The sequence below is a fragment of the Sphingobium aquiterrae genome (assembly GCF_037154135.1).
Lineage (GTDB): Bacteria > Pseudomonadota > Alphaproteobacteria > Sphingomonadales > Sphingomonadaceae > Sphingobium > Sphingobium aquiterrae.
The window spans coordinates 115,343-229,120 of the sequence record NZ_JBANFL010000005.1 but is presented as its reverse complement, the minus strand read 5'-3'; the positions used below and the strand labels follow the sequence as shown (position 1 = coordinate 229,120).

Here is a 113,778-nt window from a genome sequence, read left to right as displayed (position 1 = left end):
CGGCCTGCAGGATGCTCTCGAGCTTCTGAACGAGATAGTCCGGGTCCAGAAACGACATACCGCCCAGGAACATATCGATGCCGCCGCAGCCCGCCTTAACCTTGGGCAGCGTAACGCTCATCAAGTAATCGTTGTGAACATCAACCCGGCCCGACATGCCACCCGCGGTCACGTAGCCCCTGGTTTGGTCTTCGAAGCTGCCGGGGCTGGTATAGGTCACATTGTCGAACCAACTCTCCGCCCAGCCTTGAGCTTGGGCTGGCGTAGAGAGAGCAGCGAGGGCAACAAACGGCAGGGTGCGTACGCTCAGACGGCGCAGGGTGGCCATGGCAGGCAGCTTTCGATGGATGGAGCGAGGAAACTGTCCCCCATGTCAGTTCCTCGCCCGGTTTGCGGATGGGCGCGTGGGAGCACCCACGATCCCGGTGAACTTCGACATGCCGCGTACGCCGACTGCGGGTTTCACACCTGTCAGCATCTTGGCGGCCAAATAGAGATTTCGCGCCAGATTGGGCGCATGATCGGTGCCGATCGCTATTGGGATGATGCGCCCCTGGTCGGCGATCGGCCGAACCCAGGCGACCGGATGACCGACCCAGGGCAGACCGAGCCGCCCGGAACGCACCATCGCTTCCTGTGCGCCGATCGTGCGGACCTGCCAGCGGTAGCTGACTCCGAGCGCGCCGAGCCTGGTCCAGAGATCCGCGCAGGGAATGCAGCCGGGCGCCGTGCTCATCTCGATGATGAGGGTGGGAGCCTGACCTTTGAGCGTCTCGGCAAAATCAGGCGGCCAATCGCGCGTGACCGGCACACGGGCAAGCCATTCGCGCATCTCGCTTTGGCTGGCAACCGGGTGAATTGCCGCGCGCATTGCTTGCTCACGGGTTGGGGCCTGCGCGTTGGCGGGCACGCTCACCACATTCAGGGAAGTAAGCGCCAGAACGGTGAGGGAGCGCATCACGGCCGCGGCTCCGCACGAACATCAACCAGGTCGCCGCCCAATGCACGGGGATCGGTAGCCGAGACCGGCCCATTGGCGAGGGCGTCGAAGAATCCGTCTTCCTCGCCAGCGCCGGTCATGAACTGCTCGGGGCGGATGTCTCCGGCGAGCAGCCGCACCGCCTGATAGGCCATCTGGATGAGGTTCGGGTACGCCTCGACTCCGCTGGCGATCACCATGCGCTGCTGGCTGTTCCGGCGAATGATCATCGTGGTTGGCGTCACCTCGACCCCGAACCGCTGCGCCAGCTCGGGCTTGCGATCGATATCCTGCAAGGATACCTGCCAGCCCATCTCCTCCTGGAAACGCTGGACAATCGGCCATTGGACGCGGCAATATCCGCAGGTCGAGCGCGAGAACATGACGAGCGCGAACTCGTTGGCGCGGGAGCGCAGATATTGGCGACGGACCTGGTCCTTTTGCGCCGATAGTTGGTCGCGCGCATCGCCGACCATGGGATTGGCTGACTTGGCGTTGAGTTCTGGATGCTGGAGCATGGCGATCTGGGTGACACCGGCAAAGGCGCGGGCCTTACGCCGGGCGAAGTCCTGCAACCGCCAGAAGTCGGCGACCGCATCGATGGTGAGCACGGTCGCGGCATAATCGCGCTGCTGCTCGATCAGCTTTCGAATCTTCGGCGGCGTCCATGTCGCCAGCTCCGCCATCGGGGGGATGGCCGGCTTGACCAGCGCGTCGGAATCGTCGGGTTCCTCGGCGGGCTTGGGCGGCGTCTGATACCACCAATAGCCGGTGCGGCGCTCGTCGCGCTGCTGCGCTTGCGCGGCGGGAGCCGAGACCATGGCGATCGCGGCGAGGCTGAGCGCGAACCGCTTCACAGCAGCTTCTCCATCCGGCGCAGGCGATCGATCTCGACCGGGCCATAATAGCGGCTGTCGAACCCGCTGACATGCGAGGAGCCGACGAAGATGGTGCCGGGCAGGATCTGCCCATTATCGGGCTGCCAGTGATCCAATTCCTGCCCATTGTGACCATAGGGCTTGCTCACGCCCAGCAGGTGCTCGTTGCAATAATACCAGCCATCCCATTTACCGGGCGTCATCGAGGGTTTCTCGATCATCGAGATGCGGTCGCCCGGCAGGCAGAGTGCATATTTGGTGACGATCACCGGCTTGGGACCGGCGAGCGGGTGCGACAGGGTGAACGAGACGAGATCGCCGCGCGCGATCGGCCCCGCCGCTTTGCGGATCAGATAAGCCTCAACCGAAGGACTCATGACGATCGTCACCTGGGGCAACGCCCAGAACGTCAAAAGCCCGATGGGCAGGACGATGCCAAAGGCCTTCCAAAGCTGTTCCGGGCGCGGTGGCTGGCCAAGTCCCGAACTGCCAAGCGCTACCGCTGCCTTGAGCGGTAGTATCTTGAGCTCGGCCCATCCGGCTTTAGCGGCCCTGTAGGCGAGCCTGAGCATCGCGCACCTCCTTTTTGCCGCCGAGGCGGGCATATTCTTCGAGCAATCCGGAAAGCGCCGCGTCGCCATAGACGATGTGCGCGGCGCGCGGGCTGTCATCCTCCCGCTCGCAATAGGGCAGCGCCGGATCGCCCGGCACCATCGCGAGCGCGGGGACGCGGGCGACGCCGTGCTGGCGGAAGATGAGCGGATCGACGATCAACTGCACATCGCGCATCGGGCAGGCCGGGCCCTCGCAGCCAGGATCGAGCCGCAGGATCTCGGCCGAGAGCTTGGCCATGGGCGCAACCTTGGTCAGACCGCCCGGCATGCCCCGGAAGGCGAGGATGCCGCGCGCCTTCTCGAGCTGCGCGGCATAGGTGCGCAGCGTCGTCACCGGCATCGAGGACGAAACGAACAGCACCGGCACCCAGCCTTTCGCGGACACGGGCTTCGTCACCCCGGCGACGGCGTCCATGTCGGGCGCTTCCAGTCCCAGAGCCTGGCCGAGCCGCCGCGCCATCGCTTCGCGCTCGGTCGCCATCGCGTCCTTGCCCTGGTCGAGCGCGGTGCGAGCGCGCGTATCCATCTCTGTATCTTGAACGCGGCCGCGCAGACCGTGGAACGCGCGGCGGCGCAATTCTTCCGATGGGGTTGGAAGCGCGGTCGGCCCGCTGGTCTCCGCCTCCTTCTTCCGCGCAGCCGATGCGCGTTCGAGCCTTTCGAACGCAGCATCGCCCTCGGCGGCAGCGCGATCGCGTGCGTTGTCCGGACGCGGACTGTCCTGCGCCAAAGCGGACGCGGAGGCCAGCATCGCGAGTACGGCGGCCAGACGGCGCGCGCTACTTCTCGATAACCCGCATATAGGCATCGATCTTGTCCTTCATGTCGATCTGGATGTGGTCTTGCGCGCGGGCCTCGATCTCGGAGTAATATTCGGAAAGGTCCATTTTGGAGAAATCCAGCGCCTGGAACTCTTCCGGCGTGAAGCCGCGGCAATAGGGCTGCTTGGGCGTGCCCCAGCCAAGTCCGTTGAAGCTCTTGAGCTGCGGGCGGCCCTGTTCCTGGATGATGCGGCCGAGCTTGGTATTGAAACAGCAATGGCCGCGCGCCTTCTGGACGCAGATGCCGAGGATCTTCGAGCTGCAATAGCTGCCGACCTCGTGGCACATCCCCGAGCCGCGCAGCATGCCGACTTCCATGTCCTGCTGGTCACAGCCCGAGAGCAGGAAATCCATCATGAAGTTGATGGCGAGGCTGATCGCGATCGAGGTCGGATCGATGCCGACGATGATCGCGTTGGCGCCCGCGCTCGCGGCCTGTCCGGCGGTGGCGCCGGCCTTGAACGCGGTGAACGCCGCCTTCATGCCGGTGAACACGCCCTTGGCGACGGCGATCTTGGTGCCGATCGACGAGATCGAGCCGCCCATGCCGTCCTTGACGATCTTCCCCTTGTCCTTGCAGCAATTGGAGAAGGTGGTGCGAAGCCCCGCCGGGCGGCAGCGCGCCGCGCGCCCGGAGAATATCTCGATATTGCCGAGGCACGCGCCATCGGCATCGACCGCGCCATCGGCCGGAACGCCCGGATCGTCGGGCACCGGCTCATCCTCGATCGGAGTGATGGTGAGATCTGCGCACTGGTTGGGCGAACAGGCGGGGCCGCCATCCTGCGGCAGGCAGGCGAACTGCTCGCCCAGCGGACAGCTATAGGCGCCGTCCTGTTGCTGGACGCACGAGACCTTCTGCAGGGGACATTGATGTTGCCCTAGCGAGGTGATCTCGCAGGCCGCCGTCTCGCCGGGATCGTCGGCATCGCCATTGCCGTTGAGGTCCGCCGCGCAAATCTGCGTGGTCTGCGCCAGCGCGGGCGCGGCGGGCATCACCATGGCCAGGGCCGCGAAGAGCGCGGCTATGAAGGGTATGAAGGTTCGGCGCATCAGCGGGACTCCGAGGTGCAGATCATGTCCGCGCCGCCGAGCCGCACCGTCTGCATCATGACGATCGCCTCGGGAAAATCGTCGAGGCAGCCGCAGTCCGAGACCTGCTCCTCGCCATCGCCCACCGGGCAGACGTCGGCGCTGGCGCTGGAACGGGTGCAGGCATGATAGAAAGTGTCCCAGCCTGTGGGCGCGTTCTGGCGCGCGCCGACTACGCCGTCGGGCGCGACCCCGGTGTTGGCCTTGGGCGCGCGGGTCTTGCAGATCGGCTCGCAAGCCGCGACCGAGCCGCGATCGGGCAGCGAAAACGCGCGGGACGAGGTGGCATAGCCGCCATCTTTGGTCAGGACCCGGTCGGCCAGCAGCGTCTCGGTCGAATGGTCGATGATATAGGCACCGCGGCTGAGATCGGGCTGCGGCAGCACGCCGGTGTCGATGGTGCAGCGATAGCGCCGGTCGCGCTCGAACCAGGCACGCACGAGGCTCAGCGAACAGGCGCCGCTCTCGAACAGCCGGGTCTGCGGCAGCGGCGTCAGGCCGGTGCCGACGCCATTGCGGAAAGTCTGGACGCCGTCGACAGTCTCATCGTGAAGCTGGCAATTGGCGTCGGCGGCATAGCCGGCGCACATATCGATAAGCCGTTCGGTCGGATTGCAACTCAGATCGAGCGTAGCATCGATCCGCGCCGACACCTCGCCTTCGCCGCCGACCGCGACCCGCACCCAGATCTCGTGCGCGCCTTTGGTGAGGTAGGGCTTCAGGTCGAGATTAGGATAGGCATACCAGGTCCGGCCACGCTCGCATTTGCCCGGCGGCAGGCCGGCTCCGGTCCAACTGCCCGGATCGGCATGGACGAGCACGCCATCAACGCGGACCTGCACCCAGTCGTCGAACAGGATCTGCGAGAGCCGCGCCGAGACGAGGCGATCGGGATCGCCCACATCAAGCGTCATCCGGAAATCATGGATGCGGCAGCTTCCGCCGCTCAGGCTGTCGTCGCGCGGCGATCCCAGCAGGAACGCGCGGGTCTCGGGCGTATCGGCATAGGTCGCATAGCCGCCCGATGTCCGCGCGATGATGCCGTCGGCTGTCACGGCCTCGAGCTTCACCTCGCGCCGGATCGTACAGGCGCGAATCTGCTCGGCCTTGCCCATGCCGGCGGGCGAGCCCTTCAATGCCTGGAACACGCTGTTGCCGGCCGCGACCGACGCGGCATCGCCCTGGATCTGGGCGGGATTGGCGCGATAGACTGTCTGGGCGAGCGAGGGATTGGGAGCGCAGGCGGTGGACTGTGCGCCGGTATAGCGGATGATCGGCCCGTCGATCGCCGCCTGGGCGACGCCGATGCGCGGGTCGGCGCTGGTGAGCGCGCCCACCACACCGCCGCCGATGTCCTTGAGGGTCGCGGCCATATTGCCCCAGACGAGGTTGCTGCCGCAGCTATTGTTGACGCAGTAGCAGCCCGCGAGCGCGGTCAGGTCGACTTGCGCGAGCTTGAGATCGCCTGCGGCGGAGACGTCCCATCTGTAGCTGCGGCACTGGTTCCAGGTGCCGGGCTGGCAGGCGATCACGCCATTGGCGCAGATGCCCGACACCGGCATCGGCAGGGTCAGCGTCTGGTCGAAGGCGCCATTGAGATCCTTGTCGCGCGAGATGCGCAAGGCCGTGATGTCGCCGGTCGATCCGGGCTGGGCGAGGATTTCGAGCAGGGTCGCGGTGGTCTGGCAGGCGAGGCTCGGATTGAAGCTCTTCGTCCCGTCGATGGTGGTGATCGCCTCGCCGGCAAGGCCCGGCGTCAGATAGTTTTGCTGGATCGCCTCGCTGTCGGCGCTCTTCTCGCGCGCGGCCTCGGCGGTGGTGCGGGCGCGTTCCTCCATGGTCTGCGCCTGCGCGGCGATCGGCAGCGCAAGCGAAGTTGCCAGCAGAAGGAGGCCTCGCCAGGTCATGATGGCCTCGCCTTCGTGCTGCGCGAACCATAGGCGAAGCGGAACACGTCTCCCGCCCGGAACGCGGTGGATCCGGGCGAGAGTAGCTGAAAGACTGCCTGGCCTTCAAAAATAGTCAGCGCGGCCGAAACCGGAAGCGCGGCGGTTGGGGGCGTCGCCGGCTTCGCTGGGGTACATTCGGCCGCGCTGACCAAGGGTGGAGTGGCGGCGGCAGGGGGAACCGCCACCACTCGCGCCGCGCGCCCAACCACGGTGGGGAGCAATCCGTGACGAGCGGACCGGCCGCCCGCGCGGGACGCGCGGTTTGGGGGAAGCGATCTGCTCATGGCGTGGAGACCCCCGCGCAGCAGATCGCTTTTTCGAAGAGCATGAACTGGGCATTGTCTTTGCCGGGGGCATGTTTGCCGCTGGTCCACAGCGCGCCCGGACGCCCGATATTGACGCATTTGCCGCCCTTGACGGGCTCCATGATCTGGAGCTTGTAGCGGCTCTTGGTCCAGATCGGCTGCGCCTTGAGCGAGCAGCCATCCTCGGAATGGATGGTGAGCAAGCCCAGGCGCCCCATCATGAAGGTGGTGCGCGCGGCAAGGCCGGCCCAGGCCTCGACCCGGTCACCCATATGGATGTCGCCGGCGATTGGATAGGTCGCGCCCCAGCTTCCCATGCACCAGAAAAGCGGGTCGATCGTCTTGCCGGCGGCGGCCGCCGCGCTGTCGGCCATGCACGCGAGACCGGCGGCGGGGTTGCCGAACAGGATGCCCTCGGGCTGGATGATCGCGCCCAATGTGCCCGACTGCCAGGTCGGCAGCACCTCGGTGATCATCGCCACGTCGAACCCTTCATCCTCGATGCAGGGCAGGTCGGTGAACATGTCGAGCATCTTCCAGACCGGCGAGATGTAGTAATGCGCCTGCGCGAACAATTTGGTCGTGTTGGTGCCGTCCGAGATCGACGACTGGCTACCCTGGAGCTTGCCGCCGGTCGGCAGCAAATCGACGCCCAGCGCCATCATGCAGCCCGGCTCGGTCACGACGTCGACCATGCGGTTGGGCGACCAGAAGCTGACCTTGACCCCGAACCAGAAGGTCGCGCCCTTGCGGCAGGCGCATAAGGGTTTGGAGGCCGATTGTGCGTCGAGCGCCTTGTCGAGCTTGTCGAAGCTGCCGACCCGCACGCCGCCGATGGTGATCGGGAAGATGCAGTTCCAGCGGACCTTGGTGATCGGATTGAAGATCGTGCCCGCCTCGCACTTCGAGGCATGGGCCGGGGCCGCTGGCATGAGCAGCGCCAGCGCGAGCGCCGCAGCTCCGGCGCGCAGCGCGGATGCGATACGGGTCATGGCCGTTTCTCCTGGGGAAGACCTTGGCCTCCCTTGCGCTCCAGATGGACTTCGGTGAGTTCGAGGCGTTGGCCGGCCTGGCGGACGATGACGGGGGCGACGGTGAGGCCGAGCCGGTCCTTGACCCGCTCCTCGAGGATGAACAGCGCGCGGCCGTGGCGTTCGCCGAGTGACAGCGCATCATCCTGACTGTCGCCGCTGCCGGTCAGAAGGATCCAGTCGGTGAACGCGGCCGTCTTCAGCGCCCAGCCAAGATCACGCGGATGGACGATGACGAGGCGCTGCGGCAGCGACACATAGGTCAGCGGGTTGAAGGTGAAGCCTTTAGGATAGAGGATCTTCCCGTCCGGCAGCCGGATTTCCTGATCGAGCGTGTAGAAGGGAACGACGCTGCGCACGCGGTCCGCCTTGGCGGTGCCGAGCATGGCGCCCTTGAGCGCGCTCCACCCCGAGCGCGGGCCGAAGCGCGGCGCAATGCTTGCTGGCTGGCGCGCCACAGCCGCCTCGATCTCGGCCATCGCGTCGGGCTCGGCGATCGGCCAGGTCCGGCCGACATTGGATGTCTCGGCTTGCGCTGATCCGGCGAGGATCAGGGCACCGACGATCATCGCGCCGATCAGCGCGGACTGGATCGCGACAACGTGCCAGCCTTGGGGAAAGCCATTATCGTCCACGGCGGCGTTCCCTCCAGTTTGGCGGCGGGTTGCGGCTCTCGCCCCAGACGGCGCAGCAAAGACCGGTCGTGCCGACGAGCAGTGCGAGCCAGATGAGCGGGCGCGTGCCATCGAGGTCGGCGCCGGACCAGATCAGCAGGAAGGCCTGGACCAGCAGGATCAGATGCGTGCCGACCAGCAGGCGGATCGACGACTGGCAGGGCGCGGCGGAGAAGATGCCGTTCATCGCCGCCTCCGCATGGGAAGCATGGCGCAGCGCGACCGGTGCGAGAGGAGCCAGTTCGTGACCTTCGGCCCGAACGTCGCCAAGGCGAGCACGAACGGACCGCCGGTGATCCCGGCGACAGCGACCACCCCGGCAATGAATTCGAACCTGGCGAACTCGGTTACGCCAGCGCGCACGAGGCCGACATAGGCGGCCGCACCGATCAGCGGTCCGGCCAGGGTCAGCATGATCCTGTCCTGCCGCCATGAGGCGCGGTCCATGTTCAGGATGTAGTCGGACACATCGCGCGCCCTTGCCAGCATCCGGACTCGGTTGACCAACGTGCGGTTGGCCCGAACCAGATACTCGTGCAGGCTTTCGTCGGGCTCACGCGGGACCTCGGTCAGATGCGCGTCCGAATTATAGGTGAAGGGCTCCTGGCTCATGATTTCCTCCTGAGCTTTGCGAGAAGGCGACTGGCTGCGCCGGTGAGGCCGATCAGCATCAGCCCGGTGAGGAAGCAGCCGATCCCGACGGTGGCGGCGCCGGTCAGCGTTTTCGACATCGGCAGGTCGAGCGCGATGCCGGCTGCGAGCACCAATGTTGCCATCATCACAGATTCGATAATGACGAGGCGGAAGCGCCATTGGATCGCCTGGACCTCGGCCCGCTCGGCGACGCGCGCCTCGATGATGCGTTCCAGTTCAGCGTCGGTGTTATCGACGAGACGCAGAGGCAACTGATCTGGAGATACGGAATGGCGCTTCATGACCTTACGCTCCGCTTCACGTCGACGGTGCGTTCCGGCTGCTCCGCACCTCCGAATATCTCGGCGGGGTCGACGCCGGCCAATTGGCACACGGCTTCGAGCGGCGTGAGCCCTGCGCGCACCAGGCTGTCGAAGGCCGCGACCTCTTCAGGCGCGCTGGTGTTGATCCAATACGAAAAAGGGTCGACGACGAGGCGAGCGATGCCGAGCCCGAGCGGACTGTCGATGAAGACTTCGCTATAATTGGGCTTGTTGTTGCGGACCGATTTCAGGAGATCGAGGACGAACCCCGAATAGTCGAGGATGCGGTTCTCGACCGCCTTGTCGTAGGTCGATCCCTGCAAAAGGAAGCGCGTTGCCGCATTTTCGAGGATCACCTGACCGGTGCCGCCGAACAGCAGCAGATCGTTCATGCTCTGGAGAATGATCCCGAAGCTGCCGCGATACTTGCGCGCCCGGCGATATCCCTGGCTGATCGCTTCGGCGAGCCGCGACAGATCCTGGCCCTCCTGGCGCGTCATGAACTGCGCCGCCTCGTCGCACAACACGAAGCGGGGGCGGTCGCGGGCTGACAGGTAGAGTTCCTGTGTAACCGCGTTGATCACGACCATGATCACCACGTTGAACAAGTCGGGCATCGACTTGAGCCGCTCCAGCTCCAGCACGACAAATTCGTCGCGCGAGATGTCGAAGGTGGAAGGGCCGTTGAAATAATGGCCATAGGCGCCGTCCGACCCGAAATCGCGCAAGTTGAACGCCAGCTCGCGCGCGGTCGGCACCAGGTGATCCACCCGGTCCAGGTCTGAGGCGGTGTTCGCGGGATAGGCGCCGAGCCATTCGCGCACCGCATCGATCCCGGCTTCGGCGCGGCCGCTGTCGATCGCCCATTGCACGGCCGACTTGAGCAGGTTCCATTCGCTGGTGGTGACCGGCTTGCGGGTGGCGGCGTTCGCCATCTCCGCGACGATGGCGACCGCCATCGAGATCGCGGATTCGCGGTCATCGCCGTCCATCGCGAGACCGAGGTCGAACGGGTTGAGCACGAGATGCTCTTCGCCGAGATCGATGTATCGGCCCGAGCAGAGCGTGCAGAGCTTGCGGTATGACCCGCCGATATCGATGATACGGATGAGCGCGTTCTGCGCGAAATATTGCTGGCAGAGGTTGTTGAGCAGGAAGCTCTTTCCTGCGCCTGATTCCGCTGAGACGATGAAATTGTAGTTGTTGATGCGCGGGTCGAAGAGGTCGAGCGTGATGAGTTGCCCCTTGCGTCCCGTATAGAGAAGGGCAGGGCGTCCACCTCCGCGGAAATCGGTCTGGATCGGTGACATCAGCACGGCGGCGCGCGCCGGCACGCGGAAATCGCGCTGGAGCATGCCAATGGTGCGCCGGTCAGGATAAAGTCCGAACGGCAGGCTTGCGGCGAGCAGGATCGGGTTGAGGTAGCTTTCCTCCTGGACCATCCAGGGCAGTGGCTCGCTTTCCCACAACCGCTTTGCGCGGGCCGCCATCTCGCGGGCCTGATGCCGATCGCTGCCGAACACCCACATGGTCGGGATCACCGAGACGAAGCGGCTGTTGCCGATCTCGTCGAGAACCCAGCCGATCTCCTCGATCTGCTTGCCGACCTCGACGGCAAAGCTGCCCGCCGCTTTCTGCGCCGAGAGGATCTGCGCGCGCTTGTGAACCTCAAAAGCAGAATGATCGAACAGGACATTCAGCGTGTAGAGAAACGGCCCACCGATCTGGTCGCTGTCTTCGCTGCTGCCGCGCATGCCGCCGGTCAGCCGATTGGCGCGCTCGGCCGTGATCCGACGCGGCGGCGATTTTGGCGTCAGGCAACGGGCGACCTGATTGCCGAGGAATACCTCCGGCCCATCGAAAGTCAGCGCTGGTCCCGCATCGATGATCTGGCGGCGGAGAGGCACATCAGCGGTCTGCGTGAACACGCCAGGTGCCGGCACATGGACGCCATTGAATATCCGTCGGTAAAGAGAGATGATCTCACCCGGCGCCATCGATCGAATGCCAAGCTTCGCCATCTGCTCTTCGATCTGGCGCTTGAGGTCGCTGTCCATGGGCTGGCGCATCTTGACCGACAGGAAGGTGCGAAAGTTGCGTACCGGGATGCCGTGGAGCGCCTTGAGACCAGCAGTGCCGGCGCGCAGATAGTCGAAGGTGCGTTTCGCAGACGCCTGGATCAACGGATCCGGGCGGCTTTTCAGGTCGAGATAGGCGTCGAGCGCATCGTCGATCAGCGGATCGGCGAAGCTCTGGATCTGGAGCACCGTCCCTTCGGGGAAATGCACGTTGAGCAGCCCGAGCAGCGCTTCATGGACATGCGCGAACATATAGGCCGAGGGGACCAGCTCCCAGGCATAGCCCCAACCATCGTCGATAGTGAGGAAAGCCTGTTCCTCCTCGACCCAGGCTGCGAGCGGCAAATAGTCGGAAAAGCTGTCGCGTTCGACGCTCCGCCGCAGCCTTGCGAGCGTCATGCCGCCGTGTTGCCGGCTCATGGCTGCGGCTCCGCATCGTTCTGGCGGTCCTGGACCTGTTCGAGGACGCTGGTGCGCGAGGCTGGCGCAACAGGTTCTACCAGATAGTCTCCGACCACCCATTGCGGGCGCTCGACCACCGAATACACATAGCGCGGCATGTAGAGCCGATCAGGTCGTTGCCGGTCGGCATAGGGAAGGATCAGCGTGCGGACCGAGCGTGGGGGCTTGAGCATGGGCGTGACAGGCTGGTCGATCAGCCCCTGCAACTCGCGATAGACGCTGTCACGATAGCCGGCGAAGGAACCCGATGATGCCTTGCCTGCACCTCGCGTGCCCTTGTCGCCCCGGAGCATCGCCTTGTCACGTGTGACGGCGGGGTCGGATTTCGAAGCCACGCCGGCCACCGCATCGGCATAGGCCTTGTCCGGGTGGATGCATTGGCCGTGATCGTCGTTCTTGCACGAGAATTTCTCGGAATACGGCGACATGACCGATCCCAATGTCGCGCACCCGCTCAGCGTAAGCGCTGCCATAACGGGAAGGACGAGGGACGCGGTGCGTGTCAGGTATCGCAGCGGTGATGACCGCATGGCTTGAACTCCCTGTTGGATAGAGGGCACGACCATCAGAATTTGCTCCCGGCGGTCGGCTTGATCTCAAGTGTGATGCCTTCCTGGATCACGACGACGACCTCCTTCGCGGCGCCCACTTCAACGATGGGGCCGGCCTGCCGGGCGAGATCGAGGAAGAAGTCGGTGAGCTTGTCCGAGGATCGCGACAGGCCGCCTGCAATCCCGGCTTTGGCGGCATCTCCGGCATCGAAGCTGCGCACTGAGCCGAGGGCCGATGTCGAGACATTGCCTACGGTGTTCTCGACGGTCTGGGCGACGCCGGTGATGGTTCCGGCTATGAAGGTGCGAGCCAGCGCCGCTCCGGCGCGCGTCACAACCTTGCCAGAGAGGCCCTTTTTCCCGTCCGCATCGACGAAGAACCCCTTGACGGCCTGATCGACCACGGAACGTTCATCGAAGTCGACACAGGACAGTGACACGAGCTGTACCTCGACCCGCTCCTTGGCGAGGCTCCCGGTCGCATTGCCAATGACAAAGCAGCCGGAGAGATTGGCTTTCACGTCATTGGGGAGCACGGCGGGAGCCTGCACGCGGGCGATCAGTGGTTCGGGATTGCTGGTCGCGTCCCGGCTCGCCAGCGCGTCGATCCCGGTCAGAAGACGCGCCTTCATGAAACCAGGCGGCAAATAGATCGTCCGATTCTTTTTTTTCGAACCTCCCGCTTGATCGCCGGTCGCGACCGGACTGGTCGCGCCGCCGATCGCACCCACCGTCTTTTCAACCGGTGGTGCCGGAGGGGCAGGTGGAGCGGAGGGGGGAGCCGGAGGTGCGGAGGACGCAGACCCCATGTCGCCGCTCGTGGGCGGTTCAGGAAACCCGGGCACGTCACCTGGAAGCGCAGGCGGAAGATCCGGGTTCGTGGATTCACCGGAGGCGGATCGAGATCCCGCGCCGGGTACGATCTTGCCTTCCTCAATGGCGGTGACCCGGTCTCCCAGCAACGATTGGCCATCGAGAATCTTCTGCAGATCACCGCGAAGTTTCACCTCAAGGCTGTCGCCCCGGAGACCCGCGCCCATATCGAGTTTTGAAGCTGGTGGCGTGGCCGTTTGATCGGGCTTGTCACCGCTTGCGGTATATAGGCCAAGGCCCAGCACACCGATCGCACCCACGACTCCGACTTGCTTCAACCGAAGCTGATGGCGGGCGCCTAGCGCCGCCCAGCGTGCTTTGAAGTCAAGCAGCGCCGGGCCGCGATCGAGACCGGGAGCCTGCGGGCGAGTTGCCTGATAGCTTTCGAGATCGAGTTCGTCGCCGTGCTCATCGGAGCCGCGATCGCGGGGAGGGCCGCCCGCGCTCATTGCCCGGCTCCCCTGCGCACGACAATGAGTCGTGCAGTCTCGCCTGCAGCGAGATTGTTGCGATCCAGCGTGACGGCGAAGATATTTGTGCCGAGCGCGCTGTCTAGGAAGCTTCGCTCATCGAGGACGGCTTCACCGCCGACAGAAACCAGATATTCGGATGCTGAAAGTCCCGAACCATCTATCTCGACACGTCGACGTTCCTCGATCGCTGCGCCGGGTAGGCCGGTGAGCCGGATCGCAGTGGAACGTGGTGCAACCGTCGTGAAGCTTCCCGGTATCCGATCCTGGAGCATTGCGAGCGTAATCGAAACCGCACGTTCTTCTTCCACCAACGGACCAAGCAGTTCTTCGTTGGACCTAGCACGCTGGGGAGCACCCGGTTGCAACAAGACCGTTTGCGCGGGAATATCCGACGGTTCCGCATAAAGCGGATACACAGCGCCGTTGCAGGTGACAAAGAACTCAGACGGCGTCGTGACGAAGCTGCGCGTCACCATGCCGGAATCATCGATCTCGCGAACGAGGAACTTGATCCATGCGTCAGCGCCGGCGCGTTCGACAGCGATGGCCTTCTCCGCGCTGAACTTCACGTCCTCGATCTCGCCGCCAATGCAGACGACATGATTGATATCGCGGTTGGACAAACGGATCGTGCTGGTCTGGTCGGGCAGAGCGGCGACGGTCTGCGCTATTGCCGGTAGCGGCATCAGCGCAAGGCCGAGGACCAGCAGCCGCTTAACGGGGCTGGGCATCGAATTTTTCCTCTGTCAGGGCGGTGAGCCAGAAGCGGCCATTGTCGATCGCGTAACGAATCCGCAGATTGCCCCGGAACTTGCGGATCACGCCGCCGATGACCCGAACCTTCTCGACCGGCACGAGGATTTCGCGGTCGGTCCATGTCACGGGCTGATCGGGGCGGATGTAAGTCGCGATCGAGAGGGTTGGATTGTCGGCCAGCTCGTCGAGCAACCGATTGAGGCCATCCCTCAGGCTATTGTAGCTTGAGGGATGAACAATGCTCAGCAGTTCCTGGAACTGCCGATCGGCGGAATAAGCCGAATAGGTGCCCGAGAGCGAGACGATGTTGCGAGTGATCATTCTTAGATAGGCTTCGGACGGCCTGTTGCCCGTCACATAGAGATCACCACCCGCACCGAACGGCACAACTACGGTGCGCGTGTTCTGGTTGGAGGTGTAAATCACCATCCCGAGCACTGCGGTGATGCCAAACAAGCCGACCACGGCGAGTTTCAGCAGGCGGTTCTCTTCGAAGAGATTGCTGGCGCCCTGGACGTAGCGATGGATGCCGAAGCTGGCCGGTTTGCCGAGCAACGGATCTCGCGCGGGGGTATCGGGGGTTTTGCGTCCGAACATCGCTTGTTCTCACTCGAAAAAGCGGGTCTGCGTCGGACCCGGATATTTGGACCAGCGAACCAGCCCCCAACGCCAGGCCAGGTGCGGGATGAACCCACGCGGCTTGGTCCGAAGCCAGGGAATGAAAAGGAGAAGGGCCGCGATGAGCGCCCAGCCGAGCATCCCGCCGAGGATTACGGCGACGAAGATGGTCGACATCACCAGCACGAACTCGTCCGACCCAAACCAGAGGATTTGAACCGGCTTGTGCAGATATTGGGGTAGCCGTTCGTCCACGAACCCTTCTCCTCCTGCTTCAAGACCGCCCTGCGAAGCTGCGGTTGAACAACACAGGCAGTCTCGCCAGCACGCCGAAGCGCTCTGGCTTGTTGAGGTCCGCCATCCGTGTAATCGGACGGCGAACCAAACCGTCAGATCACCATCCCGAAAGTCTGGAGGATAGTGTCGGATTTGATCAGGCAGACCGCGGCAACGATGGTCGGGATGCCGACCATGACGTTGCTGAACAGGCGCGAGACGCCGAACAAGAACGCGGCAACGCCGCCGACGAAACCGAGCGGTCCCTTCACGCCTTTGTTCACGACGATGTCATAGATGTCGTAACCAAGGTCGCCGACCGCGGGCGCGGTGAAAGCGTGAGCGCCACCGCTCACCATCGCGGCGAAGGCCAGGGGAATGCCGATATTGGCGAAGGAAGCGGTTTGTCTTCCGAGTGTCTTCAACATGCACGTGCTCCAGTCAAAATGGGCCGCTCCGCAATATGCTGGCCGGCATCGATGGGGATCGCTGTCGGCCGACGGCGAGGCTGGACGGCCCGTTTCGGGTCTCGCCGTCGGCATTCCGGTGCGCGCGGTGCCGTCCTGCCATGCTGCAGGAGGACGGCCGCGAGCGTCCGCGATGGGAGAGTGAAGAACCATTCAGCGCGCGGCATCGGCGAGCGCCTTCCCGGTCTTCAGAAATTCTTCCAATTCGGCCTGCTGGAAGCCGGATATGATCTTTCCGCCCACGATCAGCGTAGGTGTGCCGGTGATGCCCGCCTTGCTCACGACACGCGCGTCCGCGTCGACCCTGGCTCGGCCTTCCGCGCAGCTGCGGAGCTCAACTGGAGCCGCTCCCGCGTAAACCGTCTTGAACGCAGCCTCCTTGTCAGGCGAACAGAGGATATGCTCGGCCTTGGCGGCAGCTTCCGGATGGATGCCCGAGACAAAGATGATCAGGCGGCGGACGGGCTTGCCCTCTGCTTCCTTCGCGGCCCAGAACCGGTCGAGCGCGCGGCAATAAGGGCAATCGGGATCGGTGAACTCGATCACCTGTGGGGCGTCAGCGGGGCCGATCGCCAAGGCCTTGCTGGTGTCGATCGCCGCCAGCTTCCGCTGCGCAGACCTATCCTGGGCAAGAGCGGTAATGTTTATGCCATTGCGATCATAAACCGCCGCGAAGAGCAGGTGCTCGCTCTCAGGCGCGTAATATATGATCCGGCCGCCGGCACTCGCCTGATAGATCGGGCCCTTGACCGGTGCCGGACCGAAATCCTCGAACTGCAGGTTAGTGAATGTCTGCCTCAACTCGTTCTCGGCTTCGCGAGCCGCGACGACAAGAGGATCAACTTGCTGCGCTGAGGCGGCACTCTGGAAGACCAGGATAAAAGGCAGGACGAGGGCGAATGCCCCCGGCTTAGCGACGCGCATGCGAACTCTCCTCTGTTGAAAGGGCCGGACGCAGGAACAGCCGCGCATCAAGATGCATGTCGGCGCCGATCCGGATGATTTTGGATGGGGTCGGCGGAACGGAGGCGCTTCCGGCTCCACCGGCGCCGGAAGCCCGGATGACAAAGCCGCTCATCGTCGGAACGATGGTCCGCTGACCTTCCAGGTTTAGCGGTGCGCTGCCGTCAGTTCCCGCCTGTGTGGATGTCGTGACCACGAGGGCGCAACAGGCAAGGGTCATCGCATTGGCAATCGGCGTCATGCACGACTCCATTCGGCGCATTGCGCCAGGTTTGAGAATTACTTGTGGACCCGAAGTAGAAGACCCGAATCGATCTGTGTTTTTCGGCTCGATGTCTGAGTGATTTGAAACAGAAGTAATTGCAACAGCAGTAGGAGTGGAACCGCACCGCTCACCGAAATGAGTTCTAAATGTACGAATTTAGTTGGTTACAGGCGCGGTTTTGCTCAAATCACCCGGTGTAGGCCATTGCCGGCGTCGCATTGTCAAAATAGTCGAAATCCGACGAAATGCACCAAAAGGATGGCTTCAGTGACAATGCGAAAGCAAATGAGCATTTCTCTGCCTTATCGGCAGTGAAGTGCCTCTAAATTCAACGCCATCTATTATTGCTAAATATCGGATGAATACCTTACGCCCTGCCTCAATTTATCATGTCAGGAGATTTTCCGAGGAGAGCGGAGCAATGTCATCAAATGAGAAATTCGCCCCCGTCGACCTGTCCCCTTTCAAGGTCATCAAAAAGATGGCCGGGGAGCGGGTCAGGCAGGAACGTAAACGTCGACAAGTCACGCAATCGGAACTTGCCCACGAGATGGGGTTTGGACCGCGATGGCTACGGGATGTAGAGGCCGGTGCTCCGGGTACGCGATTGGAAGATCATATCAGCGCAACCTTGCGGCTAGGGGACTCGATCGGACATATTATGTTCCCGGTCCTCTTTATGGCGCACGGCATCCGTTTTCCGCAGCACTTATATTACGAGGATATCAGGGGCCTCGAACGTAAGTGCATCGAATTGATCGTGGATTGGGCGGTCAATTCTCTGAAGCAGGATTTGCCGTCAGAATGGTGGCCTTCCAGTCACCATGACGAACGTTGATCAACTGGCATCCAAAAGGCATCAGGGCGCCTGTTTGTGCCAATTGGTGCCAAAACTGCAATCTTGGTCCTTCATCGCATTCATTCATAATGCTACACTGCCTAAGCTTCTTGATCGCCTTGCGCTGCCTTTGAGGTGGCGTTCCATGAATATAGCTAATCTGAACAGATATGACTGTTCGTTCCGGATCGATGATCGACGTTGTCTCGTCCCCGGCTTCCTTTGTACTGACGATCAGGTGCTAACAGCACAGTTCGCCTTCACTGTTGGCGCAACCAGGGAGTTCAGCCGTATGGCTGGGCAGGCGAACCAATGACAGGGCGAGAGAACAGCGGTGTTGACATGCCGGGCGAGCCTTCTGTGCGCCACAGTAGGCGGTTCTCCGACCAGTTGGTGGAGAAAACCCGGAAGCTTTTCCAGGAACGTACAACCAGGCAACTCACCAACGAGGATGCGCGTCAGATTCTGGAGAATCTGACGGGTTTCTTCCGGGTGCTCGGCGAATGGGACAGGGCACAAGAGAAGGCGTCTGCTGAGGAGCAGTTACCCGAAAATTCCCCGTACATCCCAACGAACGAGGAATGACGACCTGGCATCATGTCCCATCAAGAGGCAAGCCGACGGCCGCAGCGCCGGAGCGATTCACGCATAATCTGGACGGCGAGATTATCAGCGCGCAGACGGACCATGTGGCCCGTCAGCCGATCCATTGAGGCGGAAAACAAGGATGCTCTGCGGCAAGCCTTGTCGACCGAGGCGGATCCATCCTTTGAGGAACCCGCCGCCGCGATCCGCACTGTGGCCGCAAACTGGCGGCAAATAGCCGCAGGAAGCCCTATTGTGTGAAGAACGATGCCCTGTTGCGGATCAATAGTAGGTAGGGTGCATCGCTTCCGGATTGTGCCAAGACGTCTACTCGCCCGTTCCGCCTGAGGGCACTCGATGCGATCGTCCGGGCCGCATCGCCCTCCGGCCCTCCCACGACGCTTATCGCACATACCTTATCCGGCTCAGCGGAATAGGTGATGGTGACATAGCCGTTCGTCGTCGGCCGATGATAGGTGCTGAGGTCGCGCCGGCGCTGGAACAGTCCGCCCTCAGCATGAAGGGCGCGGAACCCTGTGACCGGGGCATTGCGCGTCTGGCTGTCCGCGATGCCGCGTTCCGCGAGCGCGTCGGCATCGTCCCGCATTCCCGGTGGGACTGAGAGCCGCCATGCGCAGAAGCGCGCCGCCTCGCCAATCGCATCGGCAACTGGCACCGGCGTCAGCAGCACGCCCGGCTTGGCCTCCAGGGCAAAGATCGCCGCCAGCGGTTGTTCGTTCGTCCCTGGACGTTCGAGCCAGGAGATCGTGGCATGTTGGGGCGCTTCGCCTTGCTGATTGCGCCGCAATCTCCGGATTTCGCTGCCGCGCCGCCGTTCCTCGCGTTCCAGAAGCCAGCCTCGTTCCCTCAGCAAGGACAGCAGCACCGCCCGATCCGATGCGCCGGCATTCGTCGCGGCGAATCTGCAATCGAAGCGGCGCGCCTGCGTTGCGGCAATGAGCCGGCCCTGAGAAACCGACCGCTCGAACTTGCGCATATCGGCCCAGTTTCTCATGAGGTAGGCGGACGCCCCCTCGATGGGCGGTGTGTTCCAGTTGAAGCTGGCGACACGCTCCGGGTCGTCGCTGCCCATCAGGTAAGGCTCGCATACGGACTGGACCATGATGCCAAGCCCTTCGACAAGCGTGGTCGGGCCGGGCGGCGGCAACTGGGCAGGGGGACGATAGTGCGCTGGCCGCCCATAGGAATAATTGAGCGCGCCCTGATAGTCGGGCACCTTTCGCACCGATTCTGCCGGCGTCAGCGTCAGCCGCAGCGGGGTCTGCTGTTCCACCCACACCCGGTCGCCCCTTTGCGCCACGGAAATGCGCTGCCGGACGGTCGGATCGCCGGCCAAGGCCGCACCCAGCGCCTCCATCCGCTCGGCGCCGCCATATAGCTGAATTGTGCAGCGCCGGTCTCCCTGAAGGAAGGCGGTAGTCTTTGACCCGTCCCGCAGCCGAGGCGTCGAAAAGTGATAGATGGTCGGCACCGGAGCGTAGAATTCCAGTTCCGACAGGTGTGATTCACTTCCGAAACTCACATCGCCCGCACGGTCGCGGAGGACGTTGATGCCTGGATTACGATCTTGCGTGACCCACCAGTTACATAGCTTCCGCGCGCCGGCCAGTGCCGCCACGCCATCGGTCAGTTCCGGCACGCTCCGGGGTTTCGGCCAATCGAAGCGGCCGGCAAGGACATGCACCTCGACCGCCGGACCGACGATCTTCGGATCGCGCGGTGCTGCGACCACGATTGTCACGGGAAGGCCATCGCGGCGGCGGTTCCCCTCGAATATTCGATAGTTCAGCATATAGCCGCCCATACCGTCCTGGGGCATGAAGCTCGCCAGTGCCGGTCGCGCGCGGATCGCACCCGCCGCATCTTCCAGGGTTGTGGCCTTTCCGACCACCCAGCAATGCGCGGACAGGGGTTGGTGGAACGCCTCCACCTCTGGACCCGTTACCGCGCAGCTTTTGTAGGTGCATGGTCCCTGACTGCTCGCACCGCCATATTCGACCATACCGTCGCGCCATGGCAGACTGCCGTCCGGGTTGTAAGGTCGCCAGACAAATCCCCAATCCAGACGGTCGATCGAAATAGGCTTCGGTTCCTTTGGCGCAACAAGCCGTTCCAGGCAGATGTCGCTCACCAATCGCGCCAGCAATCGGGGTTCGGTTTCGATCTTCGGCACAGCGGCCGTTCGCATCAGTTGGCCGCCGGTGGAGAACGAGCCGTGCACCGGAACCGGATAGTCGAGCGGGGCCATGTAATGCTGTGCCGAGGCGGGCGAAAAGGCCGGTGCCCAAGCACAACAGATGAAGCCTGCCAGGAACATCGCGCGGAGCCTTCGCCGTGTCCTGACGCACCGGACGACCGAACCAGACCGGCGGCTGGTGGCCATCGAGCCTTCGCCTAGCGGCACTGGAGTTGCACCTGCGTTGCGCGCAATTCGTGACCGATTTCCCTGGTCCACTCGATGAGTCCTCTATGCTCGGGCGGGAGAAGATGAATTCTCACCTCGACCGGCGACGCGGCATCATCGGTGTAGGCGAGAAGTGAATGATAGACTTGGGCATCGGCTCGATGATGCAGCATTTCGTCACCGGTCGCCGGATCACGGTGGCCTGCCGCATAGCGAACGCGCGCGGCGACGGTGACCGCCCCGCCTTCACAGGAGACGGACTCCACGCCGATGGCCGTGAGGTCGTTGCGATCGTCTTCGCCGGTGAAGGCGATCGCTGCGGAACGGCCTGGCTTGAGCTTGAACGCGGTCATCCAGAACGCTCCGCCGATAGCGACCGCCGCTCGTGCTTGATCTGGATAGTCCTCCGGCATCAGGCATGGCCACCTTTTGGCCTCGGTGCATTGGGGCAGAATGGTATCGTCCAACGGAGTGCCTCGCGGCCAGGGTTCGTGAACGCCGGGAGGAAGGCCGATTCCTCCGAAAAGGCTGTCCCCACGCGCATAGCGCAGGAGAGGTTTCCAATCCCTGTCGGACTTGAGCTGGATCGCGCCTTCCTTACGTCGGTGTCCTGGCTCGCTTGGGATGGAGAGCGAGGTTGGCGCTTCGATGAGGTGAAGCGTGATTGGCGGTCGCATCGTGGATTGAGGACTTGGCTGCTTTTCGTCCACTTTCAGCGCAAGCGGCTGCCTGGCCGCTGGGGCACGGACATCATGTTTGTTGGAGACCACCGACTGAGCATGTCCGCCAGTCGCGAGCATTGCCAATATCATCGCTGGTGCAATTGCCAGCGTCAGTTGTGTCATCGCATGCAATCCAATTGGAACAATGAACGGAGGGGAGCGGTGTGAACCGCCCCCCACCGTGTGTCGCATTTGAAGCCTATGCGGCGAGATTGCGGTGCCGATCCAGCGCGCGCGCTTGCCATGTCGGCGCGGAGACGTTCGTCTCTGAGCCTTCGCTAGCCTGACGGCGCCAAACAGCGGGTGCGGCGCCGGCGTCACCCCGGAACGCCGCCATCGCCTGGTGGAACCGCTGACGCTCGGCTATTGTCGGCGCTTCCATGCGTCGATCCAATGCCTGTTCTTCATCAGTCGCGCCGATTGTGATCCCGGCTGCATGCGCGACACCTGGGCGACGATGGTCGCTGGCACGCCACCAGCCCGATGCGCCATCATGTCCCAGTGTTGGCAGCGCATCGCTCCAAAGGGTTTCGACCTCCTGATCGGCGAGAAGCTGTGCCGCCCGGTCGGCCTCCGTTGCAGGCACATCGGCGCCGGTCTCCACCTGGCCGGCAGCGATCGGATCGGTAGCCATCCTGCCGCCGGTGCTGATTGGTCTTGGCCGCTGCGGCTCAGTCAAGGCGGGGACATCGGTGACATTCTTCAACCCGGCGGAACCGAACTGGCCGGGGTGGATCGCAGGCGTTGAATTTTCGCTCGCAGTCTCGGGTTTGGTTCCGGACGCCTCTTCGGACCTATTGCGCACCGCAGCGGGTTCGAGATCAGCAAAGCGGGATGGTCGTGAACTGCTTGAACCTGTCCCTGTCACTTCGGATTGCATCGTTGCCGAACGTAGCGCCATCGTCATCGCGCCAGCGGGTGCCGCGATGGTTTGATCGGTGAACTGAAGATACTCGACTTGATAGACACGATCGGTCATTGCTGACCCGGTAAGAAAAACATCGGTGTATGCACCATTCGCATCCGTTCCGGTCGTGAGCGTGAACATCGACCGGGCTTGCAGATAAACTGCGGTATCTGTTCCGGTTCCCCCAAAGATCGTATCCGAACCGGCATTTCCGGTCAGCACATCATTGCCTGCGCCGCCGATGAGTGTGTCATTTCCAGCCCCGCCGTCGATAATGTCGTTGCCCTCATAGCCATCGATGGTGTTAGCAAGGCTGTTGCCGGTCAGCGTATCGGCATAGAGTGTGCCGGTCAGATCCTCGACATTGACGAAGACGTCGCCGGTCGCATCGCCAGTGCTTCCGACGCTGGACGCCAGGCTGGCCTTCACCCCGGCGCTGGAATACTCGTAGCTGACGGCGTCGATCCCGCCGGCGCCATCGACCGTATCCACGCCACCGAACAGGATGAAGATGTTCCTGGCAGAGCTGCCAGTCAGGTTATCGCCATAGTTCGAACCGAACACATGTTCGATATTGAGATAAGTATCGCCTGCGGCATATCCGCCACTGGCGGCTCCCGTTGCGAGATTGAGCGTGACCTTCGCATTGGACCAGCCAAGATCGACAATGTCACCAAAGCTGGTATCGACGCCGCCGTCAAAGCGCTCCGCACCCGCTCCGACCACCAGCAGGTCCGAACCGTTGCCGCCGGTCCAGGCCATAGCGGTCGTCGTGCCACGGAAATTGTCGTCATAGGCCGAACCGATGATGCTCTCGATGCCGTAAAGTTGGTCGCCTTCGGCATGACCACCGGTGTTGACCAAAGTTGTGAGGTCGATCGAGATCGAGGCATTCGATGCCGCGTAGGTTACCGTGTCGGTGCCATCGTCGCCAACCAGTATGTCCGCACCGAGACCTCCGGCAAGCGTGTCGTCGCCGTCGAACCCTTCGAGGATGTTGGCAAGCGTGTTCCCGGTGAGCACGTCGTTGAACCGGGTGCCGTTGACGTTCTCGATCCCGGTAAGCACGTCGCCCTGCGCTTCGCCGCCGGACTGAGCAGTTGCCAAGGCCAAGTTGACGTTCACGCCAGCCGTCCCAGTCGCGTAGTAGTGGGCGGTGTCGGTTCCAGCGCCACCGTTCAACTGATCGGCTCCGGCGCCACCGGCGAGGATGTCATTTCCGTTTCCGCCGCTCAGTATGTCATTGCCACGGCCGCCAAAGATCAGATTGTCGGCTGCCGAGCCGGTAATCGTGTCGTTGCCGTCACCGCCGAATGCATCGACAACACTGGTCGAGGTGGCGGCAAGCAGCAGCGCTTTGCCGGCGATGGTGCTGGTCGTACCGGGGTTGAGGTTGATTACCGAGTTGGTGGAAACGGCTGATGCGTTGATCGCATCATAGCCCCCGGAAGCCGTCAGTGTCGCCCGTGTGCCCGTGCCAAGCGTGGCGAACTCGTCTGTATAAACAAAGACCTCGTCTGCTTCGTTGGCCTTGCCAGTTAGGGTCACTGTCCAGCTCTTGAGCGTGCCGGTTTGGCCCGTGACCGCGTCCCTGACTTCAAGCGTCCAGTTTCCTGCCGCCGCTTCCCCGCGCGATAGCGTGGTCATGAGCGTATAGTCGAGGTTGGTCGCACCGTCGCCACGATCGGCCGCGTCGGTGCTGCCGGGCGTCTTGCCTGGACGGTCGATCAGTACCGAGCGCGTGCCGGTCGGGGAGATCAGTGTGACGACGAGATCGCCGATCTGCTGGTGATCGAGGGTCAGCCGGACCTCGGCATGTTCGACGGCAAAGGTGCCGGAGGCCGGAATGGTCAGGGTGCGGGTGAGCACGCCGTTGTCGACGAGCGCTGCATTGAGCGTACCGCTCGAAGCGGTGCGCGTCTGAAGGTCGAAGGTCGAGGGATTGCTGTCGGTCACAACATGCGTCGTCGCCCAGCTTTCGGCAAGCCGCACTGCCGCCCGCGCATCGACCTCGCCGAAGCCATAATCGTGACTGATGTGCATGGCGCCGCCGTTCCAGTTCTTGGCACCGTTGTAGGCCCAGCCGGTGTTGGCGACATCGACGCGCTTCGCCGACAAGGCCAGGATGTCCTGGACATCGCGGTAGCCGAGCGTGGGATTGGCTTCGAGCATCAGCGCCACCACACCCGAGACGATCGGCGTGGCGAACGAGGTGCCCTGTGCGGTTTCGAAATCGCTTCCGAATGCGGAGCCGTTCGGATTCTCCACGAGCCGCCCGGTCGAGCTGATGTTGGAGCCGGGTGCCGAGACCAGAATCGCGGCGCCTGGGCTGCTGAACGGTGCGGAACCGATCACCAGGGCGCCGAGGTCGCCCTGGTGATTGATAGCGCCGACAGCGATCGAGTAGCGCGAGTTGGTGACATTGCCGTCATTGGCGTTGCCGCCGTCCGCGCGGCTGTTGCCGGCAGCGAAGACGTTGACCGTGCCGAGACCTCCGCGACCCAGAGCGGCGGTATCACGGAAAGCCTGACCAAAGGCGGTGTCGACCAGGAAGTTGGAGCCGAAGCGATTGGAGAACCCCCAGCTGTTGTTGACCACATCATAGTTGCGCCACAGCAGGATGTTCCTGAAGTCGCCCGTTCCGGATTGGGGAAGCGAGACCGAGTGCAGGGTCGCGCCGTGGGCGACGCCGACACCGCCCACGCCATTCTTCTCGGCGCCGATCACGCCAGCGACGAGTGTTGCATGGGTTGAGGCTTCGCGAGCACCGCCAGACCCATCCTCGCGCCATGCCGCGCCGAAATTGCCGTCAAGGTCGATATGGGCGACATCGAAATTGCCCGGCTCGCTCACCGCGATATCGATGCCTGTGCCGCTATATTCTTTCCAGACCTTCAGGAGGTCTATCTCGCTGACATACCATTGGTCGCGCAGTAGTGGGTCCAGCGGCATCGTGGGCGTGCGCAGGAACACGGTGCCCTTGGCTTCCGCCGTGCCCGCCCCGGGATTGCCGATCACGCCGATCAGCGCGCCAGCATTGTTCTGCGCGTCCTTGATCTTGTATTGGAACGACATGATGCCGGATCCAGCAGTCGGCGTGAAGATGATGTTGGTGCCGCTGAGCGCGACGGTGCCACCAACCGGATTAAGCACCGAGGTGATGCTGAGTACGCCTCCCTGGAGGTCGACGTCGTTGGCGAGCAGTGCGGAGGCTGCGATCGTGTAAGGGCCGGCTGCTGCGACGTTGATGAGGTCGTTGGCGGGCAGCGGGTTGGGCATGGCCAAATCCACATCTTTGAGGTTGCGGAAGTTGAGCCGCTCGATGCTGTCGAGCCGATCGGTGCCATCGGGACTTCCCACCCGCCGATCGGTGATGATCCACTCCGTGCCCGATTTCACGAAGCTATAATCTTGCATGTCGCCGGAGAAGTCGGCGGTGTCGATGCCATCGCCGCCCGATAGCGCATCGTCGCCCGCGCCCCCGGAGAGAAGGTCGTTACCATCCGAGCCGATCAGCACGTCCTGATCATCGCCGCCATAAATCATATCATCGCCCTGACCGCCACGAAGCAAGTCCTGGCCCCGATGGCCACGGATGAGATCGTCGCCAGCCATGCCTTCGATAAGGTCGTCACCATCCTCACCGGAGAGAACGTCGTCAGCGCCGCCGCCGTAGATAAAGTCGGCGCCCTTGCCGCCGGCGATGAAAACGTTGCTGTTGCCGCCGCCGATCAGGATGTCGGAAGCCGAAGAGCCGATTGCTGTTTCAATGGCCGACTGGGTCAGGTTGAGCACGACGCCGTTGGTTCCCACTGCCTGGGCAATGTCGAAACCAGGACCGCCAAAGACGACCAGGTCATCAGCATCGAATAGAAGGAAGTCATTTCCGCCGGCACCGCGTAACCTATCGGCACCCTTTCCGCCAATGATCCAGTTGTCATTGGCATCGCCGGTGATCGTGTCCGCGCCGTCCCCGCCATAAACATGTCGGAAGCCCTCGGGGTTCGATGCCAGCAAACTGACGTTCAGTGCGGATGATCCGGCAATCAACGCCTTGACATCAGCCGAACCTTCGAAAGACTGGAAGCTCGCCTTGAAATCGCTGCCCAGCGCTTCGATGATCGTACCGAAGGGATCGGTGACGAACTCGACCGAGAGCGCCTCGCGGCGCGTCCCGTTTGACAGGATAACGTCATGGCGAGCTAGCACGTCCGCGCCGCCCTGGATCAGGCCGATCGTTGAAGTCTTGGTGAGATCAAAACCGCTGATGCCCAGGCTGGCGAAGGTTTTCAGTTCGCCAGCGTCCGTTTCCCCGTTCTCGTTCGCATCCTGCCAGATGCGAAACGACGCGAACTGCGTGTCGGCCGAGGTGAACTTGCCGTCCGCATTGCTGTCGAGCGTGCGCAGCACATCCACCGCCGCGGCACCGTTTGGCGTCCGGCCATTATAGTAGTCGGACATGATCTCGGTGATGCTGTCGATCCGCCCGTTGCCGTTAATGTCGCGTACCAGGAAACCGTCATCACCCTTCAGCCAGCCAGTGCGCTCCTTGTAAGCGTCGCTGTCCACATTGAAGAGCACGTTGATCGCATCAAACGGCCGCAGCTCAACGCCGTCGCCGTCGAGATCGACCACGAATGGGTCAATATTGAGGTAGTTATGGTTGAAGCCCGAAAGAAGATTGACGGCAGAGTTTGTCGATGAAGGCAGCAGTCCGCGGGTGAGGATATTCTCATTGCCGATGTAGAGATTCGTGTCCGGCGCGAGTTGCTGTCCACCCGGCCTCCAGGCGTCACCGGCAATCAGCGACGGACCGACGTTCACTAATCCATCGCCATTGAGAACGCCCGGGTTCATTGTGACCCGGTAGGTTCCAGACCCATAGAGAAGACCATTGAGCCAAGGTGTTGCGCCCTCGTTCACAATTGGCTCGCTGCCGGGTGCGCCACTTTGAGGGGTATTGATGATGTTGATACGGTCATCCACAACGGAGCCCGTGGCAGCGCCAAGGGGATTCGGAATAGTGGAAGTGGCAGTAGTATAAGCGGAATCTAGAAAAAGCCCACCTTGTCCCAGCGGAACCTGCGCAGGTGCTATCGGCTCAACGGTGTTGCTGATCAACTCGTTTGTAGCCTGAGAGTAGACCATAATTCTGACGCGACCGGCGGCTAAATCGGCAGGGCTGGTGGGTCCTTTCTCCACACGAACAAGCCCGAGGGTTCCAGCATTTACGTCCTCTACGATCCCTGCACTGTTGAATGCCGTTGTTTGTGCCGGATCGAATTTCAGGCCATATCCGTTGCCGAATATACTTTGCTGGAGGGGATTAATGTTTTCGTTTTCGAACCCAAGCACTGTCACGCTGATTGTGGAGCCTGGGTTTCGGATGATATTGTAGGCTTGGTTGAGGAACTGTGTCGCCGCGTTGATATTCGCTGCAGTGCCGTTGAGGCTGCCGAAATTCTGGCCGTAGGGGCTTGAGACATTGACAAGCTGCCGCGTTCCATCGACGTCCTGATGATACTCGCGTTCGATGATCTGGCCCGTGTTGGTCCGAGTCTGGATGCCGATATTGCCGTTGGAGTGTGCCTGAACCCCTGCCAGCGTGGTCGAGGCGGTGCCGACCTCGGTCGCATACCAAGGCGAGGTTGCCGGTGTCCAACGACCCTCGCGGGCAAGGGGATTGATCGGCGCCCACTGGGGCGCAACCCGCTCCATGATCTCGCCGGCCCAGGTGGTGAACAGTTCGCGAAAGATCGTGACGTCATCCTTTAGATCTTGCACCGTCGCGTATTTAACGGGATTGAGGACCTCATCATTGAGTAGGTCGAAAACGTTGGAGAACATCACGTCTTCAGCCAGATAGGCAAAAGTTGCCGTGAGCGAGACGACGGCCTTCAACTTATCCTTCGCCGACATATCGAGGAATCGCGGGCCAAACCGTTCCAGTTCGTCCAAGCCCATGAGCGGAAACAGGACGTCGCCAGACCATTGGGCATCATTAGGGTCAAGATTGAGGACTTGCGCAATCGCATGCGCATCGTGATCAGCAATCGGGTCGAGTTCCGTATAGAACTGATTGCGATCGAGGATGCTTGAGATCACTGCCGCGCCGACGCTGTCGGAGGCGAGGTCCATCTCCTGCTGCGTGATCCAATTCCCCTGCAGAGTGGGATCGAGATAGTTCAGAAGCCCCTGAACGCGCGTGTAGGTCCGGATGATGGCAGAGGTGATGCCATTACCCTCATTGGCCTGTTCGGCGCCGAGGAACCATAGGCGCACCGACGGATCGACCGAGCCTTCGGTAACACGCGATTCCAGCATCGCCGCAATTGCCTCATAGGCACCGGCATAGTCATTTGCCGGATGGGTCGGGTCATTATAATTTGGAACATAGCTTAGAATTGTTGCGCGTTCCGCGGGTGTCAAAGTGATGCTCATTGCCTATCTCCAAAATCAGTGGTTGATGATGGACGGCGAGCATCTTCAATGATTATTCTCATGTCTCTGAGAATGTCTCGCCATCTAAATAAGTATCGTGTTGGAAAAATAAAATGAATGTCCAAACCATTTTCGAGTAACCAACCTTCACATGTCGTGCCATCACTGTAGCTCAATCCCGTTTCCCAACATGAGAAAAGCAGATTGTCATCTGTATTGTAGGGAAGGTACATTCGAGTGCCGACAACCTTGTCGTTTCGTCTATGTCGGGACTCGTAGCGCACGAGTCCGTTATCCAGTGGGGTAACCCTGTAATTGCCGCTCTTCAGGGACGTCGACATGAAGAGCGCGCGCCGTCCCATGCCGGTGCCTTTATCGACCACTGCCCAGACGCAATCGTCCTGTTGGTTCTTTATGCAGTCCGATGGAACGGGTTCATTTGCCCCCAGATCGAATACCACATTGAAGGCATTATTCACGACCGGAGGATCACGGAGAAACTTGGATCGCGGCCAGAAAGTCTTATCCCCAATACGCAATTCGGCCCGTTCGTGGTTGAAGTGCTTTTGTCCTTCCCCGCAGGAGGAAAGAAGCACGAGGCTGGCTGACAGGATTGCCCAGCCGCATTTCGTGAGCCTGCTGATCATTGCTCACCTCGGCTTTGCCGACGGACCGCCACACGTGGAAGACGTTCGACGAGATCGTGAGCTTGTTCCACGATCGCGCGCCAATGCACCAATTCGTCTCGACGAAAGACATAGATCAGCCGGAAATCGGCATTTAAGCTTTCTCCTTGGCAGCCCGCCTTGCCTTGGCCGATTTCGCCCGCCCAACATCGGAACACGGATCCGTCGACATCTGGATGAGATTGGTAGGTTGCGACACCGTTCGTGCTTCCCAGGAACGCGAGATCGCTTGGCATCGGCGGGTCCGATCGATTGCTCGCGACCATCGCTGGACGGCCAGACTGGCGGAGTTGGTCAAACTCGCTTCGTTGTGCACGTGACACGACGCGAACCTGAATGCACTCCCAGTTAGGATCTTCGGAACATTCGGCGGGCTGCGGCTCCTTGTCCCCAAGTTTAAAGACAAGAACCAGTTCCGCAGCACTCTGGCCATCGATGGTATCGACCCACTTGCGTTCCGGACTGAATGTAAAGCCGCCAACCCGCTTCTCTAGGATGGCACCGCCGCCAGATTGGGATTGCGAGCCACATGCGGATCCAAGAGCGGCCACGAGAAGGGCGAGAAGGGCGAGAAGGGCGAGAAGGCTAGGCTTCACCTTTCCCTCCCCGCTTCGGCCACGGCCCTTGCGACCGGCGACCAAAGGAAATCAATCACACGCCGGCGATCGGTGACGATCTCTGCTGTAGCCGCCATGCCAGGCGAGAGCGGCGCGGGTCGCCCGTCGATCTGGAGTGCGGTTCGCGCGAGCTTCACACGTGCCGGGAACACCAATCCGCGCCGCTCGTCGACGATCGCATCGGCGGAGATATTCTCCAGCTGGCCTTTGATCGTGCCGTAACGGGTGAACGGATAGGCTTCGAGCTTGACCACCACCGGATCGCCCCGCTTGACGAATCCGGCGTCCTTGTTGAGCACCAAAGCTTCGACGATCAGTTCGTCGCCACCCGGCACGATCGTCACCAGCGGCTTGCCGGCTTCGGCGACCTCGCCAATGGTCGTCACAGAGATTTCGTTGATCACGCCTGAGACCGGCGCGACCATGCGCTGCAATGCCTGGCGCTGATCGGCCTTGCGCACCGTTTCGGAACGGGTGGCGAACACAGATTCCGCTTCGGCCTTTTCCTTTGCTGCTTGCGCCCGGAACTCTTCGGCGGCCTGCGCCAGATCGCGGTCGAGTGCTGCGATCTGGGCACGCGCCTCGCTCTGCCGCGCAAGCTCGACCCGGTAATCGCGCCGCATGCCGATCACTTTCTCTTCGACTTCCAGTACCCTAAGTTTGGGGGCGTACCCCTTTGCTTCGAGCGTGCGCAGTGCCGTCAGCCTGCTCTCGGCGAGCGGCAGCGTCTCGTGAAGCTTGGCCGCCTGCTGCGCTGCCATCTCGGCATTGGCAATGGCGCCGGCGCGCTTCTCGATGAGGGACGCGCGGCGCGCCTCATATTCGCGGATGCGGGCCTCGACCGCCTGGCGCTCGGCTGCTGCCGCAAGGGGATCGACACCTGATTTGGGATTGAACACTGGCGGCAAGCCGGCAGCATAGGCAAGCAGCGCGCCCGATCTCGCACGGGTAAGCGTGGCGGCGGCAAGTTCGCTGCGGGCGCTGCCCGCGTCCGCGTCGGCATAGGTCGGATCGAGATCGATTAGCAACTGTCCGGCCTTGACCCGCTGGCCTTCGCGAACATGGATGGCGCGGATCACGCCGGATTCGGCTGCTTCGACCGATTGCAAGCGAGCGCGGGGGACGATGCGGCCTTCAGCGACCGCCACCACGTCGAGCATCGACAGGCAAGCCCAAAGCAGCGCCAGCAAGGCGGCGGCAACGATCGTCCAAAGGATCGTTCGGCCAAACGGCGACGGCGGGGTCTCGGTCGCCTCAAGGGCAGCGGGCAAGAAGTCGGTTTCGATCGGCCGGCGGCAATGGGCTTGCCGACGCTCGGTCTCAGCCTGCCAAGCGCGCGCGATCATGCCAAGCTGTGCGGCCATCGCCATCACGCCGCTCCCTGCATCTGCGCGCGCCAGAGCGCGGCGTAGCGCCCGCCTGCGGCGATCAGGCTGTCATGTGTCCCTTGCTCGGTGACCGCGCCTGCCTCGATCGTGACAATCCGGCTCGCCATGCGGATCGCGGACAAGCGGTGTGCAATGATCATCACCGTCCGGCCCCGCGCGATTGAGCGCATATTGTGGTGGATGATCGCCTCGCTCTCGGCGTCGAGCGCCGAGGTTGCCTCGTCGAGGATCAGGATGCGCGGATTGGTGACGAGCGCGCGAGCGATGGCGATGCGTTGGCGCTGGCCACCCGAGAGATTGGCGCCACGCTCGTCGATCTGCGTATCATAGCCTTCGGGCAGCTCCAGGATGAACTCGTGCGCGCCCGCCAGCGTCGCCGCCGCCATCACCGCTTCCATCGGGAGGGCAGGATTGGCGAGCGCGATATTCTCGCGCACCGACCGGTTGAACAGCAGATTCTCCTGAAGCACGACACCGATCTGCCGCCTCAACCAGGAGGGATCGACCAGCGACAGATCGACCCCATCGACGAGCACGCGTCCGCTCTCGGGCACATAGAGCCGCTGCACCAGCTTGGTCAGGGTCGACTTGCCCGAGCCGGAGGGGCCGACGATGCCGATCACCTCGCCGGGCGTGATCGAGAGGCTCACCCGGCGCAGCACCTCGCGCCCACCAGGGCGATAGCGGAAGGTCACGTCGTCGAACGCGATTTCGCCCCTGATCTGGGGGAGTGCCGAACGGGAGGGCGAGAAGGCCGCCTCGGCGGGCGTGTTGAGGATGTCGCCCAGCCGGGCCACGCCGACGCGCGCTTCCTGGAACTGCTGCCACAGACCCGCCAGTCGAAGCACGGGCTCGGCAACACGGCCCGCGAGCATATTGAAGGCGACGAGGCTCCCGACTGTCAACTCGCCCGCAATCGCAAGACGGGCGCCTACGTAGAGGATCAGCGCCATTGACAGCTTGTTGACGAGCTGGATGGCGTGATTGCCGATGATGTTGATCCGCGCCGCCTTGAACCCGGCCCCGACATAGGCGGCAAGCAGCTTTTCCCAGCGGCTTTGCATCTGCGGTTCGACCGCCGCCGCCTTCAAGGTCTGGACGCCGGTGACGCTCTCGACCAGGAACGACTGGCTTTCCGCGCCACGCCGGAACCGCTCCTCGATCCGCTGCCGCAGCGTCGGGGTGATCGCCACGCAGACGGCGATGTAGAAAACGATCGTCACCAGCACGATCAGGAACAGCCAGGGCGAATAGAACCACATCACCGCAAGGAAAACGAAGGTAAATAGGAGATCGATGCCCAGCGTCATCGCCGACGAGGTCAGGAACTCCCGGATCGTATCCAGTTCGCGCACGCGTGCGACCGTGTCGCCAACCCGGCGCTGTTCGAAATAGGCAAGCGGCAGCCCGAGCGTATGGCGATAGAGCCGCGCGCCCAGCTCGACATCGACCCGGCTCGTCGTGTGCGTGAACAGCCAGGCGCGCAGACCGCCAAGGAACGTCTCGAAGAGGATCAGGCCACCAAGCGCGATGCCCAGCACATCAAGCGTGGTGAGGCCCTGATGGACCAGCACTTTGTCGATCACCACCTGGAAGATCAGCGGCGTCGCCAGCGCGAACAGTTGCAGCACGAAGGTGGCGGCGAGCACCTCGCCGAGCAGCCCGCGATAGCGCATCAGCGCCGGCACGAACCAGGACAGGTCGAACGTGCCTTCGCCGCCGGCATCGACGCGCGTGGTGATCAGCACGACCTCGCCGCTCCACAGCGGCGCAAGCTCATCTTGCGCGCAGGCGACCGGTGCCTGTCCCGGCCATTGGATCAGGAAGCGGTCGTCCCGCGTTGCGCCGATGACGGCATAGCGGCCATCGGTGGCGCGCATGATCGCAGGGAGCGGCGCATCGGCGAGCCGGGCCAACTCGATCCGGGCGATCCGCGCCTTGGCGCCGAGCTTGCGTGCGAGTCGCACGAGGTCTTGATTGTCGGCAGGGGCGCCTTTGCCTAACGCATGGTGCAGTTGCGCCGGATCCGCTGCGATCTGGTGGACGCCCAAAATGAGGGCCAGCGTCGCCAGACCGGAATCGCCGGCAGGTTCGCTATCGCTGGACGGATCGCCTCTGGCAACTTCCATCACACACCCCGCTTGGACAGCACAAAGCGATCCCACGCGGAAAACTCGCGTGAATAATCGTTGCCCAGTTTTAGATATAGAAGCAATTATCGCATCCACCTTCGGCGAAACGAATCGGATGCGCGCGATTTATTGATCTGTAGAGATTTCTATATTAACTTGATAATATCGACAACAGGATTCATTTTCACATAAACGCAATAGTATTTGATTTTAAAAATCACTTATATGACTTGTCACCATTTTGGATATTTTAGATTAACTATTCAAGATGCGTCTTATTGTTACTTGTTTGTGACAAAAATTTACCCCGACCGAGGCAATGGTTCACCTCCTATAGAGTGGACACTTCGGCGCGCTTTTTTGGCAAGCCCATTGAAGAATATCGACACCGTCAGTGGCCCTCGATCACGCCGGATTGAAGGCGGCACGAGCGATCGCTCGGCGGATTACGAGCCGCCCTCGATAGTGCAACGCGTCAGCTTCGTGCCTCTTATGGCATCATGCCGTCCACGCCATCACGTCATTTTCGAGATATCGGCGGAGGAGGGGGCATTGCGATGCGAGCCATCCACTGCGCCGTCTTGGAGCGTTGCCCATGCGGTCTCTAATGGAGCCAGCCGCAAACTTGCTATTGACCTTAATCATCCAGCGTATGACTGTGCGAAACTCGCGACGGCAATGCGCCATAGATGGCAGTTCGTGACTGCTGACTCGCGCTTCCTCGACAAGGTTCGCCAATCCTCGCCTGCGGCTGCGCAATCGATTCTTTCCTTGAAGGAAGTGGCAGGCGGGAGCGGAGAACGGCATTAGCCGGCACAACGGAGTATCGATATGGCGCGAGCAGTTCGAACGAAAACGAAGCAGAAAGCGCAGGAGGTTCAAACTCCCAAGGCCGTGGTCTATGCGCGCGTGTCTTCACGCGAACAGGAGCGCGAGGGTTTCTCGATACCTGCCCAGTTGAAATTGCTTCGCGAGCACGCCGAGGCCAGCGGATTTACCGTAGCGGCCGAATATGTGGACGTGGAGACGGCTAAGCAAAGCGGACGGACCAATTTCGACGAGATGATCCGCTACCTTCGCAAGCATAAAACCATCCAGACGATTATGGTCGAAAAGACCGATCGCCTCTACCGCAATCTCAAGGATTGGGTGACAATCGACGAGCTTGATGTCGAAATCCATCTTGTGAAAGAGGGTATCGCGCTCTCCCGGGAATCCCGGTCTTCTGAAAAGTTCATGCACGGCATCAAGGTGCTGATGGCTAAGAACTACATCGACAATCTGTCCGAGGAAGTCCGCAAGGGCATGTTGGAGAAGGCAGAGCAGGGTCTTTGGCCGAGTGCTGCGCCATTCGGATATCAGAATCTAATGGGTCAAGATGGCAAAAAGCGGATCGTCATCGACCCCGATCAGGGTCCGATCATCAGGCGATTGTTTGAGTGGTATGCAACTGGAAGCTACTCATTGAAGGAGATCGGCGCTCTCGCTCGGCAGGAAGGTCTTGCCTACCGCAAGAGCCAGCGCCCAGTGCCAATCAGCACCGTGCATAAGATTCTTCGGAGCCGCCTCTATGCCGGAGAGTTCGAATGGCTAGGCAAGGTCTACCAAGGAAGCCATGAACCGGTCATCTCGAAAGATCTGTGGTACTGTGTGCAGGACATTCTGGATGGACGGAACAAGAAAACCCGCAACGCTAAAACCGGCGGTGGTGTCCGTGAATTTGCTTTTACCGGCCTAATTAGCTGTGGCCACTGCGGCTGCGCTGTGACGGCCGAGATCAAGAAGGGCAAATATATATATTACCACTGCACCGGCTTCCGGGGAAAATGTCCCGAGAAATTCGTGCGTGAAGAGGTTCTTGAGGAGCAGTTTGCCGTACTGATGGCCAAGCTACGTTTCGACGAGAATGTTTACGATATTATCGTCGAAGCGCTGAAGGACAGCTTCGAGGTTGAGCGGCACGACCATGATGAGGCGATGACGCACCTTCATGCAGAGAGCGAGCGCCTTCGGAAGCGCCTGGAAGCTGTCTACGTCGATAAGCTGGATGGCACTGTCACTGACGATTTTTATCGCCGCATGGCTTTGCAATGGCGCGACGAGCTCGATCGCTGCCAGCGCGATCTCGTCCGGCATCAAGAGGCCAGCAATAACTACATGGATGAAGGGGTGGCCCTGCTGAAGCTAGCGCGCAAAGCGCTCGGATTGTTCGAGGGTTCTAATGGAATTGAGAAACGTCGGTTGCTCAATTTCGTACTATCGAACTGCACTTGGAAGCATGGCGAGCTGAGTGCCGAGTACCGTCAACCATTTGATATGCTTGCAAATACCGTAAATGAAACCGACCCATCCCAAGGGGGCAGCGGCACCGCTACCCCCTTAAATGAGATTTGGTCGGGGAGAGAGGATTCGAACCTCCGGCCCCTGCCTCCCGAAGACAGTGCTCTACCAGGCTGAGCTACTCCCCGACCGAGCCGGAATCGCAAGGTTGCGTTCCGGCAGGCAGGCGGCGGTCTATAGAGTCGGGTTCAGGATGTTGCAAGCGACCTTCCAGGCTTTTTTGCCGGGCTTTTTGCATCGCACCTTTTTTGCCCGTGCGGGGCCTTACATCAAACCGTTCGCGCGGAAGCTGTAATGCCGGTCCCCGGCCCAGATCACATGGTCGATCAGCTTCAGCCGCAGCGGCCGCAGCATGGCGCAGAGCGATCGGGTGACGACGATGTCGGACATGCTGGGGCTGGGATCGCCCGAGGGATGATTATGCTGGAGGATCAGGAAACGCGCGCCGAATACCAGCATATCGCCCATCACCAGGCTCCAGTCCGGTGACACGCCATCTTCCTTGCCGGCGAAGCGGCGGGAGCCGATGGGCATGAAGTCGCCATCGAAATAGAGTGTCGTGGCATCCTCATGGGTGCTTTTGCGCCAGGAGTGATCGAGGCATGCCATGCGCCAAATCTGGCCATGTTCGCCCGATTCAGGCCAGCCAAGGCCGCTCCATTTCGGCGATACCATGCGGAAAAATCAATCGAATATGGAATGAGTTTCGCGGTGCGCCGCCATATTTGGATCGGGCGGTCGCCTCCGCTACAGCATGGACACGCAGATTCGCATTCGGGGACAGGCCGGTTTCGCCATGGCGCATTATGAACAGCAATATCTGGACCTTATGCGCCGCATCTGGCGCGAAGGCGACGAACGGATCGACCGCACCGGCGTCGGCACCCGCTCCATATTGGGCGCAACGATGCGATTCGATCTGGCGGACGACCATGTGCCGCTGCTCACCACCAAGCGCGTCTACTGGAAGGTCGCCGCGCGCGAGATGCTGTGGTTCCTGAGCGGAGACACCAATATCCGCGCGCTGGTGGCGCAGGGCGTGCATATCTGGACCGATTGGCCGCTCGACGCCTATCGCCGCGCGACCGGCGAGGCGATCGACCGCGACGCCTTCGAGGCGCGGATCGTCGCGGACGAAGCCTTTGCCGCGCAATGGGGCAATCTGGGCCCCGTCTATGGTGCGCAATGGACCAACTGGCCGCATTACGAGCAGGTCGAGGGCGACTTGTATCGTCGGGCGCCGCGCGGGCACAACCAGATCGCGGAGCTGGTGGCGGGCATCCGTACCAATCCCGGTTCGCGGCGCCTGCTGTTCACCGGCTGGAATGTGGATGAGCTGGCGGGCATGGCGCTGCCGCCCTGCCACATGACCTATCAGTTCCACGTCGCCGATGGCCGGCTGTCGGGCATGTTGTTCCAGCGCAGCTGCGACCTGGGGCTGGGCTTTGCCTTCAACATCTTCGGGCTGGCGCTGCTGACCCGGATGCTGGCCCAGCAATGCGACCTGCGGCCGGGCGAGATCGTGTGGAGCGGCGGCGACGTCCACCTCTACCTCAATCATGCCGAACTGGTGGAAGCGCAGATCGAGCGTGCGCCCGGCGGCGCGCCCCGGCTGCTCATCAACCGTCGGCCGGCCAGCATGTTCGACTATCGGATCGAGGATTTCGACGTTGTCGACTATGCGCCGCAGGGCCATATCGCGGCGCCCGTCGCGGTCTGAAAAAGCTTCTCTTATATGGGTATTCGTCGCGTGGGACCGCATAAGAGATCCCGCGCGCTCGCTGTTGCGGGCATGTCGAACGGCACAATAGGACAGTAAGGCTTGCCTTTTTCCGACTCGGTAATATAATGCCCCGCAAGAGTAATATTATTGCGATGCAGCAACGGCTGCACGGGAGCAGGAATGATGGAAGCCAAGGACGGCCGGAACCTTCCGCCGCTCAGTCTGCATGTGCCGGAACCGCGCTTTCGGCCGGGCGACACAGCGGATTTCACCGATTTCGATATCCCCGCCGCCGACGCCGCGCCCCGGCCGGATGAAGCCGCCGCGCCTGCCGATATCCGTCCGCTCGCTTATGGCCTGATCCGCGTTCTGGATGATTCGGGCGAGGCGGTTGGCGCCTGGAACCCGAAACTGCCGCCTGAGACCGTGCTCAGGATGCTGCGCGCCATGGCGCTGACCCGCGCCTTCGACGAGCGCATGTTCCGCGCGCAGCGGCAGGGCAAGACCAGCTTCTACATGAAGTCCACCGGCGAGGAGGCCGTCGCTGTCGCCGCCGCGCTGGCGCTGGACCGTGACGACATGTGCTTCCCCAGCTATCGCCAGCAGGGCATCCTGATCGCGCGGGACTGGGACATTGTCGATATGATGAACCAGATCTATTCGAACGGCGCCGACCGGCTGAAGGGCCGGCAGCTGCCGATCATGTATTCGGTGAAGGAGGCGAGCTTCTTCTCCATCTCCGGCAACCTCACCACGCAATGGCCGCAGGCGGTGGGCTGGGCGATGGCCAGCGCCTCGCGCGGGGACACGCGCATCGCCGCGACATGGTGCGGCGAGGGATCGACGGCGGAGGGGGATTTCCATTCGGCCTGCACCTTCGCCAGCGTCTATCGCGCGCCCGTCATCATGAATATCGTGAATAACCAATGGGCTATCAGCAGCTTTTCAGGCTTTGCGGGAGGCGAGAACACCACCTTCGCAGCGCGCGCCGTGGGCTATGGCATCGCCGGGCTGCGGGTGGACGGCAATGATCCGCTCGCCGTCTATGCCGCGACCCGCTGGGCCGCCGACCGGGCGCGCAGCAATGCCGGCCCGACCCTGATCGAGCATTTCACCTATCGCGTCGAAGGGCACAGCACGTCCGACGACCCCAGCCAATATCGCTCCGCCGGGGAAGCCAGCGCCTGGCCGCTGGGCGACCCGATCAAGCGGCTGAAGGATCATTGCATCCGCATCGGCATCTGGGACGAGGAACGCCATGCCGCCATGGACCTGGAACTGGCGAGCCTGGTGAAGGAGGCCGCGCGCACGGCGGAGAAGAACGGCATCCTCGGCCACGGCCTGAACCAGCCGTTCGACACCATGTTCGAAGGGGTGTTCGAGGAGATGCCCTGGCACCTGAAGGAACAATGCGAACAGATGCTGCGCGAGCAGAAGGCGGCCGGGCTATGAGCGGCATCGAGGCAGACATGGCGGTCGCGCCGGCAGACCTCGCCACCGGCGAGGCGCGGCAGATGAACATGATCCAGGCGATCAACAGCGCGCTGGACGTCATGATGGATTGCGACCCGACCGTCATCGTCATGGGCGAGGATGTCGGCTATTTCGGCGGCGTCTTTCGCGCGACGGCGGGGCTGCAAACGAAATATGGCAAGAATCGCGTGTTCGACACGCCGATCACCGAATGCGGCATCATCGGCGTGGCGGTGGGCATGGGCGCCTACGGCCTGCGCCCGGTGCCCGAAATCCAGTTCGCCGACTATATCTATCCCGCGCTCGACCAGTTGGTGAGCGAGGCGGCGCGGCTGCGCTACCGCTCGGCCGGCGAATTCATCTCGCCGATGACGGTGCGCTCGCCCTTTGGCGGCGGCATCTTCGGCGGGCAGACGCACAGCCAGAGCCCGGAAGGCATCTTCACCCATGTCTCGGGCGTCAAGACGGTGATCCCGTCCACGCCCTATGACGCCAAGGGCCTGCTGATCGCCGCGATCGAGGATAATGATCCGACGATCTTCTTCGAGCCCAAGCGCATCTATAACGGCCCCTTCGACGGCCATTATGATCGCCCGTCGAAGAACTGGGCCGGCCATCCCGATGCGCAGGTACCCGACGGCTATTACCGCATCCCGCTGGGCAAGGCGCGCACCGTGCGGGCCGGGGAGGCGCTGACCATATTGTGCTACGGTACGATGGTGCATGTGGTCGCCGATACCGTTGCCGAAAGCGGCGTGGACGCGGAGATCATCGACCTGCGCACGCTCGTTCCGCTGGATATCGAGGCGATCGAGGCGTCCGTGCGCAAGACCGGCCGCTGCCTGATCGTGCATGAGGCGACGCGCACCAGCGGCTTCGGCGCGGAACTCTCCGCGCTGGTGCAGGAGCGCTGCTTCTACCATCTCGAAGCGCCCATCGAGCGCGTGACCGGCTTCGACACGCCCTATCCGCATAGCCTGGAATGGGCCTATTTCCCCGGACCCGTCCGCATCCGCGAAGCCATTGCCAAGATCATGAAGGACTGACCCCATGGCGCTGTTCACTTTTCGCCTGCCGGACATCGGCGAGGGCATTGCCGAAGCGGAAATCGTCGGTTGGCATGTAAAGGTCGGCGACCGGGTCGAGGAAGACCAGGAAATCGCCGACATGATGACCGACAAGGCCACCGTGGCGATGGAATCGCCAGTGGCCGGCACCGTGGTCGAACTGGCCGGCGAACCGGGCCATCAGGTCGCCATCGGTTCCATGCTGGTGGTGATCGAGACGGAAGGGGAGGCGGTTGCGGAAGCGCCTGCGCCGTCGGAAGAAGCCATCGCAGCGGAAACGCCCGGCGAGGTGACGGTCGACGCGCCTGCCTCTCCCGAGCCGCTCGGTGCTCCTGCGCAGGCAGGAACCCAGGGCCAGATTGCGCAACATAACCCTGGGCTCCTGCCTGCGCAGGAGCACGACACAGCGGGGGATGAAGCCCAAGCCCCCATCCTCGCATCCCCCGCCGTTCGCGCCCGTGCGAAGGACCTCGGCATCGACCTTGCGCAGGTGAAATCCGTCGGCGACCATATCCGCCATGCCGATCTCGATGCGTTCCTACTCTACGGGCAGGGGCAGGGCTATCGCCCGGCCGGGCGATCCGCCGCCCGCCCAGACGAAGCCGTGAAGGTCATCGGCATGCGCCGTCGCATCGCGGAGAATATGGCGGCGTCCAAGCGCCACATCCCGCACTTCACCTATGTCGAGGAAATCGACGTCACCGCGCTGGAGGCGATGCGCGCCGATCTCAACGCCAGTCGCGGGGACAAGCCCAAGCTCACCATGCTGCCCCTGCTGATCGTGGCGATGTGCAAGGCGATCCCGGACTTCCCGATGATCAACGCCCGCTATGATGACGAGGCGGGCATCGTCACCCGCCATGGCGCCGTGCATCTGGGCATGGCGACCCAGACAGACGCCGGCCTGATGGTCCCCGTCATCCGTGACGCGCAGGACCGCAATGTCTGGCAGCTCGCGGCCGAAATCACCCGCCTTGCCGAGGCCGCCCGCAGCGGCAAGGCGAGGAGCGAGGAACTCTCCGGCTCGACGCTTACCGTCACCTCGCTCGGTCCGCTGGGCGGCATCGCGACGACCCCGGTCATCAACCGGCCGGAAGTCGCGATCATTGGCCCCAACCGCGTGATCGAACGCCCCGTCTTCCGTGGCAGGGAGGTGGTTGCCGCCAAGTTGATGAACCTCTCGATCAGCTGCGACCATCGGGTGGTCGATGGCTGGGACGCGGCAAGCTTCGTCCAGGCCGTGCGCCGCCTGCTGGAAACGCCGGTGCTGCTGTTCGCTGATTAACGGGGAGGCGGGACGGCTCTATGCTTCGCCCGCCTGCCACAGCGCGGCGTCCAGCGCCCGTCGCCACGCCACCAGCCGCCTGTCACGCACGGCGGCGTCCATCGCCGGCGTGAAGCGCTGCACCGGCCCGGTCATCGCCGCCGCCGCGCCGGGCAGGTCGGCGAACAGGCCCGCGCCCACTGCGGCCAGCATCGCCGCGCCCTTGGCCGTCGTCTCGATGAAATCCGGCCGCATGATCGGGATGTCCAGCATGTCCGCCAGATCCTGCGCCATCCAGTCGTTCGCCGCCATGCCGCCGTCGATGGCGAGGCTCTGCCATGGCGCGCCGTCGGCGGCGAAGGCTGTCTGCAGGTCGTGGGTCTGGTGCGCCATCGCTTCCAGCGCCGCGCGCACGATATGGCCGCGCCCGGCGCCGAAGCTGAGGCCCGTGATCTGCCCGCGCACATCCGGCCGCCAATAGGGCGCGCCAAGGCCGGTCATCGCCGGCACCATCACCACGCCGCCATTGTCGGGCACGCCGGCGGCCAGCGCCGCGCTTTCCTGCGCCGTCGCGATCAGCCCCAGTGCGTCGCGCAGCCACTGGATCAGGCTGCCCGCCACGAAGATCGCGCCTTCCAGCGCATAATGGCGGATGCCACCCTGCTGGCACAGCACCGTCGAGAGCAGCCGGTGCCGGCTTTGCGCGCGCTGCGTGCCGGTGACGGACAGGATGAAGGCGCCCGTGCCATAGGTGCCCTTGCACTGCCCCGGCGACAGGCATCCTTGCCCGATGGTCGCCGCCTGCTGATCCCCCGCCAGCCCGCAGATCGGCAGGGCCAGGCCGAAAAGCGCCGGATCGGTCTTGCCGAACGCGCCGACCGTGTCGGTGATCTCCGGCAATATCCCGCCGTCGATGCCGAAGAGGGCGAGCAGGTCGTCATCCCAGCGGCCAAGGTCGATATCCATCAGGCTGGTGCGCGCGGCATTGCTGGCGTCGCTGATATGCAGCCCGCCGGTCAGCCGATGAACGAGATAGCTTTCCACCGTCCCCACGGCCAGCCGGCGCCCGGCCTGTGCCAGTTGCGGCCAGTGATCCAGCGCCCAGCGGATCTTGCCGGCGGAAAAATAGGGATCGAGCAGCAGTCCGGTGCGCGCCTGGATCAGCGGTTCATGGCCCGCATCGCGCAACGTCGCGCAAAGCTCCGCGGTGCGCCGGTCCTGCCACACGATGGCGCGGGAGAGCGGCGCGCCGCTGTTCCGATCCCAGAAGACCACCGTCTCGCGCTGGTTGGCGATGCCCAGCGCGACCAGGCGGCGAGGGTCGGGCAGGGCCGTTACCGCCTGCCGGATGCAGGCCAGGGTCTTGTCCCAGATTTCGGCTGCATCATGTTCGACATGGCTCGATTGCGGATAATATTGGGTGATGTCCGCCTGGGCGAGGGCAAGGCACCGGCCGTCCGGCGCGAAGATCAGCGCGCGGGTCGATGTGGTGCCCGCATCGATGACCAGGATCAGATCGTCGTTCGCGCCGGGGGCTGCATCCCCGTCCCTTGCCGTCATGCCATCGCTCTCCGCTTGTCGCGGTGGAGCTTAGGGCGCGCCTGGCCGATCGGGAAGGGGGCCTGACGCTCCCTTGAAAGCAAGGATCAGCGGACGACGCCGCGCCACGCGATCCGGCCGCTGTCGCCCGGCGCCACGGGCGCATGCACGCCCCAGCGGACATGGGTGATGTCTTCGCTGGTCGCCCGACGGGTGCCGCCAAGCGGGGTCGGGATCGTGAAATCGTCCAGCCGCCCCCAATGCGCCCCGCCATCCACGGATACCTGCATGTCCGCAGGCGCGGCGGAAAACTGCATCATGTCCAGCCGCACGCGGGCGGGCACGGGGTTGGTGACATAGAAACCGCGCACCGGGGCATCGCCGCGATTGCGATAATTGACCACGAAGACCACCCGGTCCCCCGGCGCCAGCCGGTTGGCGGCGGCCAGCACGCGGCGGGCGCGTCCGTTGAGGTCGGTGCTGACCCGTTCCACATAAGCGCGCGAATCGAGGGCGACGGTGGCAGGCAGGGGGGCACGGGCCATGGTCGCGCCGGCCGGCGATCCTGCCGCCGCCAGCATTGCCAATACCGCCACCATCTTTGCCGCTATCGTCTTTGCCACCACCGTCCTTGCCTTTGACCGCGCGATCATGTCGTCCTCGATGAAATGCCGTTCCGGTGTCCGGCTTAGGCGGCATCGGCCGAAAATTTGGTTAACGTCCTAGCCACCATATTTTCCGGCGCAATTGATTTCCCAAGGGGGCGGGCGCAAGGCAATGTTCAAATCGGCGCCATAAAAGCGGCGCCGTAACGGTGGGCAAGGTGGCAGAAGACAACAGGCAGGAAATCGACCGGCGGCGGGATCGTCTGCTGGCATCGCTCGCGCTGACGGGCGGGCTGGGGCTGTTGATTGCGCTGCCGTTCGCGCTGCGGGAGGGGGCCGAATTCTTCATGCCGCTGACGGCGGCGCTCGTCATCGCCATCGCGCTGGTGCCCTTTCTGGAATGGATGGAGCGGCGCGGCGTGCCTTCGGCGGTGGCCGCGGCGATTGCCGTCATCCTGTTCCTGCTGGTCGCCAATACCGCGCTGGTGCTGATCGTCGTCCCGGCGACGGACTGGTTCCGCATCCTGCCCGAGCGTATTCCCCATATTCAGGCGAATCTGGCGCCGCTCATCGATTTCTATTCCAACCTGCAGCGCTTCGTGGACGAGACGGTGCAGATGCTGGCGAGCGGCCCGGTGGCGGCGGCGCAGACGGCGGCGGTGGAAGCGCCCCGGTCGCTGCTGCAATTCGCCGCGACATCGGCGCCCTCGGTCATCATCCAGATGTTCTTCGCGCTGCTCGCCATCTATTTCTTCCTCGCCGGCTGGACGAAGCTGCGCAAGCGGACCATCAGCAGCCGAGGCAGCTTCGACGGCGCATTGGCGGTGGCGCGGGTGATCCAGAATGTGGTCGATGCGACATCGGCCTATGTGCTGACCATCGCCACCATCAACATCAGCCTTGGCCTGTCGGTGGCGCTGGCCTTCTATCTGATCGGCATGCCGTCGCCGCTGATGTGGGGCGGTATCGTGGCGCTGCTCAACTTCATTCCATATTTCGGGCCGATCCTGGCCGCCGTGCTGATGGCGCTGGGCGGATTGATGGTGTTTGATGACGTCTGGGTCGCGCTGTTGCCCGCCGCCGTGCAGGTGGGTTTCCATCTGGTGGAGGCGAATGCGATCACGCCGACCATCCTCGGCCGGCGGCTGACGATGAATCCGCTGCTGATTCTCGTCTCGCTTTCCTTCTGGGGATGGGTGTGGGGCACGATCGGCGCGCTGCTGGCGGTGCCGCTGCTCATCATCATCCAGACCGTGGTGGAAGCGGCGGGCAAGCCGGATATCGCCGGATTCCTGTTCGAAGCGGGCACGCTGACCATGCGTCCCCCGGCCCCTCGCGAAGATATTGATGAAAGGTCTGTTTAGGGGTGTTGACAGGGTGGGTGCCAGCTTCTAGTTGGGCGCTCCACACCGAACGCGGGTGTAGCTCAGTTGGTTAGAGTGCCGGCCTGTCACGCCGGAGGTCGCGGGTTCGAGCCCCGTCACTCGCGCCATTTCCTACCGGGAAATGGCATGATTTAAGCGTTCGGTGGATGGCTGGGGGATGCCGGAATGATATTCCGGAAAATCGGCCCTACAGCACAATTCGACAGTTTGAATATGGATCGGCGACCTCGCTTTCGGGGTTGGCCTTTACCAGGATTTGGCGGTTTTTCGCGATTGCACGAATCGCTCCTCGCTCCTCCTCAAGCGCTTCGGCCATGTTTCGGCAGACGCGGGGGGCAGGGCAATTTTGTGGTATCCGGATAGGCGGCCTCGGCGCCGCGCCATCGATCGCCTCAATAACGGCGCCAGTGGCCCGTCTCCATCCACGACAGCAGCGGCTTGAGCGGCAATATCCAGACGATGCCGGTCACGATATAGAAGGCCAGCTGGATCAGCCCATGCAGGCGGCCGACAAATGGCGCGCAACTGGCGACGATGACCGCCCAGACCGCGATCAGCGTCAGGATCATGAACATGCCGGCGGGTTTGCGCCAGCTTGGCTGGGGATCGTTCATGCGGCGGCCGGTCCATTGTCGTCGGAAGGAAGCGCGACATCGTCCGACGGCGCGATGAAGGCGATTTCCGTCAGCACCGCGTCCAGCGGCAGGTCCCACGGATCGGCGGGCAGATACTCATGTTCCTGCACCGACCAGGCAAGGCCGACACGCAACGCATCGGGATGGCGGGCGAAGGCGCGGTCATAATAGCCGCCGCCCTGGCCCAGCCGGTTCATCGCCCGGTCGAAACCGACCAGCGGCGTGATGATCGCATCGGGGATGACGGGGCCGCCGCCCGGCTCCGGGTGGCTGGTGCCGAAGGGGCCGGGGAACAGCTGGTCGTCGGGCTGCCAGCGCTGGAAATCCATGCTGCCCAGCCGGTCGATCACGCGCGGCAGGCACAATATCTTTCCCGCCGCCGTCAGGGCCGCGGCAAGGCGCAGCGCGGGCGCTTCCTCATCCTTGGGCACATACAGCGCAATCCGGTCGCGCCCGTCCAGCAGCCGGGCAAGCGGGGAGGGGATCACCTTGAACGCCAGCCGATGCGCCAGCGGGTCCAGGCTGGCGACGAAATTGCGCCGCCTCTGTTTCGCGATGGTGCGCAGCGTCTGTTTGTCGTCGCTCAAGGGCATGTCGCTCCGTCAGATGCACTGGCCTGCCCGTATCGGGGCAGGAAGAGAAGCGGGGTGGCGGGACCGCCTCGGCCGTTTGCTGGAAGATCCTCTGACGCCTCAACGTCAGGTGGGGACCATGTAAGTCGGGCCAGGGCCCGGTCAGGGACAGCCCCCTTGGATTTTGATATCGCCTCAGGGATGTTCGCAAAAGCTCGTACCAGGCAGTGCCCGCCGCCCTATGATTTAGGGTGTCGCAGGGGCGGGGGCAAGCCTTTGTGCCAAGGATTCGAGCCGCTCGGCCAGCGACTCGATCGCGCGGGCGGCCGGATCGTCGCTTTCGGGCAGGTCCAGCGCGCCCTGACGCCCCGCCGCTTCGCGCTTCAGGTCGTTCAGTTCATCGGCCAGGAACAGCGCGGCGAACAGCAATTGCCGCACTTCGGTAAGGCCCGGGGTCGCCTGACGGGCGAGCGCGGCCTTCGCATCGACGATGCTGGCGAGATGCTCCAGATGCGCCTCGCTGCCGTCGCGGCTATGCACGGCATATTGGCGCCCGGCGATGGTCAGGGTCACTTCAGCCACGGCGACTGCCCGCTTTCAGTTCCACGATCAGGGAATCCAGCTTTTCCAGCGCATCGCGCGCGGCCAGCGTGGAGGCGGGCAGCGGCGGCGCCGAATCGGCGACACGCTCCAGCCGCGCGATCGCGCGTTCCAATCGACCAATCGCCTGTATCATCCGTTCGCTTGGCATGACGGCAGCGCATAGCAGGAAGCGCGGATGTTGCAAAAGTGCTCTTGCAGGCCGGTGCGAAGCTCAAGGGGCAACCGGAGCGCTGCCGGATCGGGTCCGATATGGCGGGCACGCCGGTCGGGGGTGAACCATGGCAGGGGGGCGCGTGCGGTTGACGCCTTGGGCTTCACGCGCCAAGGGGGGTGCCGAACCCTTCCGAATCGTCGCCATGTCCGTGCGACAGGGCCAGTCAACAGGGAAGACGAACCGGCGCATGACCGCCTCTGAAACGCAGCTCGCCAACGCCATCAGGGCGCTTTCCATGGACGCGGTGCAGGCCGCAAACAGCGGGCATCCCGGCATGCCGATGGGCATGGCCGACGTCGCCACCGTGCTGTTCAGCGATTACCTGAAATATGATCCGGCCGATCCCAAATGGGCGGATCGCGACCGTTTCGTCCTGTCCGCCGGCCATGGCTCGATGCTGATCTACAGCCTGCTGAACCTGACCGGCTATGCCCGCCCGACGATGGACGACATCCGCAATTTCCGTCAGCTGCACAGCCCTTGCGCCGGCCACCCGGAGAATTTCGAGCTGGCAGGCGTCGAGGCGACCACGGGGCCGCTGGGTCAGGGCCTGGCGATGGCGGTCGGCATGGCGATTGCCGAGCGGCACCTGAACGCGACCTTCGGCGACGATCTGGTCGACCATAAGACCTGGGTGATCGCCGGCGACGGCTGCCTGATGGAAGGCATCAACCACGAGGCCATCGGCCTTGCCGGCCATATGAAGCTCGGTCGCCTCAACGTGCTGTGGGACGATAACCGCATCACCATCGACGGCGCGGTCAGCCTGTCCTCCAGCGAGGACATCAGGGCGCGCTATGTCGCGACCGGCTGGCATGTCGTGTCGTGCGACGGCCATGATCCCGCCGATGTGCGCCGCGCGATCGACGAAGCCCTTGCCGATCCGCGCCCGTCGCTGATCGCCTGCGCCACCAAGATCGGCTTCGGTTCGCCCAACAAGGCAGGCACCTCCGGGGTCCACGGTTCGCCGCTGGGTAAGGATGAAGTCGCCGCCGCCCGCGAATTCCTGGGCTGGACCGCCGAACCCTTCGTCATCCCTGACGACATCGCCGCGACCTGGAAGGCCATCGGCCTGAAGGCCGCTGCGCCCCATGCCGCCTGGAAGGCGCGCCTTGCCGCCCATGCCGACAAGGCCGAGTTCGAGCGCCGCATGGCCGGCGACCTGCCCGAGGGCTTCTCGCTGGACGCCTATATCGACACGCTGATCGCCGCGCCGCAGAAGGTCGCGACCCGCAGGGCGAGCGAGCTGGCGCTGGGCGCAATCAACGATCTGCTGCCCGAAACGCTGGGCGGTTCGGCCGACCTGACCGGATCGAACAACACCAAGACCAAGAGCACCGGCCCGCTGACGGCGGAGGATTATGCCGGCCGCTATGTCTATTACGGTATCCGCGAATTCGGCATGGCCGCCGCGATGAACGGCATGGCGCTGCATGGCGGCGTCATCCCCTATGGCGGCACCTTCCTGGTCTTTTCCGATTATTGCCGCTCGGCCATTCGCCTGTCCGCGCTGCAGAAGGCGCGTGTCGTCTATGTGATGACGCATGACAGCATCGGCTTGGGCGAGGATGGCCCGACCCATCAGCCGATCGAGCATGTCATGAGCCTGCGCATGGTGCCCGATGTGGACGTCTACCGCCCAGCCGACATTGTCGAGACGGCGGAATGCTGGGAACTGGCGCTCAAGGATGCGAACGGCCCCGCCGTGCTCGCGCTGACCCGCCAGAACCTGCCGCAGCTGCGCACGCAGAAGAGCGAGAACCTGTCCGCCAGGGGTGCCTATCGCCTGAAGGCCGCGGGCGTCGCGCGCAAGGTCGTGCTGCTCGCCACCGGATCGGAAGTGGAGATCGCGGTCGCTGTCGCTGACGCTCTGGAAGCGCAGGGCATCGGCGCCGATGTCGTCTCCATGCCCTGCTGGTCGCTGTTCGACGCGCAGGATGCCGCCTATAAAGCGGACCTGTTGCCGCAGGATGCGCTGATCGCCTCGATCGAGGCGGGCGTGACCTTCGGCTGGGAACGCTATACCGGTCTTGACGGCCTGCGTTTCGGCATCGATCGCTTCGGCGCCTCGGCCCCGATCGAGGCCCTGTACGACTATTTCGGCCTGACCGCCGACAAGATCACCCCGCGCATCGTCGCGGCCCTCTCGTAACCCAGTCCAAGGAGGCTAGTGCAGTGGCAGTAAAGGTAGCAATCAACGGTTTTGGACGTATCGGTCGCCTGGTTGCGCGCGCTATCCTGGAGCGCACCGACCATGATCTGGAGCTGGTGAGCATCAACGACCTTGGCGACGCCAAGTCGAATGCGCTGCTCTTCAAGCGCGACAGCGTCCATGGCAAGTTCCCCGGCGAAGTCAGCGTCGACGGCGACTTCCTGGTGGTGGATGGCAAGCGCATCGCCGTGACCGCCGAGCGTGATCCGGCCAAGCTGCCGCACGCCGCTCAGGGCGTCGACATCGCGCTGGAATGCACCGGCATCTTCGCAAGCAAGGAAAAGGCGAGCGCGCACCTGACCGCCGGCGCCAAGCGCGTCGTCATCTCCGCCCCCGGCACCAATGTCGACAAGACCATCGTGTTCGGCGTCAATCACGACACGCTGACCGCCGACGACATCGTCATCTCCAACGCCAGCTGCACCACCAACTGCCTGGCGCCGCTCGCGAAGGTTCTGCACGACGCCATCGGCATCGAGCGTGGCTTCATGACCACGATCCACAGCTACACCAACGACCAGAACACGCTGGACCAGATCCACAAGGACATGCGCCGCGCCCGCGCCGCTGCCCTGTCGATGATCCCCACGACTACCGGCGCCGCCCGCGCCGTGGGTGAGGTTCTGCCCGCGCTCAAGGGCAAGCTGGACGGTTCGTCGGTCCGCGTGCCGACCCCGAACGTCTCGGTTGTCGATCTCAAATTCATCCCCAGCCGCGAAACCACGGTCGAGGAAGTCAATGGCCTGCTGAAGGCGGCCGCCGAAGGCCCGATGAAGGGCGTGCTCGCCTATACCGACGAGCCGCTCGTCTCGATCGACTTCAACGGCGATCCGGCCAGCTCGACCATCGACAGCCTGGAAACCGCGGTCATCGAAGGCAAGCTGGTGCGCGTGCTCAGCTGGTACGACAATGAATGGGGCTTCTCGAACCGCATGATCGACACGACCGGCATCGTGGCGGGTCTGCTCTAAACATCATCGATATCGTTCGCCCCGAGCGTGTCACGGGTCTGCCCCTCCGGAAGGACGGGCAGGGCCGGGGCAGGTTCGGGGCGAACCACTTTTCCGGGTAAGGGAGATCATCATGGCCAAGCCGTTCAAGACGCTCGACGACATGGGTGACATCACCGGCAAGACCGTTCTGGTCCGCGAAGACCTGAACGTGCCGATGCAGGATGGGTCGATCTCCGACGACACGCGCCTGCGCGCGGCGATGCCGACGGTGCTGGAACTGGCCGATCGCGGTGCCAAGGTGCTGGTGCTCGCCCATTTCGGTCGGCCCAAGGGCCAGAAGAACCCCTCCATGTCGCTCAGCCAGGTGACGCGCGGCTTTTCCGCCGTGCTGGGCCGCGACGTGCAGTTCATCCCCGATTGCCAGGGACAGGCGGCGGTCGATGGCATTGCGGTGATGCGCAATGGCGATATCGCGATCCTGGAGAACACCCGTTTCCATGCTGGCGAGGAAAAGAACGATCCCGCGCTGGTCGCCGCCATGGCGGCGCTGGGCGACCTTTATGTGAACGATGCTTTTTCGGCCGCGCACCGCGCGCACGCCTCGACCGAAGGTCTCGCCCATGCGCTGCCCGCTTTTGCCGGCCGCTCGATGGAAGCGGAGCTGGACGCGCTGACCGCCGCGCTGGGCGCGCCGGTGAAGCCGGTCGCGGCCGTCGTCGGCGGCGCCAAGGTGTCGAGCAAGCTCGACGTGCTCACCAACCTCATCAGGAAGGTCGATCACCTGATCATCGGTGGCGGCATGGCCAACACCTTCCTTGCCGCGCGCGGCGTGGATGTCGGCAAGTCGCTGTGCGAGCATGACCTTGCCGAGACCGCCGACAGGATCATGGATGCGGCCGACGATGCCGGCTGCGTCATTCATCTGCCCTATGACGTGGTTGTGGCGAAAGAATTTGCCGCCAATCCGCCGTCCGTCCGCACCTGCAACATCAATGAGGTGGCCGAGGACGAGATGATCCTGGACGTCGGCCCCGCCGCCGTCGAGGCGCTGGGCGATGTGCTCAAGAATTGCAGGACGCTGGTGTGGAACGGCCCGCTGGGCGCGTTCGAGATCGCGCCGTTCGATACGGCGACGGTGGCGCTGGCCAAGACCGCCGCGGCGCTGACCCGCGAGGGTTCGCTGGTGTCGGTGGCCGGCGGCGGCGATACCGTCGCGGCGCTCAACCATGCCGGCGTGGCGGGCGATTTCAGCTTCGTCTCGACCGCGGGCGGCGCTTTCCTGGAATGGATGGAAGGCAAAGATCTGCCCGGCGTCACGGCGCTGATCGGCTGAGGCCATGCCCTGCCGGGGATTGCCCCGGCGGTATGGGCTGCAACGAGAACCGGCGATGCAGGCGGGGCGGCGACATGGGTCGTGCGCTCCGCTTTCGTGTCAGCCGGGTTTTCGCTTCACCCAGGTTTTCCGGCATATCCCGGCGTCACGACCGGCGCGCCGCCACGGCTCGAACCGGTCGCTTCGGCTTTCCGCATGTCGCGCAGCATCAGGCCGGCATCGAGCAACGGCGTGTTGCTTTGGGCGAACATCCTGGGGGACATGCCGATGAAACGGCGGAATTCCCGCGTCAGATGGGACTGGTCGAAATAGCGCAGCCCGGCCAGAACCTCGTCGCTGGGCTGGCCAAGGCCGCGCATCGCCGCCGCCATGTCCAGAAAGCGGCTGCGGCGCATGATCGCCTTTGGGGTGTGGCCGAAATTCGCCAATGTTCGCCGTTCCAGCTGGCGTTCGGAAAGGCCGACCTGCCGGGCCGCCTCCTGCACCATCATCGTGCTGTCGCAGCGCGCGATCCGTTCGAAGGCACGCATGGGATGATCGACCTTCATGCCGCCCATGGCATTGATCCGCGATTCGATCAGCGCCTCGCACGCGGCGATCACGTCCACATCGTCCTGCAACTGGACGACGTCGGCCAGCGCGACCCCCAGGGCATCGCCCCAGGCCGAGGCGACCGGGATCAGGCGTTCGACAAAGCAACTGGCCGGCGCGTCGAACAGGCTGCGCCAGCCACAGGGGCGCAGCGCGATGCCGATGACCCGGAAGGGCCCGCGGACCCGGACGCGAAACGGCCGGCAATTGGCGCCGAACAGCAGCGCGCCGCTCCTGCTTTCCCACTGGCCCGGCGCGGCTTCCGCCGCCCAATCGCCCGAGGCGATGATACGGATGAACGCCGTTTCGGAAAGCAGGCTGTCGATGAGCGTCGCGTTTTCGGGAAGGGCGGCGGAGAAGACATAATGTCGCGCCACAATATCCCGAAGGCTTGCCGAAGGCGAATAGTTGCGAGACGTGAGAATAGCCATTCTCCCCCCAGAGCGAGAAGATTAGCGCCGTTTTTCGCGATTTCGCAAGCGCCAACACCGCTCTGTCCTTTTTGCACCTAACTGATGGCTGTTGCGTTGCAGCACAGGCAGCGAATCGCTATCACGCCAGCGCAAACATCGCGGGAGCGGCGGCCGGGCGGGCCCATGCCGCAATTGCGATACAGAGCCATTCACGTGCAGAAGAAGGAAGCCTCAATGTCCATCACTCCGACCGTAAAAGCCATTCTCGACAATTATGAGAGCGACAATCCGGGCGTGAAGGGCAAGCTTGCCTCGATGCTGATGCACGGCCGCCTGGGCGGCACCGGCAAGATGATCATCCTGCCGGTCGACCAGGGGTTCGAGCACGGCCCGGCGCGCAGCTTTGCGCCCAACCCGTCGGCCTATGACCCGCATTATCATTTCCAGATGGCGATCGACGCGGGCCTTAGCGCCTATGCCGCGCCGCTGGGCATGCTGGAGGCGGGCGCCGCCACCTTCGCCGGCCAGATTCCCACGATCCTGAAGGTGAACAGCTCCAACAGCTGGGCGACCACCGCCAATCAGGCGCTGACCGGCAGTGTCGAGGATGCGCTGCGCCTGGGCTGCGCCGCCATCGGTTTCACCATCTATCCCGGTTCGGACGATTGTTTCGAGCTGATGGAGGAGATCAGGGAGATGTCGGCGGAGGCCAAGTCCGTCGGCGTGGCGACCGTCATCTGGTCCTATCCGCGCGGTGGCAAGCTGCCCAAGTCGGGCGAGCTGGCCGTCGATGTCGGCGCCTATGCGGCCCATATGGCCGCGCTGCTGGGTGCGCACATCATCAAGGTGAAGCTGCCCTCCGACCATGTCGAGCAGGACGATGCCAAGAAGAGCTATGAGAGCATCGACACCTCGACTCAGGCAAAGCGGGTCGAGCATGTCGTGAAGTCCTGCTTCAGCGGCCGTCGCATCGTGGTGTTCTCGGGCGGCGCGGCCAAGGGCACGGACGCGGTGTTCCAGGACGCGCGCGACATTCGCGATGGCGGTGGCAACGGCTCGATCATCGGCCGCAACACCTTCCAGCGCAGCCGCGAAGACGCGCTGGCGATGCTCGACAAGCTCGTCGCCATCTACAAGGGCGAGGAATAATCCGCCTCACAAAGGCAAACGGCGCGGCCGGCATCTATATGGTGCTGGCCGTTGTCGGCGCGCTTGTGCCGCTGGCCGCTTTCCTTCCATGGCTGTCGACATATGGCGTCGATGTGCCGCGCTTTCTGGCGGACCTGTTCGCCAATCCGGTGAGCAGATTCTTCGGCTGGGATGTCATTCTCTCGGCCATTGTGTTGACCGTTTTCATCCTGGTTCAGGGCCGGCGCGACAGTGTGCGGCCATTATGGCTGCCGGTCACGGCAACCTTTCTGATCGGTGTTTCCTGCGGCCTGCCGCTGTTCCTGGCGATGCGTGAAATCGCGCGGGGCAGAAGGTCGGTAGTTTAGCGTTTGCCGTTGCTGGACGCGGTAAGCATCGGCAGCACCTTGTCGAGCGGCAGCGCCTCTATCGTGCCCCTGTCGCCCGTCACGGTTTCCGCCTTGAACAGCGCGTTCAACACCGCTTCCTCTGTCGCTTCGATCGTCGCCTGGAAGATGGGGGAGATCTTGTCGTTGGGCAGGTCCATGATCGGCTGGGGCGCAGCGCGGCGCTCGGGCGTGCGCCGCACCGCTGCACTGGTGGAAAAGGCGATCGCATAGTCGCCCGATCCGTTTGAGAAGCTGGAGCCCGTCCGCGCGATCCCCGCAAAGGCGCGTTCGGCCACCCGCCGCAAATTGCGGTCCGACAGCGGCGCATCGGTGGCGATGACGATGACCACGGAGCCGTCGGCCTTCTTCTCCTCCACCTCCTTGCGATAATCATAGCGGCCCAGCCGGACGCCCACCGGTACGCCCGCGATGGTCAGCACGCCGCCGAAATTCGCCTGCACCAGCACGCCGACGGTCCAGCCGCCAAGCGCGGCGGGCAGGGCGCGGGAGGCGGTGCCGATGCCGGCCTTGAAACCGAAGGCGACCGTGCCCGTGCCGGCGCCGACCGCGCCCTCCGCCACTGGCCCGCCCGTCGCGCCCTCTATGGCGCGGCGGGCGTCGGCGATGGTCACATGGCGTCCGCGGATGTCGTTCAGATAACCGTCATTGGTCTCGCCGACGATAGCGTTGACGGACCGGACCTCCTCATTGCCGGGCTGGGACAAGGTCCATTCCACCGCGGCGGCGCCCGCTTCGGCGACGTTCAATGTGTTGGTGAGCAGGATGGGCGTTTCTATTTCGCCCAGCTCGACAAGCTGGGTCGATCCCATGAACTTGCCGAACGCATTATAGGCGACGAAGCCCGCCGGCACTTTCTCCTGGAACAGGTTGCCGCCATGGGGCAGCACGGCCGTGACGCCGGTGTTCACCGCCTTGCTGCGGGGCAATGTCACCTGGCCGACGCGCACGCCGGCAACATCGGTAATGGCATTGAGCGGGCCGGGCTTCAGGATGCCGACGACCACGCCGGCTTCGCGCGCACGCGGGCCGGGGCGGGCATCGGCAGGGGTGGCGAAGGCCAGCGCGGCCGCCAGCAGCAATACGCCCGCCCGCACCGCCGCCCGGACCATCGCCAATGGCGTGCCGGTCCCGATCGTCCCGATCCCGATCATTGCTGTGCGTCCCATCCCGTTACTCCCTGACCCTTGCAAGATATGCCGTCATCGCTTCAACGTGTCGCGATGCCATAGCCTCACCCTCTGGCGCATGTCCGCTGCCCGGTATAAGGCACCGGCATGACCGACTTTACCGACGACGAACTGTCACTCGACCCCCAATTCGCCGCGCGTTTCGAGCAGGGATTCCGCCCGGCCTGCAAGCTCTATGTGATTTCGCCGCCCCTGATCGACGGCGGCTTTGCCGATCGGCTGGCCGCCGCGCTGGATGCGAGCGACAAGATCGCCGCCTTCCAGCTTCGGCTCAAGGGCATGGACGATCACGCCATTGCGAGCGCCGCCGAACCGTTGCAGCGCCTGTGCGCCGACCGCGACGTGGCCTTCATCATCAATGACAGCATCGCGCTGGCGCAGCAGCTGGGCGCCGATGGCGTGCATCTGGGGCAGGAGGATGGCGATCCGCGCGAGGCGCGCAAAATCCTGGGCCCGTCCGCGCAGATCGGCGTGACCTGCCATGACAGCCGTCATCTGGCGATGGAGGCCGGGGAAGCGGGGGCCGATTATGTGGCCTTCGGTGCCTTCTATCCCACGACGACCAAGGACACGCATCACCGCCCGGACCCGTCGATCCTCAGCTGGTGGACGACGCTGTTCGAAATTCCCTGTGTCGCGATCGGTGGGATCACGGCGGACAATGCCGCGCCGCTCATCCGGGCGGGGGCGGATTTCATCGCGGTGAGCGGCGCGATCTGGAACCATGCCGACGGTCCCGCCGCGGGCGTGCGGCTGTTCGGGCCGGTACTCGCTCGCGACGGGTGACGCTTATGGGCAGGGTGTCGATATGGGAGGGCAGGGCTGCCTTGCCCGTCAGGCGCCAAAGCCCCCGTCGATGCTGTGCGTGGCGCCGGTGATGATGCCTGCTTCCGGTCCGGCGAGATAAGCCACCATCCCGGCGATTTCCTCGCCGGTCGCGTGGCGCTTGATTGCCATGAAGCTGTGCATGAATTCGCTCATCGGCCCGCTTGCCGGGTTCATGTCCGTGTCGGTCGGTCCGGGCTGGACGACGTTGACGGTGATGCCGCGTTCGCCGAAGTCGCGGGCCAGCCCGCGTGCCATGCCCTGCATCGCCGATTTGGTGAGCGCATAGGCTGCGCCGCCGGCAAAGGGCATGCGGTCGCCATTTGTTGATCCGATGATGATGATGCGGCCACCTTCGGGCATGCGCCGGGCCGCTTCGACCGCTGCATGATAGGGCGCGCGGACATTCACGTCGATCATCCGGTCCACTGCGTCGGGATCGAGTGTCAAGGGATCGCCCAGGACCAGCGTGCCGGCATTCACCACCAATATGTCGAGCGGACCCTGGTCGGCGACGATGTCGATCACGGCCTGACGGTCGGCTGCGTCGGATTGGACGGCATGGGCGCCGGATTCCGAAGCGAGTGCCGTCGCGGCATCATGTGAACCTGCGAAGGTGAAGGTGACTGCGCCGCCATCGCGCGCCAGCCGGCGGACAACTGCTGCGCCAATGCCCCGGCTACCGCCGAGGACGAGGGCCTTTTTTCCCGAAAAGTCTGACATGGTCTGTTCCTTGATAATTATGTAATGATCGCTATATAAATTGGGGCAGGGAAGGTTCAAGGGTTTTATAGTGAATACTAAGAAAATTGCGAAAGGGCGCGGACGGCCGCGCGGCTTCGATGTGGATGCGGCGCTGGACAAGGCGCAGGCGCTGTTTCACGCACATGGCTATGACGGTGTCGGTGTGGCGGCCATCGTAGAGGCATTGGGGATCAATCCGCCCAGCTTCTATGCGGCCTTTGGGAGCAAGGCCGATTTGTTCGACCGAGTTCTGGGCCGCTATGCGCCAGAGGCGCTTCCGGTCGAAAGGCTGCTGGTGCCCGGTGCCCGGCCGGCGGCGGCGCTGCGCGAACTGCTTCACGAAGCGGCCCGCATCTATACCGCGGACGATGGCGCAAGAGGCTGCCTGGTGCTGGAGCATGCGCGCGGCGGCGCTGCCGAAGCTGCGGTTCGGGCGCGCCGCTGGAAGGAGGCGAACGCCGCGCGGCTGCATGATTTCCTGATGCCGGCCTGTCCCGGGCAGGCTGCCGCGGTTGCCGATTATGTGATCACGGTCCTTTCCGGCATGTCCGTCAATGCGCGGGACGGCATGTCTGCCGATCAGCTCATGGTTGTTGCCGATATGGCGGGCCTGGCGATCGCGGTCGCGCTGGAGGGGGTGGCAGCATGATCGCCGCCCCCCTTGCCCTTCGCCGCCCGGCGCTGTAGAGGGCCACCGGCTCTTTTCATCATCGTCAAAACAGGCAGGCCTTCCCATGAAGATCAGCGGCGTGGACATTCGTCCCGGCAATAACATCGAATATGAAGGCGGCCTGTGGCGCGCCGTCAAGATTCAGCACACCCAGCCCGGCAAGGGCGGCGCCTATATGCAGGTGGAGCTGAAGAACCTGATCGACGGCCGCAAGAACAATGTGCGCTTCCGTTCGGCCGAGACCGTCGAGCGCATCCGCCTCGACACCAAGGATTTCCAGTATCTCTATCCCGAAGGCGACATGCTCGTCTTCATGGACAAGGAAACCTACGACCAGATCAACCTGCCGCAGGACCTGATCGGCGATGCCGCCGCCTTCCTTCAGGATGGCATGGATGTCGTGCTGGAAATGTATGAAGATCGCCCGATCAGCGTGCAGCTGCCCGAACAGGTCGAAGCGACCGTGGTCGAAGCCGACGCCGTGGTGAAGGGGCAGACCGCCTCCGCCTCCTACAAGCCCGCGATCCTCGACAATGGCGTGCGCGTGATGGTGCCGCCGCACATCACGACAGGCACGCGCATCATCGTCGATGTCTATGAACGCGAATATGTGAAGCGGGCGGACTAAGGTCCACCGCGCATATCCCTCCCGCCCGGCGGGAGGGGGCAGGGGGTGGGCCAGATGTCGCATGGCACGGCCTCACCCCAGGCATTGCAGGCGATTGTTGGCGCAATCGCGCCCACCCCCGACCCCTCCGCGAAGGAGGGGGGAGATAATGAATATGGTCAGCCACTCAGGTCTTCTCACCGTCATGGAACGCGCCGCGCGCAAGGCCGCGCCGCGCCTGCGTCGCGATTTCGGCGAAGTCGAGCATCTGCAGGTGTCCCGCAAGGGGCCGGCGGATTTCGTTTCGATGGCCGACAAGCGCGCCGAGCAGACGGTGATCGAGGAACTGCGCAAGGCGCGGCCGGACTGGGGCATATTGGCGGAGGAAAGCGGCGAGACGCCCGGCGATCCCAGCAAGCCGCGCTGGATCATCGATCCGCTGGACGGCACGACCAACTTCCTCCACGGCATCCCGCACTTCGCCATCGTGATCGCGGTGGAAGAGCCGATGCCGAACGGCAAGCGCGAGGTGACGTCCGGCCTCATCTATCAGCCGATCACCGATGAAAGCTATTGGGCGGAAAAGAATCGGGGCGCCTGGCGTCACGACCAGCGGTTGCGCGTGTCCGCGCGCCGCGACTTGGCGGATGCGCTGATCGCGACCGGCATTCCGTTTTTCGGTCATGGCAATGTGGCGCAATGGACGCGCATTTTCGGGGCTGTCGCGCCTTCCGTGGCGGGCATCCGCCGTTTCGGGTCGGCGGCGCTCGATCTCGCCCATGTCGCGTCGGGCCGTTATGACGGCTTCTGGGAAAGCGGCCTTGCGCCCTGGGACGTGTCCGCCGGCATATTGCTGGTGCGCGAAGCAGGCGGTTTCGTGACGGATTTCCGTGGGGGCGATCAGCCGATCGAGCGCAAGGAAGTCCTTGCCGGCAATGACGCGATCCACAGCAAGCTGCACAAGCTGGTTGCCAACGCCCTGCGCTAACGCATTTTCCCGTCAGCTGGGATCGGCTGACGGCTCGGAAAATGTGGCACATCAAAAGCCTGACGCGGCTTGCGATCCGATGACACCGGATCGCAAGCCGCGTCAGGCTTTTATGTTGCATTGCAGCGCGTGTGGGGCAATTTGTCCTATTGAGAAAAGCTGATCGATCGGGCGCGGGGCAGCGTTTCCCGACCGATCGGGCTAGCGGGATGATATCCTGACTTTTTCGTCGTTAATTGCGATTCATTCTCAGGTTTTCGCCCCTTGCTTCGCGGGTGCAGCAGTCCTAAAGCCGCCGACAGACGCCATTTCCTTCAGGGGATTCCATTGGTCGATCTCGCCCAATATCTACCGATCCTGCTCTTTCTTGCAGTCGCGCTCGCCTTGTCCAGCGCCTTCGTATTCCTGCCGATGTTGGTCGGCCGGTTGACCGGAGCGCACAAGCCCGATCCAGCCAAGCTCAGCGAATATGAATGCGGCTTCCCCGCATTCGAGGAGCCGCGCAGCCAGTTCGACGTGCGCTTCTATCTGGTCGCCATTCTCTTTATCATTTTCGATCTTGAGGCGGCATTCCTGTTCCCATGGGCCGTCAGCCTGAACCAGATCGGCTGGGCCGGCTGGCTGACGATGATGATTTTCATAGCGGAACTGGTGCTCGGCCTCGTCTATGCATGGAAGAAGGGAGCGCTCGATTGGGAGTAGAGCTTGAACGGCCCGGCACGCTTGGTGCGCCGCCGGCGGGTACTGTCCCCGATGCCGCATTCTTCAATGCGCTGACCGATGAGGTCAACGACAAGGGTTTTCTCGTCACCTCGACCGAGGACCTGTTCACTTGGGCGCGCACCGGCTCGCTGTGGTGGATGACCTTTGGCCTTGCCTGCTGTGCGGTCGAGATGATCCATGTGAACATGCCGCGCTACGACATGGAGCGCTTCGGCGCCGCGCCGCGCGCATCCCCGCGCCAGTCGGACGTGATGATCGTTGCCGGCACGCTGTGCAACAAGATGGCCCCGGCGCTCCGCAAGGTCTACGACCAGATGTCGGAGCCCAAATATGTCATCTCCATGGGCAGCTGCGCCAATGGTGGCGGCTATTACCATTATAGCTACAGCGTCGTGCGCGGTTGCGACCGGATCGTGCCGGTGGACATCTATGTCCCTGGTTGCCCGCCGACCGCCGAAGCGCTGCTCTATGGCGTGATGCAGTTGCAGCGGAAGATCCGCCGTATCGGGACGATTGAGCGCTAAGATGGGTCATTCTGCTCCAAAGATCGCGACCATCGACGGGATTGCCGAGGAAATCGGCGGCATTCTGGGTTCGATGCTGATCGCCACCGTCGACCATGCCGACGAACTGAGCTTCACCGTTGTTCGCGAGGCGCTGGCCGAGGCCCTGACCTTGTTGCGCGACAAGGCGCAGTATCAGCAGCTCATGGAAATCGCCGGCGTCGATTATCCCGAGCGGCCCGAGCGCTTCGAGGTCTGCTATCATCTGCTCAGCGTGACGCGGAACCACCGCATCCGCGTGAAGGTGTCGACCGACGAGGACATGCCTGTCCCCACCGTGACGCACATCTGGCCGGTCGCCGGCTGGCTGGAGCGTGAGGTGTTCGACATGTACGGCGTGATCTTCGCCGGCAATACGGACCTGCGCCGCATCCTGACCGACTATGGGTTCAAGGGGCATCCGCAGCGCAAGGACTTCCCGCTGACGGGCTATGTCGAGCTACGCTATTCGGAAGAGGACAAGCGCGTCGTCTATGAGCCGGTGAAGCTGGCGCAGGATTTCCGCAGCTTCGACTTCATGAGCCCGTGGGAAGGCGCGCAATATGTGCTGCCTGGCGACGAGAAGGCGGCGGCGCCTGCTGCTGCCCCCGCCGCCGCGCCGCCGGCTCCACCGCCGCCTGCCGCCGCGCCCGCTGCTGCGCCGATGCCCAAGGTGACGGAAAAGCCCGCCGATAGCGGCGCTGGCGAACCTGCCAATGTGCAGGCAGCCAAGCCTTCGCCGGCGAAGAAGCCCGCCGCCGCCAAAAAGGCTGCCGCGCCCAAGGCGGAGGGCGATGCGCCCAAGCCGAAGCGCAAGCCCGCTGCCCCCAAGACGCCGAAGGGTGAAGCCTGATGGCCGATTATCTCGAGAAACTGGATCACCTGACCGACGCGGAAGACCCGACGCTGGGCGATACCGAGATCCAGAACTACACGATCAACTTCGGTCCGCAGCATCCCGCTGCGCATGGCGTGCTTCGCTTGGTGATGGAGCTGGACGGTGAGATCGTCGAGCGGTGCGACCCGCATGTCGGCCTGCTCCATCGCGGCACCGAGAAGCTGATCGAGTACAAGACCTATCTGCAGGCGCTGCCCTATTTCGACCGCCTCGACTATTGCTCGCCGCTGGGCATGGAGCACAGCTATGTGCTGGCGATCGAGAAGCTGCTCGATCTGGAAGTGCCGCTGCGCGCGCAATATCTGCGCGTGTTCTTCGCGGAGCTGACCCGCATCTGCAATCATATGCTGAACCTTGGTTCGCATGTGATGGACGTGGGCGCGATGACGCCCAACCTGTGGCTGTTCGAAATCCGCGAGGATTGCCTCAATTTCTTCGAGCGCGCGTCGGGCGCGCGCATGCACAGCGCCTATTTCCGTCCCGGCGGCGTGCATCAGGATGTGCCGCTCAAGCTGCTGACCGACATCGCCGACTGGCTCGACACGCGGCTGCCGCGCCTGTTCGAGGATGCGATTTCGCTGGTCGCGGATAACCGCATCTTCAAGCAGCGCAACGTCGATATCGCCGTGGTCAGCAAGGAAGACGCGCTGAAATGGGGCTTCTCCGGTCCGATGATCCGCGGTTCCGGCATCCCCTGGGATATCCGCAAGAGCCAGCCCTATGACGTCTATGACCGCATGGACTTCGATGTGCCCGTCGGCACGCAGTTCGACTGCTACGACCGGTTCATGGTGCGCGTGGAAGAGGTTCGCCAGTCCGCGCGGATCATGAAGCAGTGCCTCAATGAAATGCCCGAAGGGCCGATCGCCAGCTTCGACCGCAAGGTCTCCCCGCCCAAGCGCGGCGAGATGAAGCGCTCGATGGAGGCGCTCATCCACCACTTCAAGCTCTATACCGAGGGCTTCCACGTGCCGGCCGGCGAAGTCTATGTCGCGACGGAAAGCCCCAAGGGCGAATTCGGCGTCTATCTGGTCAGCGACGGCAGTAACAAGCCCTATCGCTGCAAGATCCGCCCGACCGCCTTCTCCCACCTTCAGGCGATGGACTTCCTGATGAAGGGCCACATGCTGGCCGACGTGACCGCCGTTCTGGGCGCGATGGACATCGTTTTCGGAGAATGTGACCGCTAATGGCTGACGCACCCCACATCCCAGACGAGGCCGAGACCCGCGCGCGCTGGGGCGATTTCGAATGGACGCCTGCGAACGTCATTCAGGCTGAAAAGATCATCGCCCGCTATCCGCCGGGCCGCCAGCAGTCCGCGGTGATGCCGCTGCTCGACCTTGCCCAGCGGCAGGTCGGCGTGGAAACGCAGACGCAGGGCTGGCTGCCGGTGCCGGTGATGGAATATATCGGCAGGCAGCTCGGCATGGCCTATATGCGCGTGTACGAGGTCGCGACCTTCTACACCATGTACAATCTCGCGCCGGTCGGCCGCTATCATGTGCAGGTCTGCGGCACGACGCCGTGCATGCTGCGCGGGTCGGACGACGTGATGGCCGCATGCAAGAACAAGGGGCTGGTGAAGGGGCATACGACCCCGGACGGCCTGTTCACGCTGACCGAGGTCGAATGTCTGGGCGCCTGCGCCAACGCGCCGATGGTCCAGATCAACGACGACAATTATGAAGACCTGACCTACGACAGCATGAGCGCCGTGCTGGAGGATCTGGCCGCCGGCAAGCAGCCGAAGATCGGCCCGCAGATCGCGCGCCAGACGAGCTGCCCGGAAGGCGGCCCGACGTCGCTGGTGGAAATGGCCAGTGAAAATCACGACTATCGGAGCCAGTGGGGATGAGCGCGATCGTCGCCATCATCATCGGCCTGATCGTGCTGTTGCTGGCCATCAAGATCATCGGTGCCGTGCTTGGCGTCGTGATCGGGCTGGCGCTGGCCGTGGGCGCATATTTCCTCGCTGAAAAGATTATCGGGAAGGGCCGCTAGGATGCTGGCTGATAAGGACCGCATCTTCACCAACGTCTATGGCTTCCAGGACTGGGGCATAGACGCCGCGATGAAGCGTGGCGACTGGGACAATACCAAGGCGCTGCTGGAACGCGGGCAGGACGCGATCATCGACGAGATGAAGGCTTCGGGCCTGCGCGGGCGCGGTGGTGCCGGCTTCCCGACCGGCATGAAGTGGAGCTTCATGCCCAAGGAAAGCAAGGACGGCCGCCCGAGCTTCCTCGTCATCAACGCCGACGAATCCGAGCCGGGTTCGTGCAAGGACCGCGAGATCATCCGCCACGATCCGCACAAGCTGATCGAGGGCGCGCTGGTCGCCGGCTTCGCGATGCGCGCGCGTGCCGCCTACATCTATATCCGCGGCGAGTTCATCTATGAGGCGAAAGTGCTCTTCGCCGCTGTCGAGCAGGCCTATGAAAAGGGCTTCCTGGGCAAGAACGCCTGCGGTTCGGGCTATGATTTCGACGTGTTTGTGCATCGCGGCGCGGGTGCCTATATCTGCGGCGAGGAAACCGCGCAGATCGAGAGCCTTGAAGGCAAGAAGGGCCAGCCGCGCCTGAAGCCGCCATTCCCCGCCGGTGCTGGCCTCTATGGCTGCCCGACGACCGTGAACAATGTGGAGAGCATCGCGGTCGCGCCGACGATCCTCCGCCGTGGCGCACCCTGGTTCAAGAGCTTCGGGCGGGAGAACAACGCCGGCACGAAGCTGTTCCAGATCAGCGGTCATGTGAACAAGCCCTGCGTTGTCGAAGAGTCCATGTCGATCCCGTTCAAGGAACTGATCGACAAGCATTGCGGCGGCATTCGCGGCGGCTGGGACAATCTGCTGGCGGTGATCCCCGGCGGTTCTTCGGTGCCGCTGGTGCCGGCCGCCCAGATCATGGACGCGCCGATGGATTTCGACGGCCTGCGTGCGCTCGGTTCCGGCCTCGGTACGGCGGCGGTCATCGTGATGGACAAGTCGACCGACATTGTCCGCGCCATTTCGCGCCTCAGCTATTTCTACAAGCATGAGAGCTGCGGCCAGTGCACCCCGTGCCGCGAGGGCACCGGCTGGATGTGGCGCGTGATGGAGCGGTTGCGCTCCGGCGAGGCCGACATCCGCGAGATCGACATGCTGCAGGAAGTGACCAAGCAGGTCGAAGGCCACACCATCTGCGCCCTGGGCGACGCGGCCGCATGGCCGATCCAGGGCCTCATCCGCCATTTCCGCCCGGAAATCGAACGGCGGATCAACGAACATAAGGGCGACGCCCCGATGATGGAGGCGGCGGAGTGAACAGGTCGCTTCTGCTCGCTTTTGTTATACCGTTGATAATGCCTGTGTCAGCGATGGCACAGACCGGCACGATATTGAAAGATTTGGCGGCCAAGATACCCGCTGACAGGACATTGAGCGATGCGGATCAACGTAAGCTGATGTATCAATTCGCGGAATGCACCGTTAAAAAGCGGCACGCTGGCGTCCAGCGTTATCTTGCTACTGCTCCGGGCTCTGTCGAATCCGAGAAGCTAGTAAACAAGCTTATATGGAGCGATTGTCTGATTGGCGGACAAATAAGTTTTGAAGAACCTCTGTATCGTGCAGCAGCTTATGATGTGATGTACCATGTCGATTTCGCGAAGACTGCTCCGATAGATTTTTCTGCCGTGCCCTCAATCAACTACATGTCGGTGGCAGAAGCGGACACTAATAGTGAAAAAGATGTCAATGCACCGCTACGGCAGTTGGCGGACTGCGCTGTCCGGCATGGCCCCGTGCAGGCTAGGCAACTAATTCTCTCGCCCATCGGCACTTCAGTGGAAACGGCTGCCTTTTCTGCGATGATGCCTTCGGTGTCCGCTTGCATGACAAGTGATGTAACGTTGAAATTTTCAAAGTTGACCCTGCGCGGCTTTGTCGGAGAGGCGCTATATCGCCTTTCGGCGCTGGCCAGCGGTCGGGCAAACGAAGCGAAGGGAGGCTGAGTTGCCCAAGCTAACCGTAGACGGCGTAGAACTGGAAGTCCCGGCGGGTGCGACCGTCCTGCAGGCGTGCGAGCTTGCGGGGAAGGAAATCCCGCGTTTCTGCTATCATGAGCGGCTGAGCATCGCGGGCAATTGCCGCATGTGCCTGGTCGAGGTGAAGCCCGGACCGCCCAAGCCGCAGGCAAGCTGCGCGCTGCCGGCCGCCGAGGGGCAGGAAATCCGCACCGACAGCCCGATGGTCAAGAAGGCGCGCGAAGGGGTGATGGAGTTCCTCCTCATCAACCATCCGCTCGATTGCCCGATCTGCGACCAGGGCGGCGAATGCGACCTGCAGGACCAGTCGGTTGCCTATGGCAAGGGCGCGAGCCGGTTCCACGAGAACAAGCGCGCCGTTACCGAGAAATATATGGGCCCCATCGTCAAGACGGTGATGACCCGCTGCATCCAGTGCACCCGCTGCGTGCGCTTCGCCGAGGAAGTTGCCGGCGTGGAGGAGATCGGCGCGATCTATCGCGGCGAGAACATGCAGATCACCACCTATCTGGAGCGTGCCGCCAAGAGCGAGCTTTCCGGCAATGTGGTCGATCTGTGCCCGGTCGGCGCGCTCACCAGCAAGCCCTATGCGTTCGAAGCGCGTCCCTGGGAGCTGAAGAAGACCTTCGCCATCGACGTGATGGACGCGGTCGGCACCAACATCCGCCTCGACAGTCGTGGCCGCCAGGTGCTGCGCTCGCTCCCGCGCGTCAACGACGACGTGAACGAGGAGTGGGCGTCGGACAAGACCCGCCATGCGGTGGACGGTCTGGTGCGCAAGCGGCTCGACAAGCCTTATGTCCGCAAGGACGGCAAGCTGGTGGAAGCGAGCTGGAACGAGGCCTTCGCGGCGATCGCGGCGGTCCAGCATGGCGGCAGCGTCGCGGCGATCGCCGGGGACCTGCTCGATTGCGAGACGATGTTCGCGGGCAAGCTGCTGGTCGAGAAGCTGGGCGGCACGATGCTGGAAGGGCGCCAGACGGGCCTTTCCTATGACGTGTCGAACATTGCCGCCGTCAATTTCAACACGACCCTGCCGGGCATCGAGACGGCGGATATCATCCTGCTGGTCAACAGCAACCTGCGCTGGGAAGCGCCGCTGGTGAACACGCGCGTCCGCAAGGCCGCGCGCAAGGGCGCCAAGGTGTTCGCGGTCGGGCCGGAAACGGACCTGACCTACAAGGTCGAATGGCTGGGCAACGACGCTTCGCTCGTCGCCAATCTGCCTGCGGCCGTGGTCGATGCGTTCAAGGGCGCGGCCCGCCCGGCGGTGATCGTCGGCGGCGGCGCGCTCGCCAAGGACGGCGCGCATGGCGACACGCTCGCGCTGGTCGATACGCTCGGCCTCGTGAAGGATGGCTGGAACGGCTATAATGTCCTGCACTTCGCGGCCGCGCGCATGGGCGGCCTGATGCTGGGCTATGCGACGCAGGGCGGTATCAAGGCGGTGGCCGCGGCCAAGCCCAAGCTGCTCTTCGCGCTGGGTGCCGACGAGGTCGACTATGCCGCCTTCGAAGACAGCTTCACCGTCTATATCGGCCATCATGGCGACAAGGGCGCTCATGCGGCCGATGTCATCCTGCCGGGCGCGAGCTATGCCGAAAAGGCCGGCACCTATGTCAATCTGGAAGGCCGGGTACAGCGCGGCGAGAAGGCCGTGTTCGCGCCGGGCGATGCCCGCGAGGACTGGTCGATCCTGCGTGCCCTGTCCGACGTGATGGGCGCCACCCTGCCGTTCGACAGTTTCGAAGCGCTGCGCGGCGAGATGGCGAAGGCCGTGCCAGCGCTCGGCCAGCTTGGCCTTGCCAGCTATGACTGGGCGCCGCCGAAGCTCCCGACCGGCGCGACCGGCGAGTTCGGTTCGCCGATCAAGGATTTCTACCTCACCAACGCCATCTGCCGGGCGAGCCCGACGATGCAGCGCTGCTCGGCCGAACTGGTCCATGGTGAAACGCTTGCGGAGGCCGCAGAGTGACGGCGCTTTTTCAATCCTGGGGCGCGCCGTTCGGGCTCGCATGGTTCCTCTCGACGATCATCGGCATATTGGTGATCGCGCTGCCGCTCATGCTGGCGGTCGCGATGATCATCTATGCCGACCGCAAGATCTGGGCGGCGATGGCGTTGCGTCGTGGTCCCAACGTCGTCGGCCCCTTCGGTCTGCTCCAGTCCTTCGCGGACGGCGCCAAGGTGTTCCTGCAGGAAACCATCATCCCTTCGGCCGCCAACCGGACCCTGTTCCTTATCGCGCCGATCATCACCTTCACCGTCGCACTGATGGCGTGGGCGGTGGTGCCCTTCGACGTGGGCGTGGTGCTGGCGGACATCAATGTCGGCCTGCTCTACATCCTGGCGATCAGTTCGCTGGGCGTTTACGGCGTGGTGCTGGCGGGCTGGGCGTCCAACTCCAAATATCCCTTCTATTCGGCGATCCGCGCATCGGCGCAGATGATCTCCTATGAAGTCTCGATCGGCTTCATCCTGATCACGGTCGTGCTGTGGGCCGGCAGCTTCAACATCTCGACCATCGTCGAGAGCCAGAAGGGCTATTACGGCTTCATCAACGGCAACGGCTTCAATCCGCTGCTCTTCCCGATGGCAATCATGTTCCTGATCTCGGCCATGGCGGAAACGGCGCGCGCGCCCTTCGACCTGACCGAAGCGGAAAGCGAGCTGGTCGCGGGCTATCAGACCGAATATTCGTCCATGGCCTTCGCGCTCTACTGGCTTGGCGAATATGCCAACGTCATCCTGATGTGCGCGCTGAACGCCATCCTGTTCTGGGGCGGCTACCTGCCGCCGTTCGACTGGGCGCCGCTCTATCTGGTGCCGGGCATCATCTGGCTGTTCGCCAAGATCCTGTTCTTCTTCTTCGTCTTCTCCTGGGTGAAGGCGACGGTGCCCCGCTACCGTTACGACCAGCTGATGCGGCTGGGCTGGAAGATCTTCCTGCCGACTTCGCTGCTGTTCGTGTTCCTGGTCTCGGGCTTCCTCATGCTGACGCGCTATGGAGGCGCACAATGAGCCTCGGATATTACGTCAAGTCTTTCACCCTCTGGGAGTTCGTGAAGGCGCACTGGCTGACCTTGAAGTATTTCTTCAAGCCCAAGGCGACGATCAACTACCCCTATGAGAAGAACCCGATTTCGCCGCGTTTCCGGGGCGAGCATGCGCTGCGCCGCTATCCCAATGGGGAAGAACGCTGCATCGCGTGCAAGCTGTGCGAGGCGGTGTGCCCGGCGCAGGCGATCACCATCGAGGCGCAGCCGCGCGACGATGGCAGCCGCCGCACCACGCGCTACGACATAGATATGACGAAGTGCATCTATTGCGGTTTCTGCCAGGAAGCCTGCCCGGTGGATGCGATCGTGGAAGGCCCCAATTTCGAATTCGCGACGGAAACGCGCGAGGAGCTGATCTACGACAAGTCGAAGCTGCTGGAAAATGGCGACAAGTGGGAGCGGGCGATTGCCGCGAACCTTGCCGCCGACGCACCCTATCGTTAAGCCGCCACCCGTTCGAGGGGGATAGTTACCTGTGATTCACGTCTTCGCCTTCTATCTCTTCGCTTGCGTGGTCATCGCGAGCGGTGCGATGACGATCCTGTCACGCAATCCGGTCTATTCGGTGCTGTGGCTGATCCTCGCCTTTTTCAACGCCGCGGGCCTGATGGTGCTGCTGGGCGCTGAATTCATCGCCATGCTGCTCATCATCGTCTATGTGGGTGCGGTCGCGGTGTTGTTCCTCTTCGTCGTGATGATGCTCGACATTGATTTTGCCGAGTTGCGCGCCGGTTTCGTGTCCTACCTGCCCTTTGGCGTGCTCATCGCGCTGGCATTGCTGGCCGAGATCGTGCTGGGCATCGGCATCTGGAAGGTCGGGCCGATCGAACTGGCGCAGCGCGCCGCGCCGGTGGCGAACGACGTGCCGAATATCGAGGCGATCGGGCGGCTGCTCTACACGCGCTACATCTTCCTGTTCGAAGCGGCGGGCATCGTGCTGCTGGTGGCGATGATCGGCGCGATCGTCCTGACGCACCGGGCACGCGGCGGCGTCCGCAGCCAGAATGTCGGCAGGCAGAACCGTCGTCGTCCGCAGGACGCCATCCGTAACGTCAATCAGCCCACGGGGCAGGGGGTGGAGCTGTGATCGGCCTTCAGCATTATCTGGTGGTCAGCGCGATCCTGTTCGTGATGGGGGTGCTCGGCATCTTCATCAATCGCAAGAATGTCATCATCATCCTGATGGCGATCGAACTGATCCTGTTGAGCGTGAACATCAACCTCGTCGCCTTCAGCGCCTTTCTGGGCGATCTGGTGGGGCAGGTGTTCAGCATGTTCGTGCTCACCGTCGCGGCGGGTGAAGCGGCCATAGGCCTTGCCATCCTCGTCATCTATTTCCGCGGTCGCGGCACCATCGCCGTCGATGATGTCAACCGGATGAAGGGCTGAGACCAGCGACATGATCCAGTATATCGTCCTTCTTCCGCTGCTTGCCGCCATCATTGCCGGTCTTGGCAACAAGGCCATCGGCAAGCTGCCGGCTAAGATCGTCACCACCGGCGCGCTGTTCCTGTCCTGCGCGATGAGCTGGCCGATCTTCCTCGCCTTCGTCTTCGGCCATGCCGAACCCTATGTGCAGCCGGCCTTCACCTGGATTCAGTCGGGCAGCTTCGACGCCCAATGGGCGCTGCGGGTCGACACGATGACGGCGGTGATGCTGGTCGTCGTCACCAGCGTCTCGGCGCTCGTCCATCTCTATAGCTGGGGTTATATGGATGAGGAGCCGGATCAGCCGCGCTTCTTCGCCTATCTCTCGCTCTTCACCTTCGCCATGCTGATGCTGGTGACGGCGAACAACCTGCTGCAGATGTTCTTCGGCTGGGAAGGCGTTGGCCTGGCATCCTACCTGCTGATCGGTTTCTGGTTCCGCAAGCCCAGCGCCAATGCCGCCGCGATCAAGGCTTTCGTGGTCAACCGCGTTGGCGACCTTGGCTTCATGCTCGGCATTTTCGGCACCTATCTGGTGTTCAACACCATTTCCATCCCGGAAATCCTGGCCGCCGCGCCCTCCATGGCCGGTTCGACCATCGGTTTCCTTGGGGCTCGCTTCGATACGATGACGGTGCTTTGCCTGCTGCTGTTCATCGGCGCCATGGGCAAGTCGGCGCAGCTCGGCCTCCACACCTGGCTGCCGGACGCGATGGAAGGCCCGACCCCCGTGTCGGCGCTGATCCATGCCGCGACCATGGTGACGGCCGGCGTGTTCATGGTGTGTCGCCTGTCGCCGATGTTCGAGACATCGCCGACGGCGCTGCATTTCGTGACCTTCATCGGTGCCGCGACCTGCCTGTTCGCCGCGACCGTGGGCACGGTGCAGACCGACATCAAGCGCGTGATCGCTTATTCGACCTGTTCGCAGCTGGGCTATATGTTCTTCGCGGCCGGGGTCGGCGCTTATGGCGCGGCGATGTTCCACCTGTTCACCCACGCCTTTTTCAAGGCGCTGCTGTTCCTGGGCGCCGGCTCGGTGATCCATGCGATGCATCATGAGCAGGACATGCGTTACTATGGCGGCCTGCGGAAGCAGATCCCGATCACCTTCTGGGCGATGACCGCGGGCACGCTGGCGATCACCGGCGTCGGTCTGCCGCTCACCAGCTTCGGTTTTGCCGGCTTCTTCTCGAAGGACGGCATCCTGGAAGCGGCCTATGCTTCGGGCGGCGGTGGCGTCGGCGCCTTCTATGTGGGCGTGTTCGCGGCGCTGTTGACGAGCTTCTACAGCTGGCGCCTGGTGTTCCTCACCTTCTTCGGCAAGCCGCGCTGGGCCGCTTCGGAGCATATCCAGCATGCGGTGCATGGCCATCATGAATCGCCGGACGAAGAAACGGTGCATGACGGCCACGCGCATGACCATGGCCACGACGATCATGCCCATGGCGATCATGGTCATGCCGCGACCGGCACGGCCGGCTATCATCCGCATGAAAGCCCGTGGGTCATGCTGATCCCGCTGATCGTGCTCAGCCTTGGCGCGGTATTCGCCGGCTTTGCCTTCCACGATCAGTTCATCGGGCCGGAAGGCGGCATCGAGTTCTGGAAGAGCGCGATCGCGTTCAACAGCCACCTGATGCATGCTTCGCACGAAGTGCCGCTGTGGGTGAAGTTCGCGCCGTTCACGGTGATGCTGACGGGCCTGCTGATCGCATGGCTCAGCTACATCAAGAACCCGCAATGGCCGGCGCAGTTCGTTGGGCAGTTCGGCGTTCTCTACCGTTTCCTGCTCAACAAATGGTATTTTGACGAGCTGTACGATGCGATCTTCGTGAAGCCTGCCTTTGCGATCGGCCGCTTCTTCTGGAAGTGGGGCGATGTGGGCTTCATCGACCGCTTCGGGCCGAACGGTCTTGCCGGGCTGGTTGTCCAGGGCGGCAAGCTCACCCGCAGGCTCCAGTCTGGCTATCTCTACACTTATGCGCTGGTGATGCTTCTTGGCCTCGCTGCGGCCGCAACCTGGGCGATGACACGATAATGGCGGGCTTTCCCATTCTTTCCCTGATGATGGCGGTGCCGATGGCTGGTGCCATCGCCTGCCTGTTCTCCGGCGCCAATACGGCCCGCTGGATCGCCCTGCTGGCGACCCTGGTGGATTTTGTCCTGGGCATCCTGCTCTGGGCGCAGTTCGATCAGTCGGGCGGCGCGGCGCAGTGGCAGTTCCAGGAATATGCGCCGATCTTCGGCCGTTTCGCCTGGGCGCTGGGGATCGACGGCATCGCGCTGATGCTGATCGTCCTCACCGTCTTCCTGATGCCGATCTGCATCGGCGCCAGCTGGCAGGCGATCCAGAAGCGCGTCGGCGAATATATGGCGGCCTTCCTGCTGATGGAGGTGCTGATGATCGGCGTCTTCACCGCACAGGACCTGTTCCTCTTCTACATCATGTTCGAAGCCGGCCTGATCCCGATGTACCTCATCATCGGCATCTGGGGTGGCGCCGACCGCATCTACGCTTCGTACAAATTCTTCCTCTACACGCTGCTCGGCTCCGTGTTGATGCTGATTGCGATGATGTGGATGGTGCATGAGGCAGGGACCACCGACATCCCGACGCTGATGGCCTATCATTTCGATCCCAGGGTACAGACATGGCTGTGGCTGGCCTTCTTCGCGAGCTTCGCGGTGAAGATGCCGATGTGGCCGGTCCACACCTGGCTGCCCGACGCGCACGTCCAGGCGCCGACGGCCGGTTCGGTCATCCTGGCGGGCGTGCTGCTGAAGATGGGTGGCTATGGCTTCATCCGTTTCTCGCTGCCGATGTTCCCGGAAGCCTCCGCGCAGTTCGCGCCGCTGGTCTTCGGCCTCTCGATGGTGGCGGTCGTCTACACCAGCCTCGTCGCGCTGGTGCAGCAGGACATGAAGAAGCTGATCGCCTATTCGTCGGTCGCCCATATGGGCATCGTGACGGTCGGCCTGTTCGCCTTCAACCGCTCCGGTATCGAAGGCGCGATGATGGTGATGCTGGGCCATGGCCTGGTCGCCGGCGCGCTGTTCCTCTGTGTCGGTATCATCTACGATCGCCTGCATACCCGCGAGATCAGCCGCTATGGCGGCCTGTCGATCAACATGCCCAAATATGCGGTGCTGTTCCTGCTGTTCACCATGGCGTCGATCGGCCTGCCGGGCACCAGCAACTTCGTTGGCGAATTCCTGGCCCTGATGGGCGTCTATCAGGCGTCGAGCTGGGTTGCGCTGGTCTCCACCACCGGCATCATCCTGGGCGCTGCCTATATGCTCTATCTCTATCGCCGGGTCTGCTATGGCGAGCAGGTGCATGCCGATGCCGCCGCGATGCCCGACCTGTCGGCGCGCGAAATGTGGCTGATGGCGCCGATTGCCGCCGTCGTGCTGTGGATGGGCGTCTATCCCGAAAGCTTCCTGGCGCCGATGCGCGCCGATGTGACCGCTCTCGAAGCACGCCTTGCCCCGGCCAAGCCCGCGGGCGACGCCGGGCTGACCGCCGGAAAGCCGGCACCCGCAGCCCAGCATGGCGAAGGCCATGGAGAGGCCGCCACCACCGAAACCCATGAAGCGTCGGGGGAGGCGCACTGATGTTTGATTTCGCTTCCCTCATGATGGTCATGCCCGAACTGGTGCTGACCGTTGCCGGTCTTGTCCTGATGCTGGTCGCGGCCTTTGGCGGCGATCGGAGCGCGCGCGTCGTCGGATGGCTCTCCGCCGCGGCGCTGCTGTCGGCGGGCCTCACGCTTCTGGGGCTTCCGGGCCATGGCGGCGACGCCTTCGATGGCCTGTACCGCGCGGATGCCTTTGCGGCCTTCGCCAAGGTGCTGATCTATCTGGCGGCCGGCGTCTCCATCCTGCTTGCGCCCCGCTGGTTCACGGTCGATGGGCAGATGCGCGCCGAATATCCGGTGCTGATCCTGTTCGCCTGTATCGGCATGGGCATGATGGTCTCCTCCGGCGACCTGATGACGCTTTATGTCGGCCTCGAAATGAACAGCCTTGCCGGCTATGTGCTGGCGAGCTTCATGCGGCAGGATGAGCGGTCATCCGAAGCGGGCCTCAAATATTTCGTGCTGGGTTCGCTCGCCAGCGGTATCCTGCTCTACGGCGTGTCGCTGCTCTACGGCTTCACCGGGACCACGGCCTATGACGGCATTGCGGTCGCCATTGGTGACGGCCTGTCGAAGGGCGAGCTGTTCGGCATGGTGTTCGTGCTGGCCGGCCTTGCCTTCAAGATCAGCGCCGTGCCGTTCCATATGTGGACGCCCGACGTCTATGAAGGCGCGCCGACGCCGGTCACGGCCTTCTTCGCCAGCGCGCCCAAGGTGGCGGCGATGGGCCTGACCATTCGCGTGGCGGTGGAAGCGCTTGGCCCCGGCGGCCTTGCCTGGCAGCAGATCGTGATCTTCGTGGCGCTGGCCTCGATCATCTTCGGCGCGGTGGCCGCCATCGGCCAGACGAACATCAAGCGCCTGCTTGCCTATTCGTCGATCAACAATGTCGGCTTCGCGCTGATCGGCCTTGCCGCCGGCACACCCGCCGGCGTCGCGGCGACGATGAGCTACATGGCGATCTATGTGCTGATGACGCTCGGCAGCTTTGCCTGCGTCCTCCAGATGCGCGATGCGGACGGCAAGCCGATCGAGACGATCGCCAGCCTTGCCGGCCTTTCCCAGTCGCGCAAGGGGCTGGCGGCGGCCTTCGCCATCTTCATGTTCAGCCTTGCGGGCATTCCGCCGCTCTTCGGCTTCTGGGCGAAGTTCCTGGTGTTCGATGCCGCCGTGGCGGCACATCTGACGGCGCTGGCGGCCATCGGTATCGCGGCTTCGGTGATCGGCGCCTTCTACTATCTCAAGATCATCAAGACGATGTATTTCGATGAGCCGGTGGCGCCATATGAAGCCAGGGGCGGATGGCTGGAGACGGGCGTCATGACCGTCTGTGCCGTGCTGATCGTGTTCGGTTATCTGCTGAACCCCATGCTCGACAAGGCGAGCGCGGCGGCGGCGGCGGCGCTGTTCTGATCGGCGCAGCGCTGACCGATATCCGCACCGTTGCGGAAACAGGATCGACCAACGCCGATCTGATCGCACTGGCGGCGGAGGGTGCAGCCGAAGGCTTCTGGCTGCGCGCCCTTCGCCAGACCGGCGGGCGCGGCCGGATGGGGCGGGCGTGGGAAAGCCCGCAGGGCAATCTCCACTGTTCCACGCTGGTGCGCCTTCGCGATGGCGATCCGCTGGCGCCGACGCTGGCGCTGGTGGCGGCCATTGCCGTCCATGCCGTGGTCGCGCCGCTCTGCACGGGGCAGGCGAAGATCAAATGGCCCAATGACATCATGGTCGGCGATGCCAAGCTGTCCGGCATGTTGCTGGAGCGCGCGGGCGATGCCGTGGTGATCGGCATCGGCATCAACGTCACCAGCGCGCCGTCGGGCCTCGATCGGCCGGTCACGTCGCTCTGGGCACAGGGCGGGGTGGATGCCGATGCGGCAGGGCTGGTGGCGCGATTGGCGGAGATCTTCGCCCATTGGCTGGGCATCTGGCGGGCGCAGGGGCTAGCGCCGGTGCGCGCGCACTGGCTGGCCAATGCGCACCCTGCCGGCACGCCGCTGCGCGTCCTGCTGCCCGACGGTGCGGCGATCGAGGGGCGCTTCGTGACGCTGGACGAGATGGGCGCGCTGATCCTCTGCTTGGCGAATGGGCAGAGCCATGCCATTCATGCCGGCGACGTCTTCCTGATCTGAACCAAGGGACCCAAGTCCATGCTGCTCGCTATCGATGCCGGCAACACCAATGTCGTTTTCGCGCTGGTCGAAGGCCGCGATATCCGTGCGCGCTGGCGGATCGCGACCGATCCGCGCCGCACGGCGGACGAATATGCGGTGTGGCTCAACCAGCTGCTGATGCTGGAAGGCTTTGCCCTGGCGGACATCAGCGCCGTCATCATCGCGACGGTGGTGCCGCGCGCGCTCCACAATCTTCAGGTGCTGGCGAGCAAATATTTCAAGGTCGAGCCGCTGATCGCCGGCCAGCCGCCGGTCGACTGGGGGATCGAGCTGGACGTGGCCGAGCCCGCCTCCGTCGGCGCCGATCGGGTTGTAAACGTCATTGCCGCCCACCATCTTTACAGCGGCGACCTGATCGTCATCGATTTCGGCACCGCCACGACCTATGATGTCGTCGATTATCAGGGCACCTATAAGGGCGGCATCATCGCACCGGGCATCAACCTGTCGCTGGACGCGCTGGTCGCGGCGGCGGCGAAACTGCCTAAGATCGCCATCACGGCGCCCGAAAGCCGCTCCGTCATCGGCCGGACGACGGAAGAACAGATGCATATCGGCGTCTTTTGGGGCTATGTGGCGATGATGGAAGGGCTGGTCGCCCGCATTCGCAGCCAGATCGGCCGCCCGGCCAAGGTTATCTCCACAGGCGGGCTCGCCGTCCTGTTCGATGAACATAGTGATATTTTCGATGCCATTGCGCCAGACCTGACCATTCAGGGTCTCGCGCTGTTGCACGAACGGAGTTTGAATAGATAATGACACCTGAAAATGAGCTGATTTTCCTGGCCCTTGGCGGGTCGGGCGAAATCGGCATGAACGTGAATCTTTATGGCACCCAGGGCAAATGGGTGATGGTCGATCTGGGCCTCACCTTTGCCGACCCGTCCTATCCGGGCGTGGAACTGATTTTGCCGGACCTCAGCTTTATCGAGGAGCGGCGCGACGACCTGCTGGGCATCGTGCTGACCCATGGGCATGAGGACCATATCGGCGCGATCCCCTATCTGGCGGCCGATCTTGGCGTGCCGCTTTATGCCACGCCGTTCACCGCCAGCCTGATCCGCGCAAAGCTGGACGAGGAGGGGTTGACCGACGAGGTCAAGCTCCATGTCATCGAGAATGAGGGCAGCTTTGCCCTTGGCCCCTTCGGCTTTCGTTATGTGCCGCTGGCGCATTCGATCCCCGAAGGGAACGCGCTGCTGATCGAGACGCCCTATGGCCGCATCTTCCACACCGGCGACTGGAAGCTGGACGAGCGGCCGCTGCTGGGCGTGCCTTCGACGCCCGAGCAGCTGTCTGCCATCGGCGACCAGGGCATTCTTGCGCTGGTGTGCGACAGCACCAACGTCTTCAATCCGCAGCCCAGCGGATCGGAAGGCGATGTCCGCGAAGGATTGATGGAGGTGATTGCCGGTGCGAAGGCGCGGGTGCTCGTCACCACCTTTGCCTCCAATGCGGCACGGCTGCAGACCCTGGGCGAAGTCGCGAATGCCACGGGGCGGGCGCTGTGCGTGGCCGGGCGATCGCTCGACCGGATCATCAGCACCGCGAAGGCCGCAGGCTATCTCAAGGACTTCCCGCCGATGGTCGAATGGGACGCGGCGATGGATCTGCCGCGCGACAAGGTCATGATCGTCGCCACGGGTGGGCAGGGGGAGGCGCGCGCGGCGCTTGCCCGCATCGCCTTCGATTCCCACCCGATCAAGCTGACGCAGGGCGACATGGTCGTCTTCTCCTCCAAGCAGATTCCCGGCAACGAGATCGCCATCGGCCGTATCCAGAACCGCCTGGCCGCCGACGGCATCGTGATGGTGACGGATCGCCAGGCCGAAGTGCATGTGTCCGGTCATCCGGGCCGGCCGGAGCTGGAAGCGATGTATGGCTGGATCAGGCCGGACATCCTGCTGCCCGTCCATGGCGAGATGCGTCACATGGCCGAGCAGGCGCGGCTGGGCATCACGTCCGGCATCCGCCATGCGGTGGTACAGGGCAATGGCGACGTGCTGCGGCTGGCGCCCGGCGTGCCGGAGATCATCGGGCGTGAGACCGCCGGCCGGCTGGTGCTGGACGGCGACGTCATCCTGCCTGCCGACGGTACGACGATGAACGAGCGGCGCAAGATCGCCCTGCACGGCCAGATCAGCGTCGCTATCGCGCTGGACCGCAAGGGCGGGCTGATCGGCAAGCCGGTGCTGCGGGTGCAGGGCGTGCCGGTGGAGGAAGATCGCGATAGCTTCCTTGAAGAAGCCGCGGAAGAGGCTGCCGCCGTGATCAACAAGGGATCGCGGGAGACAGAAGCGCTGCGTGAGCGCCTGCGGCTGGCCGTGCGCCGTACCGCCACGCGCTGGACCGGCAAGAAGCCGGTGGTCGACGTGCTGATCGTGAACGCGTAAAGAAACGGGCATGAACAGTTACGCCATCGTCGCCATCTATGTGCTGTTCTGGGTGATCAGCGCGTTCATCGTGCTGCCTTTCGGTCTGCGCACGCCCGATGAAACCGGCGATCTGGTGTCGCGCGGTCATGCCGACAGTGCGCCGGTCAATTTCCGCCCCTGGATCGTCGTGCTGCGTGCGACGATCCTGTCGGCCCTGCTGTTCGGCGCCTATTATGCCAATTATGTCCATGGCTGGCTCACGGCCGAACAGATCGCATCCTATTTCCGCGTGACCTGACGCAGCGTCATGCCGGTCATCCTGCCAATGCCGGACCATCGCCTCGCCTGGGCGGACATGCGGCACGCACTTTGGCCGGAGGTTTCCCGCGGGGAACATCTGGCGGAGATTGACGACATGCTGGCCCGCATGGCCGATGGCGATGCGGCAATCATTGCCTTTATCGCCCTTTCCGCGGAAGGGCAGGCGGTGGGCTTTGCCGAGGCATCCCTCCGTCACGACTATGTGAACGGGTGCGACAGCAGCCCGGTCGCTTTTCTGGAGGGCATCCATGTCCGGCCCGGATTTCGCCGGCTAGGCATGGCCCGGGCCCTGATCGCGGCCGTTGAAGCGTGGGGACGGGCGCTGGGCTGTATGGAACTGGGTTCCGATGCGGAGATCGCCAATCGCGACAGCCACGCCCTGCATGCGGCCCGAAGAGACCGAACGGGTCGTCTTCTTCCGCAAGCTGTTACGCTGACCGCAGGCGTGCCGGGAATGGCGGCCTGCTAAGCGCGCTGCGTTAAATCTGACGCAAGCCGCGCGCTCTAGGGTTTTGGTGTCGCATCGTTTTTTGCGGAAAACCGGCTCCCACTTTTCCGCACGATGCTCCAGGATTACTGCCGCAGCCGCTCGATCGCCTGCGCCAGCGCGACATAGAGCTTGCCCATGTCGGACGACAGGATGGTGACGGCCAGCGCGCTGCCATCCCGCGCGGACAGGATGATCCGCAGCATGCCCTCGAAATCATGGATGTAACGGTTCACATGATCGCGGAACTCGGGATCATTGTCATAATGCTGGGCGATTTCACGCGCTTCGCCGGCGTCCAGCAGCTTCACCGCGCGCCGGGTGAACACGCCGCGATCGCCCTTCAGATAAGCGGCCCAGCTTGAATCCGTCACTTCGTTGGACAGGATCTTGGCGACGTCTATTGCCGTGCTGTTGAGCGATTCGATCAGCATGGCGGAGCGGCGGGCGAAATTGTCCCGATCCCGGTCCTCGGCGGCACGCTCGGCCTGCGCGATGCGTTCCTCGATGGTGCTGCTGGTGTCCGCGATGGTCAGCAACTGCCGCATCAGGCGGTCGGATGCCAGATGCGCGGCCTTCACCGCCCGTTCGGCCACGTCGGCGACTTCGGCGATCTGGGCGGTCACGCGATCGCCGATGGCCTTTTGCATCGCCTCCTCGCTGGCTTCGCCCAGGGCCTGGGCGGCTTCCGGAATGGCGCGGGCGAGCGCCTGCCGGGCGCGTTCGGCGGCCTGGTCGGCGGTGTCCTTCACCCGCAGCAGCGCGGTGATGAGCAGCGGCCCCGCGCTTTCGGTGAGGCGGACGGCGCCTTCATCGGCGGTTTTCAGCGCATCCTGCAGCGCTTCCACCTGATCGCGATTGGCGATGAGGCCATGTTCGGTGCTTTCCAGCCATTCGGTGAGCTTGCGGCTCTGGCCGCGCAGCAGCTCCTCCACTTCCAGCGTGCGGCTGAGGATCGCGTCGGAAATCGCTTCCAGCTTCTCGATCTCGGGCGCGGCGGCGGAGAGCAGGAGGCGGGTGTCATTAACCCGGCTGTCCAGCCGGTTGAAGGCCAGCGGATAGGTCTCATCCATCTCCCGCACGCCCGAATCGATGGCGAGCAGCAGCGTTTCGGACCGGGCGATCAGCCGCTCCGCCGCATCGTTGCCGCTGTTGAGCGCGCCGTCCATCCGCTCGGCTTCGCGGGTCAGGCGGCCGAGCGCATCGGCCAGCCGGTCGTTCCGGGCAATGCCGTCACGCTCGATATTGGCGAAGCGGGTTTCCAGCGCTGTGAATTTCTCCACCAGACCCGTATTGAGCCCTTCGGCGAGCCGGTCCTGATCTTCGATCATCGCCCGCAATTCGTGCAGGCGGCTTTCGATTTCGCCCAGATGGTCGACATAGCGCTCGACCGTCTGGCTGCCGATCTGGCTGACCGCGCTCTGCGACTGTTCGATCAGGGTCGTGAGGTCGGTCGCCTGGCGCGAGAGCCCTTCGCTGCTCTGGCTCATCGCCGCGCGGGCGCGTTCCAGCGCATTGTCGATGCGGCTGGCTGCAAGGTCCGCCATGCCCGTCACTTCGTCGGAGGCGCTGCGGGTCGCATCCTGCAGCTGGATCAGCTGGCCGGCAAGGCTCTTCGTGGCGGACAATGTGCGCGACCGCGCGTCGTCGGAGAGTTCCGCGATGCTGTGCAGCCGGGCTTCCAGCGCGTCGATTCGCTCGGACAGGGCGTGGCCGCCATCCATCAGCTGGGCGGACATGCTGGCGGCGCGATCCTCCAGCTTCGGCATCAGGTCCGCGATGCTGTTGAATTCGCGGGCCAATCCTGCCGCAGACCGCTCGGTCGCGCCGGACTTTTCCTGTATCTCGGCGGAATGGGTCGCCAGAATCCGGGCCGAAGCCTCCAGATTGGCGCTGGTCGCCGCGCCATAGCTTTCCAGCAGCGCCGCCTGTTCCTGCATGTCCTGCCGCGCGGCCGAGAGTTTCGTGGCGATGAGGCCGAGGCGGAATTCAAGCGCTTCGCTTTCGCTGCGCAGGAGCTGGGCCGTGCGGGCGAAGCGGCTGGCTTCGCTGGCGCTGTTGCGCAGCAGCAGGAGATAGATGGTGCCCAGCAGGACAAGCGGCACGCATATGCCGGCGATGAGCATCGGCAGGCTGTCTATGGGAGGCAGGGGTGCGCCGCGTCCGAGCCGCAGCCAGAGGTTGAAACCCAGCCAAACAACGCCCGTCGCCACCAGCAGGGCGCGCGTCACCGCCGGCCAGCGTGCGACCGGTGCTTCGCCCTCGTCCCATTCAGGCAGCTGCAATTCCGACAATGATTCCTGCGGTCGATAGGCGTCGCCCAGCACAAGTTCGTCCTGCATGGTCACTGCCTGATCGGCCAATGGATCGGTGTCGCGCCTGAAGCCGACAATATTGTTCCCCCCGCTCATGCCCCAAGCTGTATCATGTTTTTGAAAGGCTGAAATATCCTTTTGCAACGAAACCTTAACCGATCGCGACATAGCGTGCCGTATGTCCTATGATCCGGGAGGTTTGGACGCGGCGCTGGCCGCGGCGGTGGGTGACGATGCTGCCCTTGTCGCGGATTTGCGCCTTGCGTTCCTGGAAAGCGCCGAACGGCAGGTCGATCTGCTCCAGCGGGCGCGTTGCGACGCCAACTGGCAGCTGGCGGCATGGCGGCTGAAGGGGCTGGCGGCAAGCTTCGGCATGTCGGGCCTGATGCTGCTGGCGGACGAGGCCGCCACCGCGGCGCCGGGCGATCCGCGTGTCGTGCGACGGCTCCAGGCCGCCCTTGCGGGATTTTCGCAGGGCTGATCGGCACGCGCGCCGCCATCTTGTCATGGCGCCGGGAAAAGCATCTCTTGCCAGCATGACGCGGTATTGCGATGAAGGCGCCGGTCAAAGAAAGCCGGGTCCACAACAACAATGCCATTTACGGCTATATTGAACGCCAGCCGCGCCGCCGGCGGGTCCAGCGGACTTCTGCGCGGGCAGTTGCATTTTGCCGGCCAGAGCCTGGTCGAATATCAGGCGCGTCAGGCCGCTGCCGCCGGTGCGGATACGGTGATGATCGTGGTGTCCGCCGTGACCCAGCCGATTTCGCGCGCCGTCGACAATCTGACGGCCGACGGCATCGCGGTGATGCTGATTCGGGACATGGTCAGCATCGTCCGAAGCGCGCCGCGCGACCGTGACCTGCTGCTCGTCGCCGATGGCGTGATCGTGCCCCAGCATCATTTCGAGGCGATGGCGCGGGAAACGGGCAACTGGCTGCTGGTGGCCAGGGATAGCCGGGCCAGCGAGCGCTTCGAGCGGATCGACGCGGCGCGGCGCTGGGCGGGCCTTGCGCGGATGACGCCCGACCTGCTCTTTTCCACGCTGGATATGATCGGCGACTGGGATCTGGAACTGACGCTGGTGCGCGCCGCCGTGCAGGCCGGGGCGCAATGTCGCGAAGTGCGCGACGACGATGTGCTGGAAGGGCGGATCGCGCTGATCGAAACCCAGCAGGAGGCCGACATCGCCGGCGCCGCGCTGCTTTCCACGCCTTCGCACCGGCCGGATATGACCGGGATCGTCGATGGCATCGTGATCGCGCCGGTGGCATCCTGGCTGTCCGGACTGATGCTGCGTGGGCAGGTGCCCGCGCTGCAGGTGCAGATCGGCGCGGCGACAATGGCGGCGATCGGCATTCTCGCCGCGCTCCTGTCATGGACGGTGATCGCCATTCCCGTGCTGCTCTTCGCGACCCTGTTCGCCCATAGCGGCGACCGGCTGATCCGGCTGGCGCGCCGCGACGGGCAGGACAGGGCGGCGATGTTGGCCGCGCCCGTGCTGGTGCTGGCGGGCATCGCCATGATCGGCCGGGCGATCGGGCGCGATGCGGAGGGGCTCTACCTGGCTCTGCTGCTGGGCGTCATTGCGATGGCGGGGTGGAAAGGGCGACTGCTCGCGGTGCCGCGCTGGGCGATATTCTCGCCCACGGCCGCCCTCCTCATCCTGTTTGCGGGCATTGTCATTGGCCAGGGGGCGTTTTCCCTGATGGTCGCCAACATCTATGCGATTGCGACCCTGGGCTTTGCGCTGGGCGGGGTTCAGCCGCGAAAACCCGACGGAAACGGAACATCACGGTTTAGCTGAAATTAACCGCATGCCCCTATCACCGGGAGCATGGCGGAACTGTCGTTCAGCAATGATGCGGGCATTCCCGACGGCCTGTGGTCGCCGGTCGCGCGGCCGTGCGGGCCGGTGGGTGCGGCCACCCGGCATATGCTTGACCTTGCCCGCTTTTTCCCGGTCGATGGGTTGCATTGGTCCGACATGCTGGTCAGCGAAACCCGCAGGCATCTGGCGGGATGTACCAATGCGGTAGAAACCGCGCTGGTCATGGACCTGGATGCCGCCATCGCCGGCGCGCTGCCGGGGGGTGGCGATCGAATCGCCTGGTCCACGCTTCAAACCCGCCCGCAAGTGATCGGCGCGTCGCTGCTCTCCCACATGCGCCTTCGCGCGGGGGTGGGATTGCTGATGCGCGGCGCATTGGAGGCGCGGGGCGAGGCGGTGGCGCCCGCCGGCGAGGATAGTGGCTGGCTGATCGACGATGCGGACGCCGTGGTCGCGCAGGCGGCCGTCGCGCTTGCGCTTGCGGAGGGGCGATGGTCGGTGATTGGCGGCGAAGACATGCCGATGCGTCCCGACCTGCCCGCCGAATATTTTGCCGAACTGGTGTGGATGGTGGCGGCGGTGCTGGGCACAGCGCTTGCCCGCGCCGGTGTGCTCGACCGGGAAAGGGCGATGGAGGCGGTCGATGCCGCCGCCCTGCGCCTGCTTGCCCGGCATGATGAACAGGCGGGCGCGCTCGCCCATGCCGTCGCTCTGGCGCGGCTGTTGCGCGATCGCCCGGACCATGCCGAACATCTGGGCCGTGCGCTGGCGCAGGGCCGCATCCTGCTGTTCGCCGCGCTCGCGGCCGATCGCGCGCGGATCAGGATGGAGGCCGTGCTGGATGCGCTGATCCAGCAGCCGCTCGCCGTGCTGGCCGGGCTGTGCCATGTCCTGGGCGGATCATCCACGGATTTTCGCCACCTGCTGCTGCGGCTGATGCCGGTGCGCGGACTGGATGACAGCGCGCTGGTGATCGCCGGTGCCCGGTTCGAGGCGCTGACGGCCGACGAGGCGAAGGCGGCGATCGTCCCGCTGCGCCGGCCGGAGGCGCTGCGGGGCCCCCTGGCCATGCTGGGCGAGGACGAGGAGCGTTGAGCGCGACCACGCTGGATGATGCGCGCATCGTGCGTGCGGCGCTGGACCGTGACGGGATCGTCCGATCGGCCGACCCGCCGTTGCTCGCGCTGCAGATGCAGGCGGGCGGCGGGCTGGACATGCCGCTGCTGGTGCCGCAGCTTGCCGCTTTGGCGCGGCTGGCCGGGCGTCTCAACGTCCTGATATCGCGGCCGGCCGTGGCGGGCGGGGCCCATGCGGACATCGACATGTGGGTGCATGTGCGGCCGCATGAGGCGGGCATCGAGCTTTCGATCACCGACTGGCGGGAACGGCCGGTTGCGCGGCCGTCCGGCGAGTCGATGACGCTGGAGGCGGCGACGCTGGCCGATGGCGGATGGACATGGCGGGTGGATACGCGGATGCGGTTCATCTCCGCCGATGCGCAGGATCGCCTGGACATGCCCCTGCCGGCGGCGGGCATGCCGTTGACCGGCTGGTTCCAGCTCTTGCCCGATGCCGGAGGCGTTACCGGCCTGTTGCAGGCCCTGGCCGAGCGGCGGGCTTTTTCCGGCCAGCGGGCCTTGCTCCTGGCGCCGTCCCAGGCGCTATATCGGCTGGATGGCGCGCCGATGTTCGACATGACCGGCCGGTTGATCGGCTATCGCGGCGTGGCCGTGCCCGAGCCGGTCGATGAAGCGATGTCTTCGTTCGTGCGCGAACAGGACATCATGCCACCGTCGGCGTCCTCGTTGTTCGGACGCCGGCTCGACCGTGCGCTCAAGCAGCCGCTGGGCCGGATCATCGCCAATGCCGAGACGATCAGCGGTCAGCTGGAAGGGCCGCTGCGGCAGGATTATGCCGCTTATGCCGCCGACATCGCGGCTGCCGGGCGGCATCTGCTGGAACTGGTCGACGATCTCGCCGACCTGCAGGCTGTCGAGCGGGCGGATTTCACGACGATCGAGGAGGATGTCGATCTGGCCGACGTGGCCCGCCGCGCGGCGGGTCTGCTGGGCATGCGGGCAAGGGAGCGGCGGATCGAGATCGTGCCGCCCCAGCCCTCCGAAGCGCTGGTCGTGCGTGCCGAATTTCGTCGCGTGCTGCAGATTCTCGTCAACCTGATCGGCAATGCCGTCCGCTATTCCCCCGAAGGATCGAGCATCTGGATAAGGGTGGATATGGAGGACGGCACGGGGCGCGTCGTGGTGGCCGATCAGGGGCGAGGCATCGCCGCCGAGGATCAGGACCGCATTTTCGACAAGTTCGAGCGGCTGGGGCGGGACGAAGCCGGTGGCAGTGGCCTTGGCCTTTATATTTCGCGGCGGCTGGCGCGGGCGATGCGCGGGGACATCGGCGTGGAGAGCGCGCCGGGCCAGGGCGCGCGTTTCACGCTTTCGCTGCCCATTGCATCATCCTGACACCTTGAGGCAAAAAAACGGGCGGCAAAGAAAAACGGCGCCCCCCTCGGGAGCGCCGTCTTTGCTTTTTCATGGCTGTCGCAGCGCGCGATCAGCGCTTGTCGACGGATACATAGTCCCGCATGCCATAGCCGGTGTAGAGCTGGCGCGGGCGGCCGATCTTCTGCGCGGGATCGGAGATCATTTCGTTCCACTGCGCCACCCAGCCGACAGTGCGGGCAAGGGCGAAGAGCACAGTGAACATCTCGGTCGGGAAGCCGATGGCCGAAAGGATGACACCCGAATAGAAGTCCACATTCGGATAGAGCTTCTTCTCGACGAAATAGGGATCGCTGAGCGCGATCTGTTCCAGTTCGCGGGCCACTTCCAGCACCGGATCGTCAATGCCCAGCTTGTCGAGCACTTCGGACGCGGCCTTCGAAAGCACCTTCGCGCGCGGGTCGAAATTCTTGTACACGCGATGGCCGAAACCCATCAGGCGGAACGGATCGTCCTTGTTCTTCGCGCGGGCGATATATTCGGGGATGCGATCCTTCGTGCCGATCTCCCGCAGCATGTTGAGCGCCGCTTCGTTCGCGCCGCCATGGGCGGGCCCCCACAGGCAGGCGATGCCGGCCGCGATGCAGGCGAACGGGTTGGCGCCCGACGAACCGGCAAGGCGCACGGTCGATGTCGATGCGTTCTGCTCATGGTCGGCATGGAGGATGAAGATCTTGTCCATCGCCGATTCGATCACCGGATCGACCTCATATTCCTCGGCAGGCACGCCGAAGGTCATGCGCAGGAAGTTGCCCGTGTAGGACAGGTCGTTGCGCGGATAGAGGAAGGGCTGGCCGACCGAATATTTATACGCCATCGCCGCGATCGTCGGCATCTTCGCGATCAGCCGGTGGCTGGCGATCTTGCGCTGCTCGGGATCGTTGATGTCGGTCGAGTCGTGGTAGAAGGACGAGAGCGCGCCGACCACGCCGCACATGATGGCCATCGGGTGCGCATCCCGGCGGAAGCCACGGTAGAAGGTCGACAGCTGCTCATGCACCATGGTGTGGCGCGAGATGGTGTAGCTGAAGTCCTCCAGGTCCTTCTTCGAAGGCAGCTCGCCGTTCAGAAGCAGGTAGGAGACTTCCATGAAGCTGGACTGTTCGGCCAGCTGATCGATGGGATAGCCGCGATGCAGCAGCACGCCCTGATCGCCGTCGATATAGGTGATGGCGGAGTCGCAGCTCGCGGTGGACGTAAAGCCGGGATCATAGGTGAACATGCCGGTTTCGGCATAGAGCTTGCGGATATCGATGACCTGCGGGCCAACCGTACCGTCCAGAATACCGTACTGGCTGCTGCCATCGGCGATGGTCAGCGAGGCTTTGTTATCCGCCATATTGTTCTCCTTTAAGCGCTCGGCCCTGCACGCCGGGCGTCCGACAGTCGTAATAAAGTTTCGTCTTTTCCGAGAAGGAAGAGGACATCGAAAATTCCCGGCGAGGTGGTACGCCCCGTCAATGCTGCACGAAGGGGCTGTGCTACCTTGCCAAGACCCAGTCCGGCATCCTCTGCTATCCTGCGTATTTTTTCTTCGATGCTTTCAGGCGTCCAGGTCTGGATGCCGGAGAGCGCGTCGATGGTTGTGCCGAGCAGGAGCTGCGCGTCCGCATCTAGCAGAGCCAGGGCCTTCTCGTCAAAATCAAGAGGACGATTCTTGAACAGGAAAAGCGCGCCGTCGGCCAACTCGTTGAGTGTCTTGGCGCGGGGCTTGAGCGAGGGCATGGCGGCGGCCAGCAGCGCGGTGTCCGCATCCGTCATGTCGCGCCCGATCAGGGCCGAAATGCGCGGTGCGACAAGGGCGGCAAGCCGGTCGTCCGATGCTTCGCGGATATAATGGGCGTTGAGGCTTTCCAGCTTCTTAAGGTCGAAGCGGGAAGGCGAACGGCCGACGCCGGCCAGGTCGAACAGCTCGACTGCGCGCGCGCGCGGGATGATCTCTTCGTCGCCATGGCCCCAGCCAAGGCGGAGCAGGTAATTGTCGACCGCTTCGGGCAGCATCCCCATTTCGTCGCGATAGGCGTCCACGCCCAGCGCGCCATGGCGCTTGGAGAGCTTGGCGCCATCGGCCCCGTGGATCAGCGGGATATGGGCATAGATCGGCTCGCGCCAGCCCATGGCGCGGATGATGCAAAGCTGGCGGAAGGCGTTGTTCAGATGATCGTCGCCACGGATGACATGGGTGACGCCCATGTCATTGTCGTCCACCACCACGGCCAGCATATAGGTGGGCGTGCCGTCGGAACGCAGCAGGATCATGTCGTCCAGCTCGGCATTCTGCACGACGACGCGGCCCTGCACGGCATCCTCGATCACTGTTTCGCCCGCGCGCGGGGCCTTCAGGCGCAGCACATAGGGCGCGCCCTCGGGGGCTTCGGTGTGGTCGCGGTCGCGCCAGCGGCCGTCATAGCGCATGGGCTGCCTGGCCGCGCGCTGCTGCTCGCGCAATTCGGCGAGTTCCTCCGGCGTGGCGTAGCAGCGATAGGCGTCGCCCTGCGCCAGCATCTGGTGCGCGACCTCGGCATGGCGCGCGGCGCGGGCGAACTGGAACACGGGTTCCTCGTCTCCCGACAGGCCCAGCCAGTTCAGGCCGTCGAAAATGGCGGCGATCGCTTCTTCGGTCGAGCGGGCGCGATCGGTGTCTTCGATGCGCAGCAGGAACTTGCCGCCATGGTGGCGCGCGAACAGCCAGTTGAACAGCGCGGTGCGGGCGCCGCCGATATGCAGGAATCCGGTTGGAGAAGGGGCGAAGCGCGTTACAACGGGGCTGTTGTCTGCGGTTGCGCTCACAATCGGATTCCTTGACATTCCTGCGGTGCGAGTCTTGCTCGCTCCTGTAAAACGGTCGCCCCCCTAGCATGGCTTTTCGGCCACGACAAACCTCTGCTGATATTGCCGCGACGAAGGTCGTAACGCGCCCCTTCGGGAGCGGGGGCGTGGCCGCGGATATCGGGCGATGGCGCGCCCTTGCGCGGCGCATTGCCGATGCGATCGAGGGATGGCTGGAAGGGGAGCGGGAGCAGGTCGCGCTCTGGGTGCCGGTGACGATGGGCATGGGCATCGCCGCCTGGTTTGTCCTGCCGGATCGCTGGGGCTGGGCGGGCTGGATCATGGTGTGCGCAATGGTTGCCGCGCTGGGCCTGTTGCTGCCGCAGGGCGGTCGGTTGCGGCATATCTGCGTGCGTGCCGGATTGCTCGCCGGCCTTGGCTGCCTGCTGGTCTGGGGCAAGGCGATATGGGTGGGCGAGCCGCCCCTTGCGCGCGCGATGTTCACCGAGGTGCGCGGGGAGGTGATCGGCGTCGCGCCGGTGCCGGCACAGGGCATGGCGCGCCTGATCCTGGCCCCGCGCGATCGTCCCGATCTGCCGCGGCGCATCCGGCTGAACCTGATGGACAACGATGCGCCGGCCGATATTGGCGCGGGGGCGGTGATACGGGTGCGGGCGCGGCTGATGCCGCCTGCGCCTCCGGCGGTGCCGGGCGCCTATGATTTTGCGGCGCGCGCCTATTTCATGGGGATCGGGGCGACGGGGCGGGCGGTGCCGCCGGTGCTGGTGGAGCGCCCGGCGGCCTCCACCGTCGCGCCGGTCAGGCAGCGCCTGTCCGAGCATATCCGCACCCGGCTGTCGGGTGGCGAGGGGGGCATCGCCACTGCGCTGGCCACGGGCGATCAGGGCGCGATCAGCGAGGCGGATGCCGATGCCATGCGGCGCAGCGGCCTGGCGCATCTGCTGTCGATCAGCGGCCTGCATGTGACGGCGCTGGTCGGCGCGGCGATCTTCATCGTCTTCCGGCTGCTGGCGCTGCCGCCGCGACTGGCGTTGCATGCGCCGCTGATGCTGATCTCGGCGGGGGCGGGCGCGCTGGCGGGCATCGGCTATACGCTGTTGACGGGCGCGGAGGTGCCCACGGTGCGATCATGCGTGGCCGCGCTGCTGGTGCTCGGGGCGCTGGCATTGGGGCGGGAGGCGATCACGCTGCGGCTTGTCGCGGCGGGTGCCATATTCGTCCTGATCTTCTGGCCCGATGCGCTTGTCGGCCCCAGCTTCCAGATGAGCTTTGCGGCCGTGACCGCCATCATTGCCTTGTCCGAAATGCGCTGGTTCCGCGCGCTGACGATGGCGCGTGACGAAGGCTGGATACGCAAGTTCGGGCGGAATATCCTTGGCCTGCTGCTGACGGGCGCGGCCGTGGAACTGGTGCTGGCGCCGATCGCGCTGTTCCATTTTCACAGGGCGGGCATGCTGGGGTCGCTGGCCAATCTTGTCGCCATTCCGCTCACCACCTTCGTCGTCATGCCGTTCGAGGCGATAGCCCTGCTGCTGGATGTGGCGGGGCTGGGCGCGCCGGCATGGTGGATCGTGGGCAAGGCGTTGTCGCTGTTGCTGGCCATCGCCCATATGGTCGCCGCCTTGCCGGGGGCGGTCGCGCTGGCGGCGCCTTTTCCCGGCTGGGTTTTCGCCGTGACGATGGCGGGGCTGCTCTGGTGCCTGCTCTGGCGCGGCCGGCTGCGATGGCTTGGGTTGGCGCCGGCCTTGATGGGCGCGCTGCTGATGGCATTCGCCCCGGCGCCCGATATCCTGGTGACAGGCGACGGCCGCCATCTTGCGATCCGCACGCCGGGCGGCATGGCGACGCTGCGCGACCGGGCGGGCGACTATGTCCGCGATACGCTGAGCGAAGCGGCGGGGGAGGAAGGGGAAATGCAGGCGCTCGCCACGCTCGACCGGGCGCGTTGCAACCCGGACCTGTGCGCCGTGACGGTGAAGGACGGCGCGGGGCGGGGCTGGCGCCTGCTCGCCACGCGCAGCGCGACCCATGTCGATGCCGGCGCGCTGATCCGCGCCTGTGCCATGGCGGACATCGTCGTCAGCGATCGCGGGCTTCCGCGCGCCTGCCGCCCCGGCTGGCTGAAGCTGGACCGCTGGGCGCTGTCACGCAGCGGCGGCGTGGCGCTGTTCCTGCGTCAGGGCAGGGTGAGCACCGTCAGGCAGCAGGGCGACGCGCACCCATGGATCGCGCGGCCTTTCTATCGTAAGCGCGCCAGATCGCCCGGGAACATCCCGTCTTCGGGGCCCGTCTCCACAACTGTCGCGCCCGGGCATTGAAACGGTTCAGGAAAGGCGAACCCTCGCCGGCACCGGGCACCGGTGAGCGGCCCATATCCGCTCAGGAACAACCGCCCTTCAACTCGGATGGAGCCGTCGTCGCAGACGACCGCAGGGCAAAAGGGTGATTTTCGAGCACCGGCGCACAGAGCTTGAAACGAGGCCCATGCCTCGTTTCAACGCTTTGCAGGCCCGCACTGGGGCAATGTCGATATCGGTTCCAGAGCCGCGCTGCGTTACATCTGACGCAGGGCGCGTGCGCTCAGTCTTGTTGTCGCATCGCCTTTTGCGCAAAACCGGTTCCCACTTTTGCCCATGATCCCCTAGTTATAGCGGCGCAGCAATCCCGCTAGCTTGCCCTGGATGCGGACCTGACGGGCGTCGTAAATCTGCGGCTCATAAGCGCCATTGGCCGGATCGAGCCGGACCTGCTGCCCCTGGCGGCGGAAATATTTGAGCGTCGCTTCGCTGTCGTCGATCAGTGCGACGACGATCTGCCCGTCGCGCGCCACATCCGTCCGCTGGATCAGCGCGAAGTCGCCGTCCAGGATGCCGGCCTCCATCATGGAATCGCCGGAGACTTCCAGCGCATAATGGTCGCCCGCGCCCAGCAGCGCGGCGGGGACGGAGAGCATGTTCTGCCCCTCCATCGCCTCGATCGGCATGCCCGCGGCGATCCGGCCATGCAGGGGGATTTCGACCACATCGTTGGCGGCCATCGGAATGCGCGGCGCGGCAGGCGCGATGGACGGAATGGCAGGCGCCTTGTGCGCGCGATCCAGCGCGTCCGGAAGCTTGACCACCTCCAGCGCGCGCGCGCGGTTGGGCAGGCGCCGGATGAAGCCGCGTTCCTCCAGCGCGCTGATCAGGCGATGAATGCCCGATTTGGAGCGAAGATCGAGCGCCTCCTTCATCTCTTCGAACGAAGGCGACACGCCGTCTTCCTCCAGCCGGCGGTGGATGAAACTGAGCAGTTCCTGTTGCTTGGCCGTGAGCATGTTTATCACCATCATTGGAACGGATGGGGAACACTTAGGAAACACAAGGGGGCAAGTCAAGCGTTCAGCGGTTCGTCGCTTTTGGGGGAACGAAGCGACCCGCTTCCGGTTTTTCCACCGTCCCCGCAAGAGAGGACAGATGAGGAGAGTGACATGGCGAACCAGCAGAAACAGAATCCGGGCAAGGAGCAGCGCCGGGGCCAGCAGGGCAGCGCCGATCGCAATCGCCAGCAGGAACAGGAAGGCAAGCAGGGCCAGATGGGCGACGAGCGTCGGCAGGACAAGGCGCCCGGCCGCGGCCAGCAGCATTGAAGCGCCTTCGCACAAGGGAAAGGGGTCGCCTTCGCGGCCCCTTTTCTTGTGGTCGCATCAGCGGATGGGGATGATCGTCACCGGCTCTCCGGCGGGGGCCGGCCACCCGTTGGCCGGGCGCAGGATCAGGCAATCGGCCATCGCCAGCATCCGCGTCGCCGCGCTGTCCTGCACCGGCAGCGGCCATACCCGGTCGCCGTCGCTGCGGCCGCGCACATAATCGTCGCGCACCGTCACCGGCGGCATGTCTTCGCCCAATCGAGCCGTGCGCGACAAGGGCAGCGGCTGCGCGCAGCCCGACAGATGGCGGAGCAGCGGCATCAGGAACAAGGTGCCCGTGACGAAGGCGGAAACCGGATTGCCCGGCAGGCCCAGGAAGATGCAGGGACCATTTGTGCCGGCGATCAGCGGCTTGCCCGGCCGCATCGCGATCCGCCAGAAATCCAGCGTGCCGCCGGCCGCTTCGAAGGCGGGGCGAACAAGGTCGTGATCGCCAACCGACGCGCCGCCCGTGGTCACGACGACATCGGCGCGGCTTGCGGCGGCAAAGGCGGCGGTCAGCGCCGGCAGATCGTCGCGCACGATGCCCAGATCCTCGACATCGCACGGGAGCGCGGCGAGCATGGCGCGCAGCATCACGGCATTGGAAGAGGGCAGCTTGCCCGCCGGCACGGGCGCGCCGGGTGGCACCAGCTCGTCGCCTGTGGATATCAGCGCGACACGGGGCCGCCGCCGCACGGGCAATGTGCCATGGCCCGCCAGCACGGCCAGCGAGAGCGTGGCGGGGGTGAGCGCATCGCCGGCGGCGAGCAGGGGCTGCCCTTCGCGAAAATCGGACCCTTTGGGGCGGACATGCTTGCCGGCCGTCGCCGGTCCTTCGCCGGTCAGTGTCACGACATCGCCGGCGCGGGCGACATCTTCCTGCACGACGATGCAATCGCCACCCGGCGGCAGCGGCGCGCCGGTGAAGATGCGCACCGCTTCGCCAGCACCGATGGGGGGAGGCAGGGCGCCGCCCGCGGCGCTCTGGCCGATCATGCGCCATGGCCCCGGCAAGTCGGCCGCGCGCACCGCATAGCCGTCCATCGCCGAAAGATCGGCCCAGGGCTGGTCCCGGCGGGCAAGGACATCCTGCGACAGCCAGCGGCCGATGCAGTCGCCGAGCGGCATCTCTTCGGCGGGCAGCGGCGCGGCCAGCGAAAGGAGGCGGGCCTGCGCCTGCGCGACCGGCATCAGGCCCATGGCATGGCCGTCCCGTCCATCATGCCGGCGCGCGCCAGTCGCCGGATTTTCCGCCCGACTTCGCGATCAGGCGCACGCCGCCGATCACCATGGCCTTGTCCAATGCCTTGGCCATGTCGTAAATGGTGAGCAGCGCGACGGACACGGCCGTCATCGCCTCCATCTCCACGCCGGTCTGCGCGGCCGTGCGGGCAGTCGCGCAAACAGCGACGCCCGTGCCGTCCAGCGTGAAGTCCACGGTGACGCCGCTCAGCGGCAGGGGATGGCACAGCGGGATCAGGGTCGCGGTCTGCTTGGCCGCCATGATACCGGCCACTCGCGCGACGGCCAGCACATCGCCTTTCTGCACAAGTCCCTGGGCGATGGCGCTGGTGGCCTCGGCGCTCATCTCGATGCGGCCGGTGGCGGTCGCTTCCCGCACCGTGGTCGCCTTGGCCGACACATCGACCATGCGGGCCGCCCCGTCCGCGTCGAGATGGGTGAGTTTACTCATGCGCCGGTCAGCAACAGTCGGGTCGCGGCCTCCACATCGGGTTGCCGCATCAGCGCCTCGCCCACCAGGAAGCAGCGCACGCCATGCCGGGCCATCGCATCCAGATCGGCATGGGAGCCAAGGCCGCTTTCGGCGACGAAGGTGCAGCCCTGCGGCGCATGGCCGACCAGTTCGTAGGTGCGGGCGAAATCGACCGTGAAGTCGCGCAGGTCGCGGTTGTTGACGCCGATCAGGCGCGAGCGCAGCTTGAGCGCGCGTTCCAGTTCCTGCGCATCATGCACCTCGACCAGGACATCCATGCCGAGGCCGAGCGCGGCATCCTCGATTTCGGCCATCTGCCCGTCGTCCAGCGCGGCGACGATGATGAGGATGGCGTCGGCGCCGATGGCCCGCGATTCCAGCACCTGCCAGGGATCGACCATGAAATCCTTGCGCAGTACCGGCAGGGCGCAGGCGGAACGCGCCGCCATCAGATAATCGTCATGCCCCTGGAAATAGGGCATGTCGGTCAGCACCGATAGGCAGGCCGCGCCCGCCGCCTGATAGGCAACGGCATGGGCCGGCGGATCGAAGTCCGGGCGGATCAATCCTTTGGAAGGGCTTGCCTTCTTGATCTCCGCGATCAGGCCGTAGCCCGAGCGCGCGGCCGCATCCAGCGCCATGCGGAAGCCGCGGGGCATGCTCTGTTCGGATGCGCGGGCATGGAGGGACGCGACGGTGGTCGCGGCCTTGCGGCGCACCACGTCCTCGCGCTTGAAGGCACAGATTTCGGTCAGCTTGTTGGTCATTGATAGGCAATCCAGCAATTGAGCAGCGCGTTGGCAAGGCCCTTGTCGATGGCTTCGGCGGCATCCTCCGCGCCTTCACGCAGATCGTGCGCGGCCCCGGCGACGACAAGGGCGGCGGCGGCATTGAAAATCACCGCATCCCGATAGGCGCCCGGTTCGCCGAGCAGCAGCGCGCGCAGAGCCGCGGCATTATGCGCGGGGTCGCCGCCGCGAATGGCGTCCAGCGGGTGGGTCGGCAGGCCCGCATCGACGGCGGACCAGCGACGCATCGCCACGATGCCGTCGGCGGTCACGTCCGCAATGTCATTGCCGCCCGCGAGCGACAGTTCGTCCAGCCCCTCGTCCCCCGAAACGACCATCGCCCGGTCGACGCCCAGTTCGCACAATGCCTCCGCGTAAATGGGCACATAGGCCGGGCGGGCGATGCCGATCAGTTGCCGGCGGACCCCGGCGGGATTGGCGAGCGGCCCCATCAGGTTGAAGATGGTGCGACGGCCGATCGCCCTGCGGATGGGGCCGAGCCGTTTCAGCGCCGGATGGTGATCCTGCGCGAAGAGGAAGCAGATGCCGATATCGGCAAGGCTGCGCTCGGCGCGCGCCGCCGCCTTTGTGAGGTCGAGGCCCAGCGCCTCCAGCGTATCGGCCGCGCCCGCCCTGGACGATGCCGCGCGGTTGCCATGCTTGGCGACCGGCACGTCGCAGGCGGCAACCACCAGGCTGACGGCGGTGGACACGTTCAGCGTATGGTGCCCGTCGCCGCCGGTGCCGCAAACGTCGATGGCGCCGGGCGGGGCGGCAATGGCGATCATCCGCGCGCGCATGGCCCGCGCGGCGGCGGCGATCTCCGTCGCGGTCTCCCCACGCTCGCTCATGGCGATCAGGAAGGCGGCGATCTCCTCATCGGACGGGGTGCCGTCGAGCAATGCCGCAAAGGCTGCCGCGGCTTCGTCCGCATCGAGCGGTCGGGACGGGTCGGGAAGAAGAGCCATGGCGCGGCCTTAGCCACAGCAGGCCGCCCGAGTCGAGGGGGGAAGGCGAGTTGAGAGGCAGGGCGGTTATCGGTCGCCCCTATCGCCCGCTCACGTCAGGCGCGTTCGCGCACCTTCATGCCGGCCAGCGTCATGAAATTGGCCAGCATCTCATGCCCATGTTCGGTGGCGATGCTTTCCGGGTGGAACTGTACCGAATGGATCGGCAGGGTCGCATGGCGGAAGGCCATGACCGATCCGTCGTCGCTGGTCGCGTTGACGATCAGGCAGTCCGGAATATCCTCCACGATCAGCGAATGATAGCGCGTCGCGATGAAGGGGGAGGGGATGCCCCTGAACAGGCCGGTGCCGTCATGGCGGACGGGGGATGTCTTGCCGTGCATCAGCCCGCCGCGCACCACCTTGCCACCGAAATGCTGGCCGATCGCCTGATGGCCCAGGCACACGCCCAGCAACGGCTTGCCCGCCTCGGCGCAGGCGGCGACCAGATCCAGGCTGATCCCCGCTTCATTGGGGGTGCAGGGGCCGGGGGAGAGCAGGAATGCCTGCGCGCCCGAAGACATGGCCTGTCCCGCCGACATGGCGTCGTTGCGGACCACCTCGACCTCTGCCCCCAGTTCCATCAGATAATGGACGAGGTTCCAGGTGAAGCTGTCATAATTGTCGATGACGAGGATCATGACGCTTCTCCTATTGCGCCCGCGTGCCGATGGCCAGTGGATATTGCGGCTGGAGGGGCCTGTCGGATATCAAAAAGTCGGGCATCAAAAAGGGGAGCCGGAAGACCGGCTCCCCCAAAGCGTATCGCTGGCCCAGGGAAGGGTGGGGCCAGCGCCTTCTCGTTACGCCGCGTCGCGATTGGCGATGCCGAGGTCGAGAAGCTGACCGCCGTTGATGGCGATCTTCTTGGGCCTCATCGCCTCGGGCACTTCGCGCACCAGTTCGATGATCAGCAGGCCGTCGGAAAGATCGGCCTTTTCCACCCGCACGAAATCGGCAAGCTCGAATCGCCGCTCGAAGCTGCGGTTGGCGATGCCGACATGCAGGAACTTGCTGCGATCGGCGCCGTTCTGCTCTTCCTTGCGGCCAGTCACCTGCAGCAAATTCTGCTGGGCGGTGATCTCCAGCTCGTCGGAACGGAAGCCGGCCACGGCCAGGGTCACGCGATAGCGATCCTCGGACAGGCGCTCGATATTGAAGGGGGGGTAATTGTCACCCTGTGCCGCGCGCGCATTGCTCTCGATCAGGTCGAACAGACGGTCGAAGCCGACGGTCGAGCGGCGATAGGGGGTAAGGTCGAAACCACGCATGTCATAATCTCCATGACGAAGCAGAATGATGTACCGGACCCTGTGAGGCGCCCGATATGCACTTGTTATCCAACCCCAAGATGGCAGCTGGATGACGTCGATATGGTTGGGCTTTTTCGCCTTTCAAGAGGGGCGATGACGGGCGCGCGCATCCGGCGCCGTCATGTGCCAGTGACGACATGTGCCAGAGCAGTCAGGTGCCAAGGCAGTCATGCGATTGTCATGCAGTGTGACTAGGGCCGAGCGGCATTCAGCGCATGCGGGCCCGGTCGTGCTGCATGGCGAGATCGGCCCTGGCTGGAAACATAAGCGCCCGGACCGTTGCCGATCCGGGCGCCGATGGACGATTGCTCGTCTCCCCCTCGGTACCGCGTCGACCAACCCCTAGCCCCCATGCTCGGGATCGGGACTGCGGTGTCCCTGAACCACGGCCGTTTTTGCCTGTGTTCCGGTGATATTGCTATGGCGACACGGGCGGGCTGTCACTGCCAAAGTGAGCAATCGATTCATTTTGAATACATGCTGTGCCAATTAGGCAACAGCGCCGCACAGCTTGCCTGAACCGGGCACCCCGCCTAGGACCGCCAGGCATTTTCCGGAGGTTACACGAGCCTGTATGATTCTTTCGCGCTACGAGCGGATGATTTCAAAACGCTACCTCCTGCCGGGGAAAGGCGAGGGCTTCATCTTCCTGGTTGCCGGCATCAGCCTGGTGGCGGTGATGCTGGGCGTGGCCGCGCTCATCATCGTCATGAGCGTGATGAACGGCTTTCGCGCCGAACTTTTCGAAAAGATCGTGGGGCTTAACGGCCATGCCGTGGTGCAGGGCTATGGCGGGCGATTGCCGGACTGGCAGTCGATCCTGCGGGAAGCCAAGGCGACTCCGGGCGTCACCAGCGCGACCCCGCTGATCGAGCAGCCGCTGCTCGGCAATTATGACGGGCGGGTCGAGGCGGTGCTGGTGCGCGGCATGACCGTCGACGACATTCGCGACAACCCGACGATCAGGGAGAAGCTGGTCGCCGGCAGCCTCGATTCGCTGACGGCGGGGAGCGGCAAGGTCGCCATCGGCGTGCGGCTGGCCGAAAATCTGGGCGTGTCGGTGGGCCAGCGGATCAGCATCATCAACCCGGCGGGGCGCGCGACGCCCTTCGGCACGGTGCCGCGGGAGATCAGCTATGAGGTGGGCGCGATCTTCGAGGTCGGCGTCTATGATTATGACAAGGCCTTCGTCATCATGCCGATGCAGGATGCGCAGACCCTGCTGCTGCTGGGCGATGTCGTCGGCATGATCGAGGTCGAGACGACCAATGCCGACCAGGTCCAGTCCATTCTCGCGCCGCTGGCCAAGAAGGTGGAGGGCCGCGCGGTTGTCACCGACTGGCGGCAGATGAACGCATCCCTGTTCGAGGCGCTGGCGGTCGAGCGGGTGGCGATGTTCGTCGTGCTGTCCATCATCGTGCTGGTGGCGGTGTTCAACATCCTCTCCTCGCTCATCATGCTGGTGCGGGCGAAGACGCGGGACATCGCGATCCTGCGGACCATGGGCGCCTCGCGAGCGGGCCTGCTCAAGATCTTCATGACCGTGGGGATCACCATCGGCACGCTGGGCATGCTGGCGGGCATGGTGCTGGGCTTCACCTTCCTCTTCTTCCGGCAGTCGATGGTCAATGCCATCCAGTTCGTGACCGGGCAGAATCTGTGGGACCCTTCCATCCGTTTCCTGACCGAGCTGCCGTCGAAGCCGGACCCGGTGGAAATCGCCATCATCTGCGTCATGGCGCTGGTCTTCAGCTTCCTCGCCACGTTGTACCCGGCCTTCAAGGCTGCCAATACCGATCCCGTGCAGGTGCTGCGCTATGAATGACATCCTTGCCGTATCGGGCCTGTGCCGCAGCTTCACCCAGGGCGGCGAAACCATCGACGTGCTGCGCGGTGTCGACCTGTCGGTCGCGCCGGGGGAGATCGTGGCGCTGCTCGGCCCGTCGGGTTCGGGCAAGTCGACCTTGCTGCAGGCGGTCGGGCTGCTGGAAGGCGGCTTTGAAGGCTCCATCATGATCCAGGGCGAGGAGGCCGCGCATCTGGGCAATGATGGGCGCACCCGGTTGCGGCGGGACGCGCTGGGCTTTGTCTACCAGTTCCACCATCTGCTGCCGGATTTCAACGCGGTGGAAAATGTCATCCTGCCGCAGATGATCCGCAACGCGACCATGGCCGATGCGCGCGCGCGGGCGGTGTCGCTGCTGACCTCACTCGGCCTGGCGCACCGGCTGGAGCATCGGCCGAGCCAGCTTTCGGGCGGCGAGCAGCAGCGCGTCGCCGTTGCCCGCGCGCTCGCCAACCGTCCCGCACTGGTGCTGGCGGACGAGCCGACCGGCAATCTGGATGAGCGGACCGCCGACATCGTGCTCGGCGAATTCCTGCGGCTGGTGCGGGATGAGGGATCGTCGGCGCTGGTCGCGACCCATAATGAGCGGCTGGCGGCGAAGATGGACCGGGTCGTGAGGCTGCACGAAGGCGTCCTCCAGTGACGGGGATCGCCGACTTCACCGTGAAGCGGGCGGACGGGACGCCCGAGCCCCTTGCCGATCATGTCGGCCGCGTGCTGCTGATCGTCAACACCGCCAGCAAATGCGGTTTCACGCCGCAATATGCCGGGCTGGAGGCGCTGCATCGCCGCTATCACGACCGGGGGCTGGATATCCTTGCCTTCCCCTGCAACCAGTTCGGCGCGCAGGAACCGGGTAATGCAGAGGAAATCGCGGATTTCTGTTCGCTGACCTATGATGTCGGCTTTCCCGTGCTGGCCAAAATCGCCGTGAACGGGCCGGAGGCCGACCCGCTCTTTGCCTGGCTGAAGGGGCAGGCGCCGGGCCTGCTGGGTTCGCGGCGGATCAAGTGGAACTTCACCAAATTCCTTGTCGGGCGGGACGGCACGGTCGCGGGCCGGTTCGCGCCCACGGTGACGCCGGAGGCGTTGGACGCGAGGATCGCTGCCCTGCTGGGCTGAGGAGCCGCGCTTTCCGGCGACGTTCCCCGACCCGTCAGCGCATTTGGCCATTCATTTGGCCATGGCTTCCAGCTTGTCGAGGCCCACGGCCGCGACGGCGGCCTTCAACTCGTCGACGCCGTTCGTATTGCCATTGGCTTCCACCATGAAGCGGTTGGCGACCGTGGTGGCATATTTGCCATCCTTTGCTTCATTGTCCCATTCTTCGGAGACCATGCGGCCGCCGATCGTCTGGGTCTTTTCATAGCCGGTGGCGGTCTGCTTGCTCGACTGCACGTTGAGCGCCGCGGCAAGGCCGCCCAGCGCCCCCATGGCCGCCATGTCGGTCACTTCCAGGCGGAAGCTCCTGTTGTCCCCCGCCTCATAGCGGGCGGAGGCATGGGCGCCGGCCGACATGCTGGCGCTCTCCGTTTCGGTGCGGGCATAGCCGCCGATGCGCGCCGGCAGCATGGCCTGCAGCGCGGCGGGGTTGACGGCGGCAGCCGGGGCGCCATTGGCGGAGGCTTCCATGCGCTTCGCCGCGACCTCCATCTGTCTGGACGCGTCGTTGAGCTTGCCCATGTCCACCGTGCCGACGCCCGGAACCTTCAGATTGCCCGATATTTCAGGCGATCCGCCCATCATGCCGCCCGCGAACATGCCGCCCACGGGCGCGGCGATGGCAGCGGCCAGCAGCGACAACACGACCGCCGCGATGATGGTGACGACGGTATAGCCCACCGCCTTTTCCTGCGGCGCCTTCATCAGCAGCGGCAGGCCGGTATAGAGCAGGTACAGGCTGTACAGGCCCAATATGCCGAGCATCGACAGGCTGGGGATCAGCGAGAAGATGCCGGCGAGCCACCCCGCCGTGGCCGAATAGGCCGCGACCTTGAATGCTTTCAGCCGGTCTTTCTGCCCGCCGAATGTCGGCGCCAGCGCGTCGATGATGAAGGCGAGGACGAACAGCCCGACCAGCGACAGCACATATTGGACGACAGCCATGCTGATCGCGCCCATCAGCGAGGGGCGCCATGAAATCCCCATCATGCCATAGCCGAACACTTGTCCGCCGATCAGGCCCGAAAGCGCCGGGATGGCGGCCAGGATCATCGCATAGCCGGTAAAGATGCCGCCGATGCTCGCGGGTTCGCCGTCGATTTTCGCCCATTCGCTCTTGGGCGTCATGATGATCGCCTTTGCGCGTTCAAGGATGGAGGATGGTGTGGATATCGGATCGCCTTCAGTCATGCGCCTTCTCCCTGTTTTGATTGGCAGGATTGGAGCACTTTAGGGGGGCGGACGCAATCGGGCTGTGCCGCGGGTCACAGCCGCGCGATCCGCGCCGCGACGGATGCCGGGCATGTCCTTCCGGCTTTGCCCGAATCATCCAAAGCGCCTAAGCTGCCGCGATGCCGCACGCGCCCTTTGTCCCGCTTCGTATCCTGTCCTCCTATACGATGCTGGAAGGCGCCATAGAACCCAAGGGGATCGCCAAGCAGGCCAAGGCGCTGGGTTTCCCCGCCGCCGCCCTTACCGATCGCAACGGCCTTTATGCCGCCATGGCCTTTTCCGACGCGTGCAAGGGCGAGGGAGTGCAGCCGGTCATCGGCACGATGCTGGGCGTCGCGCGGCCCGGACGGCCGCCGGGCGCGCCGCCGGTACATGACTGGATCGCGCTCTATGCGCAGGACATGGCCGGATATGAAAATCTGTGCGCGCTGGTGTCCATGGCCCATCTGGATCGGCCGCTGGAGGAGCAGCCGCATGTGACGCTGGACGCGATGGCCGGGCATACGGACGGGCTCATCGCGCTGACGGCGGGCGGCGAGGGCGCGCTCGCCCGGCTGTTCGCGGAGGACCAGCCCGATGCCGCGCTCGCCTATTGCGATCGGCTGCAAGCGCTGTTCCCCGACCGTCTCTATATCGAGATCGTGCGGCGCCTCGACCCCGTGGAGGGCAAGGCGGAACCGCACTTGCTCGATCTCGCCTATGACCGCGATCTGCCGCTGGTCGCGACCAACCCGACCTGTTTCACCGAGCCGGCTTTCCATGCCGCGCATGACGTGATGCTCTGCATCGCGGACGGCGCCTATGTCGACAATCCCGAACGCCGCACCAGCTCGCCCGACGCCTGGATGAAACATGCCGGCGAAATGAAGCGCCTGTTCGAGGATCTGCCGGAGGCGCTGGCGAACACGCTGGTCGTCGCCCAGCGCTGCGGCGTCGCTGCGCCGAAGCGCAAGCCGATCCTCCCCAGCCTTGCGGGCGACCGCGAGGGCGAGGAACGGCAGTTGCGCGATGATGCCGTGGTGGGGCTGGAGGCCCGGCTGGAACGCCTGGGCATCACGGACGAAGTGGCGCGCAAGCCCTATTTCGAGCGGCTGGCCTTCGAAACCGACATCATCATCCAGATGGGGTTCCCCGGCTATTTCCTGATCGTGGCCGACTTCATCAAATGGGCGAAGGATCAGGGGATTCCGGTGGGTCCGGGCCGTGGTTCGGGCGCGGGCTCGGTGGTCGCATGGGCGCTCACCATCACCGATCTCGATCCGTTGCAGCTGGGCCTGCTGTTCGAACGCTTCCTCAATCCCGAGCGCGTGTCGATGCCGGATTTCGACATCGACTTCTGCGAAACTCGGCGCGGCGAGGTGATCCGCTATGTGCAGGAGAAATATGGGCGCGACCATGTGGCCCAGATCATCACCTTCGGTAAGCTGAAGGCGCGCGCGGTGCTGAAGGACACCGGCCGCGTGCTGCAGATGAGCTATGGTCAGGTCGACCGGCTCGCCAAGCTGGTGCCTAATCACCCGACCGACCCCTGGACGCTCGAGCGGACGATGAACGGCATCTCCGAATTCGTGCAGGAATATAAGAGCGACGAGCAGGTCCGCCGCCTGATCGACTATGCGATGAAGCTGGAGGGCTTTCCGCGCCACAGTTCCACCCATGCGGCGGGCGTGGTGATCGGGGACCGGCCGCTCTCGCAACTGGTGCCGCTCTATCGCGATCCGCGATCCGACATGCCGGTGACGCAGTTCGACATGAAATATGTCGAGGGCGCGGGGCTGGTGAAGTTCGACTTCCTTGGCCTCAAGACGCTGTCGGTTTTGCAGAAGGCGGTGCAGTTGCTCGCCCGGCGCGGCGTGACGGTCGACCTCGACCTGCTCGCCTGGGATGACGAGGCGGTCTACGACCTGCTCCAGCGCGGTGACACCGTGGGCGTGTTCCAGCTGGAATCGGAGGGCATGCGCAAGACGCTGGCCGCCGTGCGCCCGACCAATTTCGGCGACATCATCGCGCTCGTCTCGCTCTACCGCCCCGGCCCGATGGACAATATCCCGATGTTCGGCCGTCGCAAGAACGGACAGGAAGAGATTGAATATCCTCATATTCTCCTGAAACCGATCCTCGAAGAAACCTATGGTATCTTCGTCTATCAGGAACAGGTGATGCAGGCCGCGCAGATATTGGCGGGCTATTCGCTGGGCGACGCCGACCTTCTGCGCCGCGCCATGGGCAAGAAGATCAAGGCGGAGATGGACGCGCAGCGCGAGCGCTTCGTGAAGGGCTGCGCGGCGAGCGATATCCCCAAGGCGAAAGCGAACGAGCTGTTCGACTTGATCGACAAGTTTGCCGGCTATGGCTTCAACAAGAGCCACGCGGCCGCCTATGCCCTTCTGGCCTATCACACGGCCTGGCTCAAAGCCCATTATCCGGCAGAATTTTATGCTGCATCAATGGCTTATGACATTCATTTGACAGACAAACTGACGGTGTTCGTCGATGATATGCGGCGCACCGGTATCCAATGCCTGGCGCCCGATATCAACGCCAGCGAGGCGGATTTTTCGGTCGCGCCGGCGGACGGCGGGGAAGGGCGCCTTGCCTTTGCCGTGCGCTACGCCCTGGGCGGCCTCAAGGGCGTGGGCGAAAAGGCGATGGAGGTGCTGGTCGCCGAGCGGGAGGCCCATGGCCCCTTCGAAAGCCTGGACGATTTTGCCGACCGGATCGAGCCGCGCCTGCTCAACCGCCGCCAATTGGAAAGCCTGGCCGCGGCCGGCGCCTTTGACGGCATCCATGAGGATCGCGCGGGCGTGCATTCCGCCGCCGAAACCATCCTGTCGGTCGCCGCGAGTGCGGCCGAAGCCCGGATCAGCGGGCAGGGCGGGCTTTTCGGCGGCGCGGAAATCTCGCATGCGGATGTCCACATCCCCCCCCATGCCAGCTGGACGGTCTCCGAGCGGATGGCGCAGGAAAAGGATGCCTTCGGCTTCTATTTCTCCGCCCATCCGGTCGACCGCTATCGCGCGATTGCCGAGGCGAAGGGCGCGCGCAGCTATGGCGCGATCTGCGCCCAGCCTGTGGCGGAGGGCGGCCGGGTGCTTGGCGTCATGGCGGCGATGGTGGAGGATGTGCGTTGGCGCGATACCCGGCGCGGCGGGCGCTATGTCGCGGCGACCTTCTCCGACAGCAGCGGGCAATTCCAGGCAAGCTGCTTCGACGAGGACGCCTGCAAGCTGATCGAGGCGATTGGCAAGGATGGCGAATGCGCGCTGTTGCAGGTGGAACTGGACCGCCAGCCGGGCGAGGAAACACCCCGCGTCACCGTGCGCGGCGTTCAGCCCTTCCGCGAGATTGCCAGTGCCTCCCGCATGGAACTCGTGCTGAATGTCGGCGACGCCTCGGCCGTGTCGGCGCTGGCCGAAATCCTGTCCGGCAGCAGGGGCGGGCGCAGCGAAGCATTTCTGCGCGCGCCGGTCGACGGCAATGGCGCGGCGCGGGTCTTCCTGGGCGATGATTTCATGATCGATGCCGAAACGATGGAGGCGCTGGGCGTCCTGCCCGGAGTCGAGATATTCAGCTTTGAACCCATGGCCGCCGCGCAGGATGGCTATCGTGCGCGCACGCGCCGGTCGAGCATCCGGATGGTGTCGTCACGAGGGTAGAGTGGCGGCATTGGCTCCGGTGTCTTACACTGAGCTGCATTGCATCTGATGCGAGTCATGTTCTATAATTAATTGATATTACATAATTTTATGAAAATATAATGTGCCGCTGCCAAGGCCGGTTTCCGCTTCTTCGCCCGATGCCCTAGAACAGCCGCAACTGGACGCCCTGCGGCGGGCGAAACAGGTCGGTGCGCAGGATCAGGCGCTCATGCTCCAGCCCATGTTTCCGCCGGGCCTTCCGGAAGCGCTGGCGGATCAGGTCCGACCACACGCCTTGTCCACGCATCCGCGATCTGAAATCGGGGTCATTGTCCCGTCCACCACGGATATCGCGGATGATGGCCATGACCTTGCCGGCCCGATCGGGATAATGGGTTTCCAGCCAGGCGCGGAACAGCGGCGCGACTTCGTGCGGCAGGCGGACCGGAATGAAGGAGACGCCGCGCGCCCCGGCCTCCGCCACGCGTTCGACGATATGCTCGATCTCATGATCGGTAATCGCGGGAATGATGGGCGAGATGCAGGCGTGGACCGGAATGCCCGCCTCCGTCAGCCTTGCGATGGCCGCGATCCGCCTTTCGGGATGCGGCGCGCGCGGCTCAAGGGTGCGCGCAATCGCCGGGTCCAGGCTCGTCACCGATATGCCGATGGCGACGAGCCCATCTGCCGCCATGGCGGAGAGCAGGTCGACATCCCGCAGGACGCGGTCGGACTTGGTCGTGATCATCAGGGGATGGCGGCATTCCGCCAGGATTTCAATGCACTGCCGGGTGATCTTCCATTCCCGTTCGATCGGTTGATAGGGGTCGGTATTGGTGCCCATGGCGATGGGCGCGGGGGCATAGCCGGGCGCCATCAATTCGGCGCGCAGCAGCTTGGCGGCGTCGGGCTTGGCAAACAGCCGGGTTTCGAAATCCAGGCCCGGCGACAGATCGTGAAAGGCATGGGTAGGGCGTGCAAAGCAGTAGATGCAGCCATGCTCGCAACCGCGATAGGCATTGATCGAGCGATCGAAAGCGATATCGGGCGATCGGTTGCGGCTGATGATCGTGCGGGGGTGTTCGACGGTGACGTGGGTTCGGGGCTTGGGCCGTGGACCGTCTATGCCCTCAAGCGCGTCGAGCCAGTCGCCATCGGCCTCCCGCGCGGGCAGGGCGAAGCGATTGCTGGTTGCGTTTTCGGTTGCGCCTCTTCCCTTCCACATGGCCATGGCGGGATTAGAACATAACAAGAACATCTTGACAAGGCCGGATGCCCGCGCGAGGAGATTTTCCATATAGGGGCCACATTGGGGGGAGTGTAGGACATGATCGGCAAGACTCTTGTGGCCGCTGGCCTGGCGATGCTGACGCTGGTGGCGCCATCTGCGGCTCATGCGGCGGACAAGGAGACATGCGGCGCTGGCCTGATCTGCGCCAGCGACCCCAAGACCATCGTGGATGCGCTGATGGCGGCGGGTTACAAGGCCAAGCTCGGCAAGGATAATCAGGGCGATCCGAAGATCGAAAGCGCGGCGAGCGGCTATAATTTCACCATCTATTTCTACGATTGCGAGGAAGGGAAGAACTGCGCCGCCATCCAGTTCCAGGTAAGTTTCAGCGATGATGGCAAGAACACGCTGGAGCTGGCCAATAGCTGGAACCGGACCAAGCGCTTCATGCAGATGGCCGTGCAGGAGGATAAGGGCCTGCGCGTCTGTTACGACCTCACCACGGTGGGCGGCCTCAACCAGAAGAATTTCGCCGATGTGGTGGATTGGTGGGCGGTGATGCTCAACGAACTCAACGGTTTCTTCAAGGAACAGGGCTGAACCGGGCCAGTCGTTACGCCTTGCCGGCGAGGGTCACGAAATCGGTCTTCCCGTCGGTATAGGCCCGGCGGCTGCCGGCATTGGCGGCCAGATCATGCTTGAGCGCGCGATAGGCGTCGCGCAGCGCCGGGTCGGCGCGCAGGCGATCGCGGAACCGCAGCGTTCTGAACCATTCATCGCTTTCGAATAGCGCGATATGCGCGAAGAAGGTGCGGATGGTGCCCCGGGCGTAGAGATGATGGTCCGGGATGCCATGGTCCGTCACCAGATCATAGCCGAGCGCCGCGAATGTGGGGCCGAAGCGCAGTCCGTCATCAAGATCGGCCACGCCGATCTGCATGTCGATGATCGGCTTGGCATCAAGGCCGGGGACCGCGGTGCTGCCATAATGTTCGATCGCCAGCGCCACCGGGCCGAGCGCGGCCATGATGCGGGTCGATTCTTCCACAAAGGCCCGTGCCCACAGCGGATTATGCGGCACCACGCGAACATCGCCCTGCGCCAGCCCAAGCCCGTAGCGGGGATCGGGCGCGTCCATCACCGTTCCTTGAGCCGGGGCATCAGCTCGACGAAATTACATGGGCGCCAGCGGCTGTCGAGCTGGGTGACGAGAATATCGTCCCATCCGTCCCTGACCGCGCCGGTCGAACCCGGCAATGCGAAGATATAGGTGCCCCGCGCCACGCAGGCGGTCGCGCGCGATTGAATGGTGGAGGTGCCGATCTTCGCATAGCTCAGGTGGCGGAACAACTCGCCGAAACCGGGGATTTCCTTGTCCTGCACCTGTGCCAGCGCTTCGGGGGTCACATCCCGGCCAGTGACGCCCGTGCCGCCCGTGGTGATGATGCAATCGACCTGCGGATCGTCGATCCAGGCATGGAGGCGTGCGACGATGGCGGCGCGGTCGTCCTTCTCGATCCGCCGGTCGGCAAGCACATGGCCGGCCGCCGCGATCCGCTCCACCAGCGCGTCGCCCGATCGGTCTTCGGCAGGGCCGCGACTGTCGGATATCGTGAGCACTGCGATGCGGACGGGAATGAAGCTGATGCTGTCGTCGATGGGCATGCCAAATCTATGCGCGCCGGGGGCAGGATAGGCAAGGGGACCGGCGACGGCAGGGCCGGCCGCCGGCGCGGGCCTTCAGCGCGGGGAAGGGCGCTCAGTCCGTGCCGCCGCCCACAAAGCTGTTGGCGCCCAGCCGGACCAGCGTGGTGCCCTTCCTGCCCGGAAAGCGCGGCCACATGCCCTGCGCCATGCCGGTCAGGCAATCGGCCATGCCCTTCGACTGGATCTGGTACATCCAGTAATTGCGCATGACGATGTTCACATAGGCGCGGGTTTCATAATAGGGCAGGGATTCGATGAACAGCAGCGGGTCGCCGCCATCCTTGACCTGCGCGTTCCAGCGCTCCACCGGCGTCGGGCCGGCATTATAGGCGGCCATCACCTTGGGCAGTAGCCCGCCGGTGGCGCTCATGTCGCGCAGTTGCTCCAGATAGCGCTGGCCATATTCCATGTTGGTGGAGGGCACGAAAAGCTGCGAGGCGCTGCTCATGCCGACATCGCCGCCGGTCGCGGGGCGGACCTGCATGAGCCCCATCGCGCCAGCGCCGCTGACGGCATTGGTGCGGAAGCCCGATTCCTGCAGCGTATGGGCAAAGACCAGCGCGGGATCGACCCGCCAGCCGCCATCGGGCGTCCATTTGGGCGCGGGGAAGCGGGCAAAGCTGTCCGGCTGCCGCCCGGCAGGGCCATTATGTGCCAGCCATAGCTGGGTTTCGGGCATGTCCAGCGCGCCGGCCAGGCGCAACAGCGCCTGATATTGCGGCGTCCCGCCGATCCGTGCCTGATAGCGCAGCGCCTGATCGGCCAGCCCCGTTTCCCCGGCTGCCGAAAGCGCGATGGCCGCCTGCACATTCGGGCTGTCTTTCAGTGCCCGCCAGTCATCGTCGCCAAAGCGCGCCGTCTGCTGCGATATGTTGAGCGGCATGCCCAGCGTCTCACGGGCGAGCAGGCCATAGAAGGTTTCCTGCGACCGGGCGGCGGTGCGCAGCAGCCCCTCGACCTTCGCGGGCTCTCCCCCGACCATATAGGCGCGCGCGGCCCAATAGGCGCCGGCCGCCCGCATATCCTCATTGCCCGCCATCGCGGCGACATTGGCGAAAGCGGGGGCCGCGGCGCGCCAGTCCTTCTGGCGCCATGCGGCAAGGCCCGTCGTCCAATAGGCCTGCACCGTCCAGTCGCCACCGGGCGAACCCTCCAGCGCCTTCACGGCCATGCGGCGGGCATTGGGTTCGTCATTCTCGATATAATAGGACCATGCGATCCGCTCGCGCCATTCCACGCGGCCTTCCGGGCTCAGCGTGGCTTCGGCGGCGTTCAGCAGGGCTTCCGCGCCGGCCGGATCGTCATTCTTGATCAGCGGCAGAACCTGCGCGCCCAGCGCCTGCGCGGCAAGATCGGTCTTGACGGTCGCGATATATTGCCGCTTGGGCGCGGCGCCCAGCCAGACGAGCTTCTGCACCTGCGGCAGCTCCGGCAGGATCTGCGCGCCGCGCTTTTGCGCGAGGCGCTGGATCTGGTCCGCCTTGGGCAGCCAGCTGGCCTTGTTGAGCAGGTCGAGCAGGTCGAACAGTTCGACCTTGGGCGAATTCTTGGCGAGATACAGTTCCGCAAGCGCCAGCGGCCGCATCGGATCGCCCTGGTCCAGGGTTGTGATCTGCGCCTTGGCGTCGGTCCATTGCGATGCCCGCAACGCCGCGAAGATCGCCCGATAGCGCGCCTTCTCGCTATCCTTCAATGTCAGCGCCGGATCAGTCTGCTCCGCTTGACCCTGGACCTGGCGTGGCATGATGCCGAGCGTATCCGTGGCCGCGATGGCGGGGCCGGCGCTCAATGCGGGCAGGGTGGCGATAGCCAGCAGGAGGGCGCGGGATGCAAATGGCATGGTCAGGATTGGCCCTTTACCAGAAATTGCAGTTGTTGCCAGCATGCCGCTTTCGCTTCGGGCTGCTTCAGTAGCAGCCGTGGATGCAGGGTGGCGATCGCATCCACAATGCCGTCACCATGGTTAACAGGTCGTAAATTTCCGGCATCGTCGCGCAGCGCCGCCCCGCCATCGGTCGCGCCAAGGGCACGGACCGTCCGATCGCCCAGCACCAGCAACCGGCGCGGCGCCGCAAGGCCGATATGGTACAGCATGCGTTCCGCCAGCGGTTTCAGGTCTTCGTCGCGCATCAGCCCGCCAATGGGTCGCGCAACCGCCAGCGAGGCGATGTGGCATTGCCCCCGGTCCAGGCCGACGGCCGCGAGCATCGCGTCGAACAGCCGCCCGGCATCGCCGCCAAGCAACGCGCCGCCGGCGATGTCGTCCGCATCCGGCATGTCGGTGATGACCATCACATCCACGTTTTCCGCCGCATTTTCCGCTTCGCCGGGCAGGATGCGCGGGCCGGGCCATGCGGCCTCCAATATGTCCTGGCTGTCCGCCAGCCATCGGCGGAATGCCGCGATGTCCGTGGGCCAGCGGGGCGCGGCCGAAGGGGCGGGGGCAATCGGGGCGGATGGGGAAGGGGCGGCGGCAGGCGGGCTGGAATCCAACGCTCTTGCGGGTCTTGCCGGCGGTTGCAGCCAGTTGACCGGCGCTTCGCCGATGGCGCAATCGACCCCCGCCAGCGACCACCATGCCATGAAGGCATCTGCCGCTACGTCACCCTTAATCAAAGAAATCCCTGCCATTCCCCGCATAAAAGTTACAAGGCACAGAGGTTGACGAGGGGGTCAAGAATGGTCATCGCGCAATGTGTCAGACCGTTTACATGATACGGTGATCGGATGGACGGGGCCATGCGACACCGCAAGGAGGGAAAAGATGAGCGACCGGGATTCGATGCCATATGACATCGTGATCGTCGGCGGCGGGCCTGCGGGGCTTAGCGCGGCGATCCGGCTGAAGCAACTTGCCAATGAGGCGGGTGCCGAGCTTTCGGTCTGCATCCTGGAAAAGGGGTCGGAAATCGGCGCCCATATCCTGTCGGGCGCGGTCATCGACCCCAGGGCGCTCGACGAGCTGCTGCCGCAATGGCGCGAGATGGGCTGTTCGCTGGCCGACGTGCCCGTCACCGACAACCGGCACTGGTTCCTGAGCAAAAACGGCAAGATGGCGATGCCGCACATCATGACGCCGGCTTTCATGCACAACAAGGGCACTTATACCGGGTCGCTCGGCAATCTGTGCCGCTGGCTGGCCGAACAGGCCGAGGGGCTGGGCGTGGAGATTTTCCCCGGCTTTGCGGCGGCGGAAATCCTCTACCATGAGGATGGCTCGGTGAAGGGCGTCGCCACCGGCGACATGGGCGTCGACCGGGAAGGCAATCGCAAGCCGGATTATCAGCCGGGGCTGGAACTGCACGCCAGATATACCTTCTTCGCCGAAGGCGCGCGCGGCCACCTGACCAAGATCCTCAAGCGCCAGTTCGCGCTGGATGCGGACTGCGAACCGCAGGTCTATGGCCTGGGCATAAAGGAATTGTGGGATATCGATCCGGCCAGGCATCAGCCGGGCCTGGTGATCCATACCCAGGGCTGGCCGCTGACCGATGCCTATGGCGGCGGCTTCCTCTACCATCAGGCCAATGGACAGGTGGCGCTGGGCTTCGTGGTCGGGCTGTCCTACCGCAATCCCTATCTCTCCCCGTTCGAGGAATTCCAGCGCTGGAAACAGCATCCGGACATCCGCCAATATCTGGAAGGCGGCCGGCGCGTCTCCTATGGCGCGCGGGCGATCAACGAGGGTGGATGGCAATCGGTGCCCAAGCTGGAATTCCCCGGCGGCGCGCTGATCGGTTGCTCTGCCGGTTTCGTGAACGTGCCGCGGATCAAGGGCACGCACACCGCGATGAAATCCGGCATGCTGGCGGCGGAGGCGGCCTTTGCCGCCGTCCAGGCCGATCGGGGCGGCGATGAACTGACCGGCTATGGCGAAGCCGTGCGGTCCAGCTGGATCGCCGACGAACTCAAGGTCGTGCGCAATGCCGAGCCCGCCATTTCGAAATTCGGCGGCACCCTTGGCACGCTGATCGCCGGCATCGACATGTGGATGCGGACGCTGAAGATCGGCCTGCCCTTTACCATGAAGCACAAGCCCGATGCGGAAAAGCTGTGGCGCAAGGATGCGTGCGAGAAGATCGACTATCCCAAGCCCGATGGCGTGATCAGCTTCGACCGTCTGTCCTCGGTGTTCCTGTCGAACACCAATCATGAGGAAGACCAGCCGGTCCACCTGCAGCTGAAGGACCCTTCGATCCCGATTTCCTACAACCTGCCCCTTTATGACGAGCCGGCGCAACGCTACTGTCCCGCCGGTGTGTACGAAGTGGTCGGATTGGATGAAGGCGCGCCGCGCTTCCAGATCAACGCCCAGAACTGCGTCCATTGCAAGACATGCGATATCAAGGACCCCACCCAGAACATCAACTGGGTGGTGCCGGAGGGCGGCGGAGGGCCCAATTATCCCAATATGTAGGCGCCTGCATCCTGTGCTCCTGCCGTCCATCGCGGCGGCATGGGCGGTTGCCGCGGTCGCGCCGGCGGGCGCGGCGGTGGATGGGCCTGCGCTCAACGCTTATGCCCGGGCGCGGCTGGCGGATGTGGATGGCGCCGGCGGTGTCGCGGTCTCCGCCTATCGCCAGGCGCTCGCGGCCGATCCCGCCAGCATCGAGATCGCGTCGCGCTCCTATCGTCAGGCGATCGAGAGCGGCGACATGGCGCTGGCGCTGCAATCCGCGCATGTGCTGGATGCGACCGGGCCCTTGCCGCGCGACGGCGCCCTGCTGTTCGCGGTGGAAGCGCTTGCCGCCAGAAACTGGTCCGGCGCCCGCGCGCTGGCTGTGCGGCTGGAAAAGGAAGAGAGCTTCGGCTTTCTCGCGCCCATATTGCTCAGCTGGATTTCCGTGGCGGACGGCCCCTATGCGCCGCCCCAGGCGACGGCCGGCGCGCGTTTCGGCATCCTCACCCAGCGTTATATCGATGAGCATGCGGCCTTGCAGGCATTGAGCCGGGGCAAGGCGGAGGACGCGATGCCGGCGATCACGCGGGCGCTTTCGTTGCGGACCAATCCGCTGCTGGGCTTCCGCATGGCCGCGGCGCGGCGGCTCGCCGCCCTGGGGCAGCGGGAAGCGGCGCTTGCCCTGCTCGATATGCAGGATGAGGCGTCGGTGTCGCTGTCCCGCACCCGCGCGGAGATCGTGCAGGCGCGGCGGTTCGTCGCGCCGCCGATGACGCCGGTCCAGGGCTTTGGCCGGCTGCTCGCGCGGCTGGCCGATGACCTGACCGGCGAAGGATCGACATCGGCCATGGCGCTCACCCTTGCGCGGCTGGCGACATTTGCCGACCCGCAAAATGCCGAGTTCCGGCTGGGCGTGGCGCGGCAGCTGGTGGCGCGCGATCTGGACGCCGATGCCCTGACCGAAGCGGGCCGCATTCCGCCCGCCTCGCCCTATGGACCGGCGGCGGCGGATGTGCGCGTGACGGCGCTTGCCGCTGGCGGCGATGCGCAGGGCGCGCTGGCATTGGCGCGAGACCTTGCCGCGCGCCCCGATGCGGGCGCCGCCGAACATCTCCGCCTGGCAACGCTCCTGGCGGATGCCAATGATTTCGAAGGGGCCGCCGCCGCATATCGCGCGGCGCACCGTTTCTACGCCGAAGGCGCCGCGCCATGGACGCTCTACCTGCTGGAAGGCAGCGCGCTGGAACGGGCCGGGCGATGGGACGAGGCGAAGGCGGCGCTCACCAGCGCGTCGCGGCTGGCGCCGGACGAGCCGGTCGTGCTCAATTATCTGGGCTATGCGCAGGTGGAGCGCGGGCAGAATGTGGCGCAGGCGCTCGATTTGCTGAAAAAGGCGAGCCGGTTGCGGCCCGATGATCCCTCGATCACCGATTCCCTCGGCTGGGCGCATTATATGGCGGGCGACATGAAGGCGGCCGTGCCGGTGCTGGAGCGCGCCGCCGCCGGTGCGCCGGGCGATGTCACCATCAACGAGCATCTGGGCGATGCGCTCTGGGCCGTGGGCCGCCGCTATGAGGCCCGCTATGCTTGGCGCGCCGCCAGCATCTTTGCCGAAGGGGATGCCGTGGAGCGGCTGGCGGGCAAG

The 113,778-nt window shown here is 64.2% G+C and carries 104 protein-coding genes, 2 tRNA genes and 2 pseudogenes (2 of these 108 only partly in view); 52 read left to right on the top strand and 56 right to left on the bottom strand.

What is annotated here, in order from left to right; all coding sequences use genetic code 11:
- The 21 genes from WFP78_RS07580 to WFP78_RS07480 form a co-directional block, all read right to left on the bottom strand.
- Nucleotides 1–328, bottom strand: partial view of a conjugal transfer protein TraH gene (locus WFP78_RS07580; RefSeq protein ID WP_168844287.1) — the start only. It extends 1,094 nt beyond the left edge of the window; only the first 328 of its 1,422 coding nucleotides appear in the window; it begins with the start codon at nucleotides 326–328; its stop codon lies beyond the left edge, outside the window.
- A 45-nt stretch (nucleotides 329–373) separates the two neighbouring features.
- Complete coding sequence (locus WFP78_RS07575; protein ID WP_275489396.1) at nucleotides 374–958, bottom strand: hypothetical protein; 585 nt, start codon at nucleotides 956–958, stop codon at nucleotides 374–376.
- Nucleotides 958–1,836: a conjugal transfer protein TraF gene (locus WFP78_RS07570; RefSeq protein WP_275489373.1), complete on the bottom strand. Its 879-nt coding sequence runs from the start codon at nucleotides 1,834–1,836 to the stop codon at nucleotides 958–960. The genes WFP78_RS07575 and WFP78_RS07570 overlap by 1 nt, the downstream gene beginning before the upstream one ends.
- A complete protein-coding gene (locus tag WFP78_RS07565; RefSeq protein ID WP_275489374.1) occupies nucleotides 1,833–2,429 on the bottom strand; it encodes a S26 family signal peptidase in 597 nt (198 codons plus the stop codon). Before WFP78_RS07565 ends, WFP78_RS07570 begins: the two co-directional genes overlap by 4 nt.
- Complete coding sequence (locus tag WFP78_RS07560) at nucleotides 2,401–2,997, bottom strand: type-F conjugative transfer system pilin assembly protein TrbC (RefSeq protein ID WP_419722933.1); 597 nt, start codon at nucleotides 2,995–2,997, stop codon at nucleotides 2,401–2,403. Before WFP78_RS07560 ends, WFP78_RS07565 begins: the two co-directional genes overlap by 29 nt.
- A gap of 253 nt (nucleotides 2,998–3,250) precedes the next feature.
- Nucleotides 3,251–4,345: a conjugal transfer protein TraN gene (gene traN / locus WFP78_RS07555; protein WP_275489376.1), complete on the bottom strand. Its 1,095-nt coding sequence runs from the start codon at nucleotides 4,343–4,345 to the stop codon at nucleotides 3,251–3,253.
- Nucleotides 4,345–6,291 carry a hypothetical protein gene (locus tag WFP78_RS07550; RefSeq protein ID WP_275489377.1) on the bottom strand — a complete coding sequence of 649 codons (1,947 nt, stop codon included), beginning with the start codon at nucleotides 6,289–6,291 and terminating at the stop codon, nucleotides 4,345–4,347. Before WFP78_RS07550 ends, traN begins: the two co-directional genes overlap by 1 nt.
- A gap of 322 nt (nucleotides 6,292–6,613) precedes the next feature.
- Nucleotides 6,614–7,630, bottom strand: coding sequence for a TraU family protein (locus tag WFP78_RS07545; protein WP_275489378.1), 1,017 nt, complete (start codon nucleotides 7,628–7,630; stop codon nucleotides 6,614–6,616).
- Nucleotides 7,627–8,304, bottom strand: coding sequence for a conjugal transfer protein TraW (locus WFP78_RS07540; RefSeq protein WP_419722932.1), 678 nt, complete (start codon nucleotides 8,302–8,304; stop codon nucleotides 7,627–7,629). Before WFP78_RS07540 ends, WFP78_RS07545 begins: the two co-directional genes overlap by 4 nt.
- Complete coding sequence (locus tag WFP78_RS07535; RefSeq protein ID WP_004211681.1) at nucleotides 8,294–8,530, bottom strand: hypothetical protein; 237 nt, start codon at nucleotides 8,528–8,530, stop codon at nucleotides 8,294–8,296. Before WFP78_RS07535 ends, WFP78_RS07540 begins: the two co-directional genes overlap by 11 nt.
- A complete protein-coding gene (locus WFP78_RS07530; protein WP_275489379.1) occupies nucleotides 8,527–8,955 on the bottom strand; it encodes a hypothetical protein in 429 nt (142 codons plus the stop codon). Before WFP78_RS07530 ends, WFP78_RS07535 begins: the two co-directional genes overlap by 4 nt.
- Nucleotides 8,952–9,278, bottom strand: a complete 327-nt coding sequence (locus WFP78_RS07525; protein WP_275489380.1) for a hypothetical protein — start codon at nucleotides 9,276–9,278, stop codon at nucleotides 8,952–8,954. Before WFP78_RS07525 ends, WFP78_RS07530 begins: the two co-directional genes overlap by 4 nt.
- Entirely contained in the window at nucleotides 9,275–11,797 is a 2,523-nt protein-coding gene (locus WFP78_RS07520; protein WP_168844279.1) for a TraC family protein, read from the bottom strand. The genes WFP78_RS07525 and WFP78_RS07520 overlap by 4 nt, the downstream gene beginning before the upstream one ends.
- Nucleotides 11,794–12,369, bottom strand: a complete 576-nt coding sequence (locus WFP78_RS07515) for a TraV family lipoprotein (protein WP_336960294.1) — start codon at nucleotides 12,367–12,369, stop codon at nucleotides 11,794–11,796. The genes WFP78_RS07520 and WFP78_RS07515 overlap by 4 nt, the downstream gene beginning before the upstream one ends.
- A 35-nt stretch (nucleotides 12,370–12,404) precedes the next feature.
- Complete coding sequence (locus WFP78_RS07510) at nucleotides 12,405–13,712, bottom strand: TraB/VirB10 family protein (RefSeq protein ID WP_275489381.1); 1,308 nt, start codon at nucleotides 13,710–13,712, stop codon at nucleotides 12,405–12,407.
- Entirely contained in the window at nucleotides 13,709–14,467 is a 759-nt protein-coding gene (locus WFP78_RS07505; protein ID WP_004211687.1) for a type-F conjugative transfer system secretin TraK, read from the bottom strand. The genes WFP78_RS07510 and WFP78_RS07505 overlap by 4 nt, the downstream gene beginning before the upstream one ends.
- Nucleotides 14,451–15,089, bottom strand: a complete 639-nt coding sequence (locus WFP78_RS07500; RefSeq protein WP_275489382.1) for a TraE/TraK family type IV conjugative transfer system protein — start codon at nucleotides 15,087–15,089, stop codon at nucleotides 14,451–14,453. Before WFP78_RS07500 ends, WFP78_RS07505 begins: the two co-directional genes overlap by 17 nt.
- 9 nt (nucleotides 15,090–15,098) lie before the next feature.
- The gene (locus WFP78_RS07495; protein ID WP_004211689.1) at nucleotides 15,099–15,365 is read right to left on the bottom strand and encodes a type IV conjugative transfer system protein TraL; all 267 of its coding nucleotides are present in this window, start codon (nucleotides 15,363–15,365) and stop codon (nucleotides 15,099–15,101) included.
- Nucleotides 15,366–15,499: 134 nt separating this feature from the next.
- Entirely contained in the window at nucleotides 15,500–15,814 is a 315-nt protein-coding gene (locus WFP78_RS07490) for a hypothetical protein (RefSeq protein WP_004211690.1), read from the bottom strand.
- 192 nt (nucleotides 15,815–16,006) lie between these two features.
- A complete protein-coding gene (locus tag WFP78_RS07485; RefSeq protein ID WP_275489383.1) occupies nucleotides 16,007–16,777 on the bottom strand; it encodes a DsbC family protein in 771 nt (256 codons plus the stop codon).
- The gene (locus WFP78_RS07480; RefSeq protein WP_275489384.1) at nucleotides 16,764–17,057 is read right to left on the bottom strand and encodes a hypothetical protein; all 294 of its coding nucleotides are present in this window, start codon (nucleotides 17,055–17,057) and stop codon (nucleotides 16,764–16,766) included. The genes WFP78_RS07485 and WFP78_RS07480 overlap by 14 nt, the downstream gene beginning before the upstream one ends.
- 445 nt (nucleotides 17,058–17,502) lie before the next feature.
- Between WFP78_RS07480 and WFP78_RS07475 the strand changes: the two genes are divergently transcribed.
- Nucleotides 17,503–17,919, top strand: a complete 417-nt coding sequence (locus WFP78_RS07475) for a helix-turn-helix domain-containing protein (protein WP_275489385.1) — start codon at nucleotides 17,503–17,505, stop codon at nucleotides 17,917–17,919.
- A gap of 312 nt (nucleotides 17,920–18,231) precedes the next feature.
- Nucleotides 18,232–18,504 (top strand): hypothetical protein, encoded by a 273-nt coding sequence (locus WFP78_RS07470; protein WP_275489386.1) that lies wholly within the window; start codon nucleotides 18,232–18,234, stop codon nucleotides 18,502–18,504.
- Between the two features lie 250 nt (nucleotides 18,505–18,754).
- Here WFP78_RS07470 and WFP78_RS07465 read toward each other — a convergent pair whose 3' ends face one another.
- From WFP78_RS07465 to WFP78_RS07435, 7 genes are all read right to left on the bottom strand, one after another.
- Nucleotides 18,755–20,842: a hypothetical protein gene (locus tag WFP78_RS07465; protein WP_275489387.1), complete on the bottom strand. Its 2,088-nt coding sequence runs from the start codon at nucleotides 20,840–20,842 to the stop codon at nucleotides 18,755–18,757.
- 77 nt (nucleotides 20,843–20,919) lie between these two features.
- Complete coding sequence (locus WFP78_RS07460; RefSeq protein ID WP_275489388.1) at nucleotides 20,920–21,774, bottom strand: hypothetical protein; 855 nt, start codon at nucleotides 21,772–21,774, stop codon at nucleotides 20,920–20,922.
- 76 nt (nucleotides 21,775–21,850) lie between these two features.
- Nucleotides 21,851–28,999, bottom strand: a complete 7,149-nt coding sequence (locus tag WFP78_RS07455; protein WP_336960283.1) for a S8 family serine peptidase — start codon at nucleotides 28,997–28,999, stop codon at nucleotides 21,851–21,853.
- On the bottom strand, nucleotides 28,996–29,646 hold the full coding sequence (locus tag WFP78_RS07450) for a hypothetical protein (RefSeq protein WP_275489390.1): 651 nt from the start codon (nucleotides 29,644–29,646) through the stop codon (nucleotides 28,996–28,998). The genes WFP78_RS07455 and WFP78_RS07450 overlap by 4 nt, the downstream gene beginning before the upstream one ends.
- Nucleotides 29,643–30,281 (bottom strand): hypothetical protein, encoded by a 639-nt coding sequence (locus WFP78_RS07445; protein ID WP_275489391.1) that lies wholly within the window; start codon nucleotides 30,279–30,281, stop codon nucleotides 29,643–29,645. The genes WFP78_RS07450 and WFP78_RS07445 overlap by 4 nt, the downstream gene beginning before the upstream one ends.
- Nucleotides 30,278–31,672, bottom strand: coding sequence for an HlyD family type I secretion periplasmic adaptor subunit (locus tag WFP78_RS07440; RefSeq protein WP_275489392.1), 1,395 nt, complete (start codon nucleotides 31,670–31,672; stop codon nucleotides 30,278–30,280). The genes WFP78_RS07445 and WFP78_RS07440 overlap by 4 nt, the downstream gene beginning before the upstream one ends.
- Nucleotides 31,672–33,819, bottom strand: coding sequence for a type I secretion system permease/ATPase (locus tag WFP78_RS07435; RefSeq protein ID WP_275489393.1), 2,148 nt, complete (start codon nucleotides 33,817–33,819; stop codon nucleotides 31,672–31,674). The genes WFP78_RS07440 and WFP78_RS07435 overlap by 1 nt, the downstream gene beginning before the upstream one ends.
- Before the next feature lie 834 nt (nucleotides 33,820–34,653).
- Between WFP78_RS07435 and WFP78_RS23380 the strand changes: the two are divergent.
- Nucleotides 34,654–35,682 (top strand): annotated as a pseudogene (locus WFP78_RS23380) (recombinase family protein); the annotation flags it as partial.
- A gap of 30 nt (nucleotides 35,683–35,712) precedes the next feature.
- Here the strand turns inward: WFP78_RS23380 and WFP78_RS07425 are convergent.
- The 3 genes from WFP78_RS07425 to WFP78_RS07415 all read right to left on the bottom strand — a co-directional run bounded on the left by WFP78_RS07425 (nucleotide 35,713) and on the right by WFP78_RS07415 (nucleotide 36,837).
- Nucleotides 35,713–35,958 carry a hypothetical protein gene (locus WFP78_RS07425; RefSeq protein ID WP_336960276.1) on the bottom strand — a complete coding sequence of 82 codons (246 nt, stop codon included), beginning with the start codon at nucleotides 35,956–35,958 and terminating at the stop codon, nucleotides 35,713–35,715.
- 255 nt (nucleotides 35,959–36,213) lie between these two features.
- A tRNA-Pro gene (locus tag WFP78_RS07420) sits at nucleotides 36,214–36,290 on the bottom strand.
- Nucleotides 36,291–36,426: 136 nt separating this feature from the next.
- Nucleotides 36,427–36,837, bottom strand: a complete 411-nt coding sequence (locus tag WFP78_RS07415) for a JAB domain-containing protein (RefSeq protein WP_336960274.1) — start codon at nucleotides 36,835–36,837, stop codon at nucleotides 36,427–36,429.
- A gap of 79 nt (nucleotides 36,838–36,916) precedes the next feature.
- Between WFP78_RS07415 and thyA the strand changes: the two genes are divergently transcribed.
- From thyA to WFP78_RS07395, 4 genes are all read left to right on the top strand, one after another.
- Nucleotides 36,917–37,882 (top strand): thymidylate synthase, encoded by a 966-nt coding sequence (thyA, locus tag WFP78_RS07410; protein ID WP_419722931.1) that lies wholly within the window; start codon nucleotides 36,917–36,919, stop codon nucleotides 37,880–37,882.
- A 183-nt stretch (nucleotides 37,883–38,065) separates the two neighbouring features.
- Nucleotides 38,066–39,337 carry a 3-methyl-2-oxobutanoate dehydrogenase (2-methylpropanoyl-transferring) subunit alpha gene (locus tag WFP78_RS07405; protein WP_336960272.1) on the top strand — a complete coding sequence of 424 codons (1,272 nt, stop codon included), beginning with the start codon at nucleotides 38,066–38,068 and terminating at the stop codon, nucleotides 39,335–39,337.
- Nucleotides 39,338–39,399: 62 nt separating this feature from the next.
- Nucleotides 39,400–40,404, top strand: coding sequence for an alpha-ketoacid dehydrogenase subunit beta (locus WFP78_RS07400; protein WP_336960343.1), 1,005 nt, complete (start codon nucleotides 39,400–39,402; stop codon nucleotides 40,402–40,404).
- A 4-nt stretch (nucleotides 40,405–40,408) separates the two neighbouring features.
- A complete protein-coding gene (locus WFP78_RS07395; RefSeq protein ID WP_336960270.1) occupies nucleotides 40,409–41,710 on the top strand; it encodes a dihydrolipoamide acetyltransferase family protein in 1,302 nt (433 codons plus the stop codon).
- An 18-nt stretch (nucleotides 41,711–41,728) separates the two neighbouring features.
- Here the strand turns inward: WFP78_RS07395 and WFP78_RS07390 are convergent, their stop codons facing one another.
- The gene (locus tag WFP78_RS07390) at nucleotides 41,729–43,249 is read right to left on the bottom strand and encodes an FGGY family carbohydrate kinase (RefSeq protein WP_336960268.1); all 1,521 of its coding nucleotides are present in this window, start codon (nucleotides 43,247–43,249) and stop codon (nucleotides 41,729–41,731) included.
- 86 nt (nucleotides 43,250–43,335) lie between these two features.
- Nucleotides 43,336–43,881 (bottom strand): hypothetical protein, encoded by a 546-nt coding sequence (locus WFP78_RS07385; protein ID WP_336960266.1) that lies wholly within the window; start codon nucleotides 43,879–43,881, stop codon nucleotides 43,336–43,338.
- 170 nt (nucleotides 43,882–44,051) lie between these two features.
- Here WFP78_RS07385 and WFP78_RS07380 point away from each other — a divergent pair, with 170 nt between their 5' ends.
- Nucleotides 44,052–45,197 (top strand): AI-2E family transporter, encoded by a 1,146-nt coding sequence (locus WFP78_RS07380; protein WP_336960264.1) that lies wholly within the window; start codon nucleotides 44,052–44,054, stop codon nucleotides 45,195–45,197.
- A 51-nt stretch (nucleotides 45,198–45,248) separates the two neighbouring features.
- A tRNA-Asp gene (locus tag WFP78_RS07375) sits at nucleotides 45,249–45,325 on the top strand.
- Nucleotides 45,326–45,610: 285 nt separating this feature from the next.
- On the opposite strand, the gene WFP78_RS07370 is transcribed toward WFP78_RS07375, so the two are convergent.
- From WFP78_RS07370 to WFP78_RS07355, 4 genes are all read right to left on the bottom strand, one after another.
- Nucleotides 45,611–45,832, bottom strand: a complete 222-nt coding sequence (locus WFP78_RS07370; RefSeq protein WP_336960262.1) for a DUF2842 domain-containing protein — start codon at nucleotides 45,830–45,832, stop codon at nucleotides 45,611–45,613.
- Nucleotides 45,829–46,446: a 5-formyltetrahydrofolate cyclo-ligase gene (locus WFP78_RS07365; protein WP_419722930.1), complete on the bottom strand. Its 618-nt coding sequence runs from the start codon at nucleotides 46,444–46,446 to the stop codon at nucleotides 45,829–45,831. Before WFP78_RS07365 ends, WFP78_RS07370 begins: the two co-directional genes overlap by 4 nt.
- A gap of 225 nt (nucleotides 46,447–46,671) precedes the next feature.
- Entirely contained in the window at nucleotides 46,672–47,007 is a 336-nt protein-coding gene (locus tag WFP78_RS07360) for a cell division protein ZapA (protein ID WP_336960258.1), read from the bottom strand.
- A complete protein-coding gene (locus WFP78_RS07355) occupies nucleotides 47,000–47,161 on the bottom strand; it encodes a hypothetical protein (protein WP_336960256.1) in 162 nt (53 codons plus the stop codon). Before WFP78_RS07355 ends, WFP78_RS07360 begins: the two co-directional genes overlap by 8 nt.
- Before the next feature lie 268 nt (nucleotides 47,162–47,429).
- Here WFP78_RS07355 and tkt point away from each other — a divergent pair, with 268 nt between their 5' ends.
- From tkt to WFP78_RS07340, 3 genes are all read left to right on the top strand, one after another.
- Nucleotides 47,430–49,394 (top strand): transketolase, encoded by a 1,965-nt coding sequence (gene tkt, locus WFP78_RS07350; RefSeq protein ID WP_336960254.1) that lies wholly within the window; start codon nucleotides 47,430–47,432, stop codon nucleotides 49,392–49,394.
- Between the two features lie 23 nt (nucleotides 49,395–49,417).
- The gene (gene gap, locus WFP78_RS07345; RefSeq protein WP_336960252.1) at nucleotides 49,418–50,425 is read left to right on the top strand and encodes a type I glyceraldehyde-3-phosphate dehydrogenase; all 1,008 of its coding nucleotides are present in this window, start codon (nucleotides 49,418–49,420) and stop codon (nucleotides 50,423–50,425) included.
- A 112-nt stretch (nucleotides 50,426–50,537) separates the two neighbouring features.
- Nucleotides 50,538–51,740 (top strand): phosphoglycerate kinase, encoded by a 1,203-nt coding sequence (locus tag WFP78_RS07340; protein ID WP_336960250.1) that lies wholly within the window; start codon nucleotides 50,538–50,540, stop codon nucleotides 51,738–51,740.
- A 116-nt stretch (nucleotides 51,741–51,856) separates the two neighbouring features.
- Here WFP78_RS07340 and WFP78_RS07335 read toward each other — a convergent pair whose 3' ends face one another.
- Nucleotides 51,857–52,762 (bottom strand): AraC family transcriptional regulator, encoded by a 906-nt coding sequence (locus WFP78_RS07335; RefSeq protein ID WP_336960248.1) that lies wholly within the window; start codon nucleotides 52,760–52,762, stop codon nucleotides 51,857–51,859.
- 216 nt (nucleotides 52,763–52,978) lie between these two features.
- Between WFP78_RS07335 and WFP78_RS07330 the strand changes: the two genes are divergently transcribed.
- Together WFP78_RS07330 and WFP78_RS07325 are read left to right on the top strand one after the other, a co-directional pair.
- Entirely contained in the window at nucleotides 52,979–53,893 is a 915-nt protein-coding gene (locus WFP78_RS07330; protein ID WP_336960246.1) for a class I fructose-bisphosphate aldolase, read from the top strand.
- Between the two features lie 38 nt (nucleotides 53,894–53,931).
- Nucleotides 53,932–54,240 carry a DUF2834 domain-containing protein gene (locus WFP78_RS07325; RefSeq protein ID WP_336960244.1) on the top strand — a complete coding sequence of 103 codons (309 nt, stop codon included), beginning with the start codon at nucleotides 53,932–53,934 and terminating at the stop codon, nucleotides 54,238–54,240.
- Here WFP78_RS07325 and WFP78_RS07320 read toward each other — a convergent pair.
- Nucleotides 54,237–55,391: a DmpA family aminopeptidase gene (locus tag WFP78_RS07320; RefSeq protein WP_419722939.1), complete on the bottom strand. Its 1,155-nt coding sequence runs from the start codon at nucleotides 55,389–55,391 to the stop codon at nucleotides 54,237–54,239. The genes WFP78_RS07325 and WFP78_RS07320 overlap by 4 nt on opposite strands.
- A 165-nt stretch (nucleotides 55,392–55,556) precedes the next feature.
- Between WFP78_RS07320 and thiE the strand changes: the two genes are divergently transcribed.
- A complete protein-coding gene (gene thiE, locus WFP78_RS07315) occupies nucleotides 55,557–56,255 on the top strand; it encodes a thiamine phosphate synthase (protein ID WP_336960240.1) in 699 nt (232 codons plus the stop codon).
- A gap of 48 nt (nucleotides 56,256–56,303) precedes the next feature.
- On the opposite strand, the gene bdcA is transcribed toward thiE, so the two are convergent.
- Nucleotides 56,304–57,017 (bottom strand): SDR family oxidoreductase, encoded by a 714-nt coding sequence (gene bdcA / locus WFP78_RS07310; RefSeq protein ID WP_336960238.1) that lies wholly within the window; start codon nucleotides 57,015–57,017, stop codon nucleotides 56,304–56,306.
- 70 nt (nucleotides 57,018–57,087) lie between these two features.
- On the opposite strand from bdcA, the gene WFP78_RS07305 reads away from it, so the two are divergent.
- From WFP78_RS07305 to aac(6'), 24 genes and pseudogenes are all read left to right on the top strand, one after another.
- Nucleotides 57,088–57,687, top strand: coding sequence for a TetR/AcrR family transcriptional regulator (locus tag WFP78_RS07305; RefSeq protein WP_336960236.1), 600 nt, complete (start codon nucleotides 57,088–57,090; stop codon nucleotides 57,685–57,687).
- Between the two features lie 85 nt (nucleotides 57,688–57,772).
- Complete coding sequence (gene efp / locus WFP78_RS07300) at nucleotides 57,773–58,336, top strand: elongation factor P (protein WP_336960234.1); 564 nt, start codon at nucleotides 57,773–57,775, stop codon at nucleotides 58,334–58,336.
- 154 nt (nucleotides 58,337–58,490) lie between these two features.
- Nucleotides 58,491–59,303 (top strand): inositol monophosphatase family protein, encoded by an 813-nt coding sequence (locus tag WFP78_RS07295; RefSeq protein ID WP_336960342.1) that lies wholly within the window; start codon nucleotides 58,491–58,493, stop codon nucleotides 59,301–59,303.
- A gap of 327 nt (nucleotides 59,304–59,630) precedes the next feature.
- Nucleotides 59,631–60,005: an NADH-quinone oxidoreductase subunit A gene (gene ndhC / locus WFP78_RS07290; protein WP_336960233.1), complete on the top strand. Its 375-nt coding sequence runs from the start codon at nucleotides 59,631–59,633 to the stop codon at nucleotides 60,003–60,005.
- Nucleotides 59,996–60,550, top strand: a complete 555-nt coding sequence (locus tag WFP78_RS07285) for a NuoB/complex I 20 kDa subunit family protein (RefSeq protein WP_336960231.1) — start codon at nucleotides 59,996–59,998, stop codon at nucleotides 60,548–60,550. Before ndhC ends, WFP78_RS07285 begins: the two co-directional genes overlap by 10 nt.
- A 1-nt stretch (nucleotide 60,551) precedes the next feature.
- Nucleotides 60,552–61,421: an NADH-quinone oxidoreductase subunit C gene (locus tag WFP78_RS07280; RefSeq protein WP_336960229.1), complete on the top strand. Its 870-nt coding sequence runs from the start codon at nucleotides 60,552–60,554 to the stop codon at nucleotides 61,419–61,421.
- On the top strand, nucleotides 61,421–62,656 hold the full coding sequence (locus WFP78_RS07275; protein WP_336960228.1) for an NADH-quinone oxidoreductase subunit D: 1,236 nt from the start codon (nucleotides 61,421–61,423) through the stop codon (nucleotides 62,654–62,656). The genes WFP78_RS07280 and WFP78_RS07275 overlap by 1 nt, the downstream gene beginning before the upstream one ends.
- Nucleotides 62,656–63,324, top strand: a complete 669-nt coding sequence (locus WFP78_RS07270) for a complex I 24 kDa subunit family protein (protein ID WP_336960227.1) — start codon at nucleotides 62,656–62,658, stop codon at nucleotides 63,322–63,324. The genes WFP78_RS07275 and WFP78_RS07270 overlap by 1 nt, the downstream gene beginning before the upstream one ends.
- Nucleotides 63,321–63,470, top strand: a complete 150-nt coding sequence (locus WFP78_RS07265) for a hypothetical protein (RefSeq protein ID WP_336960226.1) — start codon at nucleotides 63,321–63,323, stop codon at nucleotides 63,468–63,470. The genes WFP78_RS07270 and WFP78_RS07265 overlap by 4 nt, the downstream gene beginning before the upstream one ends.
- Before the next feature lies 1 nt (nucleotide 63,471).
- Nucleotides 63,472–64,770: an NADH-quinone oxidoreductase subunit NuoF gene (gene nuoF / locus WFP78_RS07260; RefSeq protein ID WP_336960225.1), complete on the top strand. Its 1,299-nt coding sequence runs from the start codon at nucleotides 63,472–63,474 to the stop codon at nucleotides 64,768–64,770.
- 53 nt (nucleotides 64,771–64,823) lie between these two features.
- Nucleotides 64,824–65,459, top strand: coding sequence for a hypothetical protein (locus tag WFP78_RS07255; RefSeq protein ID WP_336960224.1), 636 nt, complete (start codon nucleotides 64,824–64,826; stop codon nucleotides 65,457–65,459).
- Nucleotide 65,460: 1 nt separating this feature from the next.
- Complete coding sequence (nuoG, locus tag WFP78_RS07250) at nucleotides 65,461–67,467, top strand: NADH-quinone oxidoreductase subunit NuoG (RefSeq protein ID WP_336960223.1); 2,007 nt, start codon at nucleotides 65,461–65,463, stop codon at nucleotides 67,465–67,467.
- Nucleotides 67,464–68,513: an NADH-quinone oxidoreductase subunit NuoH gene (gene nuoH, locus WFP78_RS07245; protein ID WP_336960222.1), complete on the top strand. Its 1,050-nt coding sequence runs from the start codon at nucleotides 67,464–67,466 to the stop codon at nucleotides 68,511–68,513. The genes nuoG and nuoH overlap by 4 nt, the downstream gene beginning before the upstream one ends.
- Nucleotides 68,510–68,995 carry an NADH-quinone oxidoreductase subunit NuoI gene (gene nuoI, locus WFP78_RS07240; protein WP_212607869.1) on the top strand — a complete coding sequence of 162 codons (486 nt, stop codon included), beginning with the start codon at nucleotides 68,510–68,512 and terminating at the stop codon, nucleotides 68,993–68,995. The genes nuoH and nuoI overlap by 4 nt, the downstream gene beginning before the upstream one ends.
- Before the next feature lie 31 nt (nucleotides 68,996–69,026).
- Nucleotides 69,027–69,638: an NADH-quinone oxidoreductase subunit J gene (locus WFP78_RS07235; protein ID WP_336960219.1), complete on the top strand. Its 612-nt coding sequence runs from the start codon at nucleotides 69,027–69,029 to the stop codon at nucleotides 69,636–69,638.
- On the top strand, nucleotides 69,635–69,940 hold the full coding sequence (gene nuoK, locus WFP78_RS07230) for an NADH-quinone oxidoreductase subunit NuoK (RefSeq protein WP_037463269.1): 306 nt from the start codon (nucleotides 69,635–69,637) through the stop codon (nucleotides 69,938–69,940). The genes WFP78_RS07235 and nuoK overlap by 4 nt, the downstream gene beginning before the upstream one ends.
- Before the next feature lie 10 nt (nucleotides 69,941–69,950).
- On the top strand, nucleotides 69,951–72,020 hold the full coding sequence (gene nuoL / locus WFP78_RS07225) for an NADH-quinone oxidoreductase subunit L (RefSeq protein ID WP_336960214.1): 2,070 nt from the start codon (nucleotides 69,951–69,953) through the stop codon (nucleotides 72,018–72,020).
- The gene (locus WFP78_RS07220) at nucleotides 72,020–73,597 is read left to right on the top strand and encodes an NADH-quinone oxidoreductase subunit M (protein ID WP_336960212.1); all 1,578 of its coding nucleotides are present in this window, start codon (nucleotides 72,020–72,022) and stop codon (nucleotides 73,595–73,597) included. Before nuoL ends, WFP78_RS07220 begins: the two co-directional genes overlap by 1 nt.
- Nucleotides 73,597–75,033, top strand: coding sequence for an NADH-quinone oxidoreductase subunit NuoN (gene nuoN / locus WFP78_RS07215; RefSeq protein ID WP_336960211.1), 1,437 nt, complete (start codon nucleotides 73,597–73,599; stop codon nucleotides 75,031–75,033). The genes WFP78_RS07220 and nuoN overlap by 1 nt, the downstream gene beginning before the upstream one ends.
- Nucleotides 75,034–75,053: 20 nt before the next feature.
- The gene (locus WFP78_RS07210; RefSeq protein ID WP_336960341.1) at nucleotides 75,054–75,752 is read left to right on the top strand and encodes a biotin--[acetyl-CoA-carboxylase] ligase; all 699 of its coding nucleotides are present in this window, start codon (nucleotides 75,054–75,056) and stop codon (nucleotides 75,750–75,752) included.
- An 18-nt stretch (nucleotides 75,753–75,770) separates the two neighbouring features.
- Nucleotides 75,771–76,550: a type III pantothenate kinase gene (locus WFP78_RS07205; RefSeq protein ID WP_336960209.1), complete on the top strand. Its 780-nt coding sequence runs from the start codon at nucleotides 75,771–75,773 to the stop codon at nucleotides 76,548–76,550.
- Nucleotides 76,550–78,187 carry a ribonuclease J gene (locus WFP78_RS07200; RefSeq protein ID WP_336960207.1) on the top strand — a complete coding sequence of 546 codons (1,638 nt, stop codon included), beginning with the start codon at nucleotides 76,550–76,552 and terminating at the stop codon, nucleotides 78,185–78,187. The genes WFP78_RS07205 and WFP78_RS07200 overlap by 1 nt, the downstream gene beginning before the upstream one ends.
- A gap of 10 nt (nucleotides 78,188–78,197) precedes the next feature.
- Nucleotides 78,198–78,467: a DUF1467 family protein gene (locus WFP78_RS07195; RefSeq protein ID WP_336960205.1), complete on the top strand. Its 270-nt coding sequence runs from the start codon at nucleotides 78,198–78,200 to the stop codon at nucleotides 78,465–78,467.
- Between the two features lie 9 nt (nucleotides 78,468–78,476).
- A pseudogene (aac(6'), locus tag WFP78_RS07190) lies at nucleotides 78,477–78,927 on the top strand (aminoglycoside 6'-N-acetyltransferase).
- A 136-nt stretch (nucleotides 78,928–79,063) separates the two neighbouring features.
- Here the strand turns inward: aac(6') and WFP78_RS07185 are convergent.
- Nucleotides 79,064–81,388 carry a coiled-coil domain-containing protein gene (locus tag WFP78_RS07185; protein WP_336960201.1) on the bottom strand — a complete coding sequence of 775 codons (2,325 nt, stop codon included), beginning with the start codon at nucleotides 81,386–81,388 and terminating at the stop codon, nucleotides 79,064–79,066.
- Between the two features lie 82 nt (nucleotides 81,389–81,470).
- Between WFP78_RS07185 and WFP78_RS07180 the strand changes: the two genes are divergently transcribed.
- From WFP78_RS07180 to WFP78_RS07165, 4 genes are all read left to right on the top strand, one after another.
- Entirely contained in the window at nucleotides 81,471–81,773 is a 303-nt protein-coding gene (locus tag WFP78_RS07180) for an Hpt domain-containing protein (protein ID WP_336960199.1), read from the top strand.
- A gap of 111 nt (nucleotides 81,774–81,884) precedes the next feature.
- The gene (locus WFP78_RS07175; protein ID WP_336960197.1) at nucleotides 81,885–83,099 is read left to right on the top strand and encodes a hypothetical protein; all 1,215 of its coding nucleotides are present in this window, start codon (nucleotides 81,885–81,887) and stop codon (nucleotides 83,097–83,099) included.
- A 30-nt stretch (nucleotides 83,100–83,129) separates the two neighbouring features.
- Nucleotides 83,130–84,218, top strand: a complete 1,089-nt coding sequence (locus WFP78_RS07170; RefSeq protein ID WP_336960195.1) for a DUF2336 domain-containing protein — start codon at nucleotides 83,130–83,132, stop codon at nucleotides 84,216–84,218.
- Nucleotides 84,215–85,597 carry a sensor histidine kinase gene (locus WFP78_RS07165; RefSeq protein WP_336960193.1) on the top strand — a complete coding sequence of 461 codons (1,383 nt, stop codon included), beginning with the start codon at nucleotides 84,215–84,217 and terminating at the stop codon, nucleotides 85,595–85,597. Before WFP78_RS07170 ends, WFP78_RS07165 begins: the two co-directional genes overlap by 4 nt.
- Nucleotides 85,598–85,688: 91 nt before the next feature.
- Here WFP78_RS07165 and WFP78_RS07160 read toward each other — a convergent pair whose 3' ends face one another.
- Nucleotides 85,689–86,975, bottom strand: coding sequence for a citrate synthase (locus tag WFP78_RS07160; RefSeq protein WP_336960191.1), 1,287 nt, complete (start codon nucleotides 86,973–86,975; stop codon nucleotides 85,689–85,691).
- A gap of 11 nt (nucleotides 86,976–86,986) precedes the next feature.
- The gene (gene gltX / locus WFP78_RS07155; protein WP_419722929.1) at nucleotides 86,987–88,444 is read right to left on the bottom strand and encodes a glutamate--tRNA ligase; all 1,458 of its coding nucleotides are present in this window, start codon (nucleotides 88,442–88,444) and stop codon (nucleotides 86,987–86,989) included.
- Nucleotides 88,445–88,494: 50 nt separating this feature from the next.
- On the opposite strand from gltX, the gene WFP78_RS07150 reads away from it, so the two are divergent.
- The gene (locus WFP78_RS07150; RefSeq protein WP_473829049.1) at nucleotides 88,495–90,744 is read left to right on the top strand and encodes a ComEC/Rec2 family competence protein; all 2,250 of its coding nucleotides are present in this window, start codon (nucleotides 88,495–88,497) and stop codon (nucleotides 90,742–90,744) included.
- A 323-nt stretch (nucleotides 90,745–91,067) separates the two neighbouring features.
- Here WFP78_RS07150 and lexA read toward each other — a convergent pair whose 3' ends face one another.
- On the bottom strand, nucleotides 91,068–91,742 hold the full coding sequence (gene lexA, locus WFP78_RS07145) for a transcriptional repressor LexA (RefSeq protein ID WP_336960187.1): 675 nt from the start codon (nucleotides 91,740–91,742) through the stop codon (nucleotides 91,068–91,070).
- A 153-nt stretch (nucleotides 91,743–91,895) separates the two neighbouring features.
- Here lexA and WFP78_RS07140 point away from each other — a divergent pair, with 153 nt between their 5' ends.
- Nucleotides 91,896–92,054, top strand: coding sequence for a hypothetical protein (locus WFP78_RS07140; RefSeq protein ID WP_336960185.1), 159 nt, complete (start codon nucleotides 91,896–91,898; stop codon nucleotides 92,052–92,054).
- 57 nt (nucleotides 92,055–92,111) lie between these two features.
- On the opposite strand, the gene WFP78_RS07135 is transcribed toward WFP78_RS07140, so the two are convergent.
- From WFP78_RS07135 to WFP78_RS07110, 6 genes are all read right to left on the bottom strand, one after another.
- The gene (locus WFP78_RS07135; RefSeq protein ID WP_336960183.1) at nucleotides 92,112–93,296 is read right to left on the bottom strand and encodes a molybdopterin molybdotransferase MoeA; all 1,185 of its coding nucleotides are present in this window, start codon (nucleotides 93,294–93,296) and stop codon (nucleotides 92,112–92,114) included.
- A 19-nt stretch (nucleotides 93,297–93,315) separates the two neighbouring features.
- On the bottom strand, nucleotides 93,316–93,789 hold the full coding sequence (gene moaC, locus WFP78_RS07130) for a cyclic pyranopterin monophosphate synthase MoaC (RefSeq protein WP_336960181.1): 474 nt from the start codon (nucleotides 93,787–93,789) through the stop codon (nucleotides 93,316–93,318).
- Complete coding sequence (gene trpC, locus WFP78_RS07125) at nucleotides 93,786–94,577, bottom strand: indole-3-glycerol phosphate synthase TrpC (protein WP_336960179.1); 792 nt, start codon at nucleotides 94,575–94,577, stop codon at nucleotides 93,786–93,788. Before trpC ends, moaC begins: the two co-directional genes overlap by 4 nt.
- Nucleotides 94,574–95,566 carry an anthranilate phosphoribosyltransferase gene (gene trpD, locus WFP78_RS07120; protein WP_336960177.1) on the bottom strand — a complete coding sequence of 331 codons (993 nt, stop codon included), beginning with the start codon at nucleotides 95,564–95,566 and terminating at the stop codon, nucleotides 94,574–94,576. The genes trpC and trpD overlap by 4 nt, the downstream gene beginning before the upstream one ends.
- A gap of 95 nt (nucleotides 95,567–95,661) precedes the next feature.
- Nucleotides 95,662–96,246 carry an anthranilate synthase component II gene (locus WFP78_RS07115; protein ID WP_336960175.1) on the bottom strand — a complete coding sequence of 195 codons (585 nt, stop codon included), beginning with the start codon at nucleotides 96,244–96,246 and terminating at the stop codon, nucleotides 95,662–95,664.
- Between the two features lie 162 nt (nucleotides 96,247–96,408).
- Nucleotides 96,409–96,876, bottom strand: a complete 468-nt coding sequence (locus WFP78_RS07110; RefSeq protein WP_336960173.1) for an Hsp20 family protein — start codon at nucleotides 96,874–96,876, stop codon at nucleotides 96,409–96,411.
- Nucleotides 96,877–97,492: 616 nt separating this feature from the next.
- Between WFP78_RS07110 and WFP78_RS07105 the strand changes: the two genes are divergently transcribed.
- Genes WFP78_RS07105 through WFP78_RS07095 form a run of 3 tightly spaced genes read left to right on the top strand, consistent with a single transcriptional unit; the run spans nucleotide 97,493 to nucleotide 99,886 of the window.
- The gene (locus WFP78_RS07105; protein ID WP_336960171.1) at nucleotides 97,493–98,743 is read left to right on the top strand and encodes a lipoprotein-releasing ABC transporter permease subunit; all 1,251 of its coding nucleotides are present in this window, start codon (nucleotides 97,493–97,495) and stop codon (nucleotides 98,741–98,743) included.
- Entirely contained in the window at nucleotides 98,736–99,407 is a 672-nt protein-coding gene (locus tag WFP78_RS07100; RefSeq protein ID WP_336960169.1) for an ABC transporter ATP-binding protein, read from the top strand. The genes WFP78_RS07105 and WFP78_RS07100 overlap by 8 nt, the downstream gene beginning before the upstream one ends.
- Entirely contained in the window at nucleotides 99,404–99,886 is a 483-nt protein-coding gene (locus tag WFP78_RS07095; protein ID WP_336960167.1) for a glutathione peroxidase, read from the top strand. Before WFP78_RS07100 ends, WFP78_RS07095 begins: the two co-directional genes overlap by 4 nt.
- 51 nt (nucleotides 99,887–99,937) lie before the next feature.
- Here the strand turns inward: WFP78_RS07095 and WFP78_RS07090 are convergent, their stop codons facing one another.
- The gene (locus tag WFP78_RS07090) at nucleotides 99,938–101,116 is read right to left on the bottom strand and encodes a Yip1 family protein (protein ID WP_336960165.1); all 1,179 of its coding nucleotides are present in this window, start codon (nucleotides 101,114–101,116) and stop codon (nucleotides 99,938–99,940) included.
- Between the two features lie 161 nt (nucleotides 101,117–101,277).
- Here WFP78_RS07090 and dnaE point away from each other — a divergent pair, with 161 nt between their 5' ends.
- On the top strand, nucleotides 101,278–104,814 hold the full coding sequence (gene dnaE / locus WFP78_RS07085; protein ID WP_336960163.1) for a DNA polymerase III subunit alpha: 3,537 nt from the start codon (nucleotides 101,278–101,280) through the stop codon (nucleotides 104,812–104,814).
- Between the two features lie 145 nt (nucleotides 104,815–104,959).
- Here the strand turns inward: dnaE and WFP78_RS07080 are convergent, their stop codons facing one another.
- The gene (locus WFP78_RS07080) at nucleotides 104,960–106,027 is read right to left on the bottom strand and encodes a PA0069 family radical SAM protein (RefSeq protein ID WP_336960339.1); all 1,068 of its coding nucleotides are present in this window, start codon (nucleotides 106,025–106,027) and stop codon (nucleotides 104,960–104,962) included.
- Nucleotides 106,028–106,123: 96 nt separating this feature from the next.
- Here WFP78_RS07080 and WFP78_RS07075 point away from each other — a divergent pair, with 96 nt between their 5' ends.
- The gene (locus tag WFP78_RS07075) at nucleotides 106,124–106,627 is read left to right on the top strand and encodes a YbjN domain-containing protein (RefSeq protein ID WP_336960162.1); all 504 of its coding nucleotides are present in this window, start codon (nucleotides 106,124–106,126) and stop codon (nucleotides 106,625–106,627) included.
- 13 nt (nucleotides 106,628–106,640) lie between these two features.
- On the opposite strand, the gene WFP78_RS07070 is transcribed toward WFP78_RS07075, so the two are convergent.
- The 4 genes from WFP78_RS07070 to WFP78_RS07055 form a co-directional block, all read right to left on the bottom strand.
- Nucleotides 106,641–107,165 (bottom strand): GrpB family protein, encoded by a 525-nt coding sequence (locus WFP78_RS07070; protein WP_336960160.1) that lies wholly within the window; start codon nucleotides 107,163–107,165, stop codon nucleotides 106,641–106,643.
- Entirely contained in the window at nucleotides 107,165–107,692 is a 528-nt protein-coding gene (moaB, locus tag WFP78_RS07065) for a molybdenum cofactor biosynthesis protein B (protein WP_336960158.1), read from the bottom strand. The genes WFP78_RS07070 and moaB overlap by 1 nt, the downstream gene beginning before the upstream one ends.
- A gap of 94 nt (nucleotides 107,693–107,786) precedes the next feature.
- Complete coding sequence (locus WFP78_RS07060; RefSeq protein ID WP_336960156.1) at nucleotides 107,787–109,574, bottom strand: lytic transglycosylase domain-containing protein; 1,788 nt, start codon at nucleotides 109,572–109,574, stop codon at nucleotides 107,787–107,789.
- A gap of 2 nt (nucleotides 109,575–109,576) precedes the next feature.
- Entirely contained in the window at nucleotides 109,577–110,317 is a 741-nt protein-coding gene (locus tag WFP78_RS07055) for a uracil-DNA glycosylase family protein (RefSeq protein WP_336960154.1), read from the bottom strand.
- Between the two features lie 181 nt (nucleotides 110,318–110,498).
- On the opposite strand from WFP78_RS07055, the gene WFP78_RS07050 reads away from it, so the two are divergent.
- Both WFP78_RS07050 and WFP78_RS07045 read left to right on the top strand, forming a co-directional pair.
- On the top strand, nucleotides 110,499–112,151 hold the full coding sequence (locus WFP78_RS07050) for an electron transfer flavoprotein-ubiquinone oxidoreductase (protein WP_336960152.1): 1,653 nt from the start codon (nucleotides 110,499–110,501) through the stop codon (nucleotides 112,149–112,151).
- Between the two features lie 13 nt (nucleotides 112,152–112,164).
- Nucleotides 112,165–113,778, top strand: partial view of a tetratricopeptide repeat protein gene (locus WFP78_RS07045; protein WP_336960150.1) — the 5' portion only. The gene runs 33 nt beyond the window's last position; 1,614 of the gene's 1,647 nt are visible here — the first part of the coding sequence; the start codon lies at nucleotides 112,165–112,167; its stop codon lies off the right edge, out of view.

Bases quoted from the DNA above. Each gene is read 5' to 3' on its own strand.
- moaB (WP_336960158.1), bottom strand. From the start codon at position 107,692: ATGCCCATCGACGACAGCATCAGCTTCATTCCCGTCCGCATCGCAGTG.
- gltX (WP_419722929.1), bottom strand. From the start codon at position 88,444: ATGTCAAGGAATCCGATTGTGAGCGCAACCGCAGACAACAGCCCCGTT.
- WFP78_RS07115 (WP_336960175.1), bottom strand. From the start codon at position 96,246: ATGATCCTCGTCATCGACAATTATGACAGCTTCACCTGGAACCTCGTC.
- nuoF (WP_336960225.1), top strand. From the start codon at position 63,472: ATGCTGGCTGATAAGGACCGCATCTTCACCAACGTCTATGGCTTCCAG.
- WFP78_RS07355 (WP_336960256.1), bottom strand. From the start codon at position 47,161: ATGATACAGGCGATTGGTCGATTGGAACGCGCGATCGCGCGGCTGGAG.
- WFP78_RS07075 (WP_336960162.1), top strand. From the start codon at position 106,124: ATGATCGGCAAGACTCTTGTGGCCGCTGGCCTGGCGATGCTGACGCTG.
- WFP78_RS07395 (WP_336960270.1), top strand. From the start codon at position 40,409: ATGGCGCTGTTCACTTTTCGCCTGCCGGACATCGGCGAGGGCATTGCC.
- WFP78_RS07475 (WP_275489385.1), top strand. From the start codon at position 17,503: ATGTCATCAAATGAGAAATTCGCCCCCGTCGACCTGTCCCCTTTCAAG.
- WFP78_RS07480 (WP_275489384.1), bottom strand. From the start codon at position 17,057: ATGACGCCGATTGCCAATGCGATGACCCTTGCCTGTTGCGCCCTCGTG.
- WFP78_RS07465 (WP_275489387.1), bottom strand. From the start codon at position 20,842: ATGTTCCTGGCAGGCTTCATCTGTTGTGCTTGGGCACCGGCCTTTTCG.
- WFP78_RS07520 (WP_168844279.1), bottom strand. From the start codon at position 11,797: ATGAGCCGGCAACACGGCGGCATGACGCTCGCAAGGCTGCGGCGGAGC.
- WFP78_RS07505 (WP_004211687.1), bottom strand. From the start codon at position 14,467: ATGCCCAGCCCCGTTAAGCGGCTGCTGGTCCTCGGCCTTGCGCTGATG.
- nuoL (WP_336960214.1), top strand. From the start codon at position 69,951: ATGATCCAGTATATCGTCCTTCTTCCGCTGCTTGCCGCCATCATTGCC.
- WFP78_RS07455 (WP_336960283.1), bottom strand. From the start codon at position 28,999: ATGAGCATCACTTTGACACCCGCGGAACGCGCAACAATTCTAAGCTAT.
- WFP78_RS07510 (WP_275489381.1), bottom strand. From the start codon at position 13,712: ATGAGCGCGGGCGGCCCTCCCCGCGATCGCGGCTCCGATGAGCACGGC.
- WFP78_RS07320 (WP_419722939.1), bottom strand. From the start codon at position 55,391: ATGGTCCGGGCGGCGGTGCGGGCGGGCGTATTGCTGCTGGCGGCCGCG.
- WFP78_RS07275 (WP_336960228.1), top strand. From the start codon at position 61,421: ATGGCCGATTATCTCGAGAAACTGGATCACCTGACCGACGCGGAAGAC.
- efp (WP_336960234.1), top strand. From the start codon at position 57,773: ATGAAGATCAGCGGCGTGGACATTCGTCCCGGCAATAACATCGAATAT.
- WFP78_RS07485 (WP_275489383.1), bottom strand. From the start codon at position 16,777: ATGCGCGTCGCTAAGCCGGGGGCATTCGCCCTCGTCCTGCCTTTTATC.
- WFP78_RS07295 (WP_336960342.1), top strand. From the start codon at position 58,491: ATGGTCAGCCACTCAGGTCTTCTCACCGTCATGGAACGCGCCGCGCGC.
- WFP78_RS07055 (WP_336960154.1), bottom strand. From the start codon at position 110,317: ATGGCATGGTGGTCGCTGGCGGGGGTCGATTGCGCCATCGGCGAAGCG.
- WFP78_RS07325 (WP_336960244.1), top strand. From the start codon at position 53,932: ATGGTGCTGGCCGTTGTCGGCGCGCTTGTGCCGCTGGCCGCTTTCCTT.
- WFP78_RS07550 (WP_275489377.1), bottom strand. From the start codon at position 6,291: ATGACCTGGCGAGGCCTCCTTCTGCTGGCAACTTCGCTTGCGCTGCCG.
- WFP78_RS07050 (WP_336960152.1), top strand. From the start codon at position 110,499: ATGAGCGACCGGGATTCGATGCCATATGACATCGTGATCGTCGGCGGC.
- WFP78_RS07150 (WP_473829049.1), top strand. From the start codon at position 88,495: ATGGCTTTTCGGCCACGACAAACCTCTGCTGATATTGCCGCGACGAAG.
- WFP78_RS07515 (WP_336960294.1), bottom strand. From the start codon at position 12,369: ATGCGGTCATCACCGCTGCGATACCTGACACGCACCGCGTCCCTCGTC.
- WFP78_RS07205 (WP_336960209.1), top strand. From the start codon at position 75,771: ATGCTGCTCGCTATCGATGCCGGCAACACCAATGTCGTTTTCGCGCTG.
- trpC (WP_336960179.1), bottom strand. From the start codon at position 94,577: ATGACCAACAAGCTGACCGAAATCTGTGCCTTCAAGCGCGAGGACGTG.
- WFP78_RS07390 (WP_336960268.1), bottom strand. From the start codon at position 43,249: ATGACGGCAAGGGACGGGGATGCAGCCCCCGGCGCGAACGACGATCTG.
- WFP78_RS07340 (WP_336960250.1), top strand. From the start codon at position 50,538: ATGGCCAAGCCGTTCAAGACGCTCGACGACATGGGTGACATCACCGGC.
- WFP78_RS07070 (WP_336960160.1), bottom strand. From the start codon at position 107,165: ATGGACGCGCCCGATCCCCGCTACGGGCTTGGGCTGGCGCAGGGCGAT.
- WFP78_RS07400 (WP_336960343.1), top strand. From the start codon at position 39,400: ATGAACATGATCCAGGCGATCAACAGCGCGCTGGACGTCATGATGGAT.
- WFP78_RS07560 (WP_419722933.1), bottom strand. From the start codon at position 2,997: ATGGATACGCGCGCTCGCACCGCGCTCGACCAGGGCAAGGACGCGATG.
- WFP78_RS07365 (WP_419722930.1), bottom strand. From the start codon at position 46,446: ATGCCCTTGAGCGACGACAAACAGACGCTGCGCACCATCGCGAAACAG.
- thyA (WP_419722931.1), top strand. From the start codon at position 36,917: ATGGACACGCAGATTCGCATTCGGGGACAGGCCGGTTTCGCCATGGCG.
- WFP78_RS07405 (WP_336960272.1), top strand. From the start codon at position 38,066: ATGATGGAAGCCAAGGACGGCCGGAACCTTCCGCCGCTCAGTCTGCAT.
- lexA (WP_336960187.1), bottom strand. From the start codon at position 91,742: ATGCTCACGGCCAAGCAACAGGAACTGCTCAGTTTCATCCACCGCCGG.
- WFP78_RS07545 (WP_275489378.1), bottom strand. From the start codon at position 7,630: ATGACCCGTATCGCATCCGCGCTGCGCGCCGGAGCTGCGGCGCTCGCG.
- WFP78_RS07110 (WP_336960173.1), bottom strand. From the start codon at position 96,876: ATGCGTGGTTTCGACCTTACCCCCTATCGCCGCTCGACCGTCGGCTTC.
- nuoN (WP_336960211.1), top strand. From the start codon at position 73,597: ATGTTTGATTTCGCTTCCCTCATGATGGTCATGCCCGAACTGGTGCTG.
- moaC (WP_336960181.1), bottom strand. From the start codon at position 93,789: ATGAGTAAACTCACCCATCTCGACGCGGACGGGGCGGCCCGCATGGTC.
- tkt (WP_336960254.1), top strand. From the start codon at position 47,430: ATGACCGCCTCTGAAACGCAGCTCGCCAACGCCATCAGGGCGCTTTCC.
- WFP78_RS07530 (WP_275489379.1), bottom strand. From the start codon at position 8,955: ATGAGCCAGGAGCCCTTCACCTATAATTCGGACGCGCATCTGACCGAG.
- WFP78_RS07195 (WP_336960205.1), top strand. From the start codon at position 78,198: ATGAACAGTTACGCCATCGTCGCCATCTATGTGCTGTTCTGGGTGATC.
- WFP78_RS07525 (WP_275489380.1), bottom strand. From the start codon at position 9,278: ATGAAGCGCCATTCCGTATCTCCAGATCAGTTGCCTCTGCGTCTCGTC.
- WFP78_RS07200 (WP_336960207.1), top strand. From the start codon at position 76,550: ATGACACCTGAAAATGAGCTGATTTTCCTGGCCCTTGGCGGGTCGGGC.
- WFP78_RS07220 (WP_336960212.1), top strand. From the start codon at position 72,020: ATGGCGGGCTTTCCCATTCTTTCCCTGATGATGGCGGTGCCGATGGCT.
- traN (WP_275489376.1), bottom strand. From the start codon at position 4,345: ATGCGCCGAACCTTCATACCCTTCATAGCCGCGCTCTTCGCGGCCCTG.
- WFP78_RS07460 (WP_275489388.1), bottom strand. From the start codon at position 21,774: ATGACACAACTGACGCTGGCAATTGCACCAGCGATGATATTGGCAATG.
- nuoI (WP_212607869.1), top strand. From the start codon at position 68,510: ATGAGCCTCGGATATTACGTCAAGTCTTTCACCCTCTGGGAGTTCGTG.
- WFP78_RS07080 (WP_336960339.1), bottom strand. From the start codon at position 106,027: ATGGCCATGTGGAAGGGAAGAGGCGCAACCGAAAACGCAACCAGCAAT.
- WFP78_RS07415 (WP_336960274.1), bottom strand. From the start codon at position 36,837: ATGGTATCGCCGAAATGGAGCGGCCTTGGCTGGCCTGAATCGGGCGAA.
- trpD (WP_336960177.1), bottom strand. From the start codon at position 95,566: ATGGCTCTTCTTCCCGACCCGTCCCGACCGCTCGATGCGGACGAAGCC.
- WFP78_RS07450 (WP_275489390.1), bottom strand. From the start codon at position 29,646: ATGATCAGCAGGCTCACGAAATGCGGCTGGGCAATCCTGTCAGCCAGC.
- WFP78_RS07170 (WP_336960195.1), top strand. From the start codon at position 83,130: ATGGCGGAACTGTCGTTCAGCAATGATGCGGGCATTCCCGACGGCCTG.
- WFP78_RS07185 (WP_336960201.1), bottom strand. From the start codon at position 81,388: ATGAGCGGGGGGAACAATATTGTCGGCTTCAGGCGCGACACCGATCCA.
- WFP78_RS07255 (WP_336960224.1), top strand. From the start codon at position 64,824: ATGGCACAGACCGGCACGATATTGAAAGATTTGGCGGCCAAGATACCC.
- WFP78_RS07500 (WP_275489382.1), bottom strand. From the start codon at position 15,089: ATGTTCGGACGCAAAACCCCCGATACCCCCGCGCGAGATCCGTTGCTC.
- WFP78_RS07425 (WP_336960276.1), bottom strand. From the start codon at position 35,958: ATGCCGGACGAGATCGCGCTGGCAGCGATCGAGCTCGTCGCGCCATTG.
- WFP78_RS07060 (WP_336960156.1), bottom strand. From the start codon at position 109,574: ATGCCATTTGCATCCCGCGCCCTCCTGCTGGCTATCGCCACCCTGCCC.
- WFP78_RS07535 (WP_004211681.1), bottom strand. From the start codon at position 8,530: ATGAACGGCATCTTCTCCGCCGCGCCCTGCCAGTCGTCGATCCGCCTG.
- WFP78_RS07160 (WP_336960191.1), bottom strand. From the start codon at position 86,975: ATGGCGGATAACAAAGCCTCGCTGACCATCGCCGATGGCAGCAGCCAG.
- WFP78_RS07280 (WP_336960229.1), top strand. From the start codon at position 60,552: ATGGGTCATTCTGCTCCAAAGATCGCGACCATCGACGGGATTGCCGAG.
- WFP78_RS07440 (WP_275489392.1), bottom strand. From the start codon at position 31,672: ATGGCGATGGCCGCACAGCTTGGCATGATCGCGCGCGCTTGGCAGGCT.
- WFP78_RS07385 (WP_336960266.1), bottom strand. From the start codon at position 43,881: ATGATCGCGCGGTCAAAGGCAAGGACGGTGGTGGCAAAGACGATAGCG.
- WFP78_RS07180 (WP_336960199.1), top strand. From the start codon at position 81,471: ATGTCCTATGATCCGGGAGGTTTGGACGCGGCGCTGGCCGCGGCGGTG.
- bdcA (WP_336960238.1), bottom strand. From the start codon at position 57,017: ATGTCAGACTTTTCGGGAAAAAAGGCCCTCGTCCTCGGCGGTAGCCGG.
- WFP78_RS07105 (WP_336960171.1), top strand. From the start codon at position 97,493: ATGATTCTTTCGCGCTACGAGCGGATGATTTCAAAACGCTACCTCCTG.
- thiE (WP_336960240.1), top strand. From the start codon at position 55,557: ATGACCGACTTTACCGACGACGAACTGTCACTCGACCCCCAATTCGCC.
- WFP78_RS07370 (WP_336960262.1), bottom strand. From the start codon at position 45,832: ATGAACGATCCCCAGCCAAGCTGGCGCAAACCCGCCGGCATGTTCATG.
- WFP78_RS07565 (WP_275489374.1), bottom strand. From the start codon at position 2,429: ATGCTCAGGCTCGCCTACAGGGCCGCTAAAGCCGGATGGGCCGAGCTC.
- WFP78_RS07335 (WP_336960248.1), bottom strand. From the start codon at position 52,762: ATGGCTATTCTCACGTCTCGCAACTATTCGCCTTCGGCAAGCCTTCGG.
- WFP78_RS07330 (WP_336960246.1), top strand. From the start codon at position 52,979: ATGTCCATCACTCCGACCGTAAAAGCCATTCTCGACAATTATGAGAGC.
- WFP78_RS07470 (WP_275489386.1), top strand. From the start codon at position 18,232: ATGACAGGGCGAGAGAACAGCGGTGTTGACATGCCGGGCGAGCCTTCT.
- WFP78_RS07175 (WP_336960197.1), top strand. From the start codon at position 81,885: ATGCCATTTACGGCTATATTGAACGCCAGCCGCGCCGCCGGCGGGTCC.
- WFP78_RS07135 (WP_336960183.1), bottom strand. From the start codon at position 93,296: ATGGGCCTGATGCCGGTCGCGCAGGCGCAGGCCCGCCTCCTTTCGCTG.
- WFP78_RS07435 (WP_275489393.1), bottom strand. From the start codon at position 33,819: ATGGAAGTTGCCAGAGGCGATCCGTCCAGCGATAGCGAACCTGCCGGC.
- WFP78_RS07575 (WP_275489396.1), bottom strand. From the start codon at position 958: ATGCGCTCCCTCACCGTTCTGGCGCTTACTTCCCTGAATGTGGTGAGC.
- WFP78_RS07265 (WP_336960226.1), top strand. From the start codon at position 63,321: ATGAGCGCGATCGTCGCCATCATCATCGGCCTGATCGTGCTGTTGCTG.
- WFP78_RS07270 (WP_336960227.1), top strand. From the start codon at position 62,656: ATGGCTGACGCACCCCACATCCCAGACGAGGCCGAGACCCGCGCGCGC.
- dnaE (WP_336960163.1), top strand. From the start codon at position 101,278: ATGCCGCACGCGCCCTTTGTCCCGCTTCGTATCCTGTCCTCCTATACG.
- WFP78_RS07090 (WP_336960165.1), bottom strand. From the start codon at position 101,116: ATGACTGAAGGCGATCCGATATCCACACCATCCTCCATCCTTGAACGC.
- WFP78_RS07100 (WP_336960169.1), top strand. From the start codon at position 98,736: ATGAATGACATCCTTGCCGTATCGGGCCTGTGCCGCAGCTTCACCCAG.
- WFP78_RS07490 (WP_004211690.1), bottom strand. From the start codon at position 15,814: ATGTTGAAGACACTCGGAAGACAAACCGCTTCCTTCGCCAATATCGGC.
- WFP78_RS07140 (WP_336960185.1), top strand. From the start codon at position 91,896: ATGGCGAACCAGCAGAAACAGAATCCGGGCAAGGAGCAGCGCCGGGGC.